This is a genomic window from Sandarakinorhabdus sp. (assembly GCF_987265915.1).
The window spans coordinates 3,330,167-3,440,455 of the sequence record NZ_OZ503948.1 but is presented as its reverse complement, the minus strand read 5'-3'; the positions used below and the strand labels follow the sequence as shown (position 1 = coordinate 3,440,455).

The window sequence follows — 110,289 nt, the reverse complement described above, 5'->3', positions numbered from 1 at the left end:
GGCTGGCCATTTACCCGCAGCGCGTGGCTGCCGGCGGGCAGGCGGGCGATCAGCAATTGGCCTTGCACGGCGGTCAACGGTTCGCCAACCACCAGCGGCAGCGGCGAGGCCGCCCCGGTGATGGCTGCCGCCCCCAGCAGCAGCGGCACGGCGAAGATGCGCATCAAGGCTGGAACAGCCCCATGGCCCGTTGCTCGGCATAGCGGTTGCTGGCGATTTCGGCGTTGAAATAGGCTTCCTGCAGCTCGTGGCTCCAATAGCGCAGCGCGGCGAGCGGGATGCGCTGGTTGGTGACGGCGCAAAACACGTGATCGCCGGATTCCAGGATGCGATAGCTGCCGCTTTCGTAATGGAGCCGTGCGGCGCGGCCGAAACGATCAAGCATCAGAACAAACTCCCCTGCGCCGGTGGCGAATTCAAGAATACCGGTGTTTCGCCATCGGCAAAGCGGATCGTCAAGTTCTGCTGTGCCGCTGCTGCCGCAGCGCTGGCCACAACATGGCCATCGGGCCCGCGGACAATGGCATAGCCGCGCGCCAGCACCTGATCTGGCCCCAGGCTGGCCAGCAGGCGCCCGGCTTCGTTCAGGCGGGCATCGGCGCGGGCCAGCCGCGTGCTGAGCAGGAACGGCCGCAGGCCGGCGCCGGTGCGCGCCAGTTTCTGCGCATCATGGGCCAGCGGACGGGCCAGCGCCGGGGCCAGCCGCGCCTCCAGCCCGGCCAGGCGCTGGCCGTCGCGCTCGACCCGCGAACTCAGCAGCGTGGGGCGCAAACGCCCACCAGCGCGTTCCAGCCGCAGCGCAAAGCCGCCGGCGCGGGCGTCCAGCGCCTTGGGCAGGCGTTCGGCCAGATCATCGACCCGCTGCGCTGCCAGCCCGATCAGATTGCGCGGCTGCGGCAGCCGGCGTGCCAGCGCCTGGGTGCGCTCCTGCCGCAACGCCAGGCCGCGCAGCAACGCCGCATCCAGGCGGCCCGACAACATGGTCAGGCTGGCCGCCAGTTCGGCGCGCACCGGCACGGCGCGTTCGGCGGCGGCGGTGGGGGTGGGGGCGCGCCAGTCGGACGCATAATCGATCAGGGTGGTGTCGGTCTCGTGGCCGACGGCGCTGATCAGGGGGATACGGCTGGCAGCGGCGGCGCGCACGACACTTTCTTCGTTGAAGGCCGCCAGATCCTCGATAGAGCCGCCGCCGCGCGCCACGATGATCAGATCGGGCCGCGGCACCGGCCCGCCAGGGGGAATCGCGTTGAACCCGGCAATGGCTGCGGCCACTTGCGCCGCCGACACGTCGCCCTGCACCGCCACCGGCCACACCAGCACATGCGCCGGGAAACGATCCGAAATCCGGTGCAATATATCGCGAATCACCGCACCGGTCGGGCTGGTGACCACGCCGATCACCCGCGGCAGTGAAGGCAGCAACTGTTTGCGCGCCGGATCGAACAGGCCTTCGGCTTGCAGCTTCAGCCGCCGCGCCTCGATCTGGGCGAGCAGCGCGCCCACCCCGGCGGGCTCCATGCGCTCGACGATCAACTGATATTTCGAACGGCCGGGATAGGTGGTCAGCTTGCCGGTGATCACCACTTCCAGGCCGTCTTCGGGGCGGAAGCTCAGGCCCGCCGCCGTGCCCTTCCACATGGCGAGATCGATCAGCGCGCGCTCATCTTTCAGGCTGCCATACCAGTGCCCGCTGGATTGGCGGCGGAACTGCGAAAGCTCGCCGCGCACCCGCACCTGGCCGAACGCGGTCTCAACCGTGCGCTTCAGCGCCCCGGCGATTTCGGACACGCTGTATTCGGGCAGGTTGCTGGCGGGTTGATCATTCACTCCGCTTCCATAAACCGCCCTGCCAACCCGGCAAAGCGCCTTGCCGCGACATTTTGGCATGATATGGCAGGGGCATGAGCGTAGCCCCCGAATCTGTTGATATTCTTGTGCTGGGCGGCGGCGGGCGCGAGCATGCGCTGTGCTGGCGCCTGCGCCAGTCGCCGCGTTGTGGCCGGCTCGTCTGCGCGCCCGGCAATGCCGGCATCGCTGATGTGGCGGAATGCGTCGCGCTGGCGATCACCGATCCGGCGGCGGTCGCGGCCTTCGTGGCTGCGCACGGCATCGGCCTGGTGGTGATCGGGCCGGAAGCGCCGCTGGTTGCCGGCGTTGCCGATGCGCTGCGCCGGGCCGGCGTGCCGGTGGTCGGGCCCTCGGCAGCGGCCGCCGAACTGGAAGCCTCCAAGGGGTTCACCAAGGATCTCTGCGCCGAACACCAGATTCCCACCGCGCGCTTCCGCCGCTTCGCCGGCGCCGCCGATGCCCATCATTATGTCGCGGTCCACCCGCTGCCGGTGGTGGTGAAGGCCGATGGCCTGGCCGGCGGCAAGGGTGTGACAGTGGCGGAGAGCAACGAGGAAGGCCTGGCGGCGCTCGCCGAAATCGATGGCCCGGTTGTGGTCGAACAATGTCTGGAAGGCCCGGAAGCCAGCCTGTTCATCCTGACCGATGGCGACCATGTGTGCGTGCTGCCCACGGCGCAGGATCACAAGCGCCTGCAGGATGGCGACACCGGCCCCAACACCGGCGGCATGGGCGCGGTATCGCCGTCCCCGCTGCTGACCCCGGCCTTGCTCAGCCAAGCGATGGACCGGATCGTCCTGCCGACGCTCAAGGCGATGCGGGATCGCGGCACGCCGTTTCAGGGCTTTCTCTATGCCGGCCTGATGCTGACGGCCGAAGGCCCGATGCTGATCGAATATAACGTGCGGCTGGGTGATCCCGAGGCGCAGGTTTTGATGATGCGGCTGGATTCCGATCTCGTCGATCTGCTGTGGGCGGCGGCCACCGGCACGCTGGCCAGCGTGCAACCGCATTTTGGCGCCGACGCTGCCATCACCATCGTCATGGCGGCCAAGGGCTATCCGTGGCAGCCGCAGGCCGGCACGGTGATCGACGGCATTGAAGCGGCCGAAGCCCTGGGCGTGACGGTGTTTCACGCCGGCACTCGCCGCAATGACGCCGGCCAGCTGCTGGCTGCGGGCGGGCGCGTGCTGAATGTGACCGCGCTGGGCCATGACATTTCCGAGGCGCGGGCGCTGGCCTATGCCGCTATTCGCAAGATAAGGTGGCATGGCGGCCAATATCGTCGGGACATCGGCAAGGCCGGTTGAACCCGCCGCCAGCGGTTCGGGGAGACGGCGTATGAGCGATCGGCAAGAACAGTTTTCCGGCACCAGTGCGGTGCGCGCCGGCCAGGAGATCGACGCCGGCCGCCTGACCGATTGGATGCAGGCCCATGTCGAAGGCTTTGCCGGGCCGCTGACCATCGAACAGTTCAAGGGCGGCCAATCCAACCCCACCTACAAATTGATCACGCCGGGGCAAAATTATGTGCTGCGCCGCAAGCCGCCGGGCCAGTTGCTGCCGTCGGCCCACGCGGTGGACCGCGAATACAAGGTGATCACCGCACTGTACGCGCAGGGCTTTCCGGTCGCCCGCACCTTTGGCCTGTGCCAGGACAATGAGGTGATCGGCACCTGGTTCTACATCATGGATTGTGTCGATGGCCGGGTGATCTGGGACACGACCTTCCCGTCGGTGCCGAAGGACGAGCGTCGCGCCTATTTCGACGCCATGAACCAGACGATGGCTGCCCTGCATATGATCGATCCCGTGGCGGCCGGCCTGGGTGACTTCGGCAAGCCCGGCAATTATTTCGCGCGGCAGATTGCCCGCTGGTCGAAGCAATATCTCGAAGATGTCGATGCCGGCCGCTATGATCCCATGGACCGGCTGGTCGAATGGCTGCCCGCCAACATTCCGGCCGGCGACGAGGTGAGCATCGTCCACGGCGATTATCGCTGTGACAACATGATCTTCCATCCCACCGAACCCAAAGTGCTGGCGGTGCTGGATTGGGAATTGTCGACGCTCGGCCACCCGCTCGCCGATTTTTCCTATCATCTGATGATGTACCGCATGCCGCCCAGCACCACCACCGGGCTGGTCGGCAATGATCTGGCCGCGATGGGCCTGCCGACCGAGGCCGAATATGTCGATGCCTATTGCCGGCGTACCGGCCGGGACGGCATTCCCGACATCGATTTTTACGTTGCCTACAACATGTTCCGGCTGGCCGGCATCATCCACGGCATCAAGGGCCGGGTGATCCGCGGCACCGCCACGTCGGCGCATGCGAAGAAATCCGCCGAAGGCTTCGAGGCGCTGGCCGATCTGGCCTGGGCGCAGGCGCAGAAGATTGGGGCAAACTGATTTTCAAAGAGCACCGGCGGGCCCGTATCCGGCTTCCGGTTTTGACAGGTTTGACGAATCCGGCGTGGATAGGCGTTGAAAATACAGTGTATTCGAAAATCTGGTATATTCGCCGCCGGGTGGATCATCGAACGACAGGATGATGACAGGCCTTGCCCGTGTAGGACAGGCCCTTTGCAGGTGGGGGCTTGCGGGGGAACGCCGTGCAGGCCACCGTGGCAGCCATGAACCGTTGGCCACTTTTCCTCCTCACCCTCCTTGCTGGCCTCGCCTGGGCGGCGCTGCGCATCCAGGTGCCGGCGCCGATCGATGCCGACGCGCCGGCCAGCCAGTTCAGCGCCGGGCGCGCCATGGCCGATGTGCGTGTGCTGGCGCGCGAACCGCATCCCACCGGCACGCCAGCCAGCGCCGCGGTGATCGCCCATCTCGAACGGCGGTTGGTCGAACTGGGCTTCCAGGTGCGCCGCGTGATCACCCCACTGCCCGAAAAGCCGGCCAAACGCCTGGCGAAATGGGGTGGGGACCCGTCGCAGCCGGCCATCAGCCTGATCGCGCTGCGCCCGGGCACCGACCCGGCCAGCCCGGCCGTCGCGCTGCTCGCCCATCATGATTCGGTGTGGGCCTCGCCAGGTGCGGCCGACGATATTACCGGCGTTTCGGCCGCGCTGGAAATCGCCCGCGCCATTCCCAAGGCGCAGCAGAAACGCGATCTGGTGCTGATCTTCACCGATGCCGAGGAACTTGGCCTGGTCGGCGCGCGGGCGATCTTTGCACCGGGCAGCGCCGGCGATCCCATCGCGGGGCGCATCGGCGTGCTGATCAACCTCGAATCGCGTGGTGGTGGTGGCCGTGCGATGATGTTCCAGACGGGGCCGAGCAACGGCGATCTGATGCGGCTGTTCGCGCACCATTCGCCGGGCGCGTCGGCCAGCAGCCTTGCCGTCACCATCTATGAAAGCCTGCCCAACAATACCGATTTCACGCCGGTGAAGCTGCGCGGCATCATGGGGTTGAACTTCGCCTTCCTTGGCGAAGCCTGGGGCTATCACAGCCCGCTGATGACGCCGGACCGGCTGGAACAGGGCGCAATGCAGCATCTGGGCGATAGCGTGCTCGGCGTCACCCGCGCCTTGCTGGCCGCGCCCGAACTGCCCGCCGCAACCGACAACGCCGTGTTTGCCTCGGCCCCCGGCCTTGGCATCGTCGTCTATTCGGCCGCCATGGGCTGGGGCCTGCTGGCCGTCACGGCCGGGCTGCTGGGGCTGGCGGCAGGCTGGCGCAAGCCGCAATGGCGCGTCGGGGATGCGGCGCTGGCGCTGGGCCAGGCGCTGCTGGTGCTGCTCATCGCCGGGCTGCTGATGTTCGGGCTCAATCTGCTGTCGGGCAGCGTCGGCGCTGAATATTATGACCGGTTGGCGGCGCTGCCCCGGTTGGAGGCGGTCGCCCTGCTGGCAGCGCTGGCGGCCTTGCTGTTCGCGGCCTCGGCTGGCGTCGGCACGCTGTGGGATCGCTGGCTGGGCTGGACCATGCTGTGCTTTGCCGCGGCACTGGCGGTGCAGATAATGTTGCCTGGTGCCGGGCCGGTGTTTGCCTGGCCGGCGCTGCTGGCCGCGCTGGCCCTGGCCATCGGTGCGCGCCTGGGCAACGGCGCGCCGCCAACCATGGCGCAACTGGCCCCCGCAGCGGTGCTGGCCGTGCCCGGCCTCGCCATGGCCGGTGAATTGTTCCACTTCACCTTTCTCGGCATCGGTGCGCCCATGCCCTATGGCACGGTGGTGCTGCTGCTGCCGGTGCTGGCGCTGATCGCGCCGCTGGTGCCCACCGGCCCGCGCCGCCCGGCGCTGATCGGCGCGGCCGTCGCGGTCAGCCTGGCGGCCGGCATCGCGCTGTGGGTAAAGCTCGATGCGGTGGCGCCGTCGGTGCCGCCCTATGCCGGCACCGAAAAGCAGCAGGGTTGAACGGGCCCGCCCGCCTCGCCGTCTATGGCAGCCTCGCGCCCGGCCAGGCCAACCATCATCAGCTGGCCGGGCTGATGGGCAGCTGGTCGTCAGGCGCTGTGCGCGGGCGTCTGCTCCCCGCTGGCTGGGGCGCGGCGTTGGGCTATCCGGGTTTGAGGCTCGAACCGGAAGGCGATGAGATCGCCGTCCAGATCTTTACGTCCGACGATTTGCCCCGGCACTGGGACCGTCTCGATGCTTTCGAAGGCGATGGCTATTGCCGCACCATCGTCATGGTCACCACGGCGCAAGGCGAAATCCCGGCCTGCCTTTATGCCCTCGCCGCCCAGGGTGGCTAAGCCACCATTCCCTCGGTCACCCGGCTGGCCAGCAACTTGTCGATCTTGCGGCCGTCCATGTCGATGATCTCGAACTGCCAACCGTTTAAGCGGAATTTCTCGCCGGTTTCGGGCAGGTGGCGCAACTGTTCGAGCGCCATGCCCGCCGCGGTTTCATAATCGCGCTCGTCAGGCAGCGACAGGCCCAGCGTGTCGGCCAGCTCATCGGCGGGCAGTGCGCCCGATATCAGCCAGCTGCCATCGTCGCGCTCCACCGCCGGCGGATCGTTGATGTCGTCGATGTCGCTGCGGAACGCGCCGGCAATCGCCGCCAGCAGATCAGATGGCGTGACGATGCCTTCGAAATGGCCATATTCATCGTGAACCAGCGCCATCGGAATCTCCGCATCGCGCAGCGCCACCAGTGCATCGACCGCATCCAGCACATCGGGCAGCACCGGCGCCGGCCGCGCAAGCGCCACCAGATCGAGCGGTCGGCCTTCGATCAGCGCCTGTACCACATCGCGCGCCTGCAGCACGCCGATGATGTCATCGACGCCGCCATGCGCCACCAGCAGCCGGCTGTGCGGGGTGGCGGCCAGTTGCGCGCGCACGGTGGCATCATCGGCATCGGCATCGATCCAGTCGATCTCGCCGCGGGGGGTCATCACGCCGCGCACCCGCCGATCGGCCAGCCGCATGATGCCGGCGATCATCTGGCTTTCCTCGGCCTCGATCACGCCCGCCGATGTGGCGTCGGCCACCACCGATCGCAGCTCTTCCTCGGTCACCGTCTGGGTGTTGTCGCGGTTCTGGCGCAGCAGGCGGAAGATCAATTGGCTCGATTGATCGAGCACCCACACGAACGGCGTCGTGGCCCGCGCAAATTGCGCCATGAACGGCGCCACCATCGCGGCTATGGTTTCGGGCGATCGCAGCGCGAACTGCTTGGGCACCAGTTCCCCGGCGATCAGCGAGAGATAGGTGGCGATCACGATCACCACGCCAAAGCCCAGCTCTTCGGCCGTGTCCGCCGGCAGCCCGAACAGCCAGGTCAGTCGTTCGCCCACCGGCTGCGCCAGCGTCGCCCCGGAATAGGCGCCGTTGATGATGCCCACCAGCGTGATGCCGATCTGCACGCCGGACAGGAAGCGGCCGCTATCCTCGGCCAGCGCGATGGCCGTGCCGGCACCGGCCACGCCCTGCGCCTGCATGGCCCGCAGCCGCGGCCGCCGCGCCGACACGATGGCCAGCTCCGACATGGCAAAGAAACCATTGAGCAGGATCAGGCCGGCAATGATGGCGGCGTCCAGCCAGGGGAAGGGGCCCATGGGCTCCGTGTTCGCAACGCGGGGCCAGGCTGCCCGCTCACAGTCCACCTTAAGGGATGGAACGCCCGCCTGCAAAGCCCGTTCAGCTTGTAGCCACACCAACGATGGCAAGCGCTTTGGGGACAACAGGAGAAATTCGATGAAACACACGATGATGATCGCAATGCTGAGCAGCGCGTTGGTGCTGGGTGGCTGTGTCACTGATCCGGAAACCGGGCAGCAGCGGGTGTCGCGCGGCGGCGGTGGTGCCTTGGCGGGTGCCGGCGCCGGGGCCCTGCTCGGCGCGATCCTGGGCGGGCGCAACAATCGGGCCGAAGTGCTGATCGGCGCCGGCCTTGGCGCCATCGCCGGCGGTGCCGTCGGCAGTTACATGGACAAGCAGGAACGCGAGCTGCGCCAGCGCACCGCCGGCACCGGCATCGAAGTGGCGCGCAATGGCGAGGAAATCGCCATCAAACTGCCATCGGGCATCAGCTTTGACACCAATCAGGCGATTTTGCGCCCCGATATGCGCCCGGCGCTCGATCAGGTGGCGCAAACGCTGGCCAGCTATCAATCGACCTTCATCGATGTGACCGGCCACACCGATTCGACCGGCAGCGATGCGATCAATCAACCGCTGTCGGAACGCCGCGCCAATGCCGTGGCGGATTATCTGCAATATCAGGGCGTGCAGCGCGCCCGCATGGTCACCCGCGGTTACGGCGCGCAATTTCCGCTGGCCAGCAACGATACCGAAGCCGGCCGCGCACAGAACCGCCGGGTCGAAATCCGCCTGTCGCCGGTCACGCAGCAGGATATGCAAGGCCAGCAACCGCCGCGTTAAGCATAGGCCAGAACGGCGCCCGGCACCGCGGCCAGCGCCGCATCACGCGTCAACAGCGGCACGCCCTGCGCCGCCGCTGTTGCCGCGATGATCGCGTCGGGGGTCTTTAGCCGATATTGTTGGCGCAGCCGGGCGGCGGCGTCGGCGATGGCGGCATCGGCAACGATCTCGACAAAGCGCGAGAGCATGAGTTGCGTATGCTGCCATTCATATTCGCTGCGTGCGCCCGTCAACACCTCTGTGCGCGACACGATACTGATGAAGCGCCGGTCGAGCGGGATTGCTTCGACTGCGCGGCGCGCATCGGCTCGACCCGCGATCAGGTCAATCAGGATCACACTGTCAAAGCAGCCGCCGGTCACGCAGCCGATGCCGGCCGGTCTGCTGCCAAGTCGGACTGCTCATCCCACGGGCGATCCCATTCGGCGCGCAGTGCACGCTGATAGGCCAGGCCATCCATGTCCCGGTCTTTCCACATCCCGAACACAGCATCGAACGCCGCCTTGTCTGCCGCACGCTCGGCTGCAGATTCCCGTTCCAGCAGACCTGCCACCGCTTGCCGCACCGCCTCGGCTCGCGACCAGCCCTTTGCGGCGGCAAAGGTGTCCAGACGGCGCATCTCCGCTTCTGGAATATCGATCAGTGTTCTCATGTGATGATGATATCATCACCCAACCGCGATATCAATCAGCCGCGCAGCGTCGCCCCCAGCTTGGCCGCTGCCGCCACCACCTTGGCCGACACGGCTTCGATATCAGCGTCGGTCAAAGTGGCGGTGGTTGGTTGCAGCGTCACTTCCACGGCCAGGCTCAGCTTGCCGGCGTCCACGCCCGGCCCGGCGTAACGGTCGAACAATTTGACGTTGCTGATCAGAGCCTTGTCTGCCGCTGCCACGGCGCGCAGCAGGCTGTCGGCCGGCAGGCCTTCATCAACCACAAAGGCGAAATCGCGGCTCAGCGCCAGCAAGGGGCTGGGTGCCCAGGCCTCGCGCTTGCGGCTGCGCGGCGGCAGCGCGTCGAGATACAGCTCCACCGCCGCCACCGGGCCCTTCACATCGAAGCCGGCGCTGACGCGCGGGTGGATGATGCCGAAATCGGCCAGCACGGCCTTGCCCAGCAGCAAGCGCCCGGCGCGGCCCGGATGCCACCAGGCATCGCCCGGCGCAGCGATGTTCAGGCGCTGCACCGGTGCACCCAGCGCGGCGAGCGCGGCGAGGGCTTCGGCCTTGGCATCAAAGGCATCGGGGCGCACAGCCGGCCCGCCGCGCCAGTCGCGCCCGCGCGCTTCGCCGGCCAGCAGGATGGCGGCCGTGGGATGCTCGCTTGTCGCTCGATAACGCTGGCCCAGCTCGAACAGCCGCACGCTGGCGGCGCCGCGATCCATGTTGCGCGCAGCCGCCGACAGCAAGCCGGGCAGCAGGCTGGGGCGCATCGCCGCCATGTCGGCAGAAATCGGATTGGCCAGGCTGAAGGCGGCGCCGCCAAAGGCGTCGGCTGCGGCCGGCGGCAGGAAGCTCCAGGTGATGGCTTCGTCCAGGCCCCGGCTGGCCAGCACACGCCGCAGCCGGCGCTGGCTGCGCTGCAACGGCGTGGCGGTGGGCAGGGCGACGCCGTCCTTTCGGGGAAGCGGCGTGGCCGGCACCTGATCGAGGCCGTGGATGCGCACAACCTCCTCGACCAGATCAGCTTCGCCATCGACATCGCGCCGCCATGACGGCACCGCCACCTGCCACACGTCCCCGCGCGTCACGCCGAAACCGAGGCGGTCAAGGATGGCGGCCTGTTGGTCTTCGGCCACATCCAGCCCGGCCAGCCCGGCAACGCGCGCCGGGCGATAGGCGATGGCGCGGCTGTGATCGGGAATCGTGCCGGCGACGACGATTTCGGATGCCTCGCCGCCGCACAGATCAAGCACAAGTTGCGTGGCCAATTCCAGGCCCGGCACCACGAACAGCGGATCGACGCCGCGTTCGAAACGGGCGCGGGCATCGCTGTTGATGCCGAGCTTGCGGCCCGTCGTGCCGATGCGTTCGGGGGTGAACCAGGCCGATTCGATCAGCACGTCCCTGGTGTCGGCCGAACAGCCGCTGTGCTCGCCGCCCATGATGCCGCCGATGTCGTGCACTTCGGCGTCATCGGCGATCACCGTCATGCGCTCGTCGAGCGCATAGGTCTTGCCGTTGAGCGCCAGGACCGATTCGCCGGCCCGTGCCCGCCGCGCGGTCAGCCCGCCCTGCAATTTGGCCACATCATAGACATGCAGCGGCCGGCCCGAATCGATGGAGAGGAAATTGGTGATATCGACCAGCGCCGAGATCGGCCGCAGCCCAACGGCGCGCAGCCGGCGTTGCAGCCAATCCGGGCTGGCGCCATTCGCAACGCCGCGCACCACGCGCGCGGCAAAGGCCGGGCAGCCCTCATGATCTTCGATCACGATCGGGCGCGGCATCGGGAAGCTGCCGGCCACCGGCGCGATGGCGCGGGTCTTCAACGTGCCGATGCCGGCAGCGGCGAGATCGCGGGCAATGCCGAGCACGCCCAGGCACTCCTGCCGGTTGGGCGTGATGGCGATATCGAACACCGGATCATTCAGCCCGGCCCAATCGACATAGCGCACACCCAGCGGTGCCTCGTCGGGCAGGGCGATGATGCCGTCATGCTCGTCCGAAAGCTCCAATTCGCGCATCGAACACATCATGCCGCGCGATTCGACCCCGCGGATGGCCGCGACTTTGAGGGTGATGCCGCTGCCGGGCACATAGGTGCCGGGCGGGGCGAAGACGCCCTTCATGCCGGCGCGGGCATTGGGCGCGCCGCACACCACCTGCATCGGATCACCGTTGCCGGTATCGACCATCAGCACCTGCAACTTGTCGGCTTGGCTGTGGCGTTCCGCGCTGATCACATGGGCGATGGTGAAGGCGGCCAGCGCCTCGGCCGGGTTCTCGATGCCTTCCACCTCCAGGCCGCAACGCGTCAACGCGTCGGCGATCTCGCTGACGCTGGCGCTGGTGTCGAGATGGTCCTTCAGCCAGGAAAGGGTGAACTTCATGAGGAAGCTCCGGCAGAAATGGAGGGCAGATCAAAGGCCGAGAAACCATGATGTTTCAGCCATTTGGTGTCGCCATCAAAGAAGGCGCGCAGATCGGTGAGGCCATATTTCAGCATCGCCAGCCGATCGACCCCGGTGCCGAAGGCAAAGCCCTGCCATTCATCGGGATCGAGTCCACAGGCGGCAATCACACGCGGGTGCACCATGCCGCTGCCCAGCACTTCCAGCCACTTGTCCACCTGGCCGGCGCCGGCCGGCTTGCCGGTCTTGCTGTTGTAGCCGACATCGACCTCTACCGAAGGCTCGGTGAACGGGAAATAGCTGGGGCGGAAGCGCAGCACGACGTCGTCCACTTCGAAAAACGCCTTGATGAACGTCTCCAGCGTCCAGCGCAGGTGCGCCAGCGTGATGCCCTTGTCGATCACCAGCCCTTCGATCTGGTGGAACATCGGCGTGTGCGTGGCATCCGAATCGCTGCGATAGACGCGGCCCGGCGCGATGATGCGGATCGGCGGCTTCTGGTTCAGCATCGTGCGGATCTGCACGGGTGAGGTGTGCGTGCGCAGCACCATGTTGGGCTTGCCGTCGATATAAAATGTGTCGTGCATCGCCCGCGCCGGATGGCTTTCCGGGATGTTGAGCGCGGTGAAATTGTGCCAGTCGTCCTCGATCTCCGGCCCGTCGGCGACGGCAAAGCCCAGATCGGCAAAGATTTCCGCCAGTTCGTCCATCACCTGGGACACCGGGTGGATGCTGCCCATCGGCGGCAGCGCGATCGGCAGCGTCATGTCCTGGCGCTCGGCGGCGAGCTTGGCGTTCAGTGCTGCCTCATCGAGCGCGGCTTTCTTGGCGGCCAGTGCGGCGGTGACGGTTTCGCGCAGGCCATTGAAGGCCGGGCCATTCACGGCGCGTTCGTCCGGGCTCATGCCGCCCAGCGTCTTCAACAGCGCGGTGACGCTGCCCTGCTTGCCCATGGCCGCCACGCGCACGGCTTCCAGCGCGTCGGGGCTGTCGGCAGCATCGATGCTGGCCAAGATGTCGCTTTGCAGCGCGAGCGTGTTGATGGTCATCGAACAGCCTGAATTGATGAGAAAAAACGCAAAAGGGGCGCGCGCCGGTGCCGGCGCGCGCCCCTTCATCCACGTCGGGCGTCGCGGTTAAGCGGCGGCCTTGGCGTCGAGCGCGGCCTTCACCTGGCCGATGATGGCGGCAAAGCTTTCCGGCTGGTTCATGGCCAGATCGGCCATCACCTTGCGGTCAAGCTCCAGCCCGATGATCTTCGTGCCGGCGATGAACTGGCTGTAGGTGATGCCTTCTTCACGCACGGCGGCGTTGATGCGCTGGATCCACAAGGCGCGGAAATTGCGCTTGTTGGCCTTGCGATCGCGATAGGCATATTGGCCAGCCTTTTCCACCGCTTGCTTGGCAATGCGGATGGTGTTCTTGCGGCGGCCGAAATAGCCCTTGGCCTGTTCCAGGATCCGCTTGTGTCTGGCTTTGGTGGTCACACCACGTTTGATACGCATGGGTGCTGCTCCTTACTTGATGCCGTACGGCGCCCAGGCGTGAACCCGGGCTGTATCGGCTTCGGCCAGCACGCTGGTGCCGCGATTCTGGCGGATATATTTGGCGTTGTGGCTGATCAGGCGGTGGCGCTTGCCAGCGACACCATGCTTGATCTTGCCGGATGCGGTGATCTTGAAGCGCTTCTTCACACCGCTCTTCGTCTTGAGCTTGGGCATTTTGGTCTCCTTCGTAAGACGCATCAAAAACCGCCATGGCAGCCCTTTTGGCCAGGCGGTCCGGTTCATGCGGAACGCGCGCAATAGCGACTTGCCCCCCGAATGGCAAGTGTCTGGCAAGAGCATGACCAATCCGGCCGGCGAATCCAGCCTTGCCGACTCAGTTTGTTCGTTTTATGTTCTGTTTTCGGCAGGGAGGAACCAATGATCGGCTATGTAACACTTGGCACCAATGATCTGGCGTGGGCGGCGCGATTCTATGATGCCATCGCCGCGGAGATGGGCGTGGGCCGCATGATGGAATTCGGCACCTATATTGCGTGGGGCACGCCAGGCGGCGCGCCGGGCATTGCCGCCACCGTGCCGTTCGACGGCAATGCGGCCAGTGTCGGCAACGGCGTGATGGTGGCGCTGGAAGCCAGCGACCGGGCGCAAGTGGACCGTATCCACGCCATCGCGCTGGAACAGGGCGGCAGCTGCGATGGCCCGCCCGGCCCGCGCGGCGACAGCGGTTTTTACGCGGCCTATTTCCGCGATCCGGATGGCAACAAGTTGAATGCGTTTGTGATGGGGTGAGCCGCGTTACGCGCGGCGTGTCATGGGGTGAGGCTCAGGCGCGCCCCGGCGTGGCCGAAAGATTGGCGACGGCCACGCCGGTCAGCGCAAAGGCGCGTTCCCAGCGGCGGTCGGCGGCGACGTCCCACACACACGTCGAATCGGGCGGCGCGATGTGCCAGCCGTGCTGGCCAAGCTCGGTTTCGAGCTGGCCGGCACCCCAGCCAGCATAGCCCAGCACCATGTGCCAGCGCTGTGGCCCGCGCCCCTGGGCGATGGCCTGCAAGATATCCAGCGAGGTGGTGAAGGCCCAGGCATCGCCCACCCGGATGGTGCTGGCGGCGGCATAATCGGCTTCGTGCAGCACGAAACCGCGCCCCTGTTCGACCGGGCCGCCGGCCAGCACCGGCACATCGGGCGCCGCACCGCTGGCGATGCCCAATTGCGCCAGCACGCCATGGAATCGGATATCGGGGTGCGGCTGGTTCACCACCAGCCCCAGCGCACCCTGATCATCGTGCAGGCACATCGCAATCACCGCCCGTTCAAAGCGATCATCGCCAATGCCCGGCATCGACAGCAGCAATTGGCCAGTCAGAAAAGGCGGTGCATCCATAGGGCCAGCATAGGCCCGCGCTGGACGCCAGCCAAGGCCAAGGCTAGGAAGAGGCCACGGCATTTTACCTGGTGGAGAAACCCCATGACGATCAAGATTGGCGATGCGATTCCGGCGGCGACCCTGGCCAAGGCGACCGCCGATGGCCCGGCACCGGTGACCACCGACGCGCTGTTCGGCGGCCGCACCGTGGCGCTGTTCTCGGTGCCGGGGGCCTTCACGCCGACCTGCTCGGCCCGCCACCTGCCGGGTTTTGTCGACAATGCCGACGAAATGAAGGCCAAGGGCATTGATGAAATCGTCTGCATCTCGGTCAACGATGCCTTCGTGATGGGCGCCTGGGGCAAATCCGCCAATGTCGGCGAATCGATCACCATGGTGGCCGATGGCAACGGCGATTTCTCCAAGGCGCTGGGCCTCACCTTCGATGGCAGTGCCTTTGGCATGGGCCTGCGCGGCCAGCGTTTTTCGATGATCGTCAAGGATGGCATCGTGACCCAGCTGAATGTCGAGCCGCCCGGCGCGTTCGGCGTCTCGTCGGCCGAGCATCTGATGGGGCAGCTCGCCTGACCCTGAAGCCGTCACCATCCCGGCGTCCTTCCGGCACCGCCCCGCGCGGGGCCGTGAACCGCCGCACCCTGCTGGTGGCTGCGGTGGCCGGCGGCGGCCTGGCCGTTGGCTGGGCGCTATGGCCGCGTGCGTCCGCGGTCAATTGGGTGGCGGCGCCCGGTGACACATTGCTCAATGCCTATATCAAGATCGGCGCCGATGGCCGGGTCGTGGTCGCCGTGGCGCAGGCGGAGATGGGCCAGGGCATCTGGTCGGCGCTGGCGCAGATCGTCGCCGACGAACTGGGCGCCGATTGGCGCGGCGTGGGCGTGGAGCCAGCGCCGCTGGGCCCTGACTATGCCAATCCCGGCCTGGCGCTGGGGGCCGCTGCCGGCCTGTCGGAACCGATGCGATCGGTGGTGATGGCGGCCGGGCAGCGGGTGGCGCGCTTCTTCGATTTTCAGATTACCGGCGGGTCGAACAGCGTGCGCGCCTGGGAACCGCCCTTGCGCGCCGCTGCGGCGGCCGCGCGCGAAATGCTGGTGAAGGCGGCCGCGCGGCGCTGGGACGTGGATTGGCAGGAGATCGAAACCGCTGGCGGCTTCGTGATCTACAAGGCCAATCGGCTGCCATTTCACGCGCTTGTTGGCGAGATTGATCCGGACGATGCGCCGGCTGATCCCAAGCGCCGCAGCAACGGCCGTCTTGCCGGGCGGCCGCTGCTGCGCCTCGATGTGCCGGCCAAGGTGGATGGATCGGCGCGTTTCGGCATCGACGTGCGCCTGCCCGGCCTGGCCTTTGCCGCCATCGATCAAGGCCCGATCGGTGCGCGCGTTGCCAGCCACTCGGCCCCGCCCCTGCCCGCCGGCGTTCGCATCGTCGAACAGCCAGGCTTCATCGCCTGCGTGGCCGACAACTGGTTTGCCGCCCAGAAGGCCCTGAAAAGCCTGTCGATCAAATGGCAGCCCACCGATTCGGCGCCCGGCCCGTGGCTGGAGGCGGCGGTGCGCGGCGCACTGGCCGCCGATGGCCAGCCGTTTCGCCCGACCGGCACGCTGGGCAAGGCGGTGCGCGATGAAGGCAATGTGGCGACGGCGCTTGCCGGAAACGGCGTGGTCACCGCCGAATATGGCCTGCCGTTCCTGGCCCACGCCTGCCTGGAGCCGATGACCGCCACGGCCCGGGTGGCCGACGGCAAAGCCGAAATCTGGGCCCCCACCCAAAGCGCCACGCTGGCGGCGCGCGCCGTGGCGCAGGCGCTCGATATCGCTGCGGACAAGGTGGTGGTGCACCCGACGCTGATCGGCGGCGGTTTCGGTCGGAAAGTGGAAGGCGATGCCTGTGCGCAGGCCGCGCTGATCGCGCGCGCCGCTGGCCGGCCGGTGCAATTGATCTGGAGCCGCGAAGAGGATTTCGCTCACGACATGTACCGGCCGGCAGTGGCCGCGCGCCTGCATGGCAAGGCGACGCCGGATGGCATCAGCGGCTGGAATGCCGCCATTGCCGTGCCCGATGTCGGCGCGGCCTTTGCCGGGCGTAACATCGGCAGCTTTGCCGGGCGGCCTTCGGCCGGTGCCGGCGCCATCGAAGGCGCGGTCGATCTGCCCTATGCGATTCCCAATCTGCGCGTGCAGCATATCCTTGCCGATTGCACTGCGCCGCTCGGGTTCTGGCGCAGTGTCGGGCACAGTTTCACCGGCTTCATCATCGAAAGCTTCGTTGATGAACTGGCGGCCAGCGCGGCGGTCGATCCCGGCGCGTTCCGCATGGCCATGCTGAAGGATCATCCGCGCCACGCCGCCGTGCTGGCGGCGGTGCTTGAAATGGGCGGGCCGCTGGGACGGGATGCGGAATCGGCTGCAAATGTGGCCAAGCCCGGCGCCATCGTGGCCAGGGGCGTGGCGCTGGTGGAAAGTTTCGGCAGCATCGTCGCCCAGATTGCCGAAGTCGTGATCGTTTCCGGCCAGCGTCCGCGCGTCAGCAAAGTTTGGGCGGCGGTGGACTGCGGCCGGGTGATCAATCCCGATACCGTGACGGCCCAAATCGAAGGCGGTATCGTCTATGGCCTGTCGGCCGCGCTTTTTGGCCGCATCAGTTTTTCGGGCGGCAGGGTAGAGCAGGACAATTTCCACGCCTATCCACTGATCACCATGGCCGATTGCCCCCAAATCGATGTGCGCATCATCCCGTCTGCTGTCGACCCCGGCGGCATCGGTGAGCCTGGCACCCCGCCGATCGCGCCGGCGGTGGCCAATGCGCTGTTTGCCGCCACCGGCCGGCGCTGGCGCACCTTGCCGTTTTTCCCGCTATGAGGATTTTTGAGTGACCGCGCCTCTCGGCTTGCCGCCGCTCAATCTGCCGCCGCTGGCCCTGCCGGCGGATCATGTGCCCGTGAAAGCCGGGCGCGTTGGGGTGCTGCTGGTCAATCTCGGCTCGCCCGATGCGCCGGATGTGCCCGCCGTCCGCCGCTTTTTGGGCGAATTCCTGTCAGACCGGCGGGTGATCGAGATCCCGGCCTTTCTGTGGCAGCCGATCCTCAATCTGCTGATCCTCAACATCCGCCCGCGCACGGCGGCGGCCAATTATGCGAAGGTCTGGCTGCCCGAAGGCTCACCGATCACTGTTTACACGCGCCAACAGGCCGAAGCGCTGCAGGTGCGCATGGGCCAGGTTGTGCAGGTCGATTGGGCGATGCGCTATGGCACGCGCTCCATCGGGGAACGTCTGGAAGCGATGATGAAATCGGGCTGCGATCGCATCCTGCTGGCGCCGATGTATCCGCAATACAGCGGTGCCACCAACGCCACCGTGGTCGATGAAGCCTCGCGCGTGCTCATGGCAATGCGCTGGCAGCCGGCGCTGCGCACGCTGCCGCCGTATTATGACAATCCCGATCATATCGCCGCACTGGCGCAATCGGTGCGTGAAGGCCTGGGCAAGCTTGATTTCACCCCCGATCTGATCGTCACCAGTTTTCACGGCATGCCGCAAAGCACGCTGGCGGCTGGCGATCCCTATCATTGCCAGTGCCGCAAGACCGGGCGCCTGTTGCAGGAGGCGCTGGGGATGCCGGTGCGCGTCACCTTCCAGTCGCGCTTTGGCCGCGCCGAATGGCTGAAGCCCTATACCGATGACACGTTGCTCGCCCTGCCGAACGAAGGCGTGAAGAAGATCGCCGTGGTCTGCCCCGGATTCGCTGCCGATTGCCTGGAGACGCTGGAAGAAGTGGCGATGGAAGGCCGCGACGAATTCCTGGAGGCCGGCGGCACGGATTTCGCCTATCTGCCTTGCCTGAACGCCAGCGACACCGGCATGGGCATGCTGGAAAAGATTATCGGCCGCGAACTCGCCGGCTGGCTGTAAAGGCATGTTGAATCAGCCGGCAATCCGGCCCAAGGTGTGATAGGTCGTACCGCAGGCAACATGGCGGGCGCTGGGGAAAGGGTGGATTTCGATATGGCACGGGTGGCAGTGGTAACCGGCGGTACACGCGGGATTGGGGAAGCGATCAGCCTCGCGCTGCACGAGATGGGCGTGACAGTGGCAGCCAATTATGGCGGCAGCGATGACAAGGCGCGCGCCTTCACCGAACGGACCGGGATCAAAAGCTACAAATGGAATGTTGCCGATCACCAGGCCTGCCTGGATGGCTGCGCGCAGGTGGCGGCCGAGTTGGGCCCGATCGATATCGTGGTCAATAACGCCGGCATCACCCGCGACGGCACATTGACGAAGATGAGCTGGGAAGCCTGGGACGAGGTGATCCGCGTCAACCTGGGTGGCTGTTTCAACATGGCCAAGGCGACGTTCGCCGGCATGAAGGAACGCGGCTGGGGCCGTTATGTGCAGATTGGCAGCATCAACGGCCAGGCCGGGCAATTTGGCCAGGTGAACTATGCCGCGGCGAAATCGGGCATCCACGGCTTTACCAAGGCATTGGCTCAGGAAGGCGCGCGTTTCGGTATCACCGCCAACGCGATTGCGCCGGGCTATATCGATACCGACATGGTCGCCGCAGTGCCACCGGACGTGCTGGCCAAGATCGTCGCCAAGATACCCGTAGGCCGGCTGGGCCAGGCGAGTGAAATCGGCCGCGCCGTGGCGTTCCTGTCCAGCGATGATGGCGGCTTCATCACCGGATCGACGCTGTCGATCAACGGTGGCCAGCATATGTATTGAGCCATGCAGCGTCGGTTTCGCGACAGCCTTGGCGCAGCCTGGCTGCTGGTGCCGGTGGTTCCGGTCGTGGTGGTTGGCGTGCCATGGTTGTTGGCGAAGACCGCCGCAGCCACCGGCATTGCCTGGCTGACCTATGCGACGGTGCCGATCCTGATCCTGCTGATGACCGCGACGCAGCGCTTTCTCAGGCGCTGACGTGCCGAAAAAATACAGCCTCACCATTCAGGGTCATGCCACCAGCCTGACCCTGGAACCGGTGTTCTGGGCCGCGCTGAACGAAGCAGCGGCGCAGGAAGGCAAATCGCTGGCCGCCCTCGTCGCCGAGATCGACGAAGCCCGCACCACCAACCTGTCGAGCGCGGTGCGCGTGTGGCTGTTCGAACGAGCGCGGACGCCGGATGGCGGGCGTCTGGCGGAGACCGGCCACCAGATGTGACGCAGGATGCCGGTGCAGCCTTGCGCCGCTTCGCGCGATGAAACTGCGCGAAGCGGTGCTTACAACGCGAAACTGATGCCGACGGCGACGCGGGCGTCGTCCTTGCCGCGGCCCCAACGGCCGCGTGCCGACAAATAGCCCGACAAGGCGCCGTCGCGCATGGCGATCCGCAGCTCGCCGAAGGCGCTGTCGCGCTCGGTGCCATCGAGCGCCAGCACGGTCGATCCCATCATGTGCTGGGCGCTGGTGAGGCGGACGGCGGCGCTGTTGTCGCCGGTCTGGTTTTCGATGCTGTAGCCACCGCGCAGCGCTGGGCGCAGCGCGCCAAATTCGACCGCGACTTCGGCGCCAACGCTGGTGTTCAATTGGCTGAACCGGCGGTCCGGGTAGCTGATGTTCGAAACCGAGGCGCCGGTTTCGCTGTAGCCGTCGAGCTTCAGATCGACATAATCGACCGCAATGAACGGCGTCAGCCTGGCGCGACCAACCGGGAACCGCCAGCCGATTTCGCCGCTGCCCGTCCAGCCGTTGCCGTCAGTCGTGCCGATGGCCCGCTGCCCATAGACTGACGCGCGACCGATCCTGCCGAACGAGACATCGCGGAGCCAGGCGCCTGCGGTCTGGCCATAAAAGCCCGATGCGGTGTCGAACGCGGCATAACCACCGACCGTCCAGGCCTTGGCCTTGAGCGGCGCACCAAAAGCCAGGGTGCCCTCCAAGCTGCGATAGCCGCCCGTGGCGCCGATGCGAACGCCGCTGCCGAGCGGGACATCGAGGCCAAGGGTGGTCGAAATGGTCTGGGCGTCGACCCCGGTCAGCGGGCTGGCGCCGGCACCGATGCGGCTCCAATCGGTATCGAGCCACAACTGTGCGCGGGCCGTTGCCGGCGCGTTCCAGCCGCGTTGGCCGTTGAGGAAGCGCATCGCGGGTGCCGTGGTGCTGAGGCCAAGTTCGGTCAGCGCGCGGCGCGTGCCATAAAGCACATCGGGCGACGTGTTGTTCAGCGCCTGCAGCGCCATCGGATCGACATAGGTCGGCAGGGTCAGGCGATAGACCAGCATGATATTGTCGTTATTGCCGGTGCCATCGAGCGCGCCGATCGAGGCGGGCGTGCCGTTGAAGACCGCAGCGGTCGCCTGAAAGTCATTGTCGTTGCCGACCATCAGGAAGAAGTCTTGCGGCGCGCCGTCTTCAAGCACCGGCGCCAGCGCCATGGCTTCCATCTTTTCGCCGAGCGACGTGAGGCTGGTCAACGGCAGGCGGGTGAGGCTCATGCCCACCCGCGCGAGTTGGGAAGGATTGAGCATGTTGACCAATTCGACCTGCTGCACCGGCACGATGCTGGGTAGCAGCGTGCCACCGGTGGCGATCGGCGTCGTGCCGGTTTCAAACGTGGTGCCTGCCAGGTTGGTGGCGCCGACTGTGTCGATCAAAAGGACACTCTTGTAGATCGGCGTGGCGCTGATGCTGGCAGAAGCGGCGACACCGCGGCCAAGGCCGTCGCGCGCCAGCACCAGGAACTGGGTGTCGTTGAGCGCGAGCACTTCGGACTGTGCCGCAGTGCGATCGGGCGCGACGCCCGAGCCGCTGTTGTTGAAGATCGGCAATTGCAGCACATAGTGGCCGATCGGGTTGGCCGGCACGGCGTTGGTGCTGATGTCATAGACCAGAATGCGGGTGTTGTTGCGGGTTTGCTGGGCGCTGCCGGCTGTATCCTGCACAGTCGCCGATTGCAGGATCGTCACCAGCTTCTTGTTGTCCGGGGTGATTGCCATGGCCTCGAGGCCCTGGTTGTTACGGCGGCCGGACACGCCGGGCCCTGTGCTGTTGAAATCGATCACGCCGGCGGCATTGCGCGGCAGCAGGGCCGCAACGGTCTGAATCGCGCCGATCTGCTTGCCGGTGGCATCGAAATAATAAAGGCCGGCCGCATATTCGTCGGACACATAGAAGCTGCCGTCAGGACGGAAAGCCAGGCCTTCGGCGTCGAGGGCGATCCGGCCGGCCGCGGTGCCGGCGGTGGCGAACGGATAGACGATGCCACCACGGATGACGGTGCTTGAACCGGGATCGCGGCCGGTCATTTCAACGCCGCCCGCGTCTTTCAGCGTGAAGCCGCCGGTGGGGGTGATGATCATCTGGTTTTGCGAAGCGGGTGACAGCGGCAAGGCCGCGGTACCGGTCAGCGGCGTGAACAGGATCGATTCGGTGTGGACGCGGTTGCGATAGTCGATCGCGCCATCGAAGGGCCCGCGATCCGGCAGTGTGAACATCCCGCTGCTATAGCTGCCATCGGCGTTGCGCCGCCAGCTATTGAGATCAAGCGCCATGCCCGAGAAGCTGCCCAGCGTCTCGCCGCGAAAATCGAGCGTGTTGGCGCTCAGCCGACCAGCGCCGACGATCCCCTGGTTGGTGAAGCTGCGGCCGCCGAGCGTGACGCTGACGGGCGCATTGACGTTGGTGATGTTCGCCGTGGTAAAAGCCTTTGATTGCGCGGTGGCGGGCGCGGCGCAAAGGATGCCGAGCGCGATGACGGCGACCGCGGCACCCGCTTGCAGAACAACGGCCTTCATCATCATTCCCCCTTCGCATCATACAGGACGCAATGGAGCGATAAGACTGATGCGTTACAGTCTGGGACAAATGCTGTGATGTTTTTGTGACTTGGTTGCTGCGCTGCACGATGGCGGTGATGTCTGGAATGACCTTCGGCATCGGGCGCGGCCGGCCGTTCAGCCTTCACCAGCCGGCGCGACGGGAATCATTACCTCGTTGCGGCGCAGGAACCACAATGTCCACGGCGGATCATATTGCGCCAGCGCCGGCGGCCCGATGGCGTGCAGATGCTGGGCCGTCGCGAAGCCCTGCAGGGCTGCGGTTTTCGCCGCGATCGTGTCTTGCCGGGCGAGGCCGCTGAAGCGGACCACCGCCATGCGCGCGGGCGGGATGGTCTTGATCTGCACTCTGGGATTGTTCGGCCGGGGCAGATTTGCCAACGAAGAGCCCTTGGGCATGATGAACCTGATCACCCATTTGCCATCACCGCCGCTCTGCAAGACGGGGGCTGTCATCGCTATTTGCTGGCCAGCGGCGGCCTGCATCACCGGCGCGGTCATGGCGATCTTCTGCTGGGCAGTGTTGCCGCCAAAGATATAGCCTGCGAGCAGACGAAAGCCGCTGCTCGCCGCGGTCTTGCGGTCCCCGGCCACCGCGACTTCAGCGACGATCAGGGCGGGATAATCGCGCACCGCAAAATCGCCCTTGGCCAGGCTGACGGTGAAGGCGGGTTCTTCGGCGGCGATGGCACAGGCTCCTGTCAGGCATAGCCCCAGCATCAGGGCAAAATGCAGCGATGTGCGGGCAATCGGGCGAGTCAACCGTGTAGATCGGGGGCATGGCCGGGCTGCACGGACCAGTCCGCCGGTTCATCATCCGTGTCGGCGCTGGCGATGGCGGCGGTGGCCTGCACCTTGCCCGGTCTGTGGTGCGCCGGCGCGTAAATCGCATAGACCTGCATGGGCGTGGTGCCGGTGTTGGTGATGTTGTGCCAGCTTTGCGCCGGAACCAACACGCACCAGCCGTCCGACACCGGCGCGTCATAGGTCAATTGGTCTTTGGCGGTGCCCATCTGGACGCGGCCGGTGCCGGCTTCAAGCCGCAGGAACTGGTCGGTATCGGGATGCGCTTCCAGGCCGATGTCGCCGCCCACCGGGATCGACATCAGCGTCACCTGCAGGAAGCGGCCGCTCCACGCCACCGATCGGTAATCTTGGTTCTGCGTCGTCGCGCGTTCGATGTTGAACGCTTGTGGCTGTGGGCCGTTGTCTTCGATGCGTGCGCCTGCCATGGCCGATCTCCTGAAGACCGGAACCTTAGGGTCAGCAGGGCGGGCCGAAAGGCTCGGAAACCACCCACGCGGCACGGGCGGCGTCAGCCGCGTTTGGGCGGCAGCGGGAAAAACCCGGATGTGCGCGCGATATAATCGGCATAGCCGGGCCGGTGTTTTTTCAAGCCATGTTCCAGCATCGGCGCGCCAGACCAGCGGGTGAGGGTGAAGGACAGGAACACGGGCCCGATGATGGTCCAGATCGGCGCGCCGGCCGCAACGCCGACGATGAAAATGCCCCACCAGGCGGTGAAGTCGCCGAAATAATTCGGGTGGCGGGTGTAGCGCCACAGGCCGGTATCCAGCACCATGCCTTTGCTGGCCGGATCCTTGCGAAACGCCTCCAACTGCGCATCGCCGATGGTTTCAAAGGCGATGCCGACCAATGCGATGGCCACGCCGGCCCAGCCCCATAGCGGCAGCGGCCCGCCGCCATCGGCGAGGATGCCGGTCTGTGCCGGCAGCGACACGCCCCACAACAGCGGGCCTTGCAGGCCGAACACCTGCAACAAGGCAGTGCGTTCAAAGCTCCAGCCTTTTTTGGCGAGGGCACTGGCCATGATCTTTTCATAGCGCGGGTCCGGCCCCAGCCGGCGCCAGCGGGCAAACAGATGACCGCCCAGGCGCAGGCCCCACAAGCTGACCAGGGCCAGCAGCGCCCAGCCTGCCGGCCCGGCGGGGCCACCGCCCAGAATGGTGGCAACCGTCACGGCATAGACCATGCCCCAGGCCCAGACGACATCGATGAACGACACATCGCGGATGCTGACCGCGATGCGCCAGCAGGCCAGCATCAAGGCGACGACGGCCACCAGGGTGAGAGCGAGATTGCTGACCATCAGGCGGCGCGAGCGTAGGGTTTGTCGCTGGCGGCGAGGATGGATTGCATCGCCTTGTGCGGATGGCGCGGGGTCGTGTTGTGATAATATTCCTCGATCCGCATCATGTCGGCGGCATAATCGCCGCTCGGCATGAAGGCCTGCGCCAAGCCGCCCATTTTCTTTGCATAATCCATCATGCCGACGATCAGCGGCACGCCGGCACCCATGGCGATGTGATAGAAACCGGTGCGCCACTGCGCGACGCTGCTGCGCGTGCCTTCGGGCGCGATGGTCAGCAGGAATTCGTCGCGGCGGGCGAATTCGTCGATCATCGCCTGCACATAATTGCCGCCGGCTTCGCGGTTGATCTCCACGCCGCCCATGTCGCGCATGAAGCGCCCCAGCGGCCATTGGAACAACTGGCGTTTGGCCATGAAGCTTGGCGCGATGCCGAGATCACGGGTGAGCCCGATATAGTAAAGAAAATCCCAGTTCGACGTGTGCGGCGCGGCGATGATGATCGCCTTTTTGGGGATCGGCCCGTGGCTGACCGCCTGCCAGCCTTGCGCGTGATAGAAGCGCAGCAGCAGCGCCTCCAGCCGGCGCGACAGCCACAGCGTTTTCCTGTCGGTCATGTGATCCCCCACATATCGTATCGGGCGTTTGCCGCCCACATTGCCAGCGACACAGCATCGCGGATGCCGGGTGCAATTGTCAAACCGGGTGGCAAAGCCGCGACATTTGGCTATGGCGCGGGGCATGATAAAGATGCTGATCGCCTATTTTGCCACACTGGTGGCCTTTGCTGCCATTGATGCCGTGTGGCTGATCAATATGGCGCCGCGCCTGTACAAGCCGGAAATCGGCGATGTGATGATGGAAAACGGTTTCCGGCTGGCGCCGGCGATGATTTTTTACGCCATCTATATCGGCGGCATCGTCTATTTCGCGGTGTGGCCGGGCCTGACCGAAGGGATTGCCCGCGCGGCGCTGCAGGGCGCTGTGCTGGGCTTCCTGTGCTATGCCACCTACGATTTCACCAACTATGCCACGCTGAAGGTGTGGAGCCTGAAGGTGACTGTGCTCGATCTGATCTGGGGCACGGTCCTGACCGGCAGCACGGCGGCCTTGGGCACCTGGATCACGGGCAAGTTCACCGCCTGATCACCAGTAATCGGCCATGATGGCGCGGGCCCAATCGGGTTCAAGCACCTCGCCGCGTGGCAGGAAGCCGCTCATCACCGGCTTGATGTCCAGCACCGGCGTGTCGTGGATGGCATCAAGGCCCTCCACTGTCAGCGTCAGGCCGTCCACCGCGATGATGCGGCAAGTGCAAAGGCCCAGCCGGTTCGGGCGGTTCTTGCCGCGCTGCGCAAAAATGCCGATGCGCGGCCAATCGGGATTGCCGCGCGGGTGGCGGGCGCCGGTGGTGATCTCGGCATCGGTGACCCGGTCGAACAGGAAGATGATCTCGGCATGGCTGAACCCATCGAGGCCCAGCAGGGCATCGGCGGTGAAGCGCTCTGGATCGAGATGAATGCTGGCGCGGCAGGCGCCCCAATCATCGTCAATGGGTTCGCTGCGGCCGCCATGGACGTGTCCGATCGGGTCGAGGCTGAAGCCGGTCATCGCGTGTCTCCCGCTGATCGGGAGAGTTTAGCGGCAGGACGCGTCGTCGCCAGTCACGCGCTGCGCATGGCAGCCATGACAATCACGTCACCCAATCGGCGCGGCGATAGCCTTGCGCGCGCAGCAGCACGGTCAGGTCGCCGCTGCGTACATGGGCCTGGGCCGCAGCCGCCGTCTTCGGCTTGGCGCGATAGGCGATGCCAAGCCCGCCGGCAGTGGCCGCCGCCGTGATCATCGGGATGTCGTTGGCGCCATCGCCCACCACCAGCGCGGCGCTCAGCGTGGTGCCATCGGCTTCCAGCAGGGTGCGTTTGGCGGCGGCATCGATGATCGGATCGGCCACGGTGCCGGCCAGCATGTCGCCACCGACATCCAGCCGGTTGGCCACCACCCGCGCAAAGCCGATCTGGCGCGCCACCGGCACGGCAAAGTGCATGAAGCCGCCAGAGACCAGCAGCGATCGCGCGCCGTTGGCCACCATGGTCTGCACCAGCGTGCGCGCGCCGGGCGTCAGGCGCACACGTTCAGCCAGGCATTGATCGAGCGTTGCGACCGGCAGCCCCTTCAGCAGGGCGACGCGGGCATGCAGTGCGCCGGCAAAATCCAGCTCACCGCGCATCGCCGCTTCGGTGACGGCGGCAACTTGCGCTTTCACGCCGGCATAATCGGCCAGCTCATCGATGCACTCACATTGGATCATGGTCGAATCCATGTCGGCCACGATCAGCGTCTTGCGGCGCGGGCTGGCCGCAGGCTGCACGATCACATCCACCGTGGGCAGCGCCGATTCCAGCGCGGCGCGGATGTCGGCAGCTTGCCCACGCGCCATGATGTCGAAGGCGTCACCGGCCTCCAGCCAGCTTTGCGCCAGGATGCCGGCGCCGGTATTGGCCACCACATCGCTTGCCGCCGACGCGTCGCCGGGCGACAAGCGGCCTTCGGCAACCAGGGTGATGATGAGCGCTTCCGACATTGACCTCGACCTGAACAGGGTCACGGTTCTTACAGGGCCGACCGCAGGGGGCAAGTCTGCGCTGGCGCTGGCGCTGGCGACGCGCGTGCATGGCGTGATCATCAATGCCGATGCCAGCCAACTCTATGATTGCCTGGCGGTGATATCGGCGCGGCCTACCGCGGCCGACGAAGCCCGTGTGCCGCACCGGCTTTATGGCGGGCTGGCCGGCGATGATGTGTGCACGGCGGCGCGCTGGGCAGCGTTGGCGAAGGCCGAAATTGCGGCGGCGCAGCGCCAAAGCCTGCACCCCATCGTGGTGGGCGGCACCGGCCTGTATCTGGCGGCGCTTGTGCATGGGCTGGCACCGGTGCCGGACATTGATGTCGGGGTGCGTGCCGCGGTGCGGGCCTTGCCCACCGATGCGGCGCGCGCGGCGCTGATGCAGGAAGACCCGGCCAGCGCCGCGCGGCTGATGCCGGCCGATCGGCAACGTATTTGCCGCGCGCTGGAAGTGGTGCGCAGCAGCGGCCGCACATTGGGCGATTGGCAGCAGCAGCGGGCAGGCGGGATTGGCGAGGCGGCAGTGCAGGGCCTGGTGGTGGAGCGGCCGCGGGCCGATCTGCATGCGCGGGCCGAAGCGCGGCTTGCAGGGATGCTGGCAGCAGGTGCGCTGGCGGAGGTGGCGGCGCTGCTGGCGCTGGGTCTGCCGGCCGAGGCGCCGGTGATGAAAGCGCTGGCAGTGCCGCAACTGGCGGCACACCTGGCCGGGGCGCTGAGTCTGGAGCAGGCGATGGCACAGGCGCTGTTTGCCACCCGCCAGTATCAGAAGCGGCAATCCACCTGGGCGCGCGGTCAGGTGCCGGGGTGGCAGCGGGTGATATTGGCATAGGCCGTGCCGGATTTTGCGAAGGCCCGTCGTTCATGTTTCGCCGGTGGGACGCCATCCAGTCTGGAGATAGTGCCATAATTTGAAGACTGTAAATTCCGTCATTAACCAAAAATTAGTATTTAATTTCCGTTAAGAATATGTAAACGACTCTGGCACAGGAAATCAGCCAGGGATTGACAGGATGTTGGGTAAAGGACGTTGGGCGGGCATGGCGCTGCCGGCCGCGGTGATGGCAGTTATGGCGAGCGCGCCGGCAGCGGCCGTGGCGCCGCTCTCCCCGCCGCTTTCCCCCCCGCTGTCGACGCCAGCGCGCGATGGCTTGCAGGCGATGCGGGAACTCAACCTGATCGTGCTCGGCACCATGAGCACGTCCAGCCAGGTGGAAGGCAAGTCGTTCATCGCGGGCGATCTGAACGGTTCCAGCAGCTTCGGCGCGGGCCGCAGCGCGCAAGGCGCGGCGCCCTCGTCGCGGCGCACGCTGACGGTGGGCGGCAATCTGAACGCCAACATCAATCTGAACAACGGCCCCAACGGCAACAATGGCCCGGTGGCGACCAATCATGGTGTGCTGGTGGGCGGCAACTACGCTGTCGGATCGGTCAATGGCACCGCCAGCGGTGTTGACGTAGGCGGCAACATCACCGGCGGCAGCAGCCTGAACCTCGCCAATGGGCTGGTGGTCAACGCCGGCGGCAACATCAGCGCTTCGATGAACGGTTCCAATGCCAGCCAGACGGTCAATGCCGGTGGCAGTATCAACGGCAATGCCAATGGCGCTGTCTTCAACCGCAATCTTGGCGCCGGCTGGAACGCAGCAAGCACCTCGCTGGCCACGGCGGCCGAGGCGGCAAAGCTCACGACCGATCTTGGCGCGCTGTCGCAGGCCTTGCGCAATCTCACCCTGGCCAGCAATCCCAGCGGTGTCACCATGGGCGGGCAGGGGCCGATCTTCTCGGCGGTCAATGGCGGCAATGGCTTTGCGCTGCTCGATATTTCCGGCAGCCTGCTGAACAGCAACGAGATCGCCTTCACCCAGAGCGGCGGGCCGATGCCGATCATCATCAACGTGTCGGGCACCAGCATCAATTGGCGCGGCAACAGCGTCGGCGGTTATAATGCCAGCCTCAATCCCTTCCTGATCTGGAATTTCTACGAGGCGACCAGCCTGACCATCGGCGGATCGATGAAGCATGGCTCGATCCTGGCGCCGCTGGCCAATCTGATCAGCACCGGTGTCGATCTGGAAGGCTCGATCGTGGCGAAGAGCTTCACGCAGAGCGGGCAGGTTCACCTCGGCACCTATGCCGGCGCCAGCGACTTTCTGCCAGGGGCCGTGCCCGAACCGGGCAGCTGGGCGATGATGATTGCCGGATTCGGCCTGATCGGCGCCTTCATGCGTCGCCGGGCTGCAACCGGTGCCCGTCTGGCTGCGTAGCTGCCGCACTGACGCAATGCACAAATGAATTGACCGCATGGATCAATCAACTCGCCGCAATGGGGCAAATTCCCCATAGGCGGCAAGGGTTTGTAATGTGACCGAAACATCTTGTGCTTATGTGCAGTGCAGCAATTTTGGGGAGCGCAGCAATGCGAGTGATGTTTTTGTCCGTGTTGGTCTTGGTCATGTCTCCGGTTCCGGCTGCGGCCGCGGTGATGTTGCAGGCCACCGGCAATGCTCCTCCGCCCTGCTATCTCGATTCACCTGCCTGTGATCGCAGCGTCATTGCCGCGCAGCGCAGCACGGATGACTCACTCCCCCAACCCGCGGTCGCGGCCATCGTCGGCCTTGCCATCATGGGCCTGGCCCTTGCCCGTCGTCGCAGCGGCTTGCAGCAAGTCGTTTCCTGATCCGGGATCGGGCAGGGCTCGATCGCCTTCAGGCTGAAGCATCCCGCTGCTGCTTGCACGAGACGGGAAAATAGGCGCCGACGCGGCGGAAAAGGGTGTTCCCGCCTGCAATTGTGAAAACATTCCCTGACCTGCGCCGCGAAGCCAGCAAATTGCCTTTACCGCCTGGCCTGGAGGGGCGGTTCAACGTGTGCGCTATCGTTCTCGGCCAGATCCGGGTTCGGCTCTGGCTCAATCGCGTGGCGGAGCGATAACACAGGCTTTCCACACCCGATCTGCGCCTGCGCAGCGGCCGCTGCTGGCGCACCGGCCGGCATCTGCGCGCTCGCTGCGGACCGGTGTTCCGTCAAACAGGCATCAAAAGTGTCGGCTGGCTTTACACCTGCGCGTTCCGTTGTGCGTTAACCATTAAATAACTATTTGGAAATAAACAAACCCTGAAACTGGCACGTTAATTGCTTGTAAACCAAATGTGCAGCCGGGGCGGCTGCAAAAGTTTTGCAAGGGAACCAAAAATGCGCATCCAAATCGCTCTTTCCATCGCCGCGGCGCTGGTCGCCGCAACGCCGGCCCTGGCCGTCACCAATGTCATCAAGAACGGCAGCTTTGAAACCAGCACCATCGGCGGCTCGCAATTCGGCGCGCCCCCCGTGCTGCCGAATTGGACGCTGACGAACCGCCCGGCGAGCTTTGCCAGCATCGTGATCGGCTATAACAATACCGCCTCTTATGCAGCGGGCGGTGCCTTCAATGAGAACGTGTTTGCAGACAACTCGATTTCGAAAAGCCCGGATGCAGTTGGAAGCAAAGCCGGCTATTTCGTCAGCGATGTGGCGAACAACGAGACCCTGTCGCAGCTGACCTACCTGACGGTGGGCAATTATCGCGTCGGCTTCAGCAGTTTTCTGACACAGAATGGCATCAGAAACCGCAACAATGCCAGCCTGGCCGTGACCATCCTGAACACGCCAGTGACCACCACAAACATCACCGCCGCGTCCACGGCCCGGACCTGGGTGCACCAGTCGGCTGTTGCCAACATTTCCAAGGCTGGTTGGTACACCACCAGCCTGGTATATAATTCGAACGGCAACCCGGCCAAGGATATCGTTGTCGATCGCGTCTATGGGATCCGCACGACAGATGCGGCCAGCGTGTTCGTTCCGCAAACTAACATCTCTGCCCTGCCGGAACCGGCCACCTGGGCCATGCTGGTGTTCGGCTTTGGCATGGTCGGCTTCGGAATGCGCCGCCGCCGCACGCGCGTCGTGGCCGCCTGATCCTGAACGCCATCCCCGGTTCGCCGGGGCTGATACTGCAGGCCCCCGTCGCACTGCGGCGGGGGTTTTGTTTTGTGAGCAGCGGATTGTAGACAGCAAACTTGCCAAATATTGTTCCAATACCGGCATTTTGCGCATGAAAATTACGCAGTTTGGGGTTGACGCGGCATTTTGCTTCTCTTAACAGCAGCCGTCCGCCGAATTGCGGATATGTCATTCTGGAAAGTTGATCATGGGCCTGGAGATTGCCGGCGCCGAAATCGTTGTGCAGGCGCTGATCGATCTCGGCGTCGAGGTGGTGTTCGGTTATCCGGGCGGCGCCGTGCTGCCGATTTACGATGCGCTGTTCCAGCAGAATCGCATCCGCCACATTCTTGTGCGCCATGAACAGGCGGCCGTGCATGCCGCCGAAGGCTATGCGCGCAGCAGCGGCAAGGTCGGCGTGGTGCTGGTCACCTCCGGCCCCGGCGCCACCAATGCCGTGACCGGCATCACCGATGCGCTGATGGATTCGGTGCCGCTGGTGGTGATCACCGGCCAGGTGCCGACGCATCTGATCGGCACGGACGCGTTTCAGGAATGCGACACGGTCGGCATCACGCGCCACTGTTCCAAGCACAACTATCTGGTGAAGGACACGGCCAGGCTCGGCCCGGTGCTGCACGAGGCGTTCTATATCGCGCGCTCCGGCCGGCCCGGCCCGGTGGTGATCGACATCCCCAAGGATGTGCAGATTTTCAAGGCGCGCTACACCAAGCCCGGCACGATTACCCACAAGACCTACAAGCCGCAGGTGAAGGGCGATCTGGCCGCCATCGAAGCCGCGGTGGACATGCTGGCCGCGGCCGAGCGCCCGATCCTTTATACCGGCGGCGGCATCATCAACAGCGGCCCGGTGGCGAGCCAGCTGCTGCGCGAACTGGCCAAGGCGAGCGGTGCGCCAGTGACGAGCACGTTGATGGGGCTGGGCACGTTGCCGGCCGATCATCCGCAATTCCTCGGCATGCTGGGCATGCACGGGTCTTACGAAGCCAATATGGCGATGAACCGCTGTGATCTGATGGTCTGCCTGGGCGCGCGCTTCGATGATCGCGTCACCGGGCGGCTGGATGCCTTCTCGCCCGGCAGCCGGAAAATCCATGTCGATATCGATCGCTCCAGTTTCAACAAGACGGTTCGGGTCGATCTGACCATTCAGGGCGATGTCGGTTCCGTGCTGGAGGATATGCTGAAGGTCTGGCGGGCGCGCGGTCATCGCCCCGCTGATCTGGCGCCGTGGTGGGCGCAGATTCAGGGCTGGCGCGGGCGCAACAGCTTCGGGTTTGAACAGAAAGGCGAGTCGCTGCTGCCGCAAAAGGCCATCCAGCGGCTGTACGAGATGACCAAGGCCAAGAAGCCGATCATCTCGACGGAAGTGGGCCAGCACCAGATGTGGGCGGCGCAGCATTTCGGTTTTCACGAGCCGAACAAGTGGCTGACCAGCGGCGGGCTGGGCACCATGGGCTATGGCCTGCCAGCCGCCATCGGCGCGCAACTGGCGTTCCCGGGCGCGCTGGTGATCGATATCGCCGGCGAAGCCAGCATCCAGATGAACATTCAGGAACTCGGCACGGCGACGCAATATCGCCTGCCGGTGAAGATCTTCATCATCAACAATGAATATATGGGCATGGTGCGCCAGTGGCAGGAACTGAACCACGGCAGCCGGTATAGCGAAAGCTATTCCGACAGCCTGCCGGATTTCGTGAAGCTGGCTGAGGCGTACGGCTGGAAGGGTGTCGTCATCGACGGCCCCGGCAATCTCGATGCCGGCATCCAGGCGATGCTCGATCATCCCGGCCCGGTGGTGGTGGATTGCCGCGTGTCGAAACTGGCCAACTGCTTCCCGATGATCCCGTCGGGCGCGGCGCATACCGACATGATCCTGAGCGCGGCCGATGAGGTCGGGCCGGCGGATGATGATGCGAAGGCGCTGGTGTAAGCCATGAAACACCTCCCCTCCGAACGGCACACGCTGTCGATCCTGGTCGATAACGAAGCCGGCGTGCTGGCCCGCATCGTCGGGCTGTTCTCGGCGCGTGGCTATAATATCGAAAGCCTGACCGTCGCCGATGTGTCGGATGATCATCTGGTCAGCCGCATCACCGTGGTCACCAGCGGGCCGCCGCCTGTGATCGAACAGATCATGGCGCAATTGGACCGCCTGGTGCCGGTGCACCGCGTGCTCGATCTGACCGCGCTGGGCCCGCATGTCGAGCGCGAGATGGCGCTGGTCAAGGTGGCCGGCACCGGCGACAAGCGCGTGGAAGCGCTGCGCCTGGCCGATATCTTCCGGGCGCGCCCGGTGGACACCAGCACCAACAGCTTCGTGTTCGAAGTTTCGGGATCGACCGAGAAGGTCAACCAGTTCATCGCCCTGATGCGCGAGGTCGGCCTGGTGGAGGTCGCGCGCACCGGGGTCGTGGCCATCGCGCGCGGCGCGGAGGCGGCGTGAAGTTAACTCCCCTCCCGCTTGCGGGAGGGGTTGGGGGTGGGCATTCGTCCCGCGACCCCAATATGTTGTCAGGGCGGTGAAACCCACCCCCAGCCCCTCCCGCAAGCGGGAGGGGAGCCAAGAAGGAAGTGAACGATCATGCGCGTTTATTATGATGCCGATGCCGATATCGGCCTGATCAAGGCCAAGAAGGTCGCCATCGTCGGCTATGGCAGCCAGGGCCATGCCCATGCGCAGAATCTGCGCGATTCAGGTGTGGCGGATGTTGCCGTCGCGCTGCGGCCCGGTTCGGCGACGGCGAAGAAGGCGCAAGGCGCTGGTTTCAAGGTGCTCAGCAACGCCGAAGCCGCGGCCTGGGCCGATGTGATCATGGTGCTGGCCCCCGATGAGCATCAGGCGGCCATCTACGCCGACGATCTGGCTGCCAACATGAAGCCCGGCGCCGCGCTGGCGTTTGCGCACGGCCTCAACGTGCATTTCGGCCTGATCGAGCCACGCGCCGATATCGACGTGTTCATGATCGCCCCCAAGGGCCCCGGCCACACGGTGCGCGGCGAATATCAGAAGGGCGGCGGCGTGCCCTGCCTGATCGCCATCCATCAGGATACCAGCGGCAATGCGCACGACATTGCGCTGTCCTATGCCTCTGCCGTTGGCGGCGGCCGTTCCGGCGTGATCGAAACCACCTTCCGCGAAGAGTGCGAAACCGATCTGTTCGGCGAGCAGGCCGTGCTGTGCGGTGGCCTCACCCATCTGATCCAGGCTGGCTTCGAAACGCTGGTCGAGGCTGGCTATGCGCCGGAAATGGCCTATTTCGAGTGCCTGCACGAAGTGAAATTGATCGTCGATCTGATGTATGAAGGCGGCATCGCCAACATGCGCTATTCGATCAGCAACACCGCCGAATATGGCGACATCACCACCGGGCCCCGGATCATCACGCCCGAAACCAAGGCCGAGATGAAGCGCGTGCTCGCCGATATCCAGGGTGGGCGCTTCGTGAAGAACTTCATCCTCGACAACCGCGCTGGCCAGCCGGAGCTGAAGGCGTCGCGCAAGGCCGCGGCGGCGCACCAGATCGAAGAGACGGGTGCCAAGCTGCGGGCGATGATGCCGTGGATTGCGAAGAACCAGCTGGTGGATAAGGCTAAAAACTGATCGCAGCCGGGCGAGCGCGCGCGCCGCGCGCCGACTCCGGCAAGATCGGCCGGCGACCAAAAAGGGCGGCCCCCACAGGCCGCCCTTTTCGTGTGTCGTCCGACGGCGCGGCTCCGCCGCGTTCTCCTCTTTTCCTCTTCTTCATGATCAGGACAAACGGACACGGCGGCTTCGCCGCCGGCCGTTCTTGTCAGCGCCGCTCCACCAAGATCTCCGCCGCGCGCACCCGCACGCTGCGCAGCGCCAGTTGCACCTCCCACAGGAACAGCGACAACCCGCCGGTGAGCAACAGCGTGGCGGCCACGAACAGCCAGGCGATCACCTGTTGGAGCCGCCCGCCCAGCAATTGTTCCAGAAACAGCAGCGCCACCACGATGCATACCAGCAGCGCCGCCATGGTGCACAGCGCGATGGCCCAGTTGGCCGCCGACATGCGCTTGGCCAGCACGGCCAGATCACCCATGGCGAGGCGGCGGCGTTCGGCCGGGTAACCGGCGATCTGGCTTTCGAGATGGCGGGCGCGGTCCACCACCCGTGACAGCCGGTGCACCATCACGTTCAGCATCCCGCCGATCGCGGTGAGCAGAAACACCGGGGCCAGCGCCTGTTGCACCGCTGAGCTGATGTCGATGCTGGTGAAGATATCGGCCATGTTCCCAACAAGCCGCCAAAATCGGCGCGAAGCAAGCGGGCATCTTGCGCTGTGCCGGCACTTGGGGTTATGCAGGTGTCATGGATTTCACGTCCGCTCTGCTGCGTCTGCGACTTATCCGCCCTCGGGCGTGATCGGGCTGTTGGGCTGCGTCCCTCGGCCATGCGCCTTGAGGGGATGAACCGCCCACGAAAATCAGCATAGATCGACAAGGCCAGACCAATGACCAACCATATCCGCATTTTCGACACCACCTTGCGCGACGGCGAACAATCGCCCGGCTGCTCGATGAATCTGGAAGAGAAATTGAAGGTCGCCGCCCAGCTCGAAGCGCTGGGCGTCGATATCATCGAGGCTGGCTTTGCCATTGCCTCCGAAGGCGATTTCGAAGCCGTGCAGGCGGTGGCGCGCCTGTGCGATACCGCCATCGTCGCCAGCCTGGCCCGCGCCGCGTCCGCCGATATCGAGCGCGCCTGGGCCGCCCTGAAAGACGCGCGGCGTCCGCGCATCCACACCTTCATTGCCACCTCGCCGCTGCACATGCGGGTGAAATTGAACAAATCGCCGGATGAGGTGATCGAGGCGATCCGCATGTCGGTTTCACTCGCCCGCAACCTGTGCGGCGATGTCGAATGGTCAGCCGAAGATGCGACGCGATCCGATCCGGACTATCTGTGCCGGGCGGTGGAAACCGCGATCAAATATGGCGCGACGACGATCAACCTGCCCGACACGGTCGGTTACGCCACGCCGGAAACCTATGGCGCGATGTTCCGTGATGTCATCACCCGCGTGCCCAATGCCGATCAGGCGATTTTTTCCACCCATTGCCACAATGATCTGGGGCTCGCCGTGGCCAACACGCTGGCGGCGATCATGGCCGGCGCGCGCCAATGCGAAGCGACCGTAAATGGCATCGGCGAACGCGCCGGCAATGCCGCGGTGGAGGAAATCGCCATGGCATTGAAGGTGCGCCAGGATGTGATGCCGTATCAAACGCGCATCGTCAGCACCGAAATCACCCGCGCCAGCCGACTGGTCAGTGGCGTGACCGGCATGCAGGTGCAGGCCAACAAGGCGGTGGTGGGCGCCAATGCCTTCGCGCACGAAAGCGGCATCCACCAGGATGGCATGCTGAAGGACAGCTCAACCTATGAGATCATGACGCCGGATTCGGTGGGGCAGGGCGCCACGTCGCTGGTGCTCGGCAAGCATTCGGGGCGCGCCGCGTTCCGATCGAAGCTGGCCGAAATGGGCTATGATCTGTCCGACAATGAATTCGGCGATGCCTTCAAGCGCTTCAAGGATCTGGCCGACGCCAAGAAGCAGGTGTTCGACGAAGATATCGTCGCGCTCGTCGATGATGAAGTGCTGCGCGGCCACGACCGCATCCAGGTGCTGGAAGTGGAGGTGTATTGCGGCAGCAATGGCCCCCAGCGCGCCGTGCTGACGCTGTCGGTGGATGGGGTGGAAGCCACGGCGGCCACCCGCGGCAATGGCCCAGTCGATGCGCTGTTCAACGCGATCCGCAAGCTGGTGCCGCATGAGGATGCCGCGCTGAATTTGTATCAGGTGCATGCGGTGACGGCCGGTACCGACGCCCAGGCCGAAGTCAGCGTGGTGCTCGCCGAACATGGCCGCACCGTGCGCGGCACGGGTGCACACACCGACACGCTGGTGGCGAGCGCGCGCGCCTATGTGAACGCGCTCAACAAGCTGATGGTGAAGCGCGGCCGGCAAGCGCTGACGGCGGCCGGGTGAAGCGACTCGTCATCGTCTACAACGCCAATGCCGGCCTTGCGGCAGGGGTGATGGACAGCGTGCACAAGATCGTGTCGCCGTCCACCTACCCCTGCCAGCTATGCGCCGTCACCTATGGCCTCACCTCGATGAAGCGCGACTGGCGGGTGTTTCTGGATGGGCTGGGCATGGAGCTGGTGTTTCACCACCGGCCGGATTTCCGGCAGGCGTTTCCAGCGGCGGCGGAGTGGCCGCTGCCGCTGGTGGCGGTTGAGGAGGACGGCGTGCTCAGCCAACTGGTGAGCGCGGCGGATTTTGTGGGCATCCCGGATTTGCCGGCGTTGATCCGGGTGGTGCAGGAACGATTGCCGGCGGAGCAGACAGGCCAATCTGTTTGATCTGGTCGGCACCAGCATATATGGTGTTCGAGATGGCAACGCAGACTTCAGCTCCCAGCCGTGATAGGGCATCGACGTCTGCAGAGCCCGCCGTGATGTATCGTGGCATCAAGATCGATCCGATCAATGGCAAGCGTTCGGCCGTGGCCCGCGCCCTGCGCGACGCCTTGAAACTGAAATCGAACCAATCCGATGGCCAGCCCGCCGGCGCGTAGACCTGCTGCGTCGAAGTCGGTCTTCATCAATTGCCCGTTCGATGATGATTTCCGTCCGATCTTGCGGGCAATTGTGTTCACCATCATCCTGTCCGGCTTCCACCCCCGCTGCGCTCTGGATGCAACGGATGGCGCAGAAATTCGGATGAGCAAAGTCGCGCGCATGATTGGCGAATGCGACTGGTGCATTCACGATCTTTCGCGCGTGGAGCTGGCGGCCAATGGCGTGCCGCGCTTCAACATGCCGATGGAGCTTGGCGTGCATATGGGTGCCCGGCTGTTCGGCATTGGCCGTCAACGCCGCAAGCGAGCACTGATCCTTGATTCGCAAGCTCATCGTTATGATGCCTCACTTTCCGATATCAGTGGGCAAGATATCGAAACACACGCCAACGATCCGGATGAGGCCATCCGTGCGGTCAGGAACTGGCTTTCCGAACATCGCCCGCGCACTGCCGCGCCATTGCCGGGGGTGGATGCCATGCAGGGCGATCATCAGTTGTTTCAGATTGAGGTTGGCGAATTGCTGGCGGCCCGCCGGCTAGACCCGCTGGCACGTTTGACTCACAGCGATTTCATGTTCGCCGTTCGGGATTGGGTTGCGGCGCGGGCCGGGGCTCTGGGTTAGGGCGTGCATCATCTGCAAGATGCCCCCGTTGCTGGTGGGGCGGAATCGCTTGCCTTCCCCCGTTCCTTCCGTCATACGCCCCGCTTCACCGGGCCGGGCATGACCTCGCGCGGTGAAGAAGCAAGCCGGAGGGGCGTTCGCATGGGGCGGCGTCAGCGATCGGTACAGGAGAGATGCATGCCGTTTTACGAGCATGTCTTCCTCGCGCGACAGGACCTGACCACAGCTCAGGTCGAAGCGCTGACGGAAGGCTTTACGAAGGTTTTGACCGACAACAAGGGCAGTGTCGCCGGCACCGAATATTGGGGCCTGCGCACCTTGGCCTATCGCATCGCCAAGAACCGCAAGGCGCATTATGTGATGCTGACCATCGATGCCCCGCCGGCTGCCGTGGCCGAAATGGAGCGCCAGGTTGGCCTCAACGAAGATGTCGTGCGTTCGATGACCATCCGCATCGATGCGCTGCCCACCGAACCGTCGGCGATGACCCGCCGTGGCGGTGAGCGCGAAGGCGGCCGTGAAGGTGGTCGTGAAGACCGTCCGCGCGGCGACCGTGATGGTCCCAGAGGCGATCGTGGTGATCGTGGCGACCGTGGTGATCGGGGCGGCGAACGCCCGCGCCGCGAACCGCGCGCAGCGTATTAAGGGGAGAATGTAGATGGGACGTCCGTTCTTCCGTCGCCGCAAGTCGTGCCCGTTCGCGGGTCCGAATGCGCCTGCCATCGATTACAAGGATGTGCGCTTGCTGCAGGGCTTTGTCTCTGAACGTGGCAAGATCGTGCCGGCCCGCATCACCGCGGTGTCGGGCAAGAAGCAGCGCGAGCTGGCCAAGGCCATCAAGCGCGCCCGCCATCTGGGCCTGCTGCCCTATCTCGTGAAGTAAGGAGCAGCTGCCATGCATGTGATTCTGCTCGAACGCGTTGAAAAGCTGGGGACCATTGGCGATGTCGTCAATGTGAAGCCGGGCTTTGCACGCAACTTCCTGTTGCCGCGCGGCAAGGCGCTGCGCGCCACCGAAGCCAACAAGAAGCGCTTTGAAAACGACCGCGCCCGCATCGAGGCTGACAACGCCAAGCGGCGTGACATCGCCCGGTCCGAATCGAAGGACATCGAAGGCGCCAGCGTGGTGATGATCCGCGCAGCGTCGGCCACGGGCCAGCTTTACGGTTCGGTCGCCGCCCGCGATCTCGCCGAAGCGCTGACCAGCGGCGGCCACAAGGTGACCAAGGCCCAGATCGTGCTCGACAAGCCGATCAAGAACCTGGGCGTGCACGACGTGAAGGTCGCGCTGCACCCGGAAGTGATGGTGATGGTCAAGGTCAACATCGCCCGCTCGGCCGAAGAAGCCGAGTTGCAGGCGGCCGGGGTGGATATCAATGCCACCGCCGAGCGTGAGGAAGCCGGCTTCACCGAAGCCTATGATCCGAACGCCGAACCCGGCACGATCGTGGTGGACGAAGAGCCGGCCGAAGGCTGAGCCGTTTCACCGGAACCATGAGGGGGCCGCTGGCAAACGCCGGCGGCCCCTTTTGTTTTTGGCTGGCGGCGCAGGGCCGTTTTTCTTGCCGACTGCAGCGTGCGCGCTTAAGAGCGCGCCATGACTGATCAGCCAGAAACCCCGGAAACCCCGGACACCGCACCCGCGCCCACCGATACGCCACCGGATCGCCTCTCGGTCAATCCGCGCAGCGAATATCATGATTGGGATCTGCTGCGCCGCGGCGTCGGTATCCGCTTCAACGGTGCGGAGCGCACCAACGTCGAAGAATATTGCGTCTCCGAAGGCTGGATCCGCGTCGCTGCCGGCAAAAGCCTTGATCGCAAGGGCAATCCGCTCACCCTGAAGCTGACCGGCACGGTCGAGGCCTGGTACAAGAGCTGAAGGCTTGCGCCCAGAATCCTTGCGCTCCAGCAGTGTTGGCGAGACAAGCGCAGCCATGGATTTGTTCGGCAGCACCGAGACCACCACCGCGGGCACGGCTCCGCTCGCCGAGCAGCTGCGCCCGGCGACCCTGGCTGCGGTCGTCGGCCAGCCGCATCTGACCGGCCCGGATGGCGCCATCACCCGCATGGTGGCGGGCGGCAGCTTGTCCAGCCTGATCCTGTGGGGGCCGCCGGGGACGGGCAAGACGACGATCGCGCGCCTGCTGGCCGATGTGGTGGGCATGCGCTTTGTGGCGATTTCGGCGGTTTTTGCCGGGGTGGCCGATCTGAAGAAACTGTTTGCCGAGGCCCGTGCTGCGCCGGCGCGCACCTTGCTGTTCGTGGACGAAATCCATCGCTTCAACCGCGCCCAGCAGGATGGTTTCCTGGGCCCAATGGAGGATGGCACCATCACGCTGGTCGGCGCGACAACAGAAAACCCCAGCTTTGAATTGAACGCCGCCATCCTGTCCCGCGCCCGCGTGCTGATCGTGCGGCGGCTGGATGAAGCGGCGCTGGCCGATCTGCTGGCCCGCGCCGAAGCCCATGCCGGCCGCGCGTTGCCGGTGACGGACGAAGCCCGCGCTGCACTGATCGCCTCGGCCGATGGCGATGGGCGCTTCCTGCTCGGCCAGGCCGAAAGCCTGTTTGCGATTGCTGCGCCTGAACCGATGGCGCCGACCGAACTGGCGGCCTTCCTGCACCGCCGCATGCCGGTGTACGACAAGGATCGCGAAGGCCATTACGGGCTGATCTCGGCGCTGCACAAAAGCCTGCGCGGTTCTGATCCCGATGCCGCGCTCTATTGGCTGGCGCGCATGCTGGTGGCCGGTGAAGAGCCGCTCTATCTGCTGCGCCGGCTGGTGCGCTTTGCCAGCGAGGATGTGGGTCTCGCCGATTCCAACGCGCTGCGCGTGTGCCTGGATGCGAAGGATGCGTTTGATTTCCTGGGCTCGCCAGAGGGCGAACTGGCGATCGTCCACGCCTGCCTCTATCTGGCCACCGCACCCAAATCCAACGCTGCTTATGTCGCCCAGAAAGCCGCGATGAAACTGGCTGCCGACACCGGTTCGCTCACCCCGCCTGCGCATATCCTGAATGCGCCGACGCGGCTGATGAAGGAACTGGGCTATGGCAAGGGCTATGCCTATGATCACGATGCGCCCGATGGCTTTTCGGGCCAGGATTATTGGCCCGATGGCATGGCCGGGCAGACGCTGTACGTGCCAAGCCCACGCGGCGCCGAAGCGCGCATCGCCGAACGGCTGGCCGAATGGGCCAGACGACGTGAAGATCTGCGGCGGGCCGAGAAGCGGGGCCAGACATGACGGCGGAAGAGGTGATGGACATTGGCCTGGCGCTGCCGGGCGCCACACGCGGCACCAGCTATGGCCGCGATGCCGTTCTGGTGCGCGGCAAGATGTTCGTCTGTGCCGGCAAGGAAGATGATCACTTCGTATTGCGCGCGACGCTGGACGAGATCGACATGCTGATTGCCAGCGATCCCGACTGTTTTTACCAGACACCGCATTATGTTGGCTGGCCGGCGGTCCTGGTGCGCCATGCCGCCGCCGATCCCGAACGGATTGCGGTGCTGGTCGAGCGGGCCTGGGCTGGCCGCGCTTCAGCGGCGCAGCGCAAGGCGCGCGGGTTGTGAGCTTGTTGGGCAGGGATGGCGCGCGTCTTCACAGCTTGGCGCTTGGGCGGGCAGGGGCTATATTGGTGCCCATGTCCGCCGTGAACCGCATTGAGTCCCGTTCCGACCTGCTCGGCGGCAAGCCCTGCGTGGCCGGTACGCGGATGCCGGTGCGTGATGTGCTGGCGTATCTGGCTGCGGGCGACAGTGTTGATGATCTGGTTGCGGCGTTTCCCTATCTGTCACGCGAAGACGTGATGGCGTGCCTCGCCTATGCTGCCGAGTTGGCAGACCATCCGCTGGTTATCGCGGCTGAATGAAGTTCCTGATTGATGCGCAGCTGCCGCCGGCCTTGGCTGTGCACTTGCGAGCGCTCGGCCATGATGCTGTCCACGTGACGGACATCCTGCCCGGAAACGCTCCCGATACGGCGCTGATCGATCATGCTGCAGCCAATGCCATGGCCATCATCAGCAAGGATGCCGATTTCGTGCAGTTGGTTGGGCAAGCGCGGCGGCCGGTGCCGCTGGTGTGGGTGCGGTTGGGAAATTGTTCAACGGCAACGCTGGTCGCTCGCCTGGTCGGCAGCATCGATGCGATCGTGCAGGCACTCGCCAAAGGCGAACCGATCGTGGAGTTTCGGTGAGGTTCACCCGCTTTGTCGGTATCGACTGGTCGGGCGCGAAAGGAGCACGGCATCCATCGATCCAGATTGCTGTATGTGCGGCCGGTGATGGGCCGCCCGAGCTGGTTGTGCCGCCGGGTGGCGTGTGGTCGCGCAGTGCAGCGCTCGATTGGCTGGGCGGTCTGACGGGCGATGTGCTCGTGGGCATGGATGCCGGCTTCGGTTTTGCCGCGGTGCCGCCATTTGACCAGCCGGCCCGCGATCTGTGGGCCGAGATCGAGGCGGTGTGCGCCGGCGAGGTGGATCTGGGCGCCCATGGCTATATCGCGCATCGCCGCGAATCCTTCTGGCTGGGTGCGGCTGACGGCCCGCGCCAGCTGCGCGCGCATCTGCGGCTGACGGAACAGGTCTACAAGGCCAGCGGGCTGGGCGTGCCGACATCGAATTTCGTGCTCTTGGGTGCGTCCCAGGTCGGCAAGGCGACGCTGACCGCGATGCGCTTGCTGCATCGGCTCGCTTGGCCGGTGTGGCCGTTTGATCCGCTGCCCGCCGCCGGCCCGGTCATCCTGGAAATCTATGCGCAGGCCTTCGCGCGGCTGGCCGGCTTTCGCGGCAAGTTGCGCGATGGGGAGAGCCTCGATCTGGCGCTCGCCCGCCATGGCAGCCGGCCCATGCCGGGCGGCTTTCCGGCCATCTTTCCTGATCATATCGGCGATGCCATCGTCACGGCGGCCGGCTTGCGCGCCATCGCGCATCAACCGCACTGGTGGCAGCCGCCGGCGCTGACGCCGGCGATCGCCGCGACCGAAGGCTGGACGTTCGGGGTCGTTTAGGGGGCAGCCCCCTCAATGCATCGCTGGCGGGAAGGTCGCCGGGCCGTCGGGTTGGGTCAGGAGTTCGGCCTCTGTCGCGCCGGCCTCGAAGCGGGCGAGCAGGTCTTCGGGATCGAAGGCGACGCCGATGGGGTTGGCGGCGAATTGCGGCCCGGTGATGAAGGTGGCCGCTTCACCGGGGGGCAAGGCCTCGACCTGGAATTCGGTCTGGTTGCCATCGGGATCGGCATAATAGAGCGACAGGGTCAGTCCGTGGTGGACGGGCCAGACGGGCAGGATGTCAGCGGCCTTCAGATCGCGATAGCGGGTGAGCAGGGCGGCGGCGCTGGGCAGCGTCCAGGCGATGTGGTTGACGCCGATGTCGCCGCGGATGCCAGGCCCGCCGGGCGCAATGATGTCCAGATTGAGGAAGGCGAAGCGGTGATGCTCGTCATCGAAGGTCATGAAGGTCATCGCCGGATTGGCGTGCACCGGGCGGGCGCCGAAGACCTTGGCATACCAATCGACCATGGCCGTCATCTGGCGGGTCTGCGCGACGAAATGGGCGATCTGTGGCTGGCTGGTCATGCTTGTTTCCCCCCGGTGTCTGGCGGGCATGGTGGGGCGCGGCGGCGTGATTGGCAAGGTTTGCGCATTGGCCTATGGGGTGGGCATGAACGGCGCGGCCACCTTTTCCCAAATGTTGCTGGTGGCATTGGGCGGCGCGCTGGGTTCGGTGCTACGCTATGGTGTGGGCCGCTGGGTGATCGGGCTGACCGGCCCCGGTTTTCCGTCCGGCACGCTGGCTGTGAACATATTGGGCGGCCTGTTGATGGGCCTGCTCGCCGGCTGGCTGGCGCGGATGGATGACGGGGTGGAGGGCTTGCGCCTGCTGCTCGGGGTCGGCGTGCTCGGCGGCTTCACCACCTTTTCGGCGTTCAGCCTGGAAGTTTACAACATGATCATTCGCGCCGAAATCGCGCTTGCGGCAGCCTATGCCATCTCCAGCACCGCGGGCAGTGTGCTCGCCGTGCTGGCCGGTGTGTGGCTGATGCGGAGCCCCGCCTGATGAAAGCTTTCTGATGCCCAATGCCATCATTGCCGAGGATGACGACGGCATCCGCCTCGATCGCTGGTTCCAACGCCACAACGCCGAAGTGACGTTCAACATCGTGTCGCGTTGGTCGAAAACCGGCGCGGTGCGGCTGGATGGCGCCAAGGTCGGGCCGGGGGACCGTGTCAGCGCCGGGCAAGCGCTCGCCTGGCCAGATGTGCTGCCCGAACCGGCGACACCCCGCCCGGTGGAGAAGGTCCGCCCGCCGCTGCACCCTGATCAGATCGATTACATGCGGTCGATGGTGATCCACATGGATGCCCATGCCATCGTGATCAACAAGCCGCCCGGCCTCGCCACGCAGGGTGGCACCGGCATTTCGACCAGTGTCGATGCCATGCTGGATGCGTTGCAATTTGATGCTGCCGCCCGCCCGCGTCTGGTGCACCGGTTGGACAAGGACACGTCGGGCGCGCTGCTGCTCGCCCGCACCGCGCGCGCTGCGGCGTTTTTCAGCAAGGAATTTGCCGGGCGCGAGGCGAAGAAGACCTATTGGGCGCTGACGCTCGGCGTGCCGGAAATCCGTTCCGGCACCATCGATGCGGCGATTTCGAAGCAGCCCGGCAGCGGTGGCGAGAAGATGCATGTCGATCCCGAAACCGGGCTGAAGGCCAAGACGCGCTATCGGGTGGTGGACAAGGCCGCGGCGCGCGCCGCCTGGGTGGAGTTTCAACCGCTGACGGGGCGCACCCACCAGATCCGCGTGCATGCCGCCGCCATCAGCCACCCGTTGATCGGCGATGGCAAATATGGCGGCAAAGAAAGCTATCTGACCGGCGGGATCAGCCGCAAGCTGCATCTGCACAGCCGGCGGCTGGTGATCGCCATGCCGGATGGCGGCACGCTTGACATCAAGGCCGACATGCCCAGCCACATGGCCGAAAGCTTTGCCATGCTGGGCTTTGATCTGGCGCTGGGGGATTACGAGGAACCGCCGCCCCCGCCGCCGCCCAAGAAACTGCCGCGCCGGCTTTCGTCTGCCACCAGCGGCAACCGTCGCGGCGAGCGGCGATCGCGCGGGTCAGTGGCAGAGGCGCCGCCGCGGCGGAAATAGGAGCCGCCCGCTCAGTGCGCCAGATGGGGTAGCCGCCCGTCGGCCAGGGCGGCCTTCAGAAAATCGATGAAAGCGCGCAGCTTGGGCAGCACCTGGGCGTGGCCGGGATAGTGCAGGAACAGGCCGGGGCTGGTCGGCGCCAGATGATCGAGCACGGTCTCCAGTCGGCCATCGGCGATCTGCTGTTCCACAAGCGGGCCACTGATCTGCGCCAGGCCCAGCCCGCGTTCGACCAGTGCGCCTACTGTGCTGTAATCATTGACGATGATGCGGCCCTTCACATTGACCTCGACGCCGCGGTTGCCGTCGCTGAACCGCCATGGGAACAGGCCGCCACTGCCGCTGAGGCGCTGGCGGATGCAATTATGGTGTTTCAGGTCAGCCAGCGTCTGCGGCCGGCCATGGGTTTCGAAATAGGCGGGCGTCGCGACGATCACGTAACGGAACGGCGTGGAGAGGCGCACGCTGATCATGTCCGCCTCCAGCAGCTCGCCGATGCGGATGCCGGCATCATGGCCGCTGGCCGCCAGATCGACGATGGCATCTTCGGCGATGATTTCCACATCGACCTCGGGATAGGCGCTGCAGAAATCGGCCAGGATCGGCTCGATCACCAGCCGCACCACGGCGCGCGGCATGTTCAGCCGCAGCAGGCCTGACGGGCGGGCGCCGAGCGTGCCGGCATCGGCCCAGGCGGCATTCAGGCTGGCCCAGGCCGGCACCGCCTGGGCGTGGAAGCGCAGGCCCGCCTCGGTCAGGCCGACCGAGCGTGTGGTGCGGATGAACAGCGGCACGCCGATCCGGTCTTCCATCTGGCGGATGGTCTGGCTGATGGCGGATGGGGAGACGCCCAGATCCTCGGCGGCGGCGCGGAAGGATCGACGTTCGGCAACGCGCAGGAAGGCTTCGAGGCCGTCGAGGAGGTTGCGGGGGATTATATAGTCCTGCTTCATGGGGCGACCATTATTATGCGGATTATCTTGTCTCTGAGTGTGACTTAAAACTTGTTCATCGGCAACCCCAACCGGCACCCCCCGCCGGCAACCCGATCACAAGAAGGACCCCGGACCATGATCACCAGCTTCAACCTCGACCGCATCACCCTCGTTGGCCTGGCCATGGCCGGCCTGCTGCCCTTCCTGGCGCTGAGCCCGGCACCTGCCCAGGCGGCGCCCGTCGATTGTGCCGCGCAAGCCGCCGCGGTGCGCAGCCAGGCCGAAACCGCCGATCCCAAGGCTGCCGCCCGCGCCCTGAAGGCCGTGCGCCTCGCCGAGAAGATCTGCGCCGAAGGCGGCAGCTTCGAAGCGGGCAAGAAATTCGCCCAGGCGCGCGCACAGCTCGACACCGGCGTGCAGCTGGCCGCGCGTCGCTGAACGACGCCACTGAACGACGCCACTGAACGACGCCGCTGAACGACGTCGCTGAACGACGCCGCTGAGCCACACCGCTTCTGGCCCCACCAGAGCTGGGCCGCGCTTCCAAACGGAGGCGCGGCCCATTTTTCTTGGAGCGCCGTCTTACTCGGTGCGCAGCGCTTCGATCGGGGACAGGCGGGAGGCGCGGATGGCGGGGTAGCCGCCAAAGACCAGGCCGATGACGCCGGAGAAGGCGATGGCGAGCAGGGCGGTTTGCCAGCCGATGGGGGCGGGGAAATCGGCGACTTGCTGGAAGATGGCGGCGGCGGTCATGGCCAGCCCCAGGCCGATGGCGCCGCCGATGATGCAGAGCACGGCGGCTTCGACAAGAAACTGGTTGCGGATATCGCGGCGCTTGCCGCCCAGCGCCATGCGCAGGCCGATTTCACGCGTGCGCTCGGTCACGCTGACCAGCATGATGTTCATGATGCCGATGCCACCCACCAGCAGCGAGATGGAGGCGATGGCAACAAGCACGGCCTGGAAAATCTGCGTCACTTGGCCCGAAGTTTCGGCGATTTCGGTGGTGGTGCGCACCGTGAAGGGCGTGATCTTGCCCTTGGACACCTGATAACGGGCGCGCAGCAGGGTCTTGATCTCCTTGTCGCCGGCCACCAGCGATTCTTCGTCTTCAAAGCCGACGAACAGCAGGGTGACATCGTCCGGCCCTTGCGCCGCGGTGGTGGACAGCCGCTGGCGCAAGGTGGAGATCGGCAGGATGATCTGATCATCATTGTCGTTGCCCAGGCTGCTGCCCTTGCTTTCGAGCAGGCCGATGATGGTGAACGGCACGCGGTTGATGCGCACGCTTTGGCCGATGGGATTGTTATCAAGAAACAATTTGTTGGCCACGGTCTGGCCGATCACCACCACGCGGGCGGCGGCAGCGACATCGCTTTGCGTGAGGAAGCGGCCATCGGATGTGGTGAGATTGGAAATGCGGGCATAATCGGCGTTGGAGCCGGTGGCCTGGGTGGTGGCGCTGCGCCCGCCCGTCACCATTTGCACACTGCTGCGAAGTTGCGGGGCGACGGCACTGACACCGGGGATCTGGCGGGCGATGGCTTCGCCATCCCGTTCGGTGAGGCGGCCACGGTCGCCGAGGCGGGACGGGCCGCCCTCGCGTTCGGGTTCGGGCAGCACGATGGCCATGTTGGAGCCCAATGTGGCGATCTGCTGGTTCACGGACACCTGCGCGCCGTTGCCCACCGCCACGGCCAGGATCACCGAAAACACCCCGATCATCACGCCCAGCGTGGTGAGGATGGAGCGCATCAAGTTGGTGCGCAGCGCGGTGATCGCCTCGGCGACATTCACGCCCGCGCCGGCAATGGCCTTGAACAGCGCGCTCATTGGGCGCGAGCCCGGCGGCGGCCCGAGACGGCGGCATCCTCGATCACTTGGCCGTCGCGGAACAGGATGCGGCGGGCGGCATATTCGGCGATGTCCGGCTCGTGCGTGACCACGACCAGCGTGATGCCGTCGTCGTTCAGTTTCTGGAAGATGCCCATGATATCCAGCGACGTCTGGGTATCCAGCGCGCCGGTGGGTTCATCGGCCAGCAGGATCAACGGGTTGGTGACGAGCGCGCGGGCAATGGCGACGCGCTGTTGCTGGCCGCCCGACAATTTGGCCGGCGTGTTCTGCATCCGGTTGGCGAGGCCCATGGCCTCCAGCTTGGCCTGCGCCCGTGCCCGCCGCTCTGCATGGCCGACGCCGGCATAGATCAGCGGCAGCGCGACATTGTCGAGCGCACTGGTGCGGGCGAGCAGATTGAACTGCTGGAACACAAAGCCGATCTTGCGGTTGCGGATTTCGGCCAGGGCATCGCTGTCCAGGCTTTTCGTGTCGATCCCGTCCAGCTTCAGCGTGCCTGATGTCGGCACATCCAGGCAGCCGATCAGGTTCATGAAGGTGGATTTGCCCGATCCGCTGGCGCCCATGATCGCGACGAACTCGCCGCGCTGGATGGTGAGGGACACACGGTTGACCGCGTGCACCAGCTCACCGCCGATCACATAATCCTTCACCAGATCATGGGTTTCAAGCAGCGGCGCTGTCATCGTCGTCCGTGTCTTCGGTTTCGGCCTTGGGCTTCAGCGATTTGGTACGCACCAGGACCTTATCGCCAACCTTGAGCCCCGACAGGATTTCGGTGTGGTCATCGCCTTGCAGACCGATCTGCACCACGCGCCGAACGGGCTTGTAGGCATCGGCGCCGGCAATCCACACGGTCGGGCTGGGCTTGGCGGTTTTCGCCTCTGCCAAAGCTGGTTCGCCGCGGTCAGCCACCTTGGGGCGGAAGCGCAATGCCGTGGTGGGCACGCGCAGCACCGCTGCTTTCGTGCCGGTGATGATTTCGACATTGGCGGTCATGCCGGGCAGCAACTTGCCATCGAGATTGTCGACATCGATGATCACCAGATAGCTGACGACATTCTGGGTTTCGACCGGCGCCTTGCGCACCTGGCGCACCACGGCGCGAAACACCGTATCGGGATAGCTGTCCACCGTGAAGGCGACCTTCTGGCCGGGGGCGATCTGGCCGATGTCGGCTTCGTCCACCGAGGCCTCGACCTGCATCCTGGTGATGTCGGCGGCGATTTCGAACAAGTTGGGCGTCTGGAAACTGGCGGCGACGGTGGTGCCGGGTTCGACCAGCTTGTTGATGATCACGCCGCTGGCGGGCGCCACGATCACCGTGCGTTTCAGATCAAGCTGCGCCGATGACAGCTCGGCCGTTGCCTGCTTGATCTGGGCATTGCTGCTCTGGATCTGGGCGGCAGCGACATCCACGGCGTTGCGGGCGGTGTTCAGCCTGGTCTGTGCAAGATCGAGATTGGCCTTCGATACATAGCCGCGTTCGGCCAGCTCGCGTTGCCGCGCATATTCGCGTTGCTGGATTTCCAGCTCCAGACGGGCGCGTGCGAGATTGGCCAGCGTCTGCTGCAACCCGGCCTGGGCCAGCGCGACCTGGGCTTCGGATTGCTGGGTGCGGGCGCGCACGCGGGTGACATCGATTTCGGCCAGCACCTGGCCTGCCTTCACCGGCGAATTGAAATCGACATACACTTTGGTGATCTGGCCCGACACTTCGGTGCCGACCTTGATGGTGCCCAGCGCGCGCAGCTTGCCGCTGGCCGAAACCTTGCGCAGCACATCGCCGCGATCGGCGGCTTCGCTGACATATGCATAGGCACGTGGGGTCGGCCGGACGCTGAACCAGGTGGTGGCCAGCAACGCCAACGCGATCATCGCCGACCAGAGCGGGTGGCGCTTGATCCATGCGCGCAGTTTCGTCAGCATCATGATCTTTCGGATATTCAGCGTGTATTAGTTACGTATAACGGCGGTGATAGCGCTTGGCGAGGGCAAAATTGACGGCCTGGCAGAATATGAGGGGCTGGCCCGCTTCAACAGAAGTGCAAACAGCAAAAAGGCCGCGCTTCCAGGTGGAAGCGCGGCCCCTTTCTGGCCCTGAAGGCCGGCAGCGTCAGTCGTTGCCGCCGGTCAGGAAGTTGGGCAGGCCACCGGGCTCGCCCTCATTGCTTTCGGCTTCGCGCGGGCGGCGTTCGCCGCCACCATCACGACGGGGGCCGCGGTCGTCACGGCGCGGACCACGGTCACGGTCGCCGTCGCGGCGCGGGCCGCGATCACCATCACGGCGCGGACCACGATCACCGCGCGGGCCGCGATCGTCGCCACCTTCACGCGGTGGGCGGGTGTCCGGCAGTTCCTCGCCGGTTTCCTGATCGACCAGACGCATCGACAGCTTCACCTTGCCGCGATCATCGATGCCGAGCACCTTGACCTTGACCTGCTGGCCGTCGGTCAGCACGTCCTTGACGTTGGCCACACGCTCGTTCTTGATTTCCGAGATGTGCACCAGGCCATCCTTGGCGCCCATGAAGTTCACGAACGCGCCGAAATCGGCCATGTTCACGACCTTGCCGGTGTAGATCTTGCCCACCTCGGCTTCCATGGTGATGCCTTCGATCCACTTGCGGGCGGCGGCAATCTGGGCCGGATCGCTGCTGCTGATCTTCACCGTGCCATCGTCTTCGATATCGACCTTGGCGCCGGTGGTGGCGACGATCTCGCGGATCACCTTGCCGCCGGTGCCGATGATGTCGCGAATCTTGTCCTTGGGCACCTGCATCGATTCGATGCGCGGGGCGTGGGCGGACAGGCCTTCACGGGTGCTGTCGAGCGCCTTGGCCATTTCGCCCAGGATATGCTCGCGGCCGGCCTTCGCCTGATCGAGCGCGACGCGCATGATCTCTTCGGTGATGCCGGCGACCTTGATGTCCATCTGAAGGCTGGTGACGCCTTCGGTGGTGCCGGCGACCTTGAAGTCCATGTCGCCCAGATGATCTTCATCACCCAGGATGTCGGAGAGGACGGCGAAGTCCTTCCCTTCCAGAATCAGCCCCATGGCGATGCCGGCGCACGGGCGCTTCAGCGGCACGCCAGCGTCCATCAACGCCAGTGAGCCACCGCAGACGGTCGCCATCGAGGACGAGCCATTCGACTCGGTGATGTCGGCCAGCACGCGGACGGTGTAAGGGAATTCTTCCTTGGCCGGCAGCAGCGGATGCAGTGCCCGCCAGGCCAGCTTGCCATGGCCGACTTCGCGGCGGCCCGGCGCGCCGAAGCGGCCGACTTCACCCACCGAATAGGGGGGGAAGTTGTAGTGCAGCATGAAGCGTTCATAGCGCAGACCATCGAGGCCATCGATCATCTGTTCGGCATCGGCCGTGCCCAGCGTCGTGGTAACGATGGCCTGGGTTTCGCCGCGGGTGAACAGCGCCGAACCATGGGTGCGTGGCAGGAAGCCGACCATGGCTTCGATCGGGCGAACCGTCTTGGTGTCGCGGCCATCGATGCGGCGGCCTTCGGAGAGGATGGCGCCGCGCACGATGGCGGCTTCCAGCTTCTTGAACAGCTTGCCGGCCTTCATCTGCTCCTGCGGCGTACCGCCGGCGAACACCGCCTTGGCCTTGGCCTTGGCTTCGGCCAGCGCATTCTGGCGATCGGACTTGCCGCGCAGGCGATAGGCGGCATCGATGTCGGCGCCGATGGCGTCCTTCAACGTGGCCAGCATCGCCTTGTCGTCGGTGATGCTCAGATCCCAGGGATCCTTGGCGGCCTTTTCGGCGAGGCGGATGATGGCATCGATCACCGGCTGGATGGAGCGATGCGCGAACATCACGCCGTTCAGCATTTCGGCTTCCGAAAGCTCCTTGGCTTCGGATTCGACCATCATCACCGCATCGGCGGTGCCGGCGACGACGAGATCGAGGCTGCCGTCCTTCACCTGGGTCTTGGTGGGGTTCAGGATATATTCGCCATCGATGTAACCGACGCGGGCGCCGGCGATGGGGCCCATGAACGGCACGCCCGACAGGGTGAGCGCAGCCGACGCCGCGATCAGCGCCAGGATATCGCCTTCGGCTTCGCCATCATAGCTGAGCACATGGGCAATCACGTTGATTTCGTTATAGAAACCTTCGGGAAACAGCGGGCGCAGCGGGCGATCGATCAGGCGGCTGGTGAGCGTTTCATGCTCGGTGGCGCCGCGTTCGCGCTTGAAGAAGCCGCCGGGTATGCGGCCGGCAGCCGAATATTTTTCCTGATAGTGAACGGTGAGCGGGAAGAAATCCTGCCCTTCCTTCACCGACTTGGCGGCGGTGACAGCGCACAGCACCACGGTTTCGCCAAGGGTGGCGACAACGGCGGCATCGGCCTGGCGGGCAATGCGGCCGGTTTCCAGGGTCAGCTTGCGGCCGCCCCACATCAGTTCTTCTTTATGAATGGTGAACATGGTCTTCTTCTTTTCCTGGCGACAGGCCCGATTGCCGGCCGCCAACAGCGTGTGTGCCGCCCTTTGTGGCGGCGCCGGCGTGCCCACGCGAATTCGTGGGGCACCGGATAAACGAACGGCCCCCGGTTGGGGGCCGTTCCGGTTGTGGGCTTACTTGCGCAGGCCCAGCTTGGCGATCAGCGCGGTATAGCGCGCCAAATCCTTGCGTTTCAGATAATCGAGCAGCGAACGGCGCTTGTTGACCAGCACCAGAAGGCCGCGCCGGGAGTGATTGTCCTTGGCGTGCGTCTTGAAATGCTCGGTCAGATTGGCGATGCGTTCCGACAGGATGGCGACCTGGACTTCCGGGGAACCGGTGTCATTGGCGCTCTGGGCGTTGCCGCTGATGATTTCAGCCTTGCGTTCGGTGGTGACCGACATCGTGGTACTCCTTCATCAAAGGTTGAACCCGCGCAGCACCCGCACCTCGCCCTGATGGGCCTCGACCAATGCAACGGGAACAGAACCGTTGCAGGCGAGATGGGTGCCGTTGCTGGCTGGGTGCCCGACAAGCCTGCGCCCCTGATGGAGTGCCGCCGCTTCGTCTGGCGTGATAGGCAGAGCCGGGATGTCGTCCAGCCCCGCCATCAATGGCAAGAGTGCCTGTTCTGGCGTCGGCCCCTGCACCAATGCGGCCAGCTTGTCCAGCGATATCGCTTGCGCCAGCGTGAAGGGGCCAGACTTTGTGCGGCGCAGCATGGTGACATGGCCGACGGTGCCCAGCGCGTAGGCGATGTCGCGCGCCAGGCTGCGGATATAGGTGCCCTTGGACACATGGCTGCTGAAGGTCGCGCTGTCCGGTGTGGTGGCGGTGAGCGTGACCGCGTGGATGGTGAGTTGGCGGGCGGCGAGCGAAACCTCGGTTCCGGCGCGGGCGAGGGCATAGGCGCGCTGACCATCGACCTTGAGCGCCGAATATTGGGGCGGAATCTGCGAGATCGGCCCGGTGAAGCGCGGCAGCACGCCGGCAATGGCGGCGGCATCGGGGCGCACGTCGCTGCTGGCGATCACCGGCCCTTCGGCATCCAGCGTGGTCGTTTCGCTGCCGAACTGCACCGTGAAATCATAAGCCTTGGCGGCATCCAGCATGCGCCCAGCCAATTTGGTGGCTTCGCCGAGCGCGATCGGCAGCACACCGGTCGCCAGCGGATCCAGCGTGCCACCATGGCCGATGCGCGGGATGGGCAGGCCTGCCTGTCGCAAGATGCGCTTCACCGCGGCGACGCCCTGCGCGCTGGTCAGGCCGATCGGCTTGTCGAGGATGATCCAGCCGTTGAGGGACGTTGCAGAAATCGTCAGTCCTCGGGCGTGATGGCAAGCATCGCAGACACAGCGCTGCGCAATGCCGGGAAATGATCCACAACAATGGACAGGATCAACGGCGGCTCGACCTTGTCATAACCATGTCGCAGCCAATTCCCGGTGTCGGCCACGCGCCGCCAGGGCACGTCTGGATGCTGCGCCAACAGAACAGGATCGATATGACGGCTGGCCTCGGAGATGATCTCGATGCCGCGTTCGACGGCACTGCGGAGCAGCCAGTTGTTCCGCAAATCCGCCTCGGTTCGGCCGATCATGGCGGTATCAATGGCTGAAATCTGGGCAGCCATATCGAGCAGGCGCAGTCTTTGCGAACGATGCACCATCAGAAAACCTGGATGGCTTCCGCTTCGATGCGCTGTCGCAAATAGGGATGAATGGAACCGCGGGTCATCACGTCCACCGCAACGCCAACTTCTTCCTGCGCGATATCCCGCACTTCCATCACGTCGAACAGGCTCAGGCGGCCATGGGCGGGATCGAAAAACAGGTCCACATCGCTGGCCGGGCCGGCTTCGTCCCGGGCGGTGGAGCCGAACAGATACAGCGCCCCCACGCCTGCCGCCTTCAAGCGGGGCGAAGCGGCTTGCAGCCGGGTCAGGGCTTCCTGTCGATCCATGCCAGCGTCTTATCGCAAATTGTCGGGTGCGTCACCTGACCGGGACATCAGCAGGCCAGTGCCCGCACATGGCCGGCGTCGGCATAGGCAAGGATGCTGCGGTCGCTGGTGAGCAACAGCAGATCGTCGGCGCGGGCCTGCGCGACCAGCAGCCGGTCGGCCGGGTCACGGTGGAAGGGTTCCGGCAAGCTTGCAGCAGCGAGGGCCGACTGCCACGACAGATCAAGAGCGTCGGCGCGGAAATTCGTGAGGAATCGTTGCAGCCAGCCGCGCGCATCACCGCCAAACAACATCCGTGTGTTGCCAGTTCGCGTGGCCAGGGTGCCAATTTCCCAAGCCGACACCGATGACACCAGCAAATGACCGGCGGCACTGCGCACCGCTTCGCGGCAGGCAGCCGAAACCGGCATGCCCTCGCTCAGCCGCAGGATGATATTGGTATCGAGCAACAGATGGCCCGGGCGCTTCACGCGAAGCGCGCAGCCGACGCTTCGACAAGCGCAGCCATTTCCGCGCCGAGTTCGGCCAGGTCGGCTTCAAGACTGGCGAAATCGGTGACGGTCAGGCCGGTGCTGCCCTTCATGCAGCCGAACGGGTCCATCACTGCGACTCCGGCCTGCTCACCTTCAAAGCTGAGCGTGACATAGGCCTTGCCGCGCTTGGTGATGTTGACCCGATCCAGGCGGTGCGTCGCGCCAGCGGCCATCAGGTCCAGGCATTGCGCCTTGAACTGGCTGGCTGACAGGGTGAGTTCGCGGGGCATGGGAGTCGTCCGGCCAGTGAAATGACCATTTCAATATGACCATTTCAGCCCGAAAAAGCAACTTGAGGCTCAATCCTCGTCGTCGATGCTGTCCGCCAGGCTCTTCCACGGACGCGGCGCGGTGGTGGGCAGAGGCGGCAGATCGCGGGCGATTTCCGGGCGCTTCAGCACGGCATCGATGCGGGCGCCGGCATCGAAGCTTTCGTCGCGGCGGAACGACAGGTCGGGCGTGTATTTCGTCGCCAGCCGCTTGGCGACTTCGCCGCGCAGCCAGCCGCGGTGCTGGCCCAGCGCCTTCACCACCGCCTCGTCATCGCCGTTCGAGGCTTTCACGAACACGATGGCATGGCGCAGATCGGGGGTGACGCGCGCTTCCGACACCGAAATGATGGTGCGGGTGATCACCTCGTCGCGCAGATCGCCGCGCGCGATGATTTCAGCGAGCGCATGGCGCACCTGTTCGCCGATGCGCTGCAGGCGGATCGGGCGGCCCTTGGAATCGGTGCTGGTGGGTGCGACGGGCTTGGGCATTGGCGCATGTTCCTCCCCTCCCGCTTGCGGGAGGGGTCGGGGGTGGGCAAAGTGGGGCGGGGACCATTCCCACCCCCAACCCCTCCCGCAAGCGGGAGGGGAGCAGGTCAGAGCGTGCGTTCCTTCATCTCGACTTCATAGGTCTCGACGATGTCGCCCACCTTCACATCCGACGAATCGGCCAGCGTGATGCCGCATTCCAGACCGACCTTCACTTCCGGCACATCTTCCTTGAAGCGGCGCAGCGAGGCAATGAAGCCGGTGTAGATGATGACATCGTCGCGCATGACACGGGCGCGCAGGGCCTTCTTGATATAGCCTTCGGTGACGCGCAGGCCGGCTGCCTTGCCGACCTTGCCGGCCTGGAACACATCCAGCACCTGGGCGCGGCCCACAACGGTTTCAAAGGCTTCGGGGCCAAGCTGGCCGGCCATCGCCGCCTTCACGTCGTCGATCAGATCATAGATGACGTCGTAGTACTTCAACGCCACCTGATCGCGCTGGGCAATCTCGCGCGCCTTGGCATTGGCGCGCACGTTGAAACCGATCACCGGGGCGCCGCTGGCCTTGGCCAGGGTCACGTCGCTTTCGGTGATGCCGCCGGTGCTGGCGATCAGCACCTTGGCGCGGATCTGGTCGCTGCCGATCTTGCCCACCGCACCGGCGATGGCTTCGGCCGAGCCTTGCGTGTCGGCCTTGATGACCAGCGGATATTCCTGGACCTTCTTGGCGCGCAGCACCGAGAACATGTCTTCCAGCCGGGCCGGGCCGTTGGCACCGGTGCGCTTGGCGGTGGCGAGGCCAGCGCGATATTCCGCGACTTCGCGGGCGCGGGCTTCGTCTTCCACCACGGTGACCAGATCGCCGGCCTGCGGCACGCCGCCCAGGCCGAGCACTTCGACCGCCGCCGACGGGCCGGCTTCCTTCACCTGCACACCCTTGTCGTCGGTCAGCGCACGCACCCGGCCCCATTCCTGGCCCATCACGAAGATGTCGCCACGCTTCAGGGTGCCGCGCCCGACCAGCACGGTGGCGAGCGGACCCTTGCCCTTGTCCAGCCGGGCCTCGATCACCGTGCCTTCGGCGGGGCGATCGGGGTTGGCGCGCAGATCCAGCACTTCGGCTTGCAGCAGTATCTTCTCCAGCAGGTCGTCGAGGCCGATCTTCTGGGTGGCGGAAATCTCCGCATCCATCACGTCGCCGCCCATTTCCTCGACCTGCACATCCTGTTGCAGCAGGGCGGTACGGATGCGGCTGGCATCGGCGCCGGCCTTGTCCATCTTGTTGATGGCCACGATCATCGGCACGCCGGCCGCCTTGGTGTGCTGGATGGCTTCGATGGTCTGCGGCATGATCCCGTCATCCCAGGCCACCACCAGCACGACGATATCGGTCACCCCGGCGCCGCGGGCGCGCATCTGGGTGAAGGCTTCGTGGCCGGGCGTATCGAGGAAGGTGATCTTCTGCTTGTCCTTGGTGACGATCTGATAGGCACCGATCTGCTGCGTGATGCCGCCAGCTTCGCCCTTCACCACGTTCGATCCGCGCAGCGCATCGAGCAGGCTGGTCTTGCCGTGATCGACATGGCCCATGATGGTGACCACGGGCGGACGCGGGCTCATGTCGTCTTCCACGTCGGCCGCGCCAACCATGCCCTTTTCGACATCGCTTTCGGACACGCGGATGATGTTGTGGCCGAATTCGGTCAGCACCAGTTCGGCGGTGTCCTGATCGATTTCCTCCAGCGCCGCGGTCGGCACACCCAGGCGGGCGAGCAGGCGCACGACATTGTTGGTTCGTTCGGCCATGCGGTTGGCGAGTTCCTGCACGGTGATCGTGTCGGGCACGGTCACGTCGCGCACCTGCTTGGCCTGGCTGCCCAGCCGGCCGCGTTCCTTCTCACGGGCGCGGCGCAGCGCCGCCAGGCTGCGGACGCGGGTGTTGCCTTCATCGTCCAGCGCGCGCGTGACGGTCAGCTTGCCGGATTTGCGGCGATCATCGGCGCCCTTGACCAGGCGCTGCGGCTTGGGCGCTTCCGGCTTGCGGCCCGGAATGATGCGCACCCGCATGCTGTCGTCGTCGTCCTCCATCGCGCCGGCCGGGATCACCATGCCATCGGCGTCGGTTTCCGGCACCGGATCGGGACGGGTGGCGAGTTCCTCGGCGGCCAACCGCTTTTCATCCAGACGGCGGCGATCTTCCTCTTCGCGCGCGGCGCGCTCCTGCTCCTCGCGGATGCGCACCTCTTCCATCAGGCGCAGCCGGTCTTCCTCGGCCTGGCGCTGATAGAGCGCGGACAATTCGGCCGGAGTCATGCGGCGCTGCGGCGCGCCGCTCTGTTGCGGCGGGCGCATACCGCCGCGCTGGCCGGCGCCGGCCTGGGGCGGGCGGCCGGTCTGGGCCCCGGACTGGGCCCCGGACTGGGTTTGTGGGCGCTGCGGCGTCGGTGCAGCCGGGCGTGTGGCCGGTGCGGTCGCCGCCGGCTTCGGCGGTGCCACGGGTTCGGGCGCCTTGGCTTCGGCCGGCGGGGCGGTTGCCGTTGCGGTTGCTTCGGCGGCCGCAGCTTCGGGGGCCTTGGTTTCGGCAGCCGGTGTTTCGGGGGTCGGCACCTCGCGGGTCGGCGCGGGCACGCGCTCGACCGGACGGAAAGTCACGGGCGGCGGCATGGCCGGGCGCGGCGGCGCCGGTTCCGGTGCACGTGTGGTGACCGGCGGCGGTGCGGCCGGGGCCGGCGGGGTCACCGGCTGGGGGGCGCGCGCCACGGGCGGCGCCGCGACCGGGGCCGCAACGGGGGGTGGGGTCGGGACGGGCTCGGGTGCCGGGGCAGGCGCATCGCCGGGGCGATGCAACACGCGCGTACGCTTCACTTCCACGACCACCTGTTTGGTGCGGCCGTGGCTGAATTGCTGCTTCACCTTGCCGACCTCGACCGACTTGTTGAGGCCGAGGGGGGCACGCATGCCAAGCTTGGGTTTGTTGTCGTCACTCATCGTCGCGCCTAATGCCTCTCAAGGGCGTCTGCCGCAACCTCTGTTGCGCCGCCCGTCTGTTCAAACTCAGTCTCTGTTTCGGTTCCGGGATCGCCTTGCGGATCGTTTTCGGGAGGGGCAAAGCCCGCCCAGCGATCGATATCAGCCAGCACCCGCGCTGCCGCCGCCGGTTCAGTGAGGCCGGCATGCACCGCATTGTCGCGGCCCAGCGCCGCCGACAAGGCTTCGCGCGGGATCGGCAACCGGCGCTGGGCGATCTCCACGCCCAGCGATTCGCCCACCGCCCGCGCCATGCCATCCAGCCGGTCGGCACCATCGGGGCGGGCATCGCCGGCGTGCAGCACCAGCCACAGCTTGCCGGCGCGCAACGCCTCGCGCACGCGCTCTTCACCGATGATCAGGTTGCCGGCGCGTTTTTCCAGGCCGAGCCGCGCCAGCAGGCGTTGCCGCAAGCTGGCTTCGATGCGTGCGCCCAGATCGTCGGGCAGGGTGAAGCTGTTGGCCTTGAACGCGCGGGCCAGTGCCCCGCGCAAACGGCCACGCGCCGCCACGCTGTCAAACAGGGTGCGATTCGCGGCAATCCACGCGCCGCGGCCGGGCAGCCGTTCCGACCAATCGGCGGCAACCTGGCCATCGGGCCCCAGCGCCAGCCGGATCAGCAGCGCGCGCGGCGCAGCTTCGCCTGTCAGGACGCAGCGACGCTCGGAAAGCGTGGCACTGCCCCCTTTGCGGAGCGCTTCATCGGCAGCCGGCGGTTCCGGCGTCAGGCGATCATTGGCTTCCATCCGCTGATGCGTCCTCCCCATCAGCGTTTTCATCGGCAAACCAATGCGCCCGCGCGGCCATGATGATGCGGTTGCCATCCTCTTCCGACAGGCCGAATTCCTTCAGGATACCGCCGCGGCCGACCAGTTCGTCGGACGCGAGATCGCCCAGATCATCAAGGGTGCGGATATTCTTCTTGCCCAGAACCACCAGCATGGCCTCGGTCAGGCCTTCGATGGCGGCCAGATCATCCTCCACCCCCAGCGCGCGGCGTTCTTCGCGGGCGGTGGCTTCGCGGCGTTCCAGGGCTTCGATGGCGCGGTTCTGCAGTTCGGTGCCAAGATCCTCGTCAAAGCCTTCGATGCCGGCAATTTCCGCCAGGTCGACATAGGCGACTTCTTCCAGCTCGGAAAAGCCTTCGGCCACCAGCAGCTGCGCCAGCGTCTCATCGACGTCCAGCTCGGTCTGGAACAGTTCGGATTTCTCGACGAATTCCTTCTGCCGGCGCTCGCTTTCGTCGGCTTCGGTCATGATGTCGATCTGCTTGCCGGTCAGCGCGCTGGCCAGCCGCACATTCTGGCCGCGGCGGCCGATGGCGAGCGAAAGCTGATCGTCGGGCACCACCACGTCGATGCGATTGTCTTCTTCATCCAGCACGACCTTGGCGACTTCGGCAGGCTGCAGCGCGTTGACGACGAAGGTAGCGGTATCGGGCGACCAGGGGATGATGTCGATCTTTTCGCCCTGCAATTCCTGCACCACCGCCTGCACGCGGCTGCCCTTCATGCCGACGCAGGCGCCAACCGGATCGATACTGCTGTCGCGGCTGATCACGCCGATCTTGGCGCGGCTGCCCGGATCGCGGGCCACGGCCTTGATCTCGATGATGCCGTCATAGATTTCCGGCACTTCCTGCGCGAACAATTTCTTCATGAAATCACCGTGCGCGCGTGACAGGAAAATCTGCGGGCCGCGCGGTTCGCGGCGCACGCTGGCGATCAGGCTGCGCACCCGGTCACCGGGCTTCAGCACTTCGCGCGGGATCTGCTGGTCGCGGCGGATAACGCCTTCGGCCTTGCCCAGATCAACGACGACATGGCCGAATTCGGCGCGCTTGACGACGCCGGTGATGATCTCGCCCTGGCGGTCCTTGAACTCTTCATACTGGCGGTCACGCTCCGCATCGCGCACCTTCTGCACGATCACCTGCTTGGCGCCCTGGGCGGCGATGCGGCCGAATTCCACCGGCGGCAGCGGATCGACGACATAACCGCCGAGCTCGGCGGTCTTGTCCTTCTTCAACGCATCCTTCAGGCCGATCTGCTTGAAGAAATCTTCCGGTTCCTCAACCACTTCCAGCACGCGCCACAGCCGGGTTTCGCCGGATTTCGGGTCGATCTTGGCGCGGATGTCGTTTTCGGCGCCGTAACGCGCACGGGCGGCGCGCTGGATGGCGTCCTCCATGGCTTCGATCACGATGCCGCGATCGATGCTCTTTTCGCGTGCCACCGCATCGGCAATGGCGAGCAGTTCGGCGCGATTGGCCGTCAAAGATGTGGCATGAGCTGTGGCAAGGGCCATTTCAGTCCTCCGAAAGATCGTGGTCGGGGGTTTCGTTGTCATTGTCCGCGGCAGCACCGCTTTCGATGATTTCGTCGGCGCCGGTGGTATCCAGCGGGCGGGTGGCGGCAATCAGCCGATCGGTCAGCACCAGCTTGGCGGCGCGTATATTGGCCATCGGCAGGCGCAATTGCTGCCCGGTCTTGCCGGTAATCAGCACATCGTCACCATCCAGCGCGGAGATGTCGCCATGGGCGCGGGCGCGGCCGTCCACCATCGGCTCCAGCTTCATGCGGGCTTCGTGGCCGATCCAGTTCTGCCAATCGATGGCGCGGGTCAGCGGCCGGTCAATGCCGGGGGAGGAGACTTCCAGGGCATATTCGGATGGAATCGGATCGGCTTCTTCCAGCGGCAGATCGAGCGCGCGCGACAGCGCTGCACATTGATCCAGCGTCAACTGCCCGGTCGTCTTGTCTTCGGCCATCACCTGCAGCGTCAGCGCGCCGGGCTGGCCCGAAAGCTGGATGCGCACCAGGTCCAGGCCCATCGCGGCCACCACAGGCGCGATGATGCTGGTCAGGCGGGCATCAAGATCGGTCTGGGACAAAATGCGGCATCTCCGGTTTGCGCAGCCAGCAGGGAAAGCGGTTTGGCGCCGCGCAGCGGAGCCGCGCAGCCTGCAAACCATCAGCCATGCAGGAACGAGGCCGCCTATACGCCAGCTGCGGCCATGCAGCAAGCATCCTGTCGCGCCCCACGGCGGCGGCAACCCGTGCAGGCCAATCCGCGCGCATTTTTATCTTAACAAATGATTTCGAATCGGCTAACGAAGGTTGGAATTAACGATAAATTAACCAATCAGGAGCGCGATTCAAATGAGACCTGTTCATCTTCTGCTGCTTCCCCTGCTTGCGGGGCTGGCGGCCAACCAGGCGGCGGCCATTACGGTTGCCATCAACCGGCCGAACATCGCGGTCACCAGCATCGGCAATCTGGTACTTGGCGCGAAATATCGCCTGTCGCCCACCAATTTCGATCTTTCGGTGGATTCGGGCGGCGGCACTCAGGGCTTCAACACCATCAGCCGCGACATCGGCAACCTGACCGCATTGAACAACACCACTTATGATTTTGCCTTCCGCAACATTGCCGGCCAAGGCTTTGTGTTCAGCCTGACCAGCCCGACCAATGTGGTGCGATCGGCGGCGTGGGGCAGCTTCTCACCGGCGTTGACGCCCACGCCCACCATATCGGCAGCCCGCTTGCAGGGCGCCGCGGCCACCGGTTCACCAGGCGTCCAGCTCAGCCCCGGCCAATTGCCGATGAACGCCCTGCATCTGGAAGTGTCGAGCCGCAAGCGCCAGAACAATTATGAGCCGGTGGTCACGCTCAGCAATATCGCCTTCACCGCCACCGGCGCGGCCACGCGCGGCAGCATCATCGCCAGCCAGACCGTCACGCCGACCACCAACCTGATCAACGCCAATTTCAACGAAGTCGGCCCGGGCTTTGCCTCGCAATGGCTGCTGACCAATGGCGATTTCTGGGATTTCAATTGGACGCTGTCGGGCAAGGTGAACTTCCGGATCAACAGCATCAGCGGCAACATCGGGAACATCGACGAATTCGTGAAGTTCGGCCTGTCCGGCAAGCAGGTGAACTTCACCGGCGCCGTGCCGGAACCGTCGAGCTGGGCAATGCTGATCGCTGGGTTCGGCTTGGTGGGTGCGGCGATGCGCCGTCATCGTCGGGGGCCTTGGGGCGCATTTGCCTGACAGTCCCTGCCACCGCCGCCCTTAACAAGAGCGATTCTGTCACCTATAGGGCTCGGGTCTGCAAACTTTCGGGGCATCATTCATGGCTGCAATTCTCGGCAAACTGTCCAACGCGCTGCTCATTGGCCTGCTGGCCATGGTCGGTGTCATCATGGCCTTTCACGGCGGGCTGATCGCGGCTGATCCCGGCGGCTGGGTGTTGGGCTTCCTGCGCGTCATCCACGTCTGGGCCGGCATCCTGTGGATCGGCCTGCTCTATTATTTCAATTTCGTGCAGATCCCGACGATGCCAAGCGTGCCCGCCGAGCTGAAGCCGGGCGTGACCAAATATATCGCCCCCAAGGCTTTGCTCTATTTCCGCCACGGCTCGCTGCTCACCGTGCTGGCCGGCATCGGCCTGTCGGGCGCCAATCTGGTGGATGCGCTCACCTTCGCCGAAGGCCAGCGCGTCATCGGCCTGGGCATGTGGCTGGGCCTGATCATGGCGTTCAACGTGTGGTTCCTGATCTGGCCGAATCAGAAGATCGCGCTGGGCATCGTGGATGGCACGCCGGAGCAAAAGGCCAAGGCCGGCACCACGGCGATGATCTTTTCGCGCACCAACTTCCTGCTGTCGTTCCCCATGCTCTATTGCATGATTGCGCAGCACGCGATCGGCACGGTCTGATCAAATCCGCTGCGTCATGACGGGCCGGCCTGCGCACAGCGGGCCGGCCCGTTGCCGTTCAGGCGCTGCGCGGCATTCAGGCGCTCCGCGGCGGCGCACCGATGCCGGTGGCCGGCGCGCAATCGGGGAATTCGGCATATGTCGCCCTGCGGCCGTTGCGGCTGATCCAGACCCGGAGTGATGCAAAGTCCGGGCAGGCCTTGAAGCGCCAGCGAAATTCCCAGCCATCGGCCCATTGCCGGCCTTCGCGCGCCGCAAATTCGCTGCTCGGCATGCCGGATCGCACATGATATTCCCGCGCCAGCCGATCGGCGAGTGCCGCGGCGGCCGGCGCATCGATATCGGGATCATAAAGGCCCAGCGCCAGTGACCCGCCGGCCAGGGCCGCGATGATGATGAGCAGGATGCGGCGACGGGTCACCGACCGCTTGTGCATCAAGCTGCCCGGCCGCAAAAGGGGGAAGCGCGCGGCGCGTCCATCATGCACAAACCCCCTGCGGTTTGCGGCAATCGCGTTGACAAGCCAAAGGCCATCCATTACCTGCCCGCCTTCGCATGTGCCGGGGTCTCCCGATTCTGGCTGCATGTTCCGTTTTGAACCATATATCTAAGGTTGAAGTGATGTTCGCAGTGGTGCGCACCGGCGGCAAGCAATACCGGGTCGCCGATGGTGACAAGATCATCGTCGAGAAAATCGATGGGGATGCCGGCGCTGCCGTCAACCTCGAAACCCTGATGACCGGCGAAGGCGCCGCGCTCACCATGGGCGGCAACGTCACTGCCGAGATCGTCGCGCAGACGAAGGGTGACAAGGTGATCATCTTCAAGAAGAAGCGTCGCCACAATTATCGCCGCAAGAACGGTCATCGTCAGCAGCTGACGGTGCTGAAGATCACGTCGGTCGCGTAAGGACATCTATCCATGGCTCACAAGAAAGCAGGCGGCTCGTCCAGGAACGGCCGTGATTCGGAAAGCAAGCGCCTTGGCGTGAAGCGCTTCGGCGGCCAGGCGGTCAACGCCGGCACCATCATCATCCGCCAGCGCGGTACCCCCACCCACGCCGGCCGCAATGTCGGCGTCGGCAAGGATCATACGCTTTATGCGCTGAGCACCGGCACCGTGGAATTCCACACCGGCAAGCTTGGCCGCAAATATGTGTCGGTCAATCCGGTGGCGGAACCGCTCGCGGCTGAATAAGCCCGGCATCCCGCTGATTTGACAAAGGGGAGCTGGGCGACCGGCTCCCCTTTTGTTTTGGAAATTCCCAGAAAATGCAGTTTCTCGATCAGGCCAAGATCTTCCTCGCGTCCGGCGCCGGCGGCGACGGGGCGGTGTCGTTCCGCCGCGAGAAATTCGTCGAATATGGCGGCCCCGATGGCGGCGATGGCGGCAAGGGCGGGGACATCATCTTCGAATGTGTCGATGGCCTCAACACGCTCATCGATTTCCGTTATTCACAGCATTTCAAGGCCAAGCGCGGCGAACACGGCATGGGCCGCAACCGCACCGGTGCCGGCGGCGGTGATTTGCTGATCAAGGTGCCGATGGGCACGCAGATCCTCGCCGACGATGAAGAACGCACCCTGATCGTCGACATGACGACCGTGGGCCAACGTGCCATCCTGCTGAAGGGCGGCGACGGCGGCAAAGGCAATGATCATTACAAGACCAGCACCAACCGCGCGCCGCGCCAGTTCCAGCCGGGCTTCCCGGGCCGGGAGATGTGGATCTGGCTGCGGCTGAAACTGCTCGCCGATGTCGGGCTGGTCGGGCAGCCCAATGTCGGCAAATCCAGCCTGATCAATGCGATTTCCAACACCAAGGCGAAGGTCGGCAACTATGCCTTCACCACCCTCAAGCCGCAGCTGGGCGTGGTGGCGCACAAGGGGCAGGAACTGGTGATGGCCGATATTCCGGGGCTGATCGCCGGTGCCGCCGATGGCGTCGGCATCGGGGACCGGTTCCTCGGCCATATCGAACGCTGCCGGGTGCTGCTGCATATCGTGGATGCCAGCCTGCCCGGCCCGGTGGGGCAGTGGGAAACCGTGCGCGAGGAACTCGGTGCCTATGGCGGCGGCCTCGATCGCAAGCCGGAGATACTGGCGCTGTCCAAGATCGATCTGGTCAGCCCGCAAGCGCTGGCCGCCAAGAAGCGCGCGCTGGAACAGGCCAGCGGTGCGCCGGTGTTCTGCATGAGCGCCGCGACGCACCAGGGCGTGGATGCGGTGCTCGACAAATTGATGGAGATCGCCGGCCGATCGCAGGCGACGCGCACGACGGGCGGAGATCGGCCGTGGTCACCGCTGTAACGCATACGCCCGCCGCCACCTTCGACCCTGCCGTTTGCCCGCGCCTGGTGGTGAAAATCGGGTCGGCGCTGCTGGTCGATGCGGCCGGCGCGGTGCGCAGCGACTGGCTGGCCGGCGTCGTCGCCGATATCGCCGAGCGCCGCAGCCAGGGCCAGCAGATCGTGATTGTCTCCTCAGGTGCCATCGCGCTGGGCGCGCGGCGGCTGGGGCTGGAGCGCGGCGGTCGCGCCAGCCTGGAGGATGCGCAGGCGGCCGCCGCCGTGGGCCAGGTGGCGCTGGCCGGGGTGTGGGAACAATTGCTGGCGGCGCAGGGGATGACAGCGGCGCAGGTGCTGCTGACGCTGGGCGATCTGGAGGATCGGCGGCGCTATCTGAACGTCGCGGCGACCATCGCGCGGCTGCTCGATCTGGGCGCGGTGCCGGTGCTGAATGAAAATGACACGGTGGCCACGGCGGAGATCCGTTTTGGTGACAATGATCGGCTGGCGGCGCGCGCGGCGCAGGCGGCCGGCGCCACCGGCGTGATCCTGCTGTCGGATGTCGATGGCCTCTACACCGCCAATCCCGCCAGCGATGCCAACGCCACGCGCTTGCCGGTGGTGAAGGCGCTCACTCCGGAGGTGATGGCGATGGCAACGGGCGAAACACGGTCGGGCATGGGTTCGGGCGGCATGGCGGCGAAGTTGCTGGCGGCGCGCATGGCCGGTGCGGCCGGCATCGCGCTCGCCATTTGCGACGGGCGGGTGGAGCGGCCGTTGACGCATTTCGTCAATGGCGCCGGCGGCACGCTGTTCCTGCCGCCGCGCGCTGCCAGGGGCCGCAAGGCGTGGCTGGCCGGGCGCATCACCGTGGCGGGCACGATCAGGGTCGATGCCGGCGCGGCGGCGGCGCTGCGGCGCGGCGCGTCCTTGCTGGCGGCGGGCGTGTGCGGTGTCGAAGGCCGCTTCCGGCGCGGCGATGTGCTGGCCATCATCGGCCCGGATGGCGAATTGCTGGCGCGCGGCCTTGCCGGTTATGATGCCGATGATGCCGCTGCGATCATGGGCCTGCGCAACGATGCCCATGCTGCTGCCTTGGGCTATGCGCCGCGGGCGGCGTTGGTGCATGCTGACCATTTGGTGCTGATATGAATCTGATCACGAACATGGCCCATGCGGCACGCGCTGCATTGCCGGCGCTGGCCGCCGCTCCCACCGCGCAGAAGGCCCGCGCCCTGCACACGGCTGCTGCCGCCATCCGGGCACGCTCGGCGGAACTGCTGGCGGCCAACGCGGCGGACGTAGCGGCCGCCACCGAGCTGCCATCGGCGCTGGTTGACCGGCTGGCACTGGATGCGGAGCGCATCGAGGGCATCGCCGCCGGGCTCGATACGGTCGCCGGCCTGCCCGATCCGGTGGGGGAAGTGATCGCACGCTGGCAGCAGCCGAACGGCCTGCAGTTCAGCCGGGTGCGGGTGCCCTTGGGTGTGATCGGCATCATCTATGAAAGCCGGCCCGGCGTGACGGCGGATGCCGCGGCGCTGTGCCTGATGGCGGGCAATGCCTGCCTGCTGCGCGGCGGCAGTGAGGCGGCGCGGTCGAACGCGCTGCTGCTTGATTGCATGGCCGCTGGATTGCGTGATGCCGGGTTACCGGCCGCGGCCGTGCAGATGGTGCCGGCGGGGGATCGGGCGCTGGTGGGTGACATGCTCGCCGCCCACGGCCTGATCGATGTGATCATCCCGCGCGGCGGCAAGGGGCTGGTGGCGCGGGTGCAGGCCGATGCACGCGTGCCGGTGCTGGCGCATCTGGATGGCATCAATCACGTCTATGTCGATGCCAGCGCCGATCCGGACGCGGCGGTGGCGATCGCGGTGAACAGCAAGCTGCGGCGCACGTCGGTGTGCGGCGCGATGGAAACCCTGCTTATCGATGCCGCCGCGCCGCCGGCGCTCAAGCAGCGGCTGGTGGCGGCGCTGCTCGATGGTGGCTGCGAAGTGCGCGGCTGTGCCGCCGTGCAGGCGCTGGACGCGCGCGTGGAGCCGGCCGTGGCTGCGGATTGGGATACCGAATATCTCGATGCCATCGCCAGCGTGGCGGAAGTGGCCGGCGTGGACGGCGCCATCGCCCATATTGCCGCCCATGGCAGCCAGCACACCGAAAGCGTGATTGCGCAGGATGCTGACGTGGCCGAACGCTTCCTGGCGCGCGTCGATGCCGCCATCGTGCTGCACAATGCCTCCACGCAGTTCGCCGACGGCGCCGAATTCGGATTCGGTGCGGAGATCGGCATCGCCACCGGGCGCCTGCACGCGCGCGGGCCGGTGGCGCTGGAAGGATTGACCATCTTCAAGACGCTGGTGCGCGGCACTGGCCAGGTGCGGCCGTGATGGGGTATGATCTCGGGATGGATGCCCGCCGCGCCCCTGAAGCCATTGTACCTGAGCTCGATGCCGATTGGGTGGAAGAGCCGCTGACCGCTGCCGATATCGCTGCGTGCGAGGAAGCAGAGGCTGCCGTTGCCCGCGGTGAATGGGTGGATGGCGAAGTCGTGCTTGAACGGCTGCGCGCCATGCAGCGCAAGTATCGGGCCCGGGCGGCACAGCTGCGCTGATGCGCACCCTGCGATGGACGGCACCGGCCGAGCTTGATCTCGACCGTATTGAAGCGTGGCTGGATCGGATCGATCCGGGCTTGGCCGATGCTGCGACCGGCGCCGTGCTGCGCCGTGTGATGCAGGCTGTTGCCACTCCCTCGATCGGATCACCCGTGCCGGGCGGGCGACGCAAGATTGTCGAGCGTCGTTTCGGCTATGTTATTCTTTACCGTCACAGCAGCGACGCCGTGACCATCCTGCGCATCCGCCATGCGCGGGAGGATTGGCGCTGATGGCGCGCATCGGCCTGCTCGGCGGCAGCTTCAATCCGGCGCATGCCGCGCATCGCCACATCAGCCTTGTGGCGATGCAGCAATTGCAGCTGGATGCGGTGTGGTGGCTGGTATCGCCGCAGAATCCGCTGAAATCGCCGGAATCCATGGCCGCGCTTGACAGCCGCGTTGCCCGCGCACAGCGCGAAGCGCGGCACCCGCGCATCCGCGTCACTGCGCTGGAAACGCTGCTCGGCACGCGTTTTGCCATTGATACGGTGATCGCGCTGAAGCGCCGTTATCCGCAGCATCGCTTCATCTGGCTGGCCGGGGACGATATCGTCGCCGAACTGCATCGCTGGCGGCGCTGGCGGCGGTTCCTGCGTGAAATCCCGCTGGCGGTGGCGCCGCGCCCCGGCGTGTCGTTGATCGGTGCGCCGGCGCTCAGTTGGGCCGGCTGGTCGCCGATTTCGCCTTCGCGCTGGACGGACGCGCCGCTGCCAGCGATAATCAGGCTTCATGCCGGGCTGCGGCCGGAATCGGCGACCGCATTGCGGCGCCGCGATCCCGATTGGGCCAACACAACAAGGATGCACGTTTGACCAAGACTGACCGGGTGGACGAACTCCACGCCATGATCATGCAGAGCCTGGACGATGACCAGGCGGTGGACCCTGTGTCCATCCCGCTCGCCGGCAAGACCAGCATCGCCGATTACATGATCGTCGCCAGCGGCCGCAGCGGCCGGCAAGTGGCCTCCATGGCCATGAAGATCGCCGAGAAATTGAAAAGCGATTTCGGCCGCAGCGCCCGCGTGCAGGGCCTGCCCACCGCCGATTGGGTCCTGATCGATTGCGGCGACATCATTGTCCATGTTTTCCGCCCCGATGTGCGGGTGTTCTACAATCTGGAACGCATGTGGGGCCTGGATGATGCGCCCGCAGCGCCGGCTCCCGTCGCCACCGCCCCGCACTGAGCGCTTGCCCTGAAGCTGCACATCATCGCCCGCGGCCGCATCGGCCAGTCGCCCGAAGCCGATCTGGTGCAGCGCTATGCCGTGCGCCTGAAGGGCCGGCTGGCGATCACGGAAATCAGCGATACGGCCGCTTGGCCCGCGTTTGCCGCTGGCCGCACCGTGGTGCTCGATGAACGCGGCCAGGATATGGCCTCGGCCGATCTGGCCGCTTTGCTGGGCCGTTGGCGCGATGATGGCGCGCGCGAGGTGCGGTTCCTGATCGGGGCCGCGGATGGCCATGATGCCACAACGCGTGGCCAGGCCGATCTGCTGCTCGGCTTTGGCCGGGCGACCTGGCCGCACATCCTGGTGCGCGCCATGCTTGCTGAACAACTCTATCGTGCGCTGTCCATCCTCGATGGGCATCCCTATCATCGCAGCTGACCGGTTCATTCGGCCGCAAGGCCGCAGGGAGTAGCGCCGGGCTTGGCATCTGCTATCATCAATCCGTGCAATGTCTGCGAGTCTGTCGATGAGCCTGAGCAAAAGCTGGAAGATCGCCCTGCCAGTGGCCGCCCTGATCCTGGTGCCCGGCTATGCTGCGGTGCAGGCCGCCGCCGAAACCGATACCTACAAGGAACTCGATGCCTTGATGGACGTGTTCGAACGGGTGCGGGTGATCTATGTCGACAAGGTGGACGACAAGACGCTGATCCGCGGCGCCATCACCGGCATGCTCGCCAGCCTCGATCCGCATTCGGCCTATCTCGATGGCCGGGATTACGCCAATCTCAAACAGACCACCGATGGCGAGTATACCGGCCTGGGCCTTACCGTCACGTCCGAAGACGGCGCGGTGAAGGTGGTGACGCCCACGGACGACACGCCGGCCGCGCGCGCCGGCATCAAGGCTGGCGATTACATCACCCACCTGGACGATGAACTCATCTATGGCGGTTCGCTGAACGACGCGGTGGACAAGATGCGTGGCGCCGCTGGCACCAAGATCAAGCTCACCGTGGTGCGCCAGGGCGAGACCAAGCCGCTGGAATTCACCCTCACCCGCGAAGTCGTGGTGATCCGCCCGGTGAAATGGGAAACGCGTGGGCAGGTCGGCCTGATCCGCATTTCCACTTTCAACAGCAAGACCGGCGATTCAACCCGCGCTGCGGTTGACGGCATCAAGGCCAAGCTGGGCAGCAATGTCGCCGGCTATGTCATCGATCTGCGCTCCAACCCCGGCGGCCTGCTCGATGAAGCGATCAAGGTGTCGGATGTGTTCCTGGAAGGCGGCGAGGTCGTGTCCGAACGCCGCCGCGCCAAGAATGATGTCGATCATCATTATGCCAAGCCCGGCGATGCCACCGATGGCAAACCGGTGCTGGTGCTGGTGGATGAAGGCACGGCCTCCGCCGCGGAAATCGTCGCCGGCGCGCTGCAGGATCATCGCCGCGCGCTGGTGCTGGGGCAACGCAGCTTTGGCAAGGGCAGCGTGCAGACCGTCTATCCGCTGTCGGGCGATACGGCGCTGCGCCTGACAACGGCGCGCTATTTCACGCCATCTGGGCGCAGCGTGCAGGAAAATGGCATCGAACCCGATATCCAGGTGCCGCAATTGTCCGATCCGCGCGTTGCCGATCGCAAGCCGATCCGCGAAGCCGATCTGAAGAAGCATCTGATCAACGAACTGAAAGACGCCACCGACAAACTGGTGGAGCAGGACAGCGTTCCCGATCCGCGTTTTGTTGTCAAACCCGACGAGCTGAAGGCCAAGGGCGTGCTGGATTATCAGCTGGATTATGCGCTGAAACTGGTGGGTCGATTGGCGCCGCCGGCGGCACCGGCCCTGCAGGTGGCCGGCTCTGGCCCGGCGCGCGGTGGATCGCACTGAACCCGCCGCGACGGCGCGGTGATTGCGTGTGTCACATTCGCCGGGTAAGCGTTTAGGCAATTCCCTGCCCACGACCTCGAAAGCCTTGCCCGTGTTGCGTCGCCTCTATGACTGGACCCTGGCCAAGGCTGCCGGCCCCGGCGCCGAACGCTGGTTGATGGGCATCAGCTTTGCGGACAGCAGCTTCTTCCCGGTCCCGCCCGACGTGATGCAGATCCCAATGTCGATCGCGCGCCCGGAACGCGCGTTGCGCTATGCGGGCCTGTCCACCGCGGCGTCGGTGGTGGGGGCCTTGCTCGGCTATGCCATCGGTTCGCTGCTGTATCAGACGGTCGGCGTGCCACTGCTGGATTTCTATGGCTATCAGGACAAATTCGTTTCGTTCGCCGCCGACATCAAGGCGCACGGTTTCCTGTGGATGCTGGCCTTCGCTTTCCTGCCCATCCCCTACAAGGTCGCGACCATCGCTGCCGGTTCGGTGTCGCTGTCGATCCCGGTGCTGATTGCCGCCTCTGTCCTGGGCCGTGGCGGGCGGTTTTTCTTGGTGGCACTGGTGTTGCGGCGCTTTGGTGCCAAGGCGCAAGAATTGATCGATCGCTATTTCAACACGCTGGCGCTGGCAGCGACGGCGCTGTTCGTCGGTGGCTTTGTCGTGGTCAAATATGCCTTCTGATCGGGCGGCTGTGGTGATCGGCGGCGGCGCGCTGGCGCTGCTGGCCGGGGCCTATGGCTTTCAATATGTCGGTGGGTTGGCGCCGTGCGAAATGTGCTGGTGGCAACGCTATGCGCTGATGGCCACGGCGGCCTTGGCTGGCCTTGGCCTTGCCGCGCGCAACCGGCCCGTGACGGTGTTGGCGCTGCTGGCCCTGCTGGCCAACGCCGCCATTGCCGCCTTCCATGCCGGGGTGGAGCAGAAATGGTGGCAGGGCCTCACCCGCTGCACGGCGCCGCCGCTGGCGGGTGACATGAAATCGATGATGGCCGATATCCTGGCGCAGCCGCTGGTGCGCTGCGACGCCATACCATGGCAGATGTTCGGCATTTCCATGGCAGGATGGAACTTCCTGATGTCCCTTCTGCTCGCCGGAGCTGCCACATGGCTGATCTTGAAACCGCGCCCCAGAACCTTGGCCTGAAACGCCGCCTGCCCGGCGATCGCCGCCCCAATGCGATCGCGATGATCCGGGTGGATCAGGCCGGCGAAACCGGCGCTGCGCGCATCTATGCCGGGCAACTGGCGGTGATGGGCGGGCGCCACGCCATGGCCGGCGAAATCCGCCACATGGCCGTCCAGGAACAGCGGCATCTGGATGGCATGAACGGCATTATGGTGCGGCGCGGCGTGCGCCCGACGATCTTCGGCCCGATCTGGCATGTGGCCGGCTTTGCCTTGGGGGCCGGCACCGCCCTGTTGGGGCCAAAGGCGGCCATGGCCTGCACCGAAGCGGTCGAAACCGTGATCGACGATCATTATGGCGAACAGACGCTGGCGCTGGCCGACGGCAGCGATCCGGAGCTGAAGGCGATGATCGACGATTACCGTGCCGATGAGGTGGAGCATCGCGAGGCTGCCAACGCCCACACCGGCGGCGGCGCCTTCCCGATCATGGAAGCCGTGATTCGCGCCGGCTGCCGGGCCGCCATTGCGGTAGCCAAGCGGATCTAGAGCGCTTTCCGATCAACTTGGGTCATCGGCACGGTGCCGATTTTGGTTCAAGGCAAGAAGTGAGGAGGGCGCGATGCCTTGTGCATCGTAACCGACGAGCGACGCGGCCTTGGACCGAAAGCGCCCCGCCCCGGAGGGGTCGCCGGAACGGCCATGACATTGATCCAAGTTGGTCGGAAAGCGCTCTAATTCCGGATCTGGCTGCGCATCTGGTAACGGCCGCCCACCCGGCCGGAGAACATCTGCGTCACGCCGGGGTGATGCACCGGATCGCCATCGGCATCCGGCAGCAGATTCTGCTGGCTGACATAGGCGACGTAGGTCGATTCCTCGTTTTCGGCGAACAAGTGGTAAAATGGCTGATTCTTGTGCGGCCTGATGGCTTCGGGGATCGATTCCCACCATTCTTCGGTGTTGTTGAACGTCGGATCGACATCGAAAATCACGCCGCGGAACGGGAACACGCGGTGGCGCACCACATCACCGATGGTGAAGGCGGCGGTGTCGGCGGGGCTGTCTGGTTCGGGCATTGGCAGCATAGGGTTCCAATTAGGGACGGAAATGCCGGTGATGGCAAGCCGGCAACCAGCACAATATAGGGGCGCAGCGCACGGGTTGAAGGGGCAGCGATGTCGCGCAACACATCGGCCACCCGAACAGGCTTGGCATCCCCGCCCCCCTTCGCTATAGGCCGCGCCTTGACCAGCCTGCGGGCGCATCACGGAGAGGTGCCGGAGTGGTCGATCGGGACGGTCTCGAAAACCGTTGTGGGTGCAAGCTCACCGTGGGTTCGAATCCCACCCTCTCCGCCACTTCCCTATCGCGAACCCGGAACCGGGCCGCCGCAGGGGCGCAAAGCCCCCAGTAATCGCACCATTTTCCGGATGCCACCCGAACTCCAGAGACTGGGGTAAGCGGCCAAAGCGGTCTCTGAACGCCTTTTGTCTCTGATCACCCGAACCCCGCCCTCGGCAGTTCTGGTTAAAAAATGGTAAGCTTTTACAGCGCGTTGGGCTGATGAATGGTCCGGCAGTTCGTCGGCGATATTCCACCCAATGTGCAGTTAGAGAATCCGAGGTGGAGTCCCTTTGCGGACTGCTTGGCAAGGGCCCGCTTCCGGGTGCCGAGCCAACGGGGAGAAACGACCCATTGCGGGCCTTCGAAAGGTTACAGTTCACTACATCCCGCCAGCCCGATGAGCGAGCCCCTCAATGGGCTCCATGGAATCTTCGGGTCATGGTATCTTTGATTTATGCAGAGGCTGTTTTCCGGATTGCGTGCCGTCCCTCGTGGCGTCTGGGCGCTTGGGTTCGTCTCCATGTTCATGGATATCTCGTCGGAGATGATCCACAGCCTGTTGCCGATCTTCCTTGTGGGAACGCTGGGGGCGAGCGTTGCTCTCGTCGGCCTGATCGAAGGTGTTGCCGAGGCGACGGCCTCGATCAGCAAGGTCTTTTCGGGATGGCTTTCCGACCGGCTCGGGAAGCGCAAGCTTCTCGCTGTGCTCGGCTATGGCCTTGGCGCATTGACCAAACCCGTTTTTCCGCTGGCGATCACGCCGTTTGAGGTCCTTGGAGCACGTTTCGCCGACCGAATTGGGAAAGGCATACGGGGTGCTCCGCGCGATGCTCTGGTCGCCGACATCACCCCGCCGGAGGTTCGTGGCGTCGCTTTTGGCCTACGTCAGGGGCTCGACACCGTTGGAGCCTTCATCGGCCCTCTGGTGGCCATGGGCCTGATGATCCTGTTCGCCAGCGATATCCGTTCGGTGTTCGCCTGGGCTGTCGTCCCGGCTGCGATTGCGGTCTTCCTCCTTGTCGTCGGGGTCGAAGAACCTCGTCGAGGGACAGCAACCGAAAAGCGCCCTGTCCCCATCCACTGGTCGGAAATTCGTGACATGGGTCGCGCCTACTGGTCGGTCGTCGCCGTCGGCGTGGTGTTCACGATGGCCCGGTTCAGCGAAGCCTTTCTCGTCCTTCGGGCGCAGGACGTTGGGCTTGCCGTGGCGCTTGTGCCGGTCGTGATGGTGGTGATGAACGTCGTCTACTCGGTCGTCGCAACGCCAGCGGGCAGTCTGTCGGATCGGATTGATCGGCGCATCCTGCTGGCCGCAGGGCTTGGCGTTCTGGTGTTGGCGGACATTGTGCTGGCCACGGTGCCAACTATTTCGGGTGTATTGGTCGGCGTCGCCCTGTGGGGCCTCCACATGGGTCTTACGCAAGGCGTTCTGGCGGCGCTTGTCGCCGACGCGGCTCCTGATCGTTTTCGCGGCACGGCGTTTGGGATGTTCAATCTAGCGAGCGGCGTCACAATGTTGGCCTCAAGCGCGCTTGCCGGCGTTCTCTGGGCCGGCCTCGGACCCTCCGCCACCTTCGCCGTTGGCGGCGTGTTCGCCGGGCTTGCCGCGCTTGGGCTGATCTTCACTCTTCAACGCGCGCGTGGCCTCTGACGCTTCCTAAGGACCTAACCAAACGGCGACGTTCGGGCGGTCCACCCCAAAGCCATGCCGAGTTGGAAGCCCGCCGATCCTGTATAGCCACACAAGGTCCGCTAACCACCCTTCTCGGAACTTCGGAAGGTCCGCTTGTGGGCGTTCATCCGGGGCCAAGTGTCAGGCTCTATCCACCGGAGGGTCGAAGGCAGCGGCAACCTGCTCTGCCCAGGGCAGATCGGCCACGGCCGTCAGGTCCTTGATCGACACCGCCAGCGGGCAGCCGCGAGCGGATCAGGCCGGGTTTGCTGACCCGTGCCGGCTGCTGGACTGTTACTGGGGTAACAGGTGCAGCCAGGGCGTTTGGTGCATCGTGTTCCGCCACGGGCTGGCGGAGGGTCAATACACGGCGAGTGGTCTTCTGCGTTGTGGTCATTGCTGGCTCCCTGTGTGGAGCAGCGGCACGCTTCTCCCACTGGCCAGAGCACCGAGAGTGGTGACTCCCATGGCTTGCACGTCAGCCGATAGCAGCCTGCCGACACAGCAATGCTTCGTTTGCCACACATGTCGAGGGGAATGTCGGGGGGGTGGGCCGTTTGCTGCCATCCCGATGAATAGCAATAACCACTTCAGCGACGCCTGCAGGGCAGCACACGACGCTGCGTATCATATGGGTAGGACTGTTAGAGCCGGACGCTGGCCAGCAGACGCAGGCGCAGCGGCGGCGCGGGGAAGCCGGCGGCATCCTGCCAGTCGCCATCCAGCAAATTATCGGCCGCCAGCCTGATGGTCAGCGCGTCCGTCGCCTGCCAGCGCGCATCCGCCGCCAAAGACACATAGGGCGACAAGCGCTGCCGCCCGCCCGGCACCGATTCGTCGTCACGCGCGCCGATCTGGCCGGCGCGCAGATGGGCAGCGAACCGGTCGGTCACCTGCCAGCGCACGGCGACATTGGCGCGCCAGCGCGGCCGCAGCAGCAGATCAGGCCCGCCGGCCGTATCGCGCGGCCAGACATGCTGCACGGCCAGATCGAACTGCACGTTGCCCAGTTGCTGGGCCAGGCTGGCGGACACGCCGTCCACCGCGACGCGGCCACGATTGACCAGCGCCGGCGCCGGCTGAAAGATGAAATCGATCAGATCACGATAGCGCGCGACAAAGCCGGTCAGGCGCACGCGGGTGCGATCCTGTTGCCAGATCAGCGCCACATCGGCCCGCCGGCCGGATTCGGGCCGCAGCGCCGGGTTGCCGACCAGCGGATTGGCCAGCGCATAGAAGCTGGGCGCCTTGAAGCTGCTGCCGGCCGATGTTTCGACCCGCCAGCCCGCGCCCAGATCGATGGCTGCCGCGACACGGCCGGACAGCCGGGCCTTGAGGCTGCCGATGCGATCGACGCGCAACGCACCCTGGCCGGATACGGCACCGGCGCGGCTGGCGATTTCGGCAAAGCCGGCCCAGGCCGCCCGGTCCAGCCGATAGGCGGTCGGCAGCGCGAAGAAGCCGAAATCCAGTTTGCCGCTGGAGTGGCCGCTTTCGTTGCTGCCCTCGATACCGGCGGCGATCTGGGTGGCGCCGGCCGTCCACGCCAGGCTGGCCTGGCCGATCAGGCGATCATAGCGCGTCTCATCCGTGCTGGCGGGCAGGCCATTGGGATTGCTGGCCGCGCGCGCGACACCAGGGCTGGCGAGCGTGTCGCTGCGCCCCAGCCAGCTGGCATTGAGATCAAGCACCAAGCCCTCGCCCAGGCTTTGGCGGGTGCGCACCGCGGCCAGATATTCGCGTGCCCGGCGGGTTTCGGCCTGGCGGCGTGTCGCCAGCAACGCGCCGCCGCTGGCATCCGGAAAGCCGGCCGAATCGATGTCGTTGAAGCGCAGCAGCAAGCGATCGCCGCCATTATCGCGCACCACCCGCAACACAGCGGTGCGCGCCACGAACCGGGCCAGCGGCGTTGGGGTGCCATCGTCGTCGATCTGGCCGGTCAGACTGGCCCCCCAGCCGCCGCCCATCGGGCCGGACACGCCAGCGGCCAGCATATGGCCGCCCCGGGTCAACCCCTGCTGCGTGATGCCGCCGCCCTGCGCCGTGAACGCCAGCCGATCGGCAGGGCCCTGCGGCGTGATCGCCAGCACGCCCGCCAGCGCCCCCGATCCATGCACCGCCGACAATTGCGTCGTCAGCAGATCGATCCCGGCCAGGCCAAAGCTGCCGATCTCGGCCAGGTTGACCGCGCCGCCGCGCGAACTGGTGGCGTTGTTGATCGGGACGCCATCGAACAGCACCAGCGTGAAATTGGGATCGGCGCCATCCAGCGTGGCAGCCGCAAAGCCACTGCGTCCGCCAGCTTGCGCGATGAACAAATTGGGCACGCCTGCCAGCGCCGATGCCACGCTGCCGCTGCTGTCGAGCGTCTCGGCATCGACCCGGATCGGCGCAGACACCGGCGGCAAGCGCGAGGCGGTGACCACCAGGGGCGGCGCTGCGGCCGCAAATTGGGCCAGCATCAGGACAACAAGCGACATGGATACTCTTTTTTCTTCAACGGCGACGCAGCAGGTACCAGATGGCATGGCCCAGCGCCGGCACGGCAATCGCCCCCACCAGCGCCGGCCCCAGATTGCCGGCCGACGAGGCCGCGCCCAGCCCGGCCCAGGCGATGGCAAGCGCCATGTTGGCCGGCACCATGGCCAGCAGAAACGGCGCCCACGCCATGCGCGCGGCACCGGCCATGATCACCACCGCTTCGGCCACCACCGGCACCGGTCGGCTGAGCAGCAGCGCCAGTGGCCCCAGTGCGTGCAGCCGCGGATTCAGCCCGGCCAGCGCCGCATCCCCCAGCAGCCGGTTGGTCAGCGCCCGGCCCGGATAGCGGCCCACCCAATAGCCCAGCAACGCGCCGGCCATCAGGCCCAGCCAGATTGCCGCCGCCCCGATCACCGACCCCAACGCACTGCCAGCGGCCACCGCGACAATGCTGGAGGGCACGGGCAGCAGCGGATCGAGCGCCAGCAGCAACACCACCAGCCCCATCACCAGCCAGGGCCGATCCGCCAGGCCGGTCGCGGTTGCAGATGCCAGCCGCGCCACGTCTTCACCGATCAGCGCCCAGGGCAGCAGGATCGCGGCCAGCAATCCCGCCAGCAGCCCCAGCCACCGCGCACGCCGCCCCGCCTGTATTGCTTGCATCGGCCCTTTGCTCCGAGCCGGGGCATGCGGCACGTCGTCCGTACCGTCAAGCCGACACAAACGTCGCTTGCACGGCGCGCATACTATATACAGTATGGAATTGCCAAGCGCCGCCGCCTGCGGCACGAAGGCACCATCGGCAGGATGAAGACCATGGCACATCGCAAGGCCCTGAATGGCGCCTTTTTCACGCTCTTGGCGGCGCCCTTTCTGCTGGCTGCGACCAGTCTGACGGCGCCGCCGCGCAGCGAGCTCAATCGGCACTGGCCATTTTTCGAACCGAGCGAACCCGATGAGCCGGCGGTAAGGGCGCCGCGCGATGCGCTGAAAAGCTTTGCCATGCCGCCGGGCTATGCCGTGGAGCTGGTGGCCGCCGAACCGCTGGTGCAGGATCCGATCCTGATGGAATTTGATGGCGATGGCCGGCTGTGGGTGATGGAATTGCCGGGCTGGGCGCACAATCTGTCGATGGACAACAGCCTGGAGCCAGTGAACCGGCTGGTGGTGCTGGACGACACCGACAATGATGGCGTGTTCGACAAGCGCACCGTGTTTGCCGACAAATTGGTGTTGCCGCGCGCGTTCAAGATCCTTGCCGGCGGCTGCGCGCTGATCGGCGAACCGCCCACCTTGTGGAAGGCCTGCGATACTGATGGCGACTTGAAGGCCGACACCAAGGTGAAGGTGGCCGACGGCTTTGCCCGGCTTGGTGTGCTGGAACATGGCGCCAATGGCTTGTTCTGGGGCATGGACAATCTGCTGGTCGTGTCGGAGCATGAATGGAATCTGGCGTACAAGGCCGGCCAGTTCGTGACCGTGCCGGGCCTGCGCCGCGGCCAGTGGGGCGTTGCCCAGGATGATGCGGGGCGCATCTATCGCAACGTCAACACCGATCCGCTGTTCGTCGATTATGTCTCGCCGGATTATTATGCGCGCAATCCCGATCTGGTGCGCACGCGCGGCCTGTACGAAAATCTCGTCGATCAGGAAAAGACCAATATCTGGCCGGCCCACCCCACGTTCGGGCTCAATCGCGGCTATCGGCGCGAGGTGTTCCGCACCGATGGCACCGCCAGCTATTATGGCGGTGTCTCCTCGCCGCTGATCTATCGTGGCGGCCGGCTGCCGGCCGAGATGCAGGGCATGGGCTTCGTGGCCGATGGTGCCACCAACATCGTCCACCTGCTGCGGCTGAAGGATGATGGCCAGGGCCGCAAGATGGCCGAGGATTTTTACCCCAAGGGCGAATTCCTCGCCTCCACCGATGTGCGCTTCCGCCCCACCGCGCTGGCCGGCGCGCCTGATGGCAGCATCTACATCGCCGACATGTATCGCGGCGTGTCGCAGGATGGCCCGCTGCAGACCGATTATCTGCGCGATTACATCAACAAGCGCGGGCTGGCGCGCGGCACCGGCCATGGCCGTATCTACCGCGTCGTCTATCTGGGCCCCGATGGCCGCGCCGTGCCGCCGGCACCCGCCGCCCGCCCGCAGATGAGCCGCGACACCTCGGCCGCGCTGGTCGGCCACCTGTCCAACCCCGATGGCTGGTGGCGCGACACCGCCCAGCAATTGCTGGTGCAGCGCGCCGATCCGGCGACGGTGCCCTTGCTGGTGAAGCTGGCGCGCGACCGCAAGGGCGATTGGCGTACCCGCCTGCACGCGCTGTGGACGTTGCACGGCATGGGCGCGATGCGCGCCGATCTGGCGCTGCTGGCGATGGCCGATGCGCGGCCGGAACTGCGTGTGGCCGGTCTGCGTCTGGCCGAACCCTGGCTGGCCACCGCCGCTGCCAAGCCGATGAAGGCGGCGCTGGCGCTGGCTGGCGATGCCAATTGGCAGGTGCGGGTGCAGGCCGCTGCCAGCCTGGGCGTGCTGCCCGCCGAACAGCGCATGGCGCCGATGATCGCCCTGCTGACGGCAAATGGTGATGATCCGGTGCTGGTCGATGCGGCGGTGTCGGGCATGAAGGGCGGCGAGATGGCCGTGCTGTCGGCCCTGGCGTCGGCGCCGACGGCGCCGGCCGATGCGCTGGCGATGCTGTCTGGTGCGCTCGCCAAGCGCCGCGACGGCTCCACCGGCCAGGCGCTGGTGGCGATGGCCAGCAACGACGCGCTGGCGCCGCCGGCCCGGGCCGCGATCATGGATGGACTGGCGTTGGGCTTTGCCGGCGGGGCGCAGGGCGGCGGCAATGCCGTTGCCGGCGGCCGCGCGGGTGGCAATATCCCCGGCGTGGCGCGCGCGCGTGCCGGCGGCAATCGCTTCGATCTGGCCGGCGAACCGACCATGCTGACCCGGCTGGCCAGCACGGCCGGCACGCTTGCCGAACCGGCGCGCAAGCTGTTGGCGCTGGTCAACTGGCCGGGCCGGCCGGCGCCCCCGGCGTTGCCGCCGCGCAGCGCCGCCGAAGAAGCCCTGTTCGTGCACGGCCAGGCCATTTATACGGAGCAATGTTCAGGCTGCCACCAGGCGCAGGGCCAGGGCCAGGCCACCGTGGCCCCGCCGCTGGCCGGATCGAAGCGGGTCGCCGCGAGCGGCGATGTGCCGGTGCGCATTCTCACCAACGGGCTGGAAGGCAAGATCGGCCTGATGCCGCCGCTGGGCGGCGACATGACCGACGAGGAGGTTGCCGCTGTGCTGACCTATGTGCGCCAATCCTGGGGCAATACCGGCGCGCCGCTGCCACCGGCGGCGGTGAAGGAATGGCGGCTGGCCTTTGCCCACCGCACCATGCCCTGGTCGGAAAAGGATATCGACGCACCGCAGCGGTGAGGCGATGATCGAAGTCGCACAAGTCTGCCGCAGCCGTGGCGGCCAGCGGGTGGTGGACGATGTATCGTTCACCGTGGCCGCTGGCGAGATTGTTGGCCTGATCGGCCTGAACGGCGCTGGCAAGACCAGCCTGATCGATTGCCTGGCCGGGCTGGCCGCACCCGGTAGTGGCCAGATCCGCGTGGCCGGGCATGCGCCGGGCAGCCGGTCGGCCCGCGCCGCCACCGGCACCCTGTTGCAACAGCCCGGCCTGCCGGCGCGGCTGCGGGTGGCGGAGACGCTGGCGCTGTTTGCCGGGCTGCAGGGTCAGCCGCCCAGCCCGCAGCTGGTGGCCGCGCTGGGCTTGGCAGCAATCGCCGGGCAGCGGGTGGAGACGCTTTCGGGCGGCCAGCGCCAGCGGCTGGCGCTGGCGCTGGCCTTGCAGCATGAGCCGGCGGTGATCCTGCTCGATGAACCGGCCACCGCGCTCGATCCCGGCATGCGGCGCGATCTGGCCGCCCTGTTGGCTGACCGGCGCGCGGCCGGTGCCGCCATCCTGATGGCCACCCATGATCTGGCCGAAGCCGCCAGCCTGTGTGACCGGGTGCTGGTGATGGCCGGCGGGCGGCTGTTGACGGGCGGACGCCCCGCCGATCTGATCGCCAGCCTGCCCAGCAAGATCCGGATGGTGACGGCACAGAAGCTGCCGGGGGCCGCAAGCGCCAGCATCGAAATCGCGGCGCAGGATGTGGCGGCCGCCGTGCGCCAGTTGCTGGCGCAGGCTGGCGCAGTACCGGTGCTGGAGCTCAGCGTGACCAGCGCCAGCCTTGCCGATGTCGTGCTGGCGGCGCAGGAACCGCCGCATGGCTGACATCCCGTTCCGGCCGCTGCTGTGGGCCAATCTGCTGGCGACGCTGCGCAATCCGATGGCGCTGATCTATGGCTGGCTGTTCCCGCTGTTCTTTCTGGTCGGGTTCTGGGCGCTTTATGGCCAGGATCCGGTGCCGCTGGCCCTGCATGCCGGGCAGTTTTTCACGATCACCATCCTGGGTAGCGCCGCCTTTGGCCTGCCGACGCAGATGGTGGCGGAGCGTGAAGCCGGCCTGTGGCGCCATTATGCCCTGACCCCGGCGCCGCGCTGGCGCTTCGTGGCGGCACTGGTGCTGGCCCGCGCCCTGTTGCTGGCCGGCGCGCTGATCGTGCAGCATTTCGCGGCGCGCGGCCTGGGCATGCCGGAACTGCCGCATCCGGTCTCCACCATGCTGGCGCTGGCCACGGCCGGCCTGTGTTTCCTGTGCATCGGCGCGCTGATCGGCAATCTGGCACCGAATGTGCCGGCCGTGCAGGCGCTGGGCCAATGCATCTTCCTGCCGATGCTGATCATCGGCGGCGTGGCGGTGCCGCTGGCCAGCCTGCCGGATTGGGCTTTGCCCTTGTCCAACCTGTTGCCCGGCCGCCATGCGGTGGTGGCGATCCAGACGGCGGTGACCGGCACCGGTACCCGCGCTGCCGGGTTCGAGCTGGCGGCGCTGGCCGGGCACGGCCTGATCGCCTTGCTGGCGGCGGTGCTGTTGTTCCGTTGGGAGCCGGCCGCGCCACCGCCCGCCGGCCGTCGCGGCCTGTGGCTGTTGCCCCTGCTGGCGCTGTGGCTGGCGCTGGCTGCCGTTGCCCAGCAGCGCCACCGGTCGGTGCCAGCCGCGCCGGACACCGCGCCAGCCGGACAGGTGGCCGATTATCTGGCGCCAGTGACGTCAGACGCGACCAGTGCCGTACCCGCCGCGCTGCCTGCCGCAGCGCCGACAGCGTCGCGTGCACAAGCTAGCCCGCAGCCCCGCCCGCTGCCCGCCGCGCCGGCCACCGCAGAGGCCCCTGCCGCGCTGGCGCTGCCAGCCGAACCGCCGCTCGATCTGGACCGCATCGCCTTTGAGCGCCTGCCATCCGATGCCGGGCTGGTGGCGCCGATCGCGGCCGAACCGCCCGATGAGGCTCTGGCCAGCGCCCTCACCCGCATCCGCGGACAACTCGCAAGCTGGCCGCCCGCCCGCGACGGATCACCCGAACAGCAGGTGCGCACCCTGCTCCTGATCGCCGCCGTCCCCGATCTGTTGCAGATGGACCCATTGGAACGCCACCTGCCGCTGCTGGTGGAAGGCGTGCTGCGGGAACGCTTTAGCAGCGCGCAGGCGCAGCGTCTGCTGTTCGCCATCGCGCTCGATCCCGATGCCGGCAGCGTGGCGGCGCGAGCCGATCTGCCGGGCATCGGCTTGCCCGCCCATGCCGGCCCGGAACAACCGCTGCGCGGCCGGGTGATGCTCTATGCGTTCAAGCTGCTCGGCCGCCTGTCAGGCCGGCGCCTTGGCGATCCGCCGCTGCCCGATCAGGCGCAATGACGTTCGGCGGTGCCGATGCGTTCGTTGGTGAAGGTGAAGCAGGCATCGCGTGACACGGTGATCAGCAGGTTCTGATTGCCGAACCGGTCGATGTTGACGATACGCTCCGACAGCGTGTCGGCGGCCGGGCTGCGGGTGGCCGCATGCAATTGCCAGACCTTGGCGCCTGGAATCGCCTTGAAACGTTCCAGCACATCGCCATCGCCGCCCTTGGTCGGGCCGTTGTTGACCACCACCAGCTTCGGCCGGATGCTGTTCACCAACGCCGGCGGATTGGAAACACCGCTGCCGTGATTGTCGGCAAACATCAGATCAACACCGCCCACCCGGTTCAGCGGGCAGACCAGTCTATACTCCAGCGCCCAACTGGCATCGCCCAGGCTGAGGATGCGGGCCTTGCCCCAGCGCAGCAGCAGTCCCAATGAGCGCGGATTTTCCTCGCCGCCATTATCGGCCATGTCGGTCGGCCCCGTGCAGCTGGCCCCGGGCGCGCCGCTGCCGGGAATGGCCTTGGGCGAAAATTCCCCGTCGCTGTGCACGGCGATCAGCTCCAGCCCATCGATCCTGATCCGCTCGCCGGCCTTCATCACCCGCGTTTTCAGGCCTGTCCTGGCCTCGGCATAGAGCGGGTAGATGACATCCGGGGAGATCGGGATTTTTTCCTTGGGCAGTTCCGGCGTGACGAACTCGCGATTGGGGCCATGGTCGATCACCTCGCCGACGGGCATCAACTTCACCAGATCGTTGAGCCCGCCGATATGATCGATGTGATAATGGGTGATCAGCACGGTATCGATGCGGCTGAGCCCGGCCGCCTTGGCGGCAGCGACAATGCGTTCGGCACTGGTTGGCGCCGGCGGCACCGGCGGCCCGCCCGGCGCGGCGCGCGGGCCGCCGCGGCCCTTGGGCCAGCCGGTGTCGATCAGCAGGGACCGGCCCTCCGGCGTGATGTACAGCGTGGCTGCGCCGCCGTCGACATCTATGCTGATGATCTTCAGATCAGCTGCCACCGCCGGGCTGGCCGCCAGCAGCAGGGCGCTCAGCAAAAGGGTGGGGGCAAGACGCTTCATTTCACCACCCCGAAGGCAAATACCGTTGACGACACGAAGGTCTCGCCCGGCCGCAGCAGCGTGGAGGGAAACTCCGGCCGGTTCGGCGTGTCGGGGTAATGCTGGGTTTCGATCGCCACGCCATCGCCCTGGCGCAGCATCAGGCCCCCGGCCGCCGCCTGGCTGCCGTTGAAGCCATTGGCGGTATAGACCTGCATGCCGGGCTCGGTGGTGCTGATCGCCAGCCGGCGGCCGGAGACCGGATCGACCAGTTCAGCGGCCGGACGCAGGGTGCCCGGTGCGCCTTCGACGACGAAATTGTGATCGAGGCCCTTGGTGTTGAGCATATCCGGGTGGGAACTGCGCAGCGCCGGGCCGATCGGTTTGGCCACGCGGAAATCGAACGGCGTGCCCTCGACCGGCGCAATCACGCCGGTCGGCAGATTGCGTTCGTTGGACGGCGTGTAGCGGCTGGCGTGCAGCCGCAGCCGGTGCGCGTCGATCGGCGCGCGGCCATGGCCGCCCAGATTGAAGTATGTGTGATTGGTCACGTTGATATGGGTCGGCTTGCTGGTCGTGGCCTGCCAGTCGATGCGCAATTCATTGGCATCATTGAGCGTGTAAGTGGCGGTAACTGCCATGGCGCCGGGAAAGCCATTGTCGCCATCCGGGCTGTTCAGGCTGAGCGCGACGCCGGCCGTCGTCGCGGTCTGGAAGCTTTTGGCCGCCCACAATTTCGTGCCCCAGCCGCCGCCGGTCGCGCTGGTGCCGCCGTGGATGGTGATGCCGGTTTCGGGATTGGCCGGCAGGGCAAAGCGCTGGCCATCGATGGTGAAGCCGCCGCCGGAAATACGGTTGGCAAACCGGCCGATCAGCGTGTTGAACGAGCCGCCGCGATCCCAGGCGTCGAAATCCGGCCGGGTGAGCACGACATTGGTCAATGTGCCGGCGCGGTCCGGCACCGAGACTTCGGCAATCGCGCCGCCACGGGTGAGGATGACCACCCGCATGCCACTGCGGTTGGTAAGCGTTATGGCATCCACCTGTTCGCCCTTGGCGTTGGTGCCCAGCGGCGCGACCGCGGCCGTGCCGGCCAGCGCCGGTGCGGCGGCCAGCAAGGCGGCAACCAAGGCAATTGGGGCGAGAATCGGCTTCATGGCAGCGGCTCCAGACGGATGACGAGGCCGGGGGTCGCCGCGGACAGCGGCTGTCCGGTGCCCTGCCCGGTTGGCTGTTGCACCAGCACATAGAGCAGCCCATCCGGCCCGGTCGTCACCGCGCGTACCCGGCCATAGGCCTTGAACAGCACTTCCTGGTGAACGATCCGCTCCCCGTCCAGCACCAGCCGGCGCAATTGCTGGCCAGCCAACGCCGCGACGAACAGATTGCCGCTCCAGCGCGGATAACGCGGCCCCGGTGTGTTCCCGGCATTGTAGATGTGGATGCCCGATGGCGCGATGGTCGGCGTGTAATAGGTGATGGGGCCCACCATGCCTGGCGCCTCGCGCGCCGAAATGCCGGGCTGCATGCCCATCGTCGCCACGCCCCAGCCATAGTTGGCGCCGGGCCGGATCAGGTTGATCTCGTCGCCGCCGCTGGGGCCGTGCTCCGCCTCCCACAGCCGGCCCTGGCCATCGAAGGCAAGTCCCTGCGGGTTGCGGTGGCCAAGGCTGAGGATGCTCTTCACCGCGCCCGGCGTGTTCACGAACGGATTGTCGGCCGGGATGCTGCCGTCGCGGTTGATCCGGTGCAGCTTGCCCAGCCCAGTGCCGAGCGTCTGCGCATTCTTCATGTCGCCGCGCTCGCCAATGCTGAACAGCAGCCGCCCTTGCGCATCAAAGGCAAAGCGCGCGCCATAATGCGAGCCGCTGACGGTGTATTGATCAACCGGCGCCTTGAACAAAGTCTGCTGGTCGGTCCATTCTCCGGCCTTGTCCAGCCGGCCGCGCACGATCACCGTCATCGACGGATGGTTCGGCGGTCGCTCGCCCGGCTTCAGCACCGGCGGCGGCGGCAGCACATAACCGGGCTTGAGTTCGACATAGCTGAGATAGATCCAGCCATTATTGCGATAATCGGGATCGATGGCGACATCCATCAGCCCGGCATCCTGGCGTTCCCACACCTGTGGCGTGTTCTTCACCGGCTGGGCCACCAGGCCGGCCTTTGCGTCCAAGATGCGCAGGCGGCCGGCGCGCTCGGTCACCAGCAGGCGGCCATCGGGCAGAAAGGCGAGGCCCCACGGCGTATCGAGCCCGCGCGCCAGCACCTTGATGCGGAATTTCTGTTGTTCCGATGCGATCACCGCACCATCTGGATCGGCCACGAACTGCGGGCGCGGGCCGGCGGTGTCAGCCTCCAGCCGCAGCCAGGCAATCAGCTGCCAGATCTGGTCGGCTGGCAGCACCTCGCCAAAGGCCGGCATTTCCGCGCCTTCAACCCCCTTGCTGATGATGCGGAACAGATCTTCGTCGCTGCGGGTGGTCAGCAGGCGCTGGTCGAACAGATTGGGCGCGCGGCCGGCGGTGCCCGGCGCGCCGTGGCAGCCGCTGCAATTTTCGGTGAAGCGCTCGCCAGTGATGCGCTGCAGCTCGCGGCCGCTCAGCGCCGCTGCCGGCGGTGGTGGCGCTTGGGCCACCAGCAATCCTGCCGCCAGCGCAAGGCCACTGGCCAGACCCAGCCGCTTGATCATCGTGCCGTCCAGCCCCCATCGATCAGGATATCGGTGCCGGTGACAAAGCCGGCGAGATCGGAACAGAGATAGGTCACCAGCGCGCCAATTTCCTCCACCTTGCCCCAGCGGCCGACCGGCAGGCTGGCCAGGAAGGCGGCGTTGGCTGACGGGTTGTCCATCACTGCCCGGTTCATTTCGGTGCCGAACGGGCCGGGGCTGATGGCGTTCACCGTGATGCCTTCGGCTGCCAGTTCCAGCGCCAGCGCCTTGGTCAGGCCGAGCAGGCTGGCCTTGGCCGAGGAATAGGCGGTGCGGCCGGGCAGCGAGATATGCGCCATGATCGAAGCCAGATTGATGATGCGGCCATAGCCCGACCCCATCATGCCCGGCACAAAGCCATGGCAAGCGAGGAAGGTGGAGATCAGACTGGAATCGATGACGCTGCGAAATTCGGCCAGGCTGAATTCCACCAGATTCTTGCGGATGTTGGTGCCGGCCGAATTGATCAGGATCTGCGGATTCGGGCTCCAGGCGTTCACGTCGGCAACCAGTGCGGCGACGCTGGCCTCATCGGTGACATCGGCGGTGAAGGCGGCGGCATCGACACCCTCGGCCGCCAGCGCGGCGACAATGGCATCCAGCTTGGCGCGGTTGCGGCCGACCAGCGCCAACCGGGCCCCGGCTGCGCCCAGCGTGTGCGCCATCGCCTCCCCCAGGCCGCCGCTGGCGCCGATGATCACGGCCGTGCGGCCAGCGAGCGAAATCTGCATATGCTTACCCCTTTGCGGCAGCGGGCTGAGTGCCCACTGCGCCCATCACGATCCAGCTGGCGGCGCCCAGCACAGCGACACCAGACATCAGCCACAGCATCGGCGTCCAATCATTGCCGCTGGCTTCCAGCAGCATCCCGCCGACCACGGGCGCCAGAAAGCCGGAGAAATTGGCAAACATGTTCATCGCCGCGCCCATGGTGGCGGTGTAGCCCTGGCCCAGTTCCACGCACTGGTTCCAGCTGATCGGCACCAGCATGTCGCCCATAAAGGCGACACTGGCGAGCAGCGCGATCGCCACCCACACGTTGGTCGCCAGCGGCACCACCGCCATCAGGATGGCGACGCTGGTGAAACAGACGATGGCAACAGCGCGGCGCGATACCCACAACGGCAGCATGCCGGCCGTAAGCGAGCCCAGCCCGCCCATCAGCAGCGGCAGCACCGAGAGGCCGGCCATGCCCGCCGCGCTCTGGCCATGCGCCTCGCCCAGGAAGGTGGGCATCCAGGTCACGAAGAAATACCAGACATAGGACCAGCAGAAATACTGGAGGCACAGGAGCAGCGCTTGCCGGCGCAGCAGCAACTTCACCCAGGATTCGGGCGCATGGGCGACCAGCGCCTGCGATTCGGCCAGCATTGCCTGTTCCGCCGCGTTCACACTCGGATGATCGGCTGGCCGTTCGTGGAAGCGGCGCGAAAACCACGCCACCCAGGCCGCGCCCAACAGGCCGAACAACACGAAGGCCCAGCGCCAGCCGACAAAATTGATCGCCAGCAGCACCAGCGGCGGTGTCACCGCGCCGCCCCAGCGCGTGCAGGCCCACATCAGCGCCTGCGCCTTCACGCGCTCTCCGCGCGGCAGCCATTGGGTGAGCATGCGGGTGAGATTGGGAAAGCATCCGGCCTCGCCCGCGCCGAACAGGAAGCGGATCGCCCACATCGAGCTGAAGCTCCAGGCTGCCCCCGTCAGCGCCGTGAAGAAGGACCAGGCCAGCACCAGCCGCGAGAGGATCTTCTTCACCCCCAGCCTGTCACCGATCAGCCCCATCGGGATCTCGAACAAGGCATAGGACAGCCCGAAGGCCCCGAACACCATGCCCATTTCCGATTTGCTGAGCCCCAGATCAGCCGAGATCGGCCCGGCGGCCTGGCTGATCGCCACGCGCTGTACATAGGCCAGGATGGCCAGCGCCAGCGCCATCGCCACCACGCCATGGCGCACGCGGGTCGGGGTCATGCCTGCGCTGTCCGTCACGTGCCATTCCCCCACTTCACCCAGGCACTGTGCGCTCACAGATCGGGCGATTGCAAGTGTATACTGAATACGATTTTCGCTTGTCAATTCATCCCGGTCGGACCAATGTCGGGGTGAAGACCGCCGCCGCAGCCAATTGACGGGCAGCCGGCGAACAGGTCAGCTTGAAGACAAGCGGGAGCCGGGTGGAGCGCCCAGGCAAAGGGAGTTGATCATGAACGAATTGGCGCGGATCAGCACGTCCAGCCTTGCCGGTTCCGTGGCGTTGGTGACCGGTTCGGGCCGCGGGCTGGGGAGGGCCATCGCCTCGCGGCTGGCGGAACTGGGCGCCGATGTCGCCGTGCATGATATCTCCGAAAGCGCGCCCGCCCAATTCGGCGAGGAAAAGAGCCTGACCGGGCTGTCCGAGCGATTGGCGTTGCAGATGGGGGTGAACACCACGGCTGTCTTGGGGGACATTTCCGACGAAGCTCAGGTGGCCGCGATGGTTGCGGCCACTGAACAGGCGCTGGGGCCGATTTCCATCCTGATCAACTGCGCGGGTGGGGACATTGGCGCGGCCGGCGGCAAGCCCGATCCCAATGGTGCGCTCGATATCAGCCTTGCCGACACGCAGGCGATCATCAATCGCAATTTCATCGGCACCATGCTGGTGTGCCGCGCCGTGATGCCCGGCATGGCAGCGCGCAATCAGGGCAGTGTGATCAACTTCGGATCGCTGAACGGCCACCGCGCCGTTACCAGCGAAGTCGTCTATGGCTGCATGAAGGCGGCCATCGTGCATTACACCCGGTGCCTGGCGATGGAAATGCGCCCCCATGGCGTCCGCGTCAACGTGGTATCACCCGGCCCGACCACCAGCGCCCGCTTCCTCGCCACCCGCACCACCGATCCGGCGATGATGGCCGCCGGCCCCAACCTCGATCGCTATGCGACGCCCGATGAAGTTGCCGGGGTGGTGGCCTTTCTGGCCGGCCCGGACAGCCGCTTTGTTTCCGGCCAGGTGGTGCGCATCGATGGCGCCGCCGGCCTTTATCCCGCCTGATCGGAACATCCGCACATGAGCAACAGATTGCAGGGCCGCACCGCCATCATCACCGGCGCCGCGCAAGGCATCGGCCTGGCCATCGGGCAGGCCTTCCTGGCCGAAGGTGCCACGCTGATCGCCACCGACATTGCCGCCGATCGTCTGGCCGCCGCCTATGCCGGCACCGCCGCCCACAGTGCGGTGCTGGACGTGACCGACGAGGCCGCGGTGAATGAAGCGGCGGTGGCGCACAGCCAGGTCGACGTGCTGGTCAACTGCGCCGGCTGGGTGGCCAGCGGCACCATCCTCGACACCACGACTCAGGATCTGAACCGCAGCTGGCAATTGAACGTGCTCGCGATGGCCACGATGATCCGCGCCTTCCTGCCAGCCATGCAGGCGCGGCGGCAGGGATCGATCATCAACATCGCATCGGTAGTGTCCAACGTGATGGCGGCACCCAACCGCTTCGCCTATGGCACCACCAAGGCGGCGGTGGTGGGCCTGACCATGTCGGTCGCCCGCGATTTCATTGCCGACGGCATCCGCTGCAATGCCATCAGCCCCGGTACCGTGGACAGCCCCAGCCTGGCCGACCGGCTGGCCGCCACCGGCGATGCCGAAGCCGCCCGCGCGGCCTTCGTGGCGCGCCAACCGATGGGCCGGATCGGCACGCCCGCGGAAATCGCGGCGGTCGCCGTGCTGCTGGCCAGCAACGACGCGACCTTCATGAGCGGCAGCAATATCGTCATCGATGGCGGGATGAGCCTGTAAGGCCCATCCCGGCCAGCGGTCACCCCGGCCAGCGCTTCACCACCTGGCGCTGCGTGCCCAGGCCGGTGATGCCCAATTCCATCACATCACCATCGCTCAGGAACCGCGGCGGCTTCATGCCCATGCCAACGCCAGGCGGCGTGCCGGTGGAAATGATGTCGCCGGGCTGCAGGCTCATGAACTGGCTGACGTAGGAGACCACGGTGGCCACATCGAAGATCAGCTTGTCGGTGTTGCCGGTCTGCACGCGCTGGCCGTTGAGATCGAGCCACAGGTCGAGCTTGTCGATGTCTGCGACCTCATCGAGCGTCACCAGCCACGGGCCGAACGGGCCGAACGTGTCGCAGCCCTTGCCCTTGTCCCACTGGCCGCCGCGTTCCAGCTGATATTCGCGTTCCGACAGATCGTTGACCAGCACCAGCCCGGCAACATGGTCCATCGCCGCTTCGCGCGTCACATAGCGCGCCTCGCGGCCGATCACCACGCCCAGCTCCACCTCCCAGTCGCTCTTCACCGACGTGGGCGGCAGCAGCACATCATCATCCGGCCCGATGATGCTGGAGGTGGCCTTCATGAAGATGATCGGCTCGGTCGGCACCGCCATGCCGGCTTCGTTGGCATGGTCGATATAGTTGAGCCCGATGCAGATGAACTTGCCGACCTTGCCTACCGGTTCGGCGGCGCGCGCCGCATCGGGCACCAGCGGCAGGGACGCCACATCCACACCCGCCAGCGCACCCGGCAAGCTGGCCAGCAGCGCGCCATCGATGTCCGGCACGATGCCGGCGAGGCTGCGACGCTGGCCCGCGCTGTCGAGCACGCCCGGCTGTTCGTTGCCGCGATCCCCGTAACGTAGCAATTTCATGGATTTGCCCTTTCATCTGGCAGGTATGGCCCTGCCAGGGGGCAAGGCATCAATCGTCGGCCAGCACCATGCTGGAAAACTTCTCCGGCTCGGAATAGGCCATGCGCAGGTGGGTGAGCAGCGCCATGCGCGGATCGGCTTTGCCGCCCGTCACCACGTCCAGCAATTCGCGGTGGTGATTGAGCCGCCACTGGCGCATTTCGCGGCTGACATGTTCCAGCGTCTTGTGGGCGAACAGCGCGACGGTCAGCTGGTCCAGCATGCGTTCCAGCCACGGATTGCCGGCCGTGTGCCAGATCAGCTGGTGGAAGCGGCGATCGAGATCGGCGGCTTCGGCCAGCGGGCCTTCCCAATGTTCCATCTGGTCGACCAGCGCTTCCAGTTGGGCGCGGATCTCCGGCGTGAGGTGGGCGCGCGCCAGCTTCATGGCTTCGGCTTCCAGCACGATGCGCAACGAATTGATCTGCTGCACTTCGGTTTCGGAAAGCTGCATGACAAACATGCCGCGGCGTTCCAGGTTCATCACCAGGCCCTGTTCCTGCAGGTGGGACAAGGCTTCGCGCACCGGAATGCGACTGGTGGAAAATTCGCGGGCAATCTGGCTTTCGTTGAGCCGATCGCCCGGCTTGTACCGGCCCGCCAGAATCTGCTGCCGCAAGGCACGCGCGATATGGTTGCGCAGGGTTGACGGGGTGTCGGTCGGGGCGAGGGGAACTGCAGTCGCCAAGATGCCAGCTTTCTCTGTGCGGAAGCCGCTGCGCGCCTACCGCGAACGACCAGGCCACCCCCGCATATAGACTGCAATGTCCGCCGCGCAAGCCGCGAGACACGAACAGCGCAAGGGGCTGGGGCAAATGCCGGATCAACGGCGCTGATCAGTGGTTGTGGCGAGGCAGACGCGCCCCGACAGATTGATAATCGACGGCGAACTCCAGCACGGCGCCGCCCTCCAGGCTGCCGACGTGAGCGCGGTACAGCGCCTCCCACGGGGTTTGGCTGGCGGGCACCGTGAACGACAGTTCGGCCTTGCGCCGCGCGATCTCCGCTTCATCCACCAGCGCGTCGCAGCGGCCGGTGTTAAGATCGATGCGGATGACATCACCCGTGCGCAGCCAGGCCAGGCCGCCACCGGCCGCCGCTTCCGGCGAGCAGTGCACGATCGACGGGCTGTCAGACGTGCCGGATTGGCGGCCATCGCCAATCGTCGGCAGGCTGGTGATACCGGCGCGGATCAGCGCATCGGGCGGCTGCATGTTCACCACTTCGGCGCTGCCGGGCCAGCCGATCGGGCCGGCGCCGCGCATCACCAAAATGCAGTGCTCATCAATGGCCAACGCCGGATCATTGATGCGGTGATGATAATCGTCGCCGCCGTCGAACACGATGGCGCGGCCTTCATAGATACCCTGCGCCCCGGTCCGCTCCAGATAGCGGCGGCTGAAATCGGCGCTGATCACACTGGCCTTGAGGATGGCGAAATCAAACAGATTGCCGCTGATCGGCATCAGGCCGGCGGACGCACGCAGCGGTGCGGCGACCGTGCGGATCACATCGCCATCGGCATCGGGCGCATCGGCGATGTTGGCGGCCAGCGTGTGCCCGGTCACGGTGAGGCGATCGGTGTGCAGCAGGCCGGCGCGGGCCAGTTCCTTCAGCACCACCGGCACGCCGCCGGCGCGGGCAAAGCCTTCGCCCAGGTGGGTGCCGGCCGGTGCCATGTTGAGGATCAGCGGCACGTCGATCCGGTCCCGCCAATCGTCCACCGTCACGCTCTGGCCGGCGTGGCGGGCCATGGCGGTGATGTGCGGCTGCGCGTTGGTGGAGCCGCCGATCGCAGCGGTGAGCGTGATGGCATCCAGGAACGCCTCGCGCGTGAGGATGCGGCTGGGGCGCAGATCCTCCTGCACCATTTCCACGATGCGATGGCCGGTGGCATAGGCATATTGGGCGCGCTGGCGCCAGGCCGCCGGGATCGCCGCACAGCCCGGCAACGACAGGCCGAGCGCTTCGGCAATGGCATTCATGGTGGAGGCGGTGCCCATGGTGTTGCAATGACCAACAGACGTGGCCGACGCCGCAGCCGCTGCGATGAAATCCTCTTCGTCGATCTCGCCGGCGGCAAGGCGTTTGCGGCTGGCCCAGATCACCGCGCCTGAGCCGACCCGCTTGCCTTCATGCCAGCCATCCAGCATCGGCCCGCCCGACAGCACGATGGCCGGCAAATCCATGGTGGCCGCCGCCATGATGCCGCTGGGCGTTGTCTTGTCACATCCGGTCGTCAGCACCACGCCATCGATCGGATAGCCGTTCAAGATCTCGACCAGCCCCAGATAGGCCAGATTGCGATCGAGCGCAGCCGTGGGCCGGCGGCAATTTTCAAAGATCGGATGCAGCGGGAATTCCATGGCGATGCCGCCGGCATCGCGAATGCCTTCCTTTACCCGCTGCGCCAGTTGCAGATGCACGCGGTTGCACGGGTTGAGGTCGCTGCCCGATTGGGCGATGCCAATGATGGGCCGGCCCGAACGCAGTTCCTTGGGCGTCAGGCCATAATTCATGAAGCGTTCGAGATAGACCGCCACCATGTCGGGCCGGTCGGGATTGGCAAACCAATCCTGTGACCGCAGGCGCCGCACGTTCCCGCCGGGACGTTCACCGTCGGGCTTGCCGTTTTTGGGCTTGACGCCGTCTGACACTTTGCCTCCCGTGCATGCGCAGCGTGTCGCCTTGCGCCGCCTGGAAACTGTATATAGACGACAGTTTTGCCCTGTCAAACCAGCGCCCTGCGGCCAAGGATTGATCGCATGAAGATGCCAGAACCCGATGCCGCTGTCATCGCCGATCGTGCGCAGATCGTGGCGGCGCTGGCCCTGATCGTGCCCGATGGCGTGATCGGTGACGATGAAGGCGTGTCGCCTTATGGCAGCGACGGGCTGACCATGTACCGGCAGAGCCCGCTGGCCGTGGTGCTGCCGCGCACGACCGAACAGGTGAGCCAGGTGCTGGCCTGGTGCCATGCGCATGGCGTGAAGGTGGTGGCCCGCGGATCGGGCACGTCGCTGTCGGGCGGGGCGCTGCCACTGGCCGACGGCATCGTGCTGGGCATGGCGCGGTTCAATCGCATCCTTTCCATCGATTATGACGATCGCTGCGCCGTGGTGCAGCCTGGCGTCACCAATCTGGCGGTCAGCCAGGCCATGGCGCCGCGCGGTTTCTACTATGCCCCCGATCCGTCCAGCCAGATTGCCTGTTCGATCGGCGGCAATGTCGCGGAAAACGCCGGCGGCGTGCACTGCCTGAAATATGGGACGACGTCGCCCAACCTGCTCGGTGTGGAGCTGGTGCTGATGGATGGCACCGTGCTGCGGCTGGGCGGGCTGGGGCAGGAACAGGCCGGCTATGATCTGCTCGGTCTGGTTTGCGGTTCGGAAGGCCTGCTGGGTGTGGTGACCGAGGCGACGGTGCGCATCCTGCCGCGGCCCGCCACGCAGCGCGCGCTGCTGATCGGCTTTCCCACGGTGGCCGATGCCAGCGATTGTGTGGCGGCGATCATTGCCGCCGGCATCATCCCGGCCGGGCTGGAGATGATGGACGCGCCGGCCATCCGCGCCGCCGAGGATTTCGTGCAGGCCGGCTATCCCACCGATGTGGCCGCCCTGATGATTGCCGAATCCGATGGCACCAAGGCGCAGGTGGACGACCAGTTGGCGCAGATCACCGCAATCGCCCAGGCCCATCATTGCACCCACCTGCGCGCCAGCGAGGATGAAGTGCAGCGTCTGTTGTTCTGGGCGGGGCGCAAGGCGGCGTTTCCGGCGGTGGGCCGGATTGCGTCTGATTATTACTGCGTCGATGGCACCATCCCCCGCCGGGCGCTGGCCGGCGTGCTGGCCCGCATTTCCGAGATCGTCGCCCGCCATGGCCTGGCGGTGGCCAATGTGTTCCATGCCGGCGACGGCAATCTGCACCCGCTGGTGATGTATGACGCCAGCAAGCCCGGCCAGGAACAGGCCGCCGAGGCCGCCGGCGCCGAGATCTTGCTGGCCTGTGTGGATGCCGGCGGCGTGCTCACCGGCGAGCACGGCGTCGGCGTTGAAAAGCGCGATCTGATGCCGCATCAATATGGCGAAATCGATCTGGCGGTTCAAAGCCGCCTCAAATACGCCTTTGATAACAAGGGCCTGCTCAATCCCGGCAAGCTGTTCCCCACATTGTCTCGCTGCGCCGAAATGAACGCCATGCATGTGCATGGCGGTCGCGTGCCCTTCCCCGATCTGCCGCGATTCTGATGATGACCCATCGCCCCGACACGATCGACGCGCTGGCCGCGATCATCCGCGACGCCGCCGCCAGCGGGCAGACCCTGGCCGTGACCGGCACTGGCAGCCGCCCCGGCATCGGCCCGGGCCCGGCGGACGCGATCCTGGACGTGACGGGCATTGGCGGCGACATCGTGCACGACCCGGCCGAATTGCTGCTGACGGTGCCGGCGCGGACGCCGCTGGCCGAGGTGGAGTCGCTGCTGACCCGCGCCGGGCAATGCCTGGCCTTTGAACCGCCATCGCCCGATCCGATCTGGGGCCGCGGCGGCGGCAGCATCGGCGGCGCGATTGCCGCGGGCCTTTCGGGGGCGCGTCGGCCCTTTGCCGGCGCAGCGCGCGATCATGTGCTGGAAGTGTCCGGCGTCACCGGGCGCGGCGAGATGTTCAGGGCCGGCGGCAAGGTCTTGAAGAACGTCACCGGTTTTGATCTGCCGCGCTTGCTCACGGGTTCGCGCGGCACGCTCGCCGTGTTGACCGAGATCACCCTGAAGGTGCTGCCGCTGGCCCCGGCGCAGGCGACGCTGGCCCTGCCGGCCGACACCGCCGCTGCCGCGATCCGGCTGATGGCCGATGCACTGATGGTGGATGGCGGCATCACCGGGGCAGCGTGGGCCGATGGCCAGGTGCTGCTGCGGCTGGAGGCCGGCGCGGCGGTGCTGCCCGCCCTGATCGATGCCGCGCGGCTGCGGCTGCCCGCGTTTGCCGTGCAAGACGATGCCACCAGCCGCCGCACCTGGGCCGACATGGCTAATCTGAACGGGTTGGCGCGGGCGGATCACATCCTGTGGCGCTGTCCGCTGCCGGCCAGCCGGGCACCGGCGCTGGCTGCCAGCGTGGCTTCGGTATCCGGCCAGGTCCGGCTCGATTGGGGCGGGGCGCTGGCGTGGATCGCGCTGCCGCCGGCGCAGGCCGATCTGGATGTCCACGCGCTGGTAGCCAACGCAGCCGGCCGCGATGGCCATGCGCAGCGGCTGTACCTGCCCACCGGGCTGCAAACCGACATTCCGGCACAGCCGCGCCTCGACCCGGGCCTGGCGGCGCTGTCGGCGCGGGTGAAGGCCCAGTTTGATCCGGCAGGCATCCTGTCACCGGCGGCGACACCGGGAGGCGGCGCATGACCACCATCGATGTGCCCGCCCAGTCGGCCCGCATCCGCAAATGCGTCCATTGCGGATTTTGCACCGCCACCTGTCCGACCTATCTGCTGACCGGCGATGAACTGGACAGCCCACGCGGCCGCATCTGGTTGATGAAGGACATGCTGGCCAATCCGGCGGCGCCGCCGTCCCCGCGCGCCGTGCACCATATTGATCGCTGCCTGTCGTGCCTGTCGTGCACCACCACCTGCCCGTCCGGCGTGGATTACATGCACATGGTGGATGCCGCCCGCACCCATATCGAACAGAAGCACCGTCGGCCCTGGCCGCAACGGCTGCTGCGTGCGGCGCTGCCCGCGCTGCTGACGCGGCGGGCGTTGTTCCGCACCCTGCTGCGCGCCGGGCAAGCCCTGCGCCCGCTGGCGCAGGCGGCGATTGCCGTGCTGCCCGCCGCACTGCGCCCGCAGTTGCAAGCGATGCTGACGATGATCCCGCCGCAGGTGCCGGCACCGGGCCTGGCCGAACAACGCCAGCCGCTGCCGGTGGCGCAGGCGTTTGGCCGGGTGATCCTGCATCTGGGCTGTGTGCAACCGGTGCTGCGCCCCGCCATCGACGATGCGGCGCTGCGGCTGTTGGCCCGCCATGGCATCGAGGTGGTGATCACGCGCCAATCATCCTGCTGCGGCGCGCTCGATCACCATCTTGGCCGGGACGCCGCGGCCGCTGCCCACGCCAGCGCCAACATCGCCGCCTGGGAAGCGGCCGGCCCGGTGGACGCCATCATCATCACGGCGTCCGGCTGCGGCACCGTGATCAAGGATTATGCGGCGCTGTTCGGCGATGATCCCGCCATGGCTGACCGCGCCGCCGCCATTGCGGCCAAGGCGCGCGACATTTCCGAGTATCTGGCGCTGTTGCCGCCGCTGCCATCAACGCGGCCGCCCGGCCTGCCCTTGGCCTGGCACAGCGCCTGTTCGCTGCAGCACGGCCAGCAGATCAAGGCCGCGCCCCGCCAATTGCTGATCGATGCCGGCTTTGACGTGCGCGATCCGGCCGAAGCGCACATCTGCTGCGGATCGGCCGGCAGCTATGCCATCCTGCAGCCCGACCTATCAGCCGCGTTGAGAGCCCGGAAGCAAGCGGCGCTGGCGGCCACGGGCGCGCAGATCGTGGCCAGCAGCAACATCGGCTGTATTGGCCAGATTGCAGGCCCGGAACTGCATACGGTTCACATGGTGGAGCTGCTGGACTGGGCCAGCGGCGGCCCGCCACCACCGGGCCTGCCGCTGCCCAACTGTTGATTTTGTGCATCACCGGGCAATAGATTGCGACCGGGCCGTATGGCGAACCGCCCCCCAAAAGATTGGCGTTGACCTGATCTGTATACAGTCTACAAATCAGGCAAGCCAAGGCCCGGGAGGGGTCGAGGCGGCCAGCCGGAATCGTGACAGGCCCTGCCATGCAGCAGGGAAGCGCGAAAGGTGGTGCGTGGGGAGGGTGCAGTGGGCAGGTCATCTGTCCACATTGCCGGCGAATCCGGCGGCGTGACGTGCATCGTCCCCCCATTGCCTTGAACCAACCGGTCGGCGGCAAAGCGTTTGGGGAGATAACATGACGCGCAACCTTTTCCTGAAGCCCGCTGGCCTGCACCGCGCGGCGTTTATGGCTGGCACCGCAGCCCTTGCGTTCACGCTGGCCGCCGCTGCTCAGGCCCAGACTGCGGCGCCCGCCGCTGGCGCAGCGATGACGGCTGAAGAAGAGGAAGCTGCGGAAATCGTGGTGACCGGTACCAGCATCCGCGGCGTCGCCCCGATCGGGTCGCCCATGGTCGCCATCGATCAGGAATTCGTGAAGGTCAACGCGCCGGCCAACCTGTCGGAACTGCTCAGCCTGATCCCGCAGCTCGGCAACTTCGGGGTCAACCACGAAGTCGCCACCACCGGCCGCTTCCGCACCGGCGGTTTCCTGCCCAACATCCACAATATCGGCATCTTCGCCACGCTGGCGCTGTTCAACGGTCACCGCATGGCGGCGGTCGGCGGCGAAGCGGTGCTGCCCGATCCCGGCATGATCCCGGTGCTGGCCATCGGCCGGGTGGAAGTCGTGGCCGACGGTTCGTCGGCGGTCTATGGCTCCGACGCCGTCGCCGGGGTGGCCAACTTTGTCTACCGCCGCGACATGGACGGCTTTGAAGCGCAGGGCACCTACGGCTTTGCGCCCGAACACAGCTATGAAAAGCGCAACCTGGCGCTGGGCTGGGGCAAGAAGTGGGACACCGGCAATGTGATGATCGTTGGCGAATACAGCGCCAACAAATCGCCCACCAACCGGGAGATTCCGTTCATCCGTGCCGACCAGACCTTCCGGGGCGGGCGTGACCAGCGCGGCACCACCTGCTCGCTGCCCAACGTCACCATCGGCAGCACCGTTTACGCCTATCCCTCGTTTGCCACCGGCAACGCCAACCGCAACCGCTGCGAGAACATCCTGGACCAGGAAGTGGTGCCGGAATCGACCCGCTATTCGTTGCTGGCCACCGTCCGCCAGGAGTTGAACGACACCGTCACCCTGTGGGCCGAAGGCAATTACACCAATCTGAAGACCAACCGTGTCGCCAACCCGCGCAACATGAACATCACCGTGCCGCGCACCAATCCCTATCTGGTGCTGCCGCCGGGCGTTACGCTGGGCGCAAACCAGACGGTGTCTGTGGTGCGCAACGGCGAAGGCCTGTTTCCCAATCCGGTGAACACCCAGCGTTCCGAAGTGATTGGCATCACGCTGGGCGCTGATGTGAAGCTGGGCAGCAGCTGGCTGCTCAACGTCATGACCCATTATTCCAAGACCAACGATTTCAACAGCCAGCCGGAAATCGATCTGGTGGCCGCGCAGAATCTGGCCAATGGCACCACGCTGACGACCGCGTTCAACCCGTTCGGTCAGGCCGCGCAGAACAATGCGACCGTGCTGGCCCAGATCGACAACGGCTTCACCCAGATCAACGACAGCTCGCAATATCTGCGCCAGTTGATGGTGAAGGCCGATGGTCCGCTGTTCGCGCTGGGTGGCGGCGATGCCCGCATGGCCGTCGGCACCGAATTTCGCGACGAACAGGCCGACCAGCTGCAGATCGGCGGCGTGCCCGGCCCGACTCAGTTGCTGGTGCGCGACGACAATATCTCGCGCTTCGTGGCGGCGGCCTTTGCCGAAGTGAACCTGCCGTTCTTCACTGCACAGAATGCCAAGCCGGGCTTCCAGCGGCTGGAAGTGTCGCTGTCAGCCCGCTACGATCATTATCAGCAGCTTGGCGGCACCTTCAATCCCAAGATCGGCGTCGTCTGGGCGCCGGCGCGGGACATCTCGCTGCGCGGCTCATGGAGCACCAGCTTCGTGGCGCCCAACCTGGGCCTGATCACCTCGATCTTCGGCGTGCCGCAGATCGGTCTCAACATCGCCGGCTTCGGCAACAATGTGAACATCTACAACCAGGGCGGTGGCAACCCGGCGCTGACGCCGGAAGAAGCCAAAACCTATTCGTTCGGCGTTGATCTCACCCCGACCTTCATCCCCAACCTGCGGCTGAGCGTCACCTATTACAACGTCACCTACAAGAATCTGATCTACAAGCCGACGCAGGCGGACGCGTTCAACAACCCGTTCTTCAGCTTTGCCGTCATCCGCAACCCCACCGCGGCGCAGGTGGCCGCGGCCATCGCCGCCGCACCGCCGCAAAGCCCGGTGCCGACCCGCATCGACGCGATCTTCCAGTCGTTCGCCATCAACGTCGGCCAGCGCGTCATCGACGGTCTCGACATTGATCTGAACTACAAGGTGCCCACCAGCTTCGGCACCTTCAATCTGACGGCCAACGCCAACCGGCAGCTGGGCTTCCGCCAGGAACTGGCGCCGGGCACCGGCTTCCAGGACATCATCGGCCAGCAGAGCGCCATCAAGTGGCGCGGCCGCGGCGGGCTGAGCTGGAACCTCGATGATCTGACGGTGTCGGGCTTCATGACCTATGTCGGCGGCTTCACCAACATCACCACCGGCACGCCCTTCCCCAACGTGAAGAGCTGGGAAACCTTCGACATGACGGTGCAGTACAACCTGCCCAACGTGCTGAAGGGCAGCCAGATCCAGCTGCGCGGTTCCAACATCTTCAACCGCTGGCCGCCGTTCTATGACGGCACCCAGGGCTTCTTTGCCAACGCCCACTCCCCGTTCGGGCGCACCCTGGAACTGACCCTGCGCACCAAGTTCTGAACCAGCGCATCCCCCTGTGCCGGGCCATTGGCCCGGCACTTTTTTTCGTCCCGCCCGGGGAGAATATTGGTGCTGATCACGCGTCGCATGTTTGGCCAAGCCAGTGTGGCGGCCACGTTGTTCGCCGGCTTCCCCAGTCTTGCCATCGCGCAGGCGGAAGGCGCACTGCCGCCCAGATCGCCGCTTGGCATCGCCGGCACCGGGCTGTCGGCGCATCTGCGCGGAATGGACGGCGTGGCCAAGGGCCTGCGCGACGATCCGGTCGCCTTTCTGGACTATGTGCGCAGCCTTGGCGGCGGCGGCGTGCAGATCGCGGTGGCCAAGGACCGGCCCCGCTTCAAGGCGCGACTGGAAGAGCTTGGCATGTATTATGAAGGCCAGGCCGCGCTGCCCAGCCGCCGCGATGGCGATTTCGCGCCGTTCGAAGCCAGCGTGAAGGCCGCCGCCGAACTGGGCGCCACCTGCATGCGCGCCGTGTCCCGCTCGCCTGAGGGCGGCACGGGCCGGCGCTATGAGACATTCAAGAGTCTGGGCGACTGGTACAGCTGGCTGACCGAGGCCAACGCCATCATCGAGAAATGCGTACCGATCGCCGAGAAATACCGCATCGCCATCGCCCTGGAAAACCACAAGGATCGCACGCTGCACGAGCATGTTGCGCTGCTGAAGCGCGTCGACAGCGAATATCTGGGCAGCCTGATCGATCCCGGCAACAACATGAGCTTCATGGAAACGCCGGAAGAGACGGTGACGGCGCTGAGCCCCTGGGTGAAGGCCTGTTCGCTCAAAGACATGGGCGTAGCGCCCTACAAGGACGGCTTCCTGCTGTCGGAAGTGTTGTTCGACACCGGCATGACCGATCAGGCCAAATTGTTCGGGATCATGCGAAAGGCCAATCCGAAGATCTTCCCCACCACCGAACTGATCACCCGCGATCCGCTGAAGGTGCCGGTGCTGACCGATGGCTATCACGCGCCCTTTGCCGATCGCCGGCCGCGCGTGGCGAAGTGGCTCGAAATGGTCGCTGCACGCCAGACCAGGCTGCCCACGGTCGAAGGGCTGTCGGCGCTTGAGCAGTTTGCGCTGGAAGAGGAGAATACTCGTAAAGTGTTTGCGTGGGGTCTCAGAGCCATAAAGGCCTGATCAGCGATACCCATGCCCCAAGCCGAATCCGTGCTCCATTTTGGTGATGACATTAGGCTGTGGACTCATAATGGCGCAGCCGTAGCCTGATGCAAGCAAGCTTTATCATGGCGAGGAAGGACGATCCGAGCTTGTCGTAGCCGGTGGCGATGCGCCGGTCGTATTTGAGTTTGTTGAAGAACCGTTCGATCAGGTTGCGCTGGCTGTAGAGCCAGGGCGAGAAGCAGACCGGATCGCGCCGGTTGCGCTTTGGCGGGATGTTGGCCCAGCCACCGCCACCTGCCACCATGGCGCGCAGCCAATCGGCATCATAGGCCCGGTCGGCCAGCACCATCTGGCCGTGGCGGATAGCCCCGAGACGTGGCCGTCGATTTGGACATTGTAGGGCGGGTCGGTGAACACGAGGTCTCCCCGTTCGTCGCCCAGCCGCCGCGCATGGGTCTCTGGCAATCTTGCGTCGCCGCAAATCAGACGGTGCCGACCCAACTGCCAAACATCCCCCATGCGCGTGACCGGCGAGCCCAAGCGTCCCGGCAATGCATCATCGGCAATACTGGCGGCACCAGTGGGCGAGGTTGGCTTGCTATCAGTGGCAAAGTCCAACACCAGGTCGACCTTGGCAATGCTGAAGCCGGTAAGCTCGATATCGAACTCCAGGTCGGACAGCCCTTGCAACTCGATTGCCAACAGGTCCCTGTCCCAATCAGCGTTGAGCGCCAGTTTGTTGTCCGCCAGCACATAAGCGCGCCGCTCGGCTGCTGAAAGATGGTCTAGCAACAGCGTCGGGACCTCTGCAATCCCGAGCTGCTTGGCCGCAGCGAGGCGTCATGATGTACCACCGCATTTGTCGAACGGTGCACATTCTTCCGCTTGCGCCAGTCATGATATTCTGTATCAGGCCCGGCGCGATCCCGCGCCATCGGGCGCGCTGCAAGGGGGTTTGAAACGATGCGCAGCCTGCTGCTTGTTTTGCTGACGTCTGCCGCGGTCCCGGTGATGGCCGCCGAAGCGGACACCGAAATCACCGTAACGGCGGCCCGCCAGCCCTATCGCGGTGATTTCACGGTGCAGGAAACCCCGGCGGCGATCACCACAATCGATCAGGCCTGGCTGAACAACAATAATGTCCTGCGTCTCACCGATGCGCTCGATCTCAACGCCTCGATCGCCCGGCAGAATAATTTTGGCGGGCTGTGGGATGCCTTTGCCGTGCGCGGTTTTGCCGGTGATGAAAATCTGCCGTCGGGCTACTTGGTCAACGGCTACAACAATGGCCGCGGCTTTGGCGGGGTACGCGATGTTTCGGGCATCGAGAAGATCGAGGTGCTCAAGGGCCCGCAGGCGGCGCTTTTTGGCCGCGGCGAACCGGGCGGGGTGATCAACATCGTCACCAAAAAGGCGGATTTCAATACGCGCGGGACCATTGGCTTTCAGGCCGGCAGCTGGGATCGCCAACGCCTGGATGGGGATTTCAATCTGGCACTGGGCGACGTGGCGGCCGTGCGCCTGATCGGCTTCTACGAGGATGCCGGCAGCTTCCGTGGGCTGCGCTCCGAACGGTGGGGCTTCACGCCATCGGTGTTGGTCAAGCTGGGTGAGAAGTCCGCGCTGACCTATGAGCTGGAACTGACCCGGGCCGAAGCCCAGTTTGATCGCGGCGTCGTGGCCATCAATGGCCAGTTGGGCGTGATGGACCGCCGCACATTTCTGGGCGAACCGGGCGATGGCCCGCTCGATGCCGAGGTGACCGGCCACCAGCTGCAATTGAGCCACGAATTCAACGAGGATTGGTCGATCCTGATCGGTGGCCAGCATCGCGATACACAGTTGAGCGGCTTTTCGACCGAAGCCGAACTGGCTGGCAGCCGGCAGCGGCTGGCCCGTGATGGCCGTTCGCTGTCGCGCCAGCGCCGCTTCCGCGATTATGATGCCGAGCACCAGGTGCTGCGTGGCGAGATGCAGGGCCGCTTTGCCACTGGGGGCCTGAAGCACCGCGTGCTGTTCGGCGCTGACTATGACCGCTTCGAAAACAGCCAGTTGTTCCTGCGCGTTCGCCCGGCTGCAATCGGCGCGGCAACGACGGCCCAGCAATCGAACGATATCGATATTTTCAACCCGGTATATGGCCGCTTCCCGCTGCCGACGCCGGGACCGCAAACCAACCGGCTCGACACACAGCAGGCGTTCGGCCTGTATGTGCAGGATCAAATCGATCTGGGCGGCGGCGTGCAGGTGCGGCTGGGCGGGCGCTATGATGATCTTCGCCTGACCACGCGCAACCGCGCCAACGGCGTTGCCAGTGCCCGCGATTTCAGCCGCGTCTCGCCGCAGGCCGGTCTTGTTTACGAAGCGGACAAGACACTCTCCTTCTATGCCGCTTATGGCGAAGGCTTCCGCGCCAATATCGGTGCCGATGTGGCGGGCCGCATCTTCGATCCGGAAACCAGCCGTTCGGCCGAAGTGGGCGGCAAGCTCAATCTATTGGATGGCAAGCTCACCGGCACGGTGGCGCTGTTCACGCTCACCAAGGACAATGTGCTGGCCGCCGATCCGGCAAATCCCGGTTTTTCAGTGCCGATCGGCCGGGCGCGCAGCCGGGGCCTGGAAGTTGATCTCAACGGCAAGCTGCCCGGCGACGTGGATCTGTTGCTCAGCTATGCCTTTGTCGATGCCACGGCGCGTGCCGCCGTGCTCGACCCCAATTTCAGCCTGAACATCCGCGTCGGCGACCGGCTGATCAACATCCCGCGCCACCAGTTCAACGTGCAGGCGGCCAAGGGCTTCCAGTTGACGGATAATCTGAAGCTGACGCTGGGCGGCGGTGTACAGCACACCGGCGGTCGTCTGGGCGAGACCGCCACCCAATTCTTCCTGCCGGCCTACACGCTGGCCCGGTTGTTCGTGCGCGCGGATATCACGACACGGATCGAGCTGTTCGCCGAAGTGAGCAACCTGTTCAACGCCACTTATTACACCAACAGCTTCGCCCAGTTGTGGGTGCAGCCTGGCCAGCCGCGCGCGGCGACAGCCTCTGTACGGTACAAGTTCTGATGACCGCGACGCTGGCCATCGACGGCCTGGTGGTGGAGCGGGGCGGCCGCAGGATCGTTGATGGCCTCACGCTGATTCTGGCGCCCGGTGAGGTGTATGCGCTGCTCGGCGGCAACGGCGCCGGAAAGTCCACGACTCTGTTCGCCACCCTGGGCCTGCTGCCGCGCAGTGCTGGCCGCATCATGGTGGCTGGCCATGATCCCGCCGTGGCGCCCGATGATGTGCGCGCCGCATGCGCCTATCTGCCCGAAAATGTCGCGCTCTATCCGGCGTTCACCGCGCGGGAGAATGTCGGTTATTTTCTCGATCTGGCCGGCAGCCCGCGCACGCGCGCCGAGATCGATCAGGCCTTTGCTGCGGTGAAGCTGGATGCCGGGGCGTGGGACCGACAGGTGGGCGGCTTTTCCAAGGGCATGCGCCAGAAGACCGCCATTGCCCTGGCGCTGCTCAGGCGCACGCCGCTGTTGTTGCTGGATGAGCCCACTTCGGGCCTTGATCCGGCGGCCACGCGCGATTTCCACGCGCTGGTGGGCGCGGTGGCGGCGCACGGGGTCGCCGTGCTGATGGTCACCCACGATCTGTTTGGTGCTGCCGACGTGGCGGGGCGGATCGGCCTGTTGGCCGGGGGCCGGCTGGCGCGGGAATGGACGGCCGCCAACACCGCGCCGCGCTTTGATCTCAACGCGCTGCACGATGGGTTTGTTGCGGCATGAACCGGGTGGGTGCCATTGCGGCGGCACAGTTGCGGCTGTTCCTGCGCTCCCGCCTGGCCGTGGTGGCGCTGGTGTTGCTGGCCATGCTGTCGGGCATTGCCGCCATCACCGGTGCCACGCAGGCCAGCCGCATGGCGGCAGACCGCGCGACAGCGCAGGTGGCGGCCAACACGGATTTTGCCAATCAGCCCGATCGTCACCCGCACCGCATGGTGCATTATGGCACCTATGCCTTGCGCCCGCTGGGGCGGCTGGCGGCGTTCGATCCCGGTGTCGATGCCTTTGCCGGCTCCCTGATCTATCTGGAAGGCCATCGCCAGAATGCCACCTCGCTGGGCGCGGCGCGCGAATCCTCAGGCCTGATCCGCTTTGGCCAGCTCACCCCGGCTTTCGTGCTGCGGGTGCTTGTGCCGCTGCTGCTGGTGTTTGTGGGCTTTGCCATGATCGTCGCTGAACGGCAGGCCGGGCTGTTCACGTTGCAGCTGACGCACGGTGCAAACGCGGGCGAACTGATTGCCGGCAAGGCGCTGGCCCTGGCCGTGGTCGCTGGTGTGGCTGCGCTGCCGGCGTTGGCGGCGCTGGCCTGGGCGGCGGCGCAATCGCCTGCCGAAGCCGGCATCGCCGCGCTGATGGCGGTGGCGGCGCTGCTGTGGCTGGGCCTGTGGGTGTTGGGCATCACGCTGGTCTCGGCGCGCGCCCGCTCGGCGCAATCGGCCCTGATGGCACTGGTGCTGGCCTGGGCGGTACTGGTGGTACTGGTGCCGCGCGCGGCGGCTGGCGTGGCGGGGCTGGCGCATCCGTTGCCCACCAAGGCGGAAACCGACCTGATCATCCACAAGCAACTGCGCGCGCTGGGCGACAGCCACAATCCCGATGATCCGCATTTTGCCGCCTTCAAGGCCGCACTGCTGAAGCGTTACGGGGTTTCCTGGGTGGAGGATCTGCCATTCAACTATCGCGGCGCCCTGTCTTCCGAAGGTGAGCGGCTGACCAGTCAGCTCTTCGCGCGCCATGCGGCCGACACGGCCGCCGTGCAGATGCAGCAGCACCGCCTGCTGGCGCTGGTGGGCATGATCAGCCCGGCGATCGGCTTTGCCCAGGCCAGCATGGCCGGCGCTGCCACCGATCTGGCCAGCCACATCGCGTTCCTGGATGCGGCCGAAGCGCATCGGTATCGCCTGGTCCAGTCACTCAATGGCCTGCACACCTATCAGGTGCGCGGTGCCGACGATGCGGCCCGCAACAAGGATCCGATTGCCGAGCGCCAGAGCCGCGTTTCGGCGCGTTTCTGGGCTGATCAGAAGCCGTTCCATCATGCCGGGCCAAGCATGGCTGAACGCATGGCCGGGATGCTGCCGGGGTTGGCGGCCATGTTGTTGTGGGCCGTGTTGCTCGTTTGGCAACTGGTCCGCGCTGGCCGGCGGGCGCAGCCATGATCGCGGCCTTGACGCGTGAATGGCGGTTGCTGGCCGGCCCGGCGCGATTGGGGCTGATCGTGCTGGCGGCACTGGCCAGCGTTGCCGTTGCGCTCGGGCTGGCCGATGTTGCCGCCACCCGCGCCGATATCGCCCGTGTGGTGGCGCTGGAATCCCGCGAAACGCAGGCCATCACCGCCTTTGCCAATGGGGACGCCGGCGAGTTCGGCTATTACCGCAATTTCCCGGTGTGGCGCGCACCCGGTGATCTGGCCTTTCTGGCGCCCACGCGCGGCGACGCAGTGCCAGGCGTGATGCGTATTCGCATTCTGGCGCTGGAAGGCCAGATCAACGACAACGAGACCGCCAATCCCGAACTGCTGCTGGCCGGCCGGTTCGATTTCGCCTTTGTCACCCTCTACCTGGCGCCCCTGCTGCTGATCGCGCTGCTGCATGATCTGTGGTCTGGCGAGCGCGAGGCCGGGCGGCTGGCGGCGCTCGAAAGCCTGCCGCGCGCCTGGCGGCGGCTGTGGAGCCCCCGCGTTGTGCTGCGCGCCGGCGGGGTGGCGCTGGCGCTGCTGGTGCCGCTGGCCGTGGGTGGATTGATCGAGGGCACGACGCCGCTGCGTCTGGCCACGGCGACCGCGCTGGTGCTGGCCAGCCTGGGCTTCTGGATGATCGTCACCCTTGCGGTCGCCCGGATGCAGGCGGCATCGGCCACCCAGGCGGCCGTGCTGGCGGGGTTGTGGTTTGCGATCACTTTGGTGGTGCCGGCGGCCGCGCATCTGGCCATCAATGCGGCGGTGCCGCTGCCGGATGCCGCTGCCATCACCCGCGAAAACCGCGAGGAGGTGCACGCCGGCTGGGACCGGCCCAAGGCCAAGACCATGGCGCGCTTCGTGGCGCTTTATCCGGCCCGGCGGGATCAGTCGGCCACCGGAACGGCCTTTGAATGGAAATGGTATTTCGCCTTCCAACAATTGGGCGATGACGCTGTGGCCGCCGACAGCGCCGCCCGTGATGCCGGCATCGCACGCCGGGAGACCTGGGCGCAGCGCTTGGGATGGCTGCTGCCGCCGGTGAAGGCGGCACAGGCCATGCAACGGCTCGCTGGCAGTGATGTCATGGCCGATCTGGCGTTCAAGATGCAGATCCGCAAATTCCACCGCGACCTGCGAGAATATCATTACCCTTATCTGTTCGGTGGCCGGCCCATGCAGGCCACCGATATTGCTGGCGCGCCAACATTCTCGACATTCCAGCTGCCAACAGGCCAGCGGCGTCCGGTTGCGGTCTCGAACCAACCCGGCCAACCGGTGTCCGTCAAGGATCGCGGTTTGGGCAGCCGTGGTGCCCGCTGATCATCGAGCTCGGCCGAACTCAGGGTCCCGGGCTGTGGCAGCTGCTCTGTTGGCGGCTGCTTCCCCATGGGGAATCCCGGCACTTGGCGCTTGGCCAATTCGCCGCCACTATGGCCCGTGCCGGCGGCAAGGGTTTGCCGTCGAGGGGGGCAGGGGATGGAGCAGGCCGGGCAACCGACGCTGAAGCGCACGCTGGGTGGCTTGCAGCTGTGGGGCATTGCCGTTGGTCTGGTCATTTCC

Annotated in this window: 115 protein-coding genes, 1 tRNA gene and 2 pseudogenes (2 of these 118 only partly in view); 67 read left to right on the top strand and 51 right to left on the bottom strand. The window is 65.8% G+C overall.

Going from position 1 to position 110,289, the window contains the following annotated elements:
* The 3 genes in view from AC6UUM_RS16400 to xseA are tightly spaced (each overlapping or abutting the next) and all read right to left on the bottom strand, a layout consistent with a single transcriptional unit that may run on beyond the window.
* Window positions 1-164, bottom strand: partial view of a M23 family metallopeptidase gene (locus tag AC6UUM_RS16400; protein WP_500803310.1) — the start only. It extends 685 nt beyond the left edge of the window; 164 of the gene's 849 nt are visible here — the first part of the coding sequence; its start codon is at window positions 162-164; its stop codon lies off the left edge, out of view.
* Window positions 164-385, bottom strand: coding sequence for a DUF2093 domain-containing protein (locus AC6UUM_RS16395; RefSeq protein WP_500803309.1), 222 nt, complete (start codon window positions 383-385; stop codon window positions 164-166). The genes AC6UUM_RS16400 and AC6UUM_RS16395 overlap by 1 nt, the downstream gene beginning before the upstream one ends.
* Window positions 385-1,887 (bottom strand): exodeoxyribonuclease VII large subunit, encoded by a 1,503-nt coding sequence (gene xseA / locus AC6UUM_RS16390; RefSeq protein WP_500803308.1) that lies wholly within the window; start codon window positions 1,885-1,887, stop codon window positions 385-387. Before xseA ends, AC6UUM_RS16395 begins: the two co-directional genes overlap by 1 nt.
* 14 nt (window positions 1,888-1,901) lie before the next feature.
* Here xseA and purD point away from each other — a divergent pair, with 14 nt between their 5' ends.
* The 4 genes from purD (at window position 1,902) to AC6UUM_RS16370 (ending at window position 6,556) form a co-directional block, all read left to right on the top strand.
* A complete protein-coding gene (gene purD / locus AC6UUM_RS16385; RefSeq protein ID WP_500803307.1) occupies window positions 1,902-3,158 on the top strand; it encodes a phosphoribosylamine--glycine ligase in 1,257 nt (418 codons plus the stop codon).
* A 31-nt stretch (window positions 3,159-3,189) separates the two neighbouring features.
* The gene (locus AC6UUM_RS16380) at window positions 3,190-4,260 is read left to right on the top strand and encodes a phosphotransferase family protein (RefSeq protein ID WP_500803306.1); all 1,071 of its coding nucleotides are present in this window, start codon (window positions 3,190-3,192) and stop codon (window positions 4,258-4,260) included.
* A gap of 224 nt (window positions 4,261-4,484) precedes the next feature.
* A complete protein-coding gene (locus AC6UUM_RS16375; RefSeq protein WP_500803305.1) occupies window positions 4,485-6,218 on the top strand; it encodes a M20/M25/M40 family metallo-hydrolase in 1,734 nt (577 codons plus the stop codon).
* Window positions 6,215-6,556 (top strand): gamma-glutamylcyclotransferase family protein, encoded by a 342-nt coding sequence (locus tag AC6UUM_RS16370; RefSeq protein ID WP_500803304.1) that lies wholly within the window; start codon window positions 6,215-6,217, stop codon window positions 6,554-6,556. The genes AC6UUM_RS16375 and AC6UUM_RS16370 overlap by 4 nt, the downstream gene beginning before the upstream one ends.
* Here the strand turns inward: AC6UUM_RS16370 and AC6UUM_RS16365 are convergent.
* Entirely contained in the window at window positions 6,553-7,866 is a 1,314-nt protein-coding gene (locus AC6UUM_RS16365; RefSeq protein ID WP_500803303.1) for a hemolysin family protein, read from the bottom strand. The two genes, AC6UUM_RS16370 and AC6UUM_RS16365, sit on opposite strands and share 4 nt — an antisense overlap.
* A 139-nt stretch (window positions 7,867-8,005) precedes the next feature.
* Here AC6UUM_RS16365 and AC6UUM_RS16360 point away from each other — a divergent pair, with 139 nt between their 5' ends.
* Complete coding sequence (locus AC6UUM_RS16360; RefSeq protein WP_500803302.1) at window positions 8,006-8,692, top strand: YiaD family glycine zipper/OmpA-like lipoprotein; 687 nt, start codon at window positions 8,006-8,008, stop codon at window positions 8,690-8,692.
* Here AC6UUM_RS16360 and AC6UUM_RS16355 read toward each other — a convergent pair.
* From AC6UUM_RS16355 to rpmI, 6 genes are all read right to left on the bottom strand, one after another.
* Entirely contained in the window at window positions 8,689-9,054 is a 366-nt protein-coding gene (locus tag AC6UUM_RS16355) for a PIN domain-containing protein (RefSeq protein WP_500803301.1), read from the bottom strand. The genes AC6UUM_RS16360 and AC6UUM_RS16355 overlap by 4 nt on opposite strands.
* Window positions 9,051-9,344: a ribbon-helix-helix protein, CopG family gene (locus tag AC6UUM_RS16350; protein ID WP_500803300.1), complete on the bottom strand. Its 294-nt coding sequence runs from the start codon at window positions 9,342-9,344 to the stop codon at window positions 9,051-9,053. The genes AC6UUM_RS16355 and AC6UUM_RS16350 overlap by 4 nt, the downstream gene beginning before the upstream one ends.
* Before the next feature lie 35 nt (window positions 9,345-9,379).
* Complete coding sequence (pheT, locus tag AC6UUM_RS16345) at window positions 9,380-11,743, bottom strand: phenylalanine--tRNA ligase subunit beta (protein ID WP_500803299.1); 2,364 nt, start codon at window positions 11,741-11,743, stop codon at window positions 9,380-9,382.
* Window positions 11,740-12,813 carry a phenylalanine--tRNA ligase subunit alpha gene (gene pheS, locus AC6UUM_RS16340; RefSeq protein WP_500803298.1) on the bottom strand — a complete coding sequence of 358 codons (1,074 nt, stop codon included), beginning with the start codon at window positions 12,811-12,813 and terminating at the stop codon, window positions 11,740-11,742. Before pheS ends, pheT begins: the two co-directional genes overlap by 4 nt.
* 87 nt (window positions 12,814-12,900) lie before the next feature.
* Window positions 12,901-13,269, bottom strand: coding sequence for a 50S ribosomal protein L20 (rplT, locus tag AC6UUM_RS16335; protein WP_353200587.1), 369 nt, complete (start codon window positions 13,267-13,269; stop codon window positions 12,901-12,903).
* Between the two features lie 12 nt (window positions 13,270-13,281).
* A complete protein-coding gene (gene rpmI / locus AC6UUM_RS16330; protein ID WP_353200586.1) occupies window positions 13,282-13,485 on the bottom strand; it encodes a 50S ribosomal protein L35 in 204 nt (67 codons plus the stop codon).
* A gap of 204 nt (window positions 13,486-13,689) precedes the next feature.
* On the opposite strand from rpmI, the gene AC6UUM_RS16325 reads away from it, so the two are divergent.
* A complete protein-coding gene (locus AC6UUM_RS16325) occupies window positions 13,690-14,061 on the top strand; it encodes a VOC family protein (RefSeq protein WP_500803297.1) in 372 nt (123 codons plus the stop codon).
* 34 nt (window positions 14,062-14,095) lie between these two features.
* Here AC6UUM_RS16325 and AC6UUM_RS16320 read toward each other — a convergent pair whose 3' ends face one another.
* Window positions 14,096-14,656, bottom strand: a complete 561-nt coding sequence (locus AC6UUM_RS16320; protein ID WP_500803296.1) for a YqgE/AlgH family protein — start codon at window positions 14,654-14,656, stop codon at window positions 14,096-14,098.
* Window positions 14,657-14,740: 84 nt separating this feature from the next.
* On the opposite strand from AC6UUM_RS16320, the gene AC6UUM_RS16315 reads away from it, so the two are divergent.
* The 6 genes from AC6UUM_RS16315 to AC6UUM_RS16290 all read left to right on the top strand — a co-directional run bounded on the left by AC6UUM_RS16315 (window position 14,741) and on the right by AC6UUM_RS16290 (window position 19,820).
* The gene (locus tag AC6UUM_RS16315) at window positions 14,741-15,226 is read left to right on the top strand and encodes a peroxiredoxin (RefSeq protein WP_500803295.1); all 486 of its coding nucleotides are present in this window, start codon (window positions 14,741-14,743) and stop codon (window positions 15,224-15,226) included.
* Window positions 15,227-15,279: 53 nt separating this feature from the next.
* On the top strand, window positions 15,280-17,517 hold the full coding sequence (locus AC6UUM_RS16310) for a xanthine dehydrogenase family protein molybdopterin-binding subunit (RefSeq protein WP_500803294.1): 2,238 nt from the start codon (window positions 15,280-15,282) through the stop codon (window positions 17,515-17,517).
* 52 nt (window positions 17,518-17,569) lie between these two features.
* Window positions 17,570-18,568 carry a ferrochelatase gene (gene hemH / locus AC6UUM_RS16305; protein WP_500804997.1) on the top strand — a complete coding sequence of 333 codons (999 nt, stop codon included), beginning with the start codon at window positions 17,570-17,572 and terminating at the stop codon, window positions 18,566-18,568.
* 93 nt (window positions 18,569-18,661) lie between these two features.
* The gene (gene phbB / locus AC6UUM_RS16300) at window positions 18,662-19,384 is read left to right on the top strand and encodes an acetoacetyl-CoA reductase (protein ID WP_500803293.1); all 723 of its coding nucleotides are present in this window, start codon (window positions 18,662-18,664) and stop codon (window positions 19,382-19,384) included.
* 3 nt (window positions 19,385-19,387) lie between these two features.
* A complete protein-coding gene (locus AC6UUM_RS16295; RefSeq protein WP_500803292.1) occupies window positions 19,388-19,579 on the top strand; it encodes a hypothetical protein in 192 nt (63 codons plus the stop codon).
* Between the two features lies 1 nt (window position 19,580).
* A complete protein-coding gene (locus AC6UUM_RS16290) occupies window positions 19,581-19,820 on the top strand; it encodes a ribbon-helix-helix domain-containing protein (protein ID WP_500803291.1) in 240 nt (79 codons plus the stop codon).
* Between the two features lie 59 nt (window positions 19,821-19,879).
* Here AC6UUM_RS16290 and AC6UUM_RS16285 read toward each other — a convergent pair whose 3' ends face one another.
* The 5 genes from AC6UUM_RS16285 to AC6UUM_RS16265 all read right to left on the bottom strand — a co-directional run bounded on the left by AC6UUM_RS16285 (window position 19,880) and on the right by AC6UUM_RS16265 (window position 25,162).
* Window positions 19,880-22,393, bottom strand: a complete 2,514-nt coding sequence (locus AC6UUM_RS16285; RefSeq protein WP_500803290.1) for an esterase-like activity of phytase family protein — start codon at window positions 22,391-22,393, stop codon at window positions 19,880-19,882.
* A 159-nt stretch (window positions 22,394-22,552) separates the two neighbouring features.
* On the bottom strand, window positions 22,553-23,155 hold the full coding sequence (locus tag AC6UUM_RS16280; protein WP_500803289.1) for an SOUL family heme-binding protein: 603 nt from the start codon (window positions 23,153-23,155) through the stop codon (window positions 22,553-22,555).
* A gap of 38 nt (window positions 23,156-23,193) precedes the next feature.
* Window positions 23,194-23,667 (bottom strand): cupin domain-containing protein, encoded by a 474-nt coding sequence (locus tag AC6UUM_RS16275; protein WP_500803288.1) that lies wholly within the window; start codon window positions 23,665-23,667, stop codon window positions 23,194-23,196.
* Between the two features lie 83 nt (window positions 23,668-23,750).
* Window positions 23,751-24,545, bottom strand: a complete 795-nt coding sequence (locus AC6UUM_RS16270; RefSeq protein ID WP_500803287.1) for a DUF1295 domain-containing protein — start codon at window positions 24,543-24,545, stop codon at window positions 23,751-23,753.
* Window positions 24,545-25,162: a lysophospholipid acyltransferase family protein gene (locus tag AC6UUM_RS16265; RefSeq protein ID WP_500803286.1), complete on the bottom strand. Its 618-nt coding sequence runs from the start codon at window positions 25,160-25,162 to the stop codon at window positions 24,545-24,547. The genes AC6UUM_RS16270 and AC6UUM_RS16265 overlap by 1 nt, the downstream gene beginning before the upstream one ends.
* Before the next feature lie 124 nt (window positions 25,163-25,286).
* Here AC6UUM_RS16265 and AC6UUM_RS16260 point away from each other — a divergent pair, with 124 nt between their 5' ends.
* The gene (locus AC6UUM_RS16260) at window positions 25,287-25,691 is read left to right on the top strand and encodes a DUF2177 family protein (protein WP_500803285.1); all 405 of its coding nucleotides are present in this window, start codon (window positions 25,287-25,289) and stop codon (window positions 25,689-25,691) included.
* Here the strand turns inward: AC6UUM_RS16260 and AC6UUM_RS16255 are convergent, their stop codons facing one another.
* Window positions 25,692-26,156 (bottom strand): SAM-dependent methyltransferase, encoded by a 465-nt coding sequence (locus tag AC6UUM_RS16255; RefSeq protein WP_500803284.1) that lies wholly within the window; start codon window positions 26,154-26,156, stop codon window positions 25,692-25,694. It abuts the gene before it with no gap.
* An 82-nt stretch (window positions 26,157-26,238) separates the two neighbouring features.
* Window positions 26,239-27,129, bottom strand: coding sequence for a phosphoserine phosphatase SerB (serB, locus tag AC6UUM_RS16250; protein WP_500803283.1), 891 nt, complete (start codon window positions 27,127-27,129; stop codon window positions 26,239-26,241).
* Between serB and miaA the strand changes: the two genes are divergently transcribed.
* Both miaA and AC6UUM_RS16240 read left to right on the top strand, forming a co-directional pair.
* Complete coding sequence (miaA, locus tag AC6UUM_RS16245; protein ID WP_500803282.1) at window positions 27,110-28,000, top strand: tRNA (adenosine(37)-N6)-dimethylallyltransferase MiaA; 891 nt, start codon at window positions 27,110-27,112, stop codon at window positions 27,998-28,000. The two genes, serB and miaA, sit on opposite strands and share 20 nt — an antisense overlap.
* A 208-nt stretch (window positions 28,001-28,208) precedes the next feature.
* Window positions 28,209-29,435, top strand: coding sequence for a collagen-binding domain-containing protein (locus AC6UUM_RS16240; protein WP_500803281.1), 1,227 nt, complete (start codon window positions 28,209-28,211; stop codon window positions 29,433-29,435).
* A 314-nt stretch (window positions 29,436-29,749) separates the two neighbouring features.
* On the opposite strand, the gene AC6UUM_RS16235 is transcribed toward AC6UUM_RS16240, so the two are convergent.
* On the bottom strand, window positions 29,750-29,890 hold the full coding sequence (locus AC6UUM_RS16235) for a hypothetical protein (RefSeq protein WP_500803280.1): 141 nt from the start codon (window positions 29,888-29,890) through the stop codon (window positions 29,750-29,752).
* Between the two features lie 473 nt (window positions 29,891-30,363).
* Here AC6UUM_RS16235 and AC6UUM_RS16230 point away from each other — a divergent pair, with 473 nt between their 5' ends.
* The 4 genes from AC6UUM_RS16230 (at window position 30,364) to ilvC (ending at window position 34,780) form a co-directional block, all read left to right on the top strand.
* On the top strand, window positions 30,364-31,128 hold the full coding sequence (locus AC6UUM_RS16230; protein WP_500803279.1) for a PEPxxWA-CTERM sorting domain-containing protein: 765 nt from the start codon (window positions 30,364-30,366) through the stop codon (window positions 31,126-31,128).
* A gap of 232 nt (window positions 31,129-31,360) precedes the next feature.
* Window positions 31,361-33,109, top strand: a complete 1,749-nt coding sequence (locus AC6UUM_RS16225) for an acetolactate synthase 3 large subunit (protein WP_500803278.1) — start codon at window positions 31,361-31,363, stop codon at window positions 33,107-33,109.
* 3 nt (window positions 33,110-33,112) lie between these two features.
* Complete coding sequence (ilvN, locus tag AC6UUM_RS16220; RefSeq protein ID WP_500803277.1) at window positions 33,113-33,622, top strand: acetolactate synthase small subunit; 510 nt, start codon at window positions 33,113-33,115, stop codon at window positions 33,620-33,622.
* A gap of 138 nt (window positions 33,623-33,760) precedes the next feature.
* Window positions 33,761-34,780, top strand: coding sequence for a ketol-acid reductoisomerase (gene ilvC / locus AC6UUM_RS16215; RefSeq protein WP_500803276.1), 1,020 nt, complete (start codon window positions 33,761-33,763; stop codon window positions 34,778-34,780).
* Window positions 34,781-34,970: 190 nt separating this feature from the next.
* On the opposite strand, the gene AC6UUM_RS16210 is transcribed toward ilvC, so the two are convergent.
* A complete protein-coding gene (locus AC6UUM_RS16210; protein WP_500803275.1) occupies window positions 34,971-35,432 on the bottom strand; it encodes a DUF2721 domain-containing protein in 462 nt (153 codons plus the stop codon).
* Window positions 35,433-35,654: 222 nt separating this feature from the next.
* Here AC6UUM_RS16210 and AC6UUM_RS16205 point away from each other — a divergent pair, with 222 nt between their 5' ends.
* The 12 genes from AC6UUM_RS16205 to AC6UUM_RS16150 all read left to right on the top strand — a co-directional run bounded on the left by AC6UUM_RS16205 (window position 35,655) and on the right by AC6UUM_RS16150 (window position 43,430).
* On the top strand, window positions 35,655-37,193 hold the full coding sequence (locus AC6UUM_RS16205) for a 2-isopropylmalate synthase (RefSeq protein WP_500803274.1): 1,539 nt from the start codon (window positions 35,655-35,657) through the stop codon (window positions 37,191-37,193).
* Window positions 37,190-37,570 (top strand): hypothetical protein, encoded by a 381-nt coding sequence (locus tag AC6UUM_RS16200; protein WP_500803273.1) that lies wholly within the window; start codon window positions 37,190-37,192, stop codon window positions 37,568-37,570. The genes AC6UUM_RS16205 and AC6UUM_RS16200 overlap by 4 nt, the downstream gene beginning before the upstream one ends.
* Before the next feature lie 192 nt (window positions 37,571-37,762).
* Window positions 37,763-38,413, top strand: a complete 651-nt coding sequence (locus AC6UUM_RS16195; protein ID WP_500803272.1) for a hypothetical protein — start codon at window positions 37,763-37,765, stop codon at window positions 38,411-38,413.
* Window positions 38,414-38,590: 177 nt separating this feature from the next.
* The gene (gene rpsF / locus AC6UUM_RS16190; RefSeq protein WP_500803271.1) at window positions 38,591-39,058 is read left to right on the top strand and encodes a 30S ribosomal protein S6; all 468 of its coding nucleotides are present in this window, start codon (window positions 38,591-38,593) and stop codon (window positions 39,056-39,058) included.
* Window positions 39,059-39,071: 13 nt separating this feature from the next.
* Entirely contained in the window at window positions 39,072-39,296 is a 225-nt protein-coding gene (rpsR, locus tag AC6UUM_RS16185; RefSeq protein ID WP_353200558.1) for a 30S ribosomal protein S18, read from the top strand.
* A gap of 12 nt (window positions 39,297-39,308) precedes the next feature.
* Complete coding sequence (gene rplI / locus AC6UUM_RS16180) at window positions 39,309-39,890, top strand: 50S ribosomal protein L9 (RefSeq protein WP_500803270.1); 582 nt, start codon at window positions 39,309-39,311, stop codon at window positions 39,888-39,890.
* 120 nt (window positions 39,891-40,010) lie between these two features.
* On the top strand, window positions 40,011-40,295 hold the full coding sequence (locus tag AC6UUM_RS16175) for a DUF3297 family protein (RefSeq protein ID WP_500803269.1): 285 nt from the start codon (window positions 40,011-40,013) through the stop codon (window positions 40,293-40,295).
* 55 nt (window positions 40,296-40,350) lie between these two features.
* Window positions 40,351-41,664 (top strand): replication-associated recombination protein A, encoded by a 1,314-nt coding sequence (locus tag AC6UUM_RS16170; RefSeq protein WP_500803268.1) that lies wholly within the window; start codon window positions 40,351-40,353, stop codon window positions 41,662-41,664.
* Window positions 41,661-41,993: an MmcQ/YjbR family DNA-binding protein gene (locus AC6UUM_RS16165; RefSeq protein WP_500803267.1), complete on the top strand. Its 333-nt coding sequence runs from the start codon at window positions 41,661-41,663 to the stop codon at window positions 41,991-41,993. Before AC6UUM_RS16170 ends, AC6UUM_RS16165 begins: the two co-directional genes overlap by 4 nt.
* Window positions 41,994-42,064: 71 nt before the next feature.
* Window positions 42,065-42,292, top strand: a complete 228-nt coding sequence (locus AC6UUM_RS16160) for a DUF433 domain-containing protein (protein ID WP_500803266.1) — start codon at window positions 42,065-42,067, stop codon at window positions 42,290-42,292.
* Window positions 42,289-42,618, top strand: a complete 330-nt coding sequence (locus AC6UUM_RS16155; RefSeq protein ID WP_500803265.1) for a DUF5615 family PIN-like protein — start codon at window positions 42,289-42,291, stop codon at window positions 42,616-42,618. Before AC6UUM_RS16160 ends, AC6UUM_RS16155 begins: the two co-directional genes overlap by 4 nt.
* Window positions 42,615-43,430 (top strand): hypothetical protein, encoded by an 816-nt coding sequence (locus AC6UUM_RS16150; protein WP_500803264.1) that lies wholly within the window; start codon window positions 42,615-42,617, stop codon window positions 43,428-43,430. Before AC6UUM_RS16155 ends, AC6UUM_RS16150 begins: the two co-directional genes overlap by 4 nt.
* A 12-nt stretch (window positions 43,431-43,442) precedes the next feature.
* Here the strand turns inward: AC6UUM_RS16150 and AC6UUM_RS16145 are convergent, their stop codons facing one another.
* Window positions 43,443-43,997 carry a VOC family protein gene (locus tag AC6UUM_RS16145; protein ID WP_500803263.1) on the bottom strand — a complete coding sequence of 185 codons (555 nt, stop codon included), beginning with the start codon at window positions 43,995-43,997 and terminating at the stop codon, window positions 43,443-43,445.
* An 85-nt stretch (window positions 43,998-44,082) separates the two neighbouring features.
* Between AC6UUM_RS16145 and crcB the strand changes: the two genes are divergently transcribed.
* Window positions 44,083-44,478, top strand: coding sequence for a fluoride efflux transporter CrcB (gene crcB / locus AC6UUM_RS16140; protein WP_500803262.1), 396 nt, complete (start codon window positions 44,083-44,085; stop codon window positions 44,476-44,478).
* A 13-nt stretch (window positions 44,479-44,491) separates the two neighbouring features.
* Complete coding sequence (locus AC6UUM_RS16135) at window positions 44,492-45,577, top strand: RluA family pseudouridine synthase (protein ID WP_500803261.1); 1,086 nt, start codon at window positions 44,492-44,494, stop codon at window positions 45,575-45,577.
* Window positions 45,578-45,588: 11 nt separating this feature from the next.
* On the opposite strand, the gene AC6UUM_RS16130 is transcribed toward AC6UUM_RS16135, so the two are convergent.
* Complete coding sequence (locus AC6UUM_RS16130; RefSeq protein ID WP_500803260.1) at window positions 45,589-46,530, bottom strand: LysR family transcriptional regulator; 942 nt, start codon at window positions 46,528-46,530, stop codon at window positions 45,589-45,591.
* Between the two features lie 117 nt (window positions 46,531-46,647).
* On the opposite strand from AC6UUM_RS16130, the gene AC6UUM_RS16125 reads away from it, so the two are divergent.
* Window positions 46,648-46,950 carry a hypothetical protein gene (locus AC6UUM_RS16125; RefSeq protein WP_500803259.1) on the top strand — a complete coding sequence of 101 codons (303 nt, stop codon included), beginning with the start codon at window positions 46,648-46,650 and terminating at the stop codon, window positions 46,948-46,950.
* A 144-nt stretch (window positions 46,951-47,094) separates the two neighbouring features.
* Here the strand turns inward: AC6UUM_RS16125 and AC6UUM_RS16120 are convergent, their stop codons facing one another.
* From AC6UUM_RS16120 to AC6UUM_RS16050, 15 genes are all read right to left on the bottom strand, one after another.
* Window positions 47,095-48,345: an ABC transporter permease gene (locus tag AC6UUM_RS16120; protein WP_500803258.1), complete on the bottom strand. Its 1,251-nt coding sequence runs from the start codon at window positions 48,343-48,345 to the stop codon at window positions 47,095-47,097.
* The gene (locus AC6UUM_RS16115; protein WP_500803257.1) at window positions 48,342-49,055 is read right to left on the bottom strand and encodes an ABC transporter ATP-binding protein; all 714 of its coding nucleotides are present in this window, start codon (window positions 49,053-49,055) and stop codon (window positions 48,342-48,344) included. Before AC6UUM_RS16115 ends, AC6UUM_RS16120 begins: the two co-directional genes overlap by 4 nt.
* Window positions 49,036-50,301: an efflux RND transporter periplasmic adaptor subunit gene (locus AC6UUM_RS16110; RefSeq protein WP_500803256.1), complete on the bottom strand. Its 1,266-nt coding sequence runs from the start codon at window positions 50,299-50,301 to the stop codon at window positions 49,036-49,038. Before AC6UUM_RS16110 ends, AC6UUM_RS16115 begins: the two co-directional genes overlap by 20 nt.
* A 184-nt stretch (window positions 50,302-50,485) precedes the next feature.
* Window positions 50,486-52,816, bottom strand: coding sequence for a polyribonucleotide nucleotidyltransferase (pnp, locus tag AC6UUM_RS16105; RefSeq protein WP_500803255.1), 2,331 nt, complete (start codon window positions 52,814-52,816; stop codon window positions 50,486-50,488).
* Between the two features lie 150 nt (window positions 52,817-52,966).
* On the bottom strand, window positions 52,967-53,236 hold the full coding sequence (gene rpsO, locus AC6UUM_RS16100; RefSeq protein ID WP_500803254.1) for a 30S ribosomal protein S15: 270 nt from the start codon (window positions 53,234-53,236) through the stop codon (window positions 52,967-52,969).
* 15 nt (window positions 53,237-53,251) lie between these two features.
* Window positions 53,252-54,148: a tRNA pseudouridine(55) synthase TruB gene (truB, locus tag AC6UUM_RS16095; RefSeq protein WP_500804996.1), complete on the bottom strand. Its 897-nt coding sequence runs from the start codon at window positions 54,146-54,148 to the stop codon at window positions 53,252-53,254.
* A gap of 2 nt (window positions 54,149-54,150) precedes the next feature.
* Window positions 54,151-54,501, bottom strand: a complete 351-nt coding sequence (locus AC6UUM_RS16090; RefSeq protein WP_500803253.1) for a HepT-like ribonuclease domain-containing protein — start codon at window positions 54,499-54,501, stop codon at window positions 54,151-54,153.
* On the bottom strand, window positions 54,501-54,794 hold the full coding sequence (locus tag AC6UUM_RS16085; RefSeq protein WP_500803252.1) for a nucleotidyltransferase family protein: 294 nt from the start codon (window positions 54,792-54,794) through the stop codon (window positions 54,501-54,503). The genes AC6UUM_RS16090 and AC6UUM_RS16085 overlap by 1 nt, the downstream gene beginning before the upstream one ends.
* 47 nt (window positions 54,795-54,841) lie before the next feature.
* A complete protein-coding gene (locus AC6UUM_RS16080) occupies window positions 54,842-55,264 on the bottom strand; it encodes a type II toxin-antitoxin system VapC family toxin (RefSeq protein ID WP_500803251.1) in 423 nt (140 codons plus the stop codon).
* Window positions 55,261-55,557, bottom strand: a complete 297-nt coding sequence (locus AC6UUM_RS16075; RefSeq protein WP_500803250.1) for a hypothetical protein — start codon at window positions 55,555-55,557, stop codon at window positions 55,261-55,263. The genes AC6UUM_RS16080 and AC6UUM_RS16075 overlap by 4 nt, the downstream gene beginning before the upstream one ends.
* A gap of 69 nt (window positions 55,558-55,626) precedes the next feature.
* The gene (gene rbfA / locus AC6UUM_RS16070) at window positions 55,627-56,088 is read right to left on the bottom strand and encodes a 30S ribosome-binding factor RbfA (protein ID WP_500803249.1); all 462 of its coding nucleotides are present in this window, start codon (window positions 56,086-56,088) and stop codon (window positions 55,627-55,629) included.
* A gap of 107 nt (window positions 56,089-56,195) precedes the next feature.
* Window positions 56,196-59,078, bottom strand: coding sequence for a translation initiation factor IF-2 (infB, locus tag AC6UUM_RS16065; protein WP_500803248.1), 2,883 nt, complete (start codon window positions 59,076-59,078; stop codon window positions 56,196-56,198).
* A gap of 8 nt (window positions 59,079-59,086) precedes the next feature.
* Window positions 59,087-59,884, bottom strand: a complete 798-nt coding sequence (locus AC6UUM_RS16060; RefSeq protein WP_500803247.1) for a DUF448 domain-containing protein — start codon at window positions 59,882-59,884, stop codon at window positions 59,087-59,089.
* A complete protein-coding gene (gene nusA, locus AC6UUM_RS16055; protein ID WP_500803246.1) occupies window positions 59,850-61,424 on the bottom strand; it encodes a transcription termination factor NusA in 1,575 nt (524 codons plus the stop codon). The genes AC6UUM_RS16060 and nusA overlap by 35 nt, the downstream gene beginning before the upstream one ends.
* A gap of 1 nt (window position 61,425) precedes the next feature.
* Window positions 61,426-62,010 carry an LSm family protein gene (locus tag AC6UUM_RS16050; RefSeq protein ID WP_500803245.1) on the bottom strand — a complete coding sequence of 195 codons (585 nt, stop codon included), beginning with the start codon at window positions 62,008-62,010 and terminating at the stop codon, window positions 61,426-61,428.
* A 268-nt stretch (window positions 62,011-62,278) separates the two neighbouring features.
* Between AC6UUM_RS16050 and AC6UUM_RS16045 the strand changes: the two genes are divergently transcribed.
* Both AC6UUM_RS16045 and AC6UUM_RS16040 read left to right on the top strand, forming a co-directional pair.
* Window positions 62,279-63,178 carry a PEPxxWA-CTERM sorting domain-containing protein gene (locus tag AC6UUM_RS16045; protein WP_500803244.1) on the top strand — a complete coding sequence of 300 codons (900 nt, stop codon included), beginning with the start codon at window positions 62,279-62,281 and terminating at the stop codon, window positions 63,176-63,178.
* A gap of 82 nt (window positions 63,179-63,260) precedes the next feature.
* On the top strand, window positions 63,261-63,845 hold the full coding sequence (locus AC6UUM_RS16040) for a urate hydroxylase PuuD (RefSeq protein WP_500803243.1): 585 nt from the start codon (window positions 63,261-63,263) through the stop codon (window positions 63,843-63,845).
* A gap of 76 nt (window positions 63,846-63,921) precedes the next feature.
* Here the strand turns inward: AC6UUM_RS16040 and AC6UUM_RS16035 are convergent, their stop codons facing one another.
* Window positions 63,922-64,281 carry a hypothetical protein gene (locus AC6UUM_RS16035; protein WP_500803242.1) on the bottom strand — a complete coding sequence of 120 codons (360 nt, stop codon included), beginning with the start codon at window positions 64,279-64,281 and terminating at the stop codon, window positions 63,922-63,924.
* Window positions 64,282-64,466: 185 nt separating this feature from the next.
* Here AC6UUM_RS16035 and rplU point away from each other — a divergent pair, with 185 nt between their 5' ends.
* The 14 genes from rplU (at window position 64,467) to AC6UUM_RS15965 (ending at window position 73,512) form a co-directional block, all read left to right on the top strand.
* A complete protein-coding gene (gene rplU / locus AC6UUM_RS16030; protein ID WP_353200526.1) occupies window positions 64,467-64,754 on the top strand; it encodes a 50S ribosomal protein L21 in 288 nt (95 codons plus the stop codon).
* Between the two features lie 12 nt (window positions 64,755-64,766).
* Window positions 64,767-65,042, top strand: coding sequence for a 50S ribosomal protein L27 (gene rpmA / locus AC6UUM_RS16025; protein WP_353200525.1), 276 nt, complete (start codon window positions 64,767-64,769; stop codon window positions 65,040-65,042).
* A 74-nt stretch (window positions 65,043-65,116) separates the two neighbouring features.
* Window positions 65,117-66,154 carry a GTPase ObgE gene (gene obgE, locus AC6UUM_RS16020; RefSeq protein WP_500803241.1) on the top strand — a complete coding sequence of 346 codons (1,038 nt, stop codon included), beginning with the start codon at window positions 65,117-65,119 and terminating at the stop codon, window positions 66,152-66,154.
* Window positions 66,139-67,284 carry a glutamate 5-kinase gene (gene proB, locus AC6UUM_RS16015; protein WP_500803240.1) on the top strand — a complete coding sequence of 382 codons (1,146 nt, stop codon included), beginning with the start codon at window positions 66,139-66,141 and terminating at the stop codon, window positions 67,282-67,284. Before obgE ends, proB begins: the two co-directional genes overlap by 16 nt.
* Window positions 67,281-68,522, top strand: coding sequence for a glutamate-5-semialdehyde dehydrogenase (locus AC6UUM_RS16010; protein WP_500803239.1), 1,242 nt, complete (start codon window positions 67,281-67,283; stop codon window positions 68,520-68,522). The genes proB and AC6UUM_RS16010 overlap by 4 nt, the downstream gene beginning before the upstream one ends.
* A complete protein-coding gene (locus tag AC6UUM_RS16005; protein WP_500803238.1) occupies window positions 68,522-68,746 on the top strand; it encodes a hypothetical protein in 225 nt (74 codons plus the stop codon). The genes AC6UUM_RS16010 and AC6UUM_RS16005 overlap by 1 nt, the downstream gene beginning before the upstream one ends.
* Window positions 68,746-69,021 carry a type II toxin-antitoxin system RelE/ParE family toxin gene (locus AC6UUM_RS16000; protein WP_500803237.1) on the top strand — a complete coding sequence of 92 codons (276 nt, stop codon included), beginning with the start codon at window positions 68,746-68,748 and terminating at the stop codon, window positions 69,019-69,021. The genes AC6UUM_RS16005 and AC6UUM_RS16000 overlap by 1 nt, the downstream gene beginning before the upstream one ends.
* Window positions 69,021-69,602, top strand: a complete 582-nt coding sequence (locus AC6UUM_RS15995) for a nicotinate-nucleotide adenylyltransferase (protein ID WP_500803236.1) — start codon at window positions 69,021-69,023, stop codon at window positions 69,600-69,602. The genes AC6UUM_RS16000 and AC6UUM_RS15995 overlap by 1 nt, the downstream gene beginning before the upstream one ends.
* On the top strand, window positions 69,599-69,976 hold the full coding sequence (rsfS, locus tag AC6UUM_RS15990) for a ribosome silencing factor (RefSeq protein ID WP_500803235.1): 378 nt from the start codon (window positions 69,599-69,601) through the stop codon (window positions 69,974-69,976). The genes AC6UUM_RS15995 and rsfS overlap by 4 nt, the downstream gene beginning before the upstream one ends.
* Before the next feature lie 9 nt (window positions 69,977-69,985).
* Window positions 69,986-70,399 (top strand): 23S rRNA (pseudouridine(1915)-N(3))-methyltransferase RlmH, encoded by a 414-nt coding sequence (locus tag AC6UUM_RS15985; RefSeq protein WP_500804995.1) that lies wholly within the window; start codon window positions 69,986-69,988, stop codon window positions 70,397-70,399.
* Between the two features lie 88 nt (window positions 70,400-70,487).
* Window positions 70,488-71,846, top strand: a complete 1,359-nt coding sequence (locus tag AC6UUM_RS15980) for a S41 family peptidase (RefSeq protein WP_500803234.1) — start codon at window positions 70,488-70,490, stop codon at window positions 71,844-71,846.
* A gap of 91 nt (window positions 71,847-71,937) precedes the next feature.
* Window positions 71,938-72,519, top strand: coding sequence for a YqaA family protein (locus tag AC6UUM_RS15975; RefSeq protein WP_500803233.1), 582 nt, complete (start codon window positions 71,938-71,940; stop codon window positions 72,517-72,519).
* Window positions 72,509-72,982 carry a disulfide bond formation protein B gene (locus AC6UUM_RS15970; protein ID WP_500803232.1) on the top strand — a complete coding sequence of 158 codons (474 nt, stop codon included), beginning with the start codon at window positions 72,509-72,511 and terminating at the stop codon, window positions 72,980-72,982. Before AC6UUM_RS15975 ends, AC6UUM_RS15970 begins: the two co-directional genes overlap by 11 nt.
* Window positions 72,943-73,512: a demethoxyubiquinone hydroxylase family protein gene (locus tag AC6UUM_RS15965; RefSeq protein WP_500803231.1), complete on the top strand. Its 570-nt coding sequence runs from the start codon at window positions 72,943-72,945 to the stop codon at window positions 73,510-73,512. The genes AC6UUM_RS15970 and AC6UUM_RS15965 overlap by 40 nt, the downstream gene beginning before the upstream one ends.
* Before the next feature lie 185 nt (window positions 73,513-73,697).
* Here AC6UUM_RS15965 and hspQ read toward each other — a convergent pair whose 3' ends face one another.
* Entirely contained in the window at window positions 73,698-74,042 is a 345-nt protein-coding gene (gene hspQ / locus AC6UUM_RS15960; protein WP_500803230.1) for a heat shock protein HspQ, read from the bottom strand.
* Between the two features lie 192 nt (window positions 74,043-74,234).
* Here hspQ and AC6UUM_RS15955 point away from each other — a divergent pair.
* Window positions 74,235-74,324: transfer RNA gene (locus tag AC6UUM_RS15955), tRNA-Ser, on the top strand.
* 506 nt (window positions 74,325-74,830) lie between these two features.
* A complete protein-coding gene (locus AC6UUM_RS15950) occupies window positions 74,831-75,961 on the top strand; it encodes an MFS transporter (RefSeq protein ID WP_500803229.1) in 1,131 nt (376 codons plus the stop codon).
* Between the two features lie 665 nt (window positions 75,962-76,626).
* Here AC6UUM_RS15950 and AC6UUM_RS15945 read toward each other — a convergent pair.
* Entirely contained in the window at window positions 76,627-78,462 is a 1,836-nt protein-coding gene (locus AC6UUM_RS15945; RefSeq protein WP_500803228.1) for a TonB-dependent receptor plug domain-containing protein, read from the bottom strand.
* Between the two features lie 16 nt (window positions 78,463-78,478).
* Entirely contained in the window at window positions 78,479-79,126 is a 648-nt protein-coding gene (locus AC6UUM_RS15940) for a VTT domain-containing protein (RefSeq protein WP_500803227.1), read from the bottom strand.
* A 153-nt stretch (window positions 79,127-79,279) separates the two neighbouring features.
* Here AC6UUM_RS15940 and AC6UUM_RS15935 point away from each other — a divergent pair, with 153 nt between their 5' ends.
* The 3 genes from AC6UUM_RS15935 to AC6UUM_RS15925 are packed head-to-tail and all read left to right on the top strand — an operon-like array spanning window position 79,280 to window position 84,267.
* Window positions 79,280-81,898, top strand: coding sequence for a DUF7133 domain-containing protein (locus AC6UUM_RS15935; RefSeq protein WP_500803226.1), 2,619 nt, complete (start codon window positions 79,280-79,282; stop codon window positions 81,896-81,898).
* Window positions 81,899-81,902: 4 nt separating this feature from the next.
* Window positions 81,903-82,748 (top strand): ABC transporter ATP-binding protein, encoded by an 846-nt coding sequence (locus AC6UUM_RS15930; RefSeq protein ID WP_500803225.1) that lies wholly within the window; start codon window positions 81,903-81,905, stop codon window positions 82,746-82,748.
* Window positions 82,741-84,267, top strand: a complete 1,527-nt coding sequence (locus tag AC6UUM_RS15925) for an ABC transporter permease (RefSeq protein WP_500803224.1) — start codon at window positions 82,741-82,743, stop codon at window positions 84,265-84,267. Before AC6UUM_RS15930 ends, AC6UUM_RS15925 begins: the two co-directional genes overlap by 8 nt.
* Here AC6UUM_RS15925 and AC6UUM_RS15920 read toward each other — a convergent pair.
* The 5 genes from AC6UUM_RS15920 to AC6UUM_RS15900 are packed head-to-tail and all read right to left on the bottom strand — an operon-like array spanning window position 84,255 to window position 90,018.
* Window positions 84,255-85,337 carry a ComEC/Rec2 family competence protein gene (locus AC6UUM_RS15920; RefSeq protein WP_500803223.1) on the bottom strand — a complete coding sequence of 361 codons (1,083 nt, stop codon included), beginning with the start codon at window positions 85,335-85,337 and terminating at the stop codon, window positions 84,255-84,257. The genes AC6UUM_RS15925 and AC6UUM_RS15920 overlap by 13 nt on opposite strands.
* A complete protein-coding gene (locus tag AC6UUM_RS15915; protein ID WP_500803222.1) occupies window positions 85,334-86,473 on the bottom strand; it encodes an aldose epimerase family protein in 1,140 nt (379 codons plus the stop codon). Before AC6UUM_RS15915 ends, AC6UUM_RS15920 begins: the two co-directional genes overlap by 4 nt.
* The gene (locus AC6UUM_RS15910; protein WP_500803221.1) at window positions 86,470-88,008 is read right to left on the bottom strand and encodes a PQQ-dependent sugar dehydrogenase; all 1,539 of its coding nucleotides are present in this window, start codon (window positions 88,006-88,008) and stop codon (window positions 86,470-86,472) included. Before AC6UUM_RS15910 ends, AC6UUM_RS15915 begins: the two co-directional genes overlap by 4 nt.
* Entirely contained in the window at window positions 88,005-88,760 is a 756-nt protein-coding gene (locus AC6UUM_RS15905) for an SDR family NAD(P)-dependent oxidoreductase (protein WP_500803220.1), read from the bottom strand. The genes AC6UUM_RS15910 and AC6UUM_RS15905 overlap by 4 nt, the downstream gene beginning before the upstream one ends.
* 4 nt (window positions 88,761-88,764) lie before the next feature.
* A complete protein-coding gene (locus AC6UUM_RS15900; protein ID WP_500803219.1) occupies window positions 88,765-90,018 on the bottom strand; it encodes an MFS transporter in 1,254 nt (417 codons plus the stop codon).
* Between the two features lie 214 nt (window positions 90,019-90,232).
* Here AC6UUM_RS15900 and AC6UUM_RS15895 point away from each other — a divergent pair, with 214 nt between their 5' ends.
* Complete coding sequence (locus tag AC6UUM_RS15895) at window positions 90,233-91,063, top strand: SDR family NAD(P)-dependent oxidoreductase (RefSeq protein ID WP_500803218.1); 831 nt, start codon at window positions 90,233-90,235, stop codon at window positions 91,061-91,063.
* 15 nt (window positions 91,064-91,078) lie between these two features.
* Window positions 91,079-91,819 (top strand): SDR family oxidoreductase, encoded by a 741-nt coding sequence (locus AC6UUM_RS15890; RefSeq protein WP_500803217.1) that lies wholly within the window; start codon window positions 91,079-91,081, stop codon window positions 91,817-91,819.
* A 19-nt stretch (window positions 91,820-91,838) separates the two neighbouring features.
* Here AC6UUM_RS15890 and AC6UUM_RS15885 read toward each other — a convergent pair whose 3' ends face one another.
* From AC6UUM_RS15885 to AC6UUM_RS15875, 3 genes are all read right to left on the bottom strand, one after another.
* The gene (locus AC6UUM_RS15885) at window positions 91,839-92,684 is read right to left on the bottom strand and encodes a fumarylacetoacetate hydrolase family protein (RefSeq protein ID WP_500803216.1); all 846 of its coding nucleotides are present in this window, start codon (window positions 92,682-92,684) and stop codon (window positions 91,839-91,841) included.
* A 49-nt stretch (window positions 92,685-92,733) separates the two neighbouring features.
* Window positions 92,734-93,411: a GntR family transcriptional regulator gene (locus AC6UUM_RS15880; RefSeq protein ID WP_500803215.1), complete on the bottom strand. Its 678-nt coding sequence runs from the start codon at window positions 93,409-93,411 to the stop codon at window positions 92,734-92,736.
* 148 nt (window positions 93,412-93,559) lie between these two features.
* Complete coding sequence (locus AC6UUM_RS15875) at window positions 93,560-95,269, bottom strand: IlvD/Edd family dehydratase (protein ID WP_500804994.1); 1,710 nt, start codon at window positions 95,267-95,269, stop codon at window positions 93,560-93,562.
* 219 nt (window positions 95,270-95,488) lie between these two features.
* Between AC6UUM_RS15875 and AC6UUM_RS15870 the strand changes: the two genes are divergently transcribed.
* The 5 genes from AC6UUM_RS15870 (at window position 95,489) to AC6UUM_RS15850 (ending at window position 103,509) form a co-directional block, all read left to right on the top strand.
* On the top strand, window positions 95,489-96,973 hold the full coding sequence (locus tag AC6UUM_RS15870; protein WP_500803214.1) for an FAD-linked oxidase C-terminal domain-containing protein: 1,485 nt from the start codon (window positions 95,489-95,491) through the stop codon (window positions 96,971-96,973).
* On the top strand, window positions 96,973-98,124 hold the full coding sequence (locus tag AC6UUM_RS15865) for an FAD-binding protein (RefSeq protein WP_500803213.1): 1,152 nt from the start codon (window positions 96,973-96,975) through the stop codon (window positions 98,122-98,124). The genes AC6UUM_RS15870 and AC6UUM_RS15865 overlap by 1 nt, the downstream gene beginning before the upstream one ends.
* Complete coding sequence (gene glcF / locus AC6UUM_RS15860) at window positions 98,121-99,404, top strand: glycolate oxidase subunit GlcF (RefSeq protein WP_500803212.1); 1,284 nt, start codon at window positions 98,121-98,123, stop codon at window positions 99,402-99,404. Before AC6UUM_RS15865 ends, glcF begins: the two co-directional genes overlap by 4 nt.
* A 310-nt stretch (window positions 99,405-99,714) precedes the next feature.
* Complete coding sequence (locus AC6UUM_RS15855; RefSeq protein ID WP_500803211.1) at window positions 99,715-102,366, top strand: TonB-dependent receptor domain-containing protein; 2,652 nt, start codon at window positions 99,715-99,717, stop codon at window positions 102,364-102,366.
* A 69-nt stretch (window positions 102,367-102,435) separates the two neighbouring features.
* Window positions 102,436-103,509: a sugar phosphate isomerase/epimerase family protein gene (locus AC6UUM_RS15850; RefSeq protein ID WP_500803210.1), complete on the top strand. Its 1,074-nt coding sequence runs from the start codon at window positions 102,436-102,438 to the stop codon at window positions 103,507-103,509.
* A gap of 52 nt (window positions 103,510-103,561) precedes the next feature.
* Here the strand turns inward: AC6UUM_RS15850 and AC6UUM_RS15845 are convergent.
* Both AC6UUM_RS15845 and AC6UUM_RS15840 read right to left on the bottom strand, forming a co-directional pair.
* Window positions 103,562-103,849 (bottom strand): annotated as a pseudogene (locus AC6UUM_RS15845) (transposase); the annotation flags it as partial.
* Between the two features lie 224 nt (window positions 103,850-104,073).
* A pseudogene (locus tag AC6UUM_RS15840) lies at window positions 104,074-104,247 on the bottom strand (DNA methylase N-4); the annotation flags it as partial.
* Between the two features lie 210 nt (window positions 104,248-104,457).
* On the opposite strand from AC6UUM_RS15840, the gene AC6UUM_RS15835 reads away from it, so the two are divergent.
* The 5 genes from AC6UUM_RS15835 to eat form a co-directional block, all read left to right on the top strand.
* Window positions 104,458-106,560, top strand: a complete 2,103-nt coding sequence (locus AC6UUM_RS15835) for a TonB-dependent siderophore receptor (protein WP_500803209.1) — start codon at window positions 104,458-104,460, stop codon at window positions 106,558-106,560.
* Window positions 106,560-107,273, top strand: a complete 714-nt coding sequence (locus tag AC6UUM_RS15830) for an ABC transporter ATP-binding protein (protein WP_500803208.1) — start codon at window positions 106,560-106,562, stop codon at window positions 107,271-107,273. Before AC6UUM_RS15835 ends, AC6UUM_RS15830 begins: the two co-directional genes overlap by 1 nt.
* Window positions 107,270-108,709, top strand: a complete 1,440-nt coding sequence (locus AC6UUM_RS15825; RefSeq protein ID WP_500803207.1) for a DUF3526 domain-containing protein — start codon at window positions 107,270-107,272, stop codon at window positions 108,707-108,709. The genes AC6UUM_RS15830 and AC6UUM_RS15825 overlap by 4 nt, the downstream gene beginning before the upstream one ends.
* Window positions 108,706-110,049, top strand: coding sequence for a DUF3526 domain-containing protein (locus AC6UUM_RS15820; RefSeq protein WP_500803206.1), 1,344 nt, complete (start codon window positions 108,706-108,708; stop codon window positions 110,047-110,049). Before AC6UUM_RS15825 ends, AC6UUM_RS15820 begins: the two co-directional genes overlap by 4 nt.
* A 156-nt stretch (window positions 110,050-110,205) precedes the next feature.
* On the top strand, window positions 110,206-110,289 hold the start of the coding sequence (gene eat, locus AC6UUM_RS15815) for an ethanolamine permease (protein ID WP_500803205.1). Its footprint extends 1,281 nt past the window's final position; the window shows 84 of its 1,365 coding nt (coding positions 1-84); it begins with the start codon at window positions 110,206-110,208; the stop codon falls past the right edge of the window.

Bases quoted from the DNA above. Each gene is read 5' to 3' on its own strand.
- AC6UUM_RS16060 (WP_500803247.1), bottom strand. From the start codon at position 59,884: ATGGGGAGGACGCATCAGCGGATGGAAGCCAATGATCGCCTGACGCCG.
- AC6UUM_RS16210 (WP_500803275.1), bottom strand. From the start codon at position 35,432: ATGGCCGATATCTTCACCAGCATCGACATCAGCTCAGCGGTGCAACAG.
- AC6UUM_RS16205 (WP_500803274.1), top strand. From the start codon at position 35,655: ATGACCAACCATATCCGCATTTTCGACACCACCTTGCGCGACGGCGAA.
- ilvN (WP_500803277.1), top strand. From the start codon at position 33,113: ATGAAACACCTCCCCTCCGAACGGCACACGCTGTCGATCCTGGTCGAT.
- AC6UUM_RS16235 (WP_500803280.1), bottom strand. From the start codon at position 29,890: ATGCTTCAGCCTGAAGGCGATCGAGCCCTGCCCGATCCCGGATCAGGA.
- AC6UUM_RS15940 (WP_500803227.1), bottom strand. From the start codon at position 79,126: ATGCAAGCAATACAGGCGGGGCGGCGTGCGCGGTGGCTGGGGCTGCTG.
- AC6UUM_RS15915 (WP_500803222.1), bottom strand. From the start codon at position 86,473: ATGAAGCCGATTCTCGCCCCAATTGCCTTGGTTGCCGCCTTGCTGGCC.
- rpsO (WP_500803254.1), bottom strand. From the start codon at position 53,236: ATGTCGGTCACCACCGAACGCAAGGCTGAAATCATCAGCGGCAACGCC.
- AC6UUM_RS16155 (WP_500803265.1), top strand. From the start codon at position 42,289: ATGAAGTTCCTGATTGATGCGCAGCTGCCGCCGGCCTTGGCTGTGCAC.
- AC6UUM_RS16380 (WP_500803306.1), top strand. From the start codon at position 3,190: ATGAGCGATCGGCAAGAACAGTTTTCCGGCACCAGTGCGGTGCGCGCC.
- AC6UUM_RS16005 (WP_500803238.1), top strand. From the start codon at position 68,522: ATGGGGTATGATCTCGGGATGGATGCCCGCCGCGCCCCTGAAGCCATT.
- phbB (WP_500803293.1), top strand. From the start codon at position 18,662: ATGGCACGGGTGGCAGTGGTAACCGGCGGTACACGCGGGATTGGGGAA.
- AC6UUM_RS16295 (WP_500803292.1), top strand. From the start codon at position 19,388: ATGCAGCGTCGGTTTCGCGACAGCCTTGGCGCAGCCTGGCTGCTGGTG.
- pheS (WP_500803298.1), bottom strand. From the start codon at position 12,813: ATGACCATCAACACGCTCGCGCTGCAAAGCGACATCTTGGCCAGCATC.
- AC6UUM_RS16320 (WP_500803296.1), bottom strand. From the start codon at position 14,656: ATGGATGCACCGCCTTTTCTGACTGGCCAATTGCTGCTGTCGATGCCG.
- AC6UUM_RS15910 (WP_500803221.1), bottom strand. From the start codon at position 88,008: ATGATCAAGCGGCTGGGTCTGGCCAGTGGCCTTGCGCTGGCGGCAGGA.
- rplI (WP_500803270.1), top strand. From the start codon at position 39,309: ATGCATGTGATTCTGCTCGAACGCGTTGAAAAGCTGGGGACCATTGGC.
- AC6UUM_RS15920 (WP_500803223.1), bottom strand. From the start codon at position 85,337: ATGAAGCGTCTTGCCCCCACCCTTTTGCTGAGCGCCCTGCTGCTGGCG.
- AC6UUM_RS16165 (WP_500803267.1), top strand. From the start codon at position 41,661: ATGACGGCGGAAGAGGTGATGGACATTGGCCTGGCGCTGCCGGGCGCC.
- AC6UUM_RS16275 (WP_500803288.1), bottom strand. From the start codon at position 23,667: ATGGCAGGCGCACGCATCGAAGACAACGGCCCACAGCCACAAGCGTTC.
- AC6UUM_RS15995 (WP_500803236.1), top strand. From the start codon at position 69,021: ATGGCGCGCATCGGCCTGCTCGGCGGCAGCTTCAATCCGGCGCATGCC.
- AC6UUM_RS15825 (WP_500803207.1), top strand. From the start codon at position 107,270: ATGAACCGGGTGGGTGCCATTGCGGCGGCACAGTTGCGGCTGTTCCTG.
- xseA (WP_500803308.1), bottom strand. From the start codon at position 1,887: ATGCCAAAATGTCGCGGCAAGGCGCTTTGCCGGGTTGGCAGGGCGGTT.
- AC6UUM_RS15970 (WP_500803232.1), top strand. From the start codon at position 72,509: ATGCCTTCTGATCGGGCGGCTGTGGTGATCGGCGGCGGCGCGCTGGCG.
- AC6UUM_RS16315 (WP_500803295.1), top strand. From the start codon at position 14,741: ATGACGATCAAGATTGGCGATGCGATTCCGGCGGCGACCCTGGCCAAG.
- AC6UUM_RS16170 (WP_500803268.1), top strand. From the start codon at position 40,351: ATGGATTTGTTCGGCAGCACCGAGACCACCACCGCGGGCACGGCTCCG.
- AC6UUM_RS16255 (WP_500803284.1), bottom strand. From the start codon at position 26,156: ATGACCGGCTTCAGCCTCGACCCGATCGGACACGTCCATGGCGGCCGC.
- AC6UUM_RS15895 (WP_500803218.1), top strand. From the start codon at position 90,233: ATGAACGAATTGGCGCGGATCAGCACGTCCAGCCTTGCCGGTTCCGTG.
- pnp (WP_500803255.1), bottom strand. From the start codon at position 52,816: ATGTTCACCATTCATAAAGAAGAACTGATGTGGGGCGGCCGCAAGCTG.
- AC6UUM_RS16040 (WP_500803243.1), top strand. From the start codon at position 63,261: ATGGCTGCAATTCTCGGCAAACTGTCCAACGCGCTGCTCATTGGCCTG.
- AC6UUM_RS16125 (WP_500803259.1), top strand. From the start codon at position 46,648: ATGATCACCAGCTTCAACCTCGACCGCATCACCCTCGTTGGCCTGGCC.
- obgE (WP_500803241.1), top strand. From the start codon at position 65,117: ATGCAGTTTCTCGATCAGGCCAAGATCTTCCTCGCGTCCGGCGCCGGC.
- AC6UUM_RS16075 (WP_500803250.1), bottom strand. From the start codon at position 55,557: ATGCCCCGCGAACTCACCCTGTCAGCCAGCCAGTTCAAGGCGCAATGC.
- AC6UUM_RS16360 (WP_500803302.1), top strand. From the start codon at position 8,006: ATGAAACACACGATGATGATCGCAATGCTGAGCAGCGCGTTGGTGCTG.
- miaA (WP_500803282.1), top strand. From the start codon at position 27,110: ATGATGAGCGCTTCCGACATTGACCTCGACCTGAACAGGGTCACGGTT.
- AC6UUM_RS15965 (WP_500803231.1), top strand. From the start codon at position 72,943: ATGGCTGATCTTGAAACCGCGCCCCAGAACCTTGGCCTGAAACGCCGC.
- pheT (WP_500803299.1), bottom strand. From the start codon at position 11,743: ATGAAGTTCACCCTTTCCTGGCTGAAGGACCATCTCGACACCAGCGCC.
- AC6UUM_RS15945 (WP_500803228.1), bottom strand. From the start codon at position 78,462: ATGTCGCTTGTTGTCCTGATGCTGGCCCAATTTGCGGCCGCAGCGCCG.
- AC6UUM_RS16375 (WP_500803305.1), top strand. From the start codon at position 4,485: ATGAACCGTTGGCCACTTTTCCTCCTCACCCTCCTTGCTGGCCTCGCC.
- crcB (WP_500803262.1), top strand. From the start codon at position 44,083: ATGAACGGCGCGGCCACCTTTTCCCAAATGTTGCTGGTGGCATTGGGC.
- rpmA (WP_353200525.1), top strand. From the start codon at position 64,767: ATGGCTCACAAGAAAGCAGGCGGCTCGTCCAGGAACGGCCGTGATTCG.
- AC6UUM_RS16365 (WP_500803303.1), bottom strand. From the start codon at position 7,866: ATGGGCCCCTTCCCCTGGCTGGACGCCGCCATCATTGCCGGCCTGATC.
- AC6UUM_RS16285 (WP_500803290.1), bottom strand. From the start codon at position 22,393: ATGAAGGCCGTTGTTCTGCAAGCGGGTGCCGCGGTCGCCGTCATCGCG.
- AC6UUM_RS15925 (WP_500803224.1), top strand. From the start codon at position 82,741: ATGGCTGACATCCCGTTCCGGCCGCTGCTGTGGGCCAATCTGCTGGCG.
- AC6UUM_RS15950 (WP_500803229.1), top strand. From the start codon at position 74,831: ATGTTCATGGATATCTCGTCGGAGATGATCCACAGCCTGTTGCCGATC.
- AC6UUM_RS15870 (WP_500803214.1), top strand. From the start codon at position 95,489: ATGAAGATGCCAGAACCCGATGCCGCTGTCATCGCCGATCGTGCGCAG.
- rplU (WP_353200526.1), top strand. From the start codon at position 64,467: ATGTTCGCAGTGGTGCGCACCGGCGGCAAGCAATACCGGGTCGCCGAT.
- AC6UUM_RS16115 (WP_500803257.1), bottom strand. From the start codon at position 49,055: ATGACAGCGCCGCTGCTTGAAACCCATGATCTGGTGAAGGATTATGTG.
- AC6UUM_RS15835 (WP_500803209.1), top strand. From the start codon at position 104,458: ATGCGCAGCCTGCTGCTTGTTTTGCTGACGTCTGCCGCGGTCCCGGTG.
- rplT (WP_353200587.1), bottom strand. From the start codon at position 13,269: ATGCGTATCAAACGTGGTGTGACCACCAAAGCCAGACACAAGCGGATC.
- nusA (WP_500803246.1), bottom strand. From the start codon at position 61,424: ATGGCCCTTGCCACAGCTCATGCCACATCTTTGACGGCCAATCGCGCC.
- AC6UUM_RS16010 (WP_500803239.1), top strand. From the start codon at position 67,281: ATGAATCTGATCACGAACATGGCCCATGCGGCACGCGCTGCATTGCCG.
- AC6UUM_RS15865 (WP_500803213.1), top strand. From the start codon at position 96,973: ATGATGACCCATCGCCCCGACACGATCGACGCGCTGGCCGCGATCATC.
- AC6UUM_RS16120 (WP_500803258.1), bottom strand. From the start codon at position 48,345: ATGAGCGCGCTGTTCAAGGCCATTGCCGGCGCGGGCGTGAATGTCGCC.
- AC6UUM_RS16260 (WP_500803285.1), top strand. From the start codon at position 25,287: ATGATAAAGATGCTGATCGCCTATTTTGCCACACTGGTGGCCTTTGCT.
- AC6UUM_RS16090 (WP_500803253.1), bottom strand. From the start codon at position 54,501: ATGGTGCATCGTTCGCAAAGACTGCGCCTGCTCGATATGGCTGCCCAG.
- AC6UUM_RS16325 (WP_500803297.1), top strand. From the start codon at position 13,690: ATGATCGGCTATGTAACACTTGGCACCAATGATCTGGCGTGGGCGGCG.
- AC6UUM_RS16240 (WP_500803281.1), top strand. From the start codon at position 28,209: ATGGCGCTGCCGGCCGCGGTGATGGCAGTTATGGCGAGCGCGCCGGCA.
- AC6UUM_RS16270 (WP_500803287.1), bottom strand. From the start codon at position 24,545: ATGGTCAGCAATCTCGCTCTCACCCTGGTGGCCGTCGTCGCCTTGATG.
- rpsF (WP_500803271.1), top strand. From the start codon at position 38,591: ATGCCGTTTTACGAGCATGTCTTCCTCGCGCGACAGGACCTGACCACA.
- AC6UUM_RS16395 (WP_500803309.1), bottom strand. From the start codon at position 385: ATGCTTGATCGTTTCGGCCGCGCCGCACGGCTCCATTACGAAAGCGGC.
- AC6UUM_RS16130 (WP_500803260.1), bottom strand. From the start codon at position 46,530: ATGAAGCAGGACTATATAATCCCCCGCAACCTCCTCGACGGCCTCGAA.
- AC6UUM_RS15830 (WP_500803208.1), top strand. From the start codon at position 106,560: ATGACCGCGACGCTGGCCATCGACGGCCTGGTGGTGGAGCGGGGCGGC.
- AC6UUM_RS16230 (WP_500803279.1), top strand. From the start codon at position 30,364: ATGCGCATCCAAATCGCTCTTTCCATCGCCGCGGCGCTGGTCGCCGCA.
- AC6UUM_RS16145 (WP_500803263.1), bottom strand. From the start codon at position 43,997: ATGACCAGCCAGCCACAGATCGCCCATTTCGTCGCGCAGACCCGCCAG.
- AC6UUM_RS16045 (WP_500803244.1), top strand. From the start codon at position 62,279: ATGAGACCTGTTCATCTTCTGCTGCTTCCCCTGCTTGCGGGGCTGGCG.
- AC6UUM_RS16000 (WP_500803237.1), top strand. From the start codon at position 68,746: ATGCGCACCCTGCGATGGACGGCACCGGCCGAGCTTGATCTCGACCGT.
- AC6UUM_RS16350 (WP_500803300.1), bottom strand. From the start codon at position 9,344: ATGAGAACACTGATCGATATTCCAGAAGCGGAGATGCGCCGTCTGGAC.
- rpmI (WP_353200586.1), bottom strand. From the start codon at position 13,485: ATGCCCAAGCTCAAGACGAAGAGCGGTGTGAAGAAGCGCTTCAAGATC.
- AC6UUM_RS15905 (WP_500803220.1), bottom strand. From the start codon at position 88,760: ATGCAGATTTCGCTCGCTGGCCGCACGGCCGTGATCATCGGCGCCAGC.
- infB (WP_500803248.1), bottom strand. From the start codon at position 59,078: ATGAGTGACGACAACAAACCCAAGCTTGGCATGCGTGCCCCCCTCGGC.
- hspQ (WP_500803230.1), bottom strand. From the start codon at position 74,042: ATGCCCGAACCAGACAGCCCCGCCGACACCGCCGCCTTCACCATCGGT.
- AC6UUM_RS16265 (WP_500803286.1), bottom strand. From the start codon at position 25,162: ATGACCGACAGGAAAACGCTGTGGCTGTCGCGCCGGCTGGAGGCGCTG.
- AC6UUM_RS15855 (WP_500803211.1), top strand. From the start codon at position 99,715: ATGACGCGCAACCTTTTCCTGAAGCCCGCTGGCCTGCACCGCGCGGCG.
- AC6UUM_RS16195 (WP_500803272.1), top strand. From the start codon at position 37,763: ATGGCCAGCCCGCCGGCGCGTAGACCTGCTGCGTCGAAGTCGGTCTTC.
- AC6UUM_RS15980 (WP_500803234.1), top strand. From the start codon at position 70,488: ATGAGCCTGAGCAAAAGCTGGAAGATCGCCCTGCCAGTGGCCGCCCTG.
- AC6UUM_RS15875 (WP_500804994.1), bottom strand. From the start codon at position 95,269: ATGGTGGCGGTCTATCTCGAACGCTTCATGAATTATGGCCTGACGCCC.
- AC6UUM_RS15890 (WP_500803217.1), top strand. From the start codon at position 91,079: ATGAGCAACAGATTGCAGGGCCGCACCGCCATCATCACCGGCGCCGCG.
- AC6UUM_RS16280 (WP_500803289.1), bottom strand. From the start codon at position 23,155: ATGCTGGGGCTATGCCTGACAGGAGCCTGTGCCATCGCCGCCGAAGAA.
- AC6UUM_RS15930 (WP_500803225.1), top strand. From the start codon at position 81,903: ATGATCGAAGTCGCACAAGTCTGCCGCAGCCGTGGCGGCCAGCGGGTG.
- AC6UUM_RS15935 (WP_500803226.1), top strand. From the start codon at position 79,280: ATGGCACATCGCAAGGCCCTGAATGGCGCCTTTTTCACGCTCTTGGCG.
- AC6UUM_RS16160 (WP_500803266.1), top strand. From the start codon at position 42,065: ATGTCCGCCGTGAACCGCATTGAGTCCCGTTCCGACCTGCTCGGCGGC.
- AC6UUM_RS16110 (WP_500803256.1), bottom strand. From the start codon at position 50,301: ATGATGCTGACGAAACTGCGCGCATGGATCAAGCGCCACCCGCTCTGG.
- ilvC (WP_500803276.1), top strand. From the start codon at position 33,761: ATGCGCGTTTATTATGATGCCGATGCCGATATCGGCCTGATCAAGGCC.
- AC6UUM_RS15885 (WP_500803216.1), bottom strand. From the start codon at position 92,684: ATGAAATTGCTACGTTACGGGGATCGCGGCAACGAACAGCCGGGCGTG.
- AC6UUM_RS16035 (WP_500803242.1), bottom strand. From the start codon at position 64,281: ATGCACAAGCGGTCGGTGACCCGTCGCCGCATCCTGCTCATCATCATC.
- purD (WP_500803307.1), top strand. From the start codon at position 1,902: ATGAGCGTAGCCCCCGAATCTGTTGATATTCTTGTGCTGGGCGGCGGC.
- AC6UUM_RS15820 (WP_500803206.1), top strand. From the start codon at position 108,706: ATGATCGCGGCCTTGACGCGTGAATGGCGGTTGCTGGCCGGCCCGGCG.
- rbfA (WP_500803249.1), bottom strand. From the start codon at position 56,088: ATGCCCAAGCCCGTCGCACCCACCAGCACCGATTCCAAGGGCCGCCCG.
- AC6UUM_RS16085 (WP_500803252.1), bottom strand. From the start codon at position 54,794: ATGGATCGACAGGAAGCCCTGACCCGGCTGCAAGCCGCTTCGCCCCGC.
- AC6UUM_RS16135 (WP_500803261.1), top strand. From the start codon at position 44,492: ATGCCCAATGCCATCATTGCCGAGGATGACGACGGCATCCGCCTCGAT.
- rpsR (WP_353200558.1), top strand. From the start codon at position 39,072: ATGGGACGTCCGTTCTTCCGTCGCCGCAAGTCGTGCCCGTTCGCGGGT.
- glcF (WP_500803212.1), top strand. From the start codon at position 98,121: ATGACCACCATCGATGTGCCCGCCCAGTCGGCCCGCATCCGCAAATGC.
- AC6UUM_RS16225 (WP_500803278.1), top strand. From the start codon at position 31,361: ATGGGCCTGGAGATTGCCGGCGCCGAAATCGTTGTGCAGGCGCTGATC.
- AC6UUM_RS16175 (WP_500803269.1), top strand. From the start codon at position 40,011: ATGACTGATCAGCCAGAAACCCCGGAAACCCCGGACACCGCACCCGCG.
- serB (WP_500803283.1), bottom strand. From the start codon at position 27,129: ATGTCGGAAGCGCTCATCATCACCCTGGTTGCCGAAGGCCGCTTGTCG.